The sequence below is a fragment of the Streptomyces shenzhenensis genome (genome assembly GCF_003688995.1).
GTDB classification, from domain to species: Bacteria; Actinomycetota; Actinomycetes; order Streptomycetales; family Streptomycetaceae; genus Streptomyces; species Streptomyces shenzhenensis_A.
In genome coordinates this window covers 1-114852 of record NZ_PENI01000031.1, presented here as the reverse complement: position 1 = coordinate 114852, position 114852 = coordinate 1, and the positions used below count along the sequence as shown (strand labels likewise).

Sequence of the window (114852 nt, the reverse complement as noted above, 5' to 3'; positions counted from 1 at the left end):
CGTCCACGGCTGGACGACCGTATGGTCCTGAACGGCATCGTGTGGAAGTTCCGCACCCGGGTTGCCTGGCGGAACGTACCCGAGCGGTACGGGTCCTGGGCCACCCTGCACACCCGCTTCCGCCGCTGGGCCAAGGACGGCACCTTCGAGCGGATGCTGCACGCCGCGCAGGCGAAGGCGGACTCAGCCGGCGACATCGACCGGGTTGCCTCGGTCGACTCCACCATTGACCGAGCCCACCAGCATGCCGCCGGAGCCCGAAAAAGGGGGCTCCGCGACCAGTCGCTCGGCCGCTCGCGCGGCGGGCTGACCAGCAAGCTCCACCTGGCGGTCGACGGACTCGGCCGCCCGCTCGGCCTGGTCCTTACCGGCGGCAACGTCAACGACTGCACGCAGTTCACCGCTCTGATGGACGCCATCCGGGTGCCCCGGTCGGGTCCGGGACGGCCCCGAACCCGACCTGCCCATGTCATCGGCGACAAGGGCTACAGCCCGAAGGCGATCCGCGCCTGGCTTCGGCAGCACAACATCGCCCACACCATCCCCAAACGAGTGGACCAGATCGCCAGCCGCCTCCGACGCAGCCGCTCCGGCCGGCGCCCGCCCGCCTTCGACAAGCAGATCTACAAACGCCGTAACGTCGTCGAACCCCGCTTCAACAGGCTGAAGCAATGGCGAGGCATCGCAACTCGCTACGACAAGACCGCCGAGTGCTACCAGGCAGCCGTCGCCCTCGTCTCACTTCTCATGTGGGCGTAGCCCTTTGAAGACACTCCCTAGCCGAACCTGCGCGGCAGCCGCAGGCTGAGGGCGATCGTCAGGGCTAGGCCCGCGAGTTGGGCCAGGAGTGCCCAGACCAGGGCATCGCGCATACCCATGTCCGTGATCAGGGACAGGATGCCCTGGGCGGCCAGGGAGGCTACGCCGCCCAGGGCGAGGGCCGACTGCCGGATGGTGATCACCACTCCGCTGCCCACGCCCGCCCGGGGCCCAGGGCCTCGGAGAGGATGATCCGGAAGACGATCGGGAGGCGCAGCGCCCGGCCCGCGCCGGCCATTGCGGCGCCGGACAGGAGGTGGCCGACCCCAGGCGTCGGCCACCTCCACCACTGCCTTGAGACCCGGCAGCACGTCGACGAACAACACGCCTTCGCCCCGCTCTCTCAAGCACCTGCATGAGCCGGCCATCGGTCACAGGCGCTGTCAGTGCACCCGCCTAGATTCACCGCGTGACTGAGCCTTCCTACCTTGCCGCGGTCCGGGAGTCATACGACACCGTGGCCGACGACTACGCTGCCCTCGTCAAGACCCCGTCTGAGCTGGACCCTCTGTCACGCTCGATGCTGACCGCCTTCGCCGAGCTGGTGCAGGCATCTGGCCGAGGACCGGTCGCGGACCTGGGCTGCGGACCCGGAAGAGTGACGGCGCACATGGCCGGACTCGGGGTTTCTGCGTTCGGCATCGATGTGTCCCCAAGAATGATCGAACTGGCCCGAAGCGCTTATCCGGACCTGCGCTTCTCCGTGGGCTCCATGACCGCACTGGAGATCGAGGACGACACGCTCGGCGGCATCCTGGCGTACTACTCCACTCACCACACACCCCCGGAGCTGCTGCCGGTCGTGTTCGCCGAGTTCCACCGCACCCTGGCACCCGGCGGACATCTCCTCCTCGCCGGCCACGTAGGCACCGGTGAGCACCGCCGTCCGACACACGGCTATGGCGGCCACCCCGTGTCCTACGCGTCGTATCGGCTGCCCGCACACCAGCTCGCTGAGCTGCTGAACCAGGCCGAATTCACCATCACCGCCCAGCTGGTGCAGGAGCCCGACGAGGAACTGAACTGGAAGTTCGCCAGTTTCCTGGCCTGCAAGCCGACTACCGAGGAGCCAGCTTGACTCCCTGGCCCCCTGAGATGTCTCAGCGGGGTCGGCCAGGTCAGCAGCGAGAAGGCGAGCAGCACCGTGCCGGGACCGCCGAGCGGCTCGGGGTGCCGCGCACCGGCCTCCGGGACCCACCCGCACGGCCAGCACCAGACCCGGCAGCACGACCGGAAGTTCACCAGAACGACCGTGCACGACCGTACGTTCGCCAGAACGACCGCGCGCCCGCCACTTCCGGCGATCTCCGCGGCGACCGAGACGCCACCGAGGATCTGCCCGGCGACCATGGCAGCCAGCCGCCCGTCCGCCAGGCCGGAGGGAGCATTGCCGTCGCGCAGCGCGCCCAGCGCCTGGGACAAGAGCCCGACGGTCGCCCCGCACAGGCTCATCGCCCGGTGCAGCCGGTTGCCGGCCGGCGCCGACTGGTTGGTGGCGAGCACCTGCGGCAGCATCGCCGCAGCGGCCGCACCCTGCGCCACCCGGGCTGCCGCCAGGGTCCATGCGTCGAGCGCCGGCCTCGCACTCCCGCGCTGCCGAGGCCCCATCGCCCCTACGCGCCCGCGACAACCAGCTCAGCCCCCTCACGGAGCTCCGCCTCGAACTTCCGCCTCAGGCCTGCCATGCCCCTCAACTCCCCCTGCAATCAGGGTCCCTGAGCGCCACGAACGAATCGTCATCTCCCCCAGTCAACGGCCATGAGATGTCGGCTGCTTCGGCACCGTCGGTCTGTCGCTGCCGCGGGTGTACATGCCGCGGTATGCCGATGGAGGCAGTCCGCAGTGTTGGGTGAAGTGCGTGCGGAAGTTGGCTGCCGTGCCGAGGCCGCTGAGGCGGGCGATCGTGTCGATGGTCGCGTCGCTGCGTTCGAGCAGTTGCTTGGCGTGGTCGATCCGTGCCAGTTGGAGCCATTTCATCGGGGGGAGTCCGGTCTCGGTGATGAAGCGGCGGATGAAGGTGCGCGGGGACAGGTGTGCGTGGGCGGCGAGGTCGCGGAGCAGGAGGGGGTCGGCCAGGTGCTTGAGTGCCCAGGTGCGGGTGTCGGCGAGGGAGGTGCCCGCGGCGGTGGGGAGATGCTGCTCGATGAACTGTGCCTGGCCGCCGTCTCGGTGGGGTGCGGCGACCGCGTTGCGGGCGGCCTGGTTGGCGGTGGCGGCTCCGAAGTCCTTGCAGACCAGGTGCAGGCAGAGGTCTATTCCGGCGGAGGTGCCGGCGGAGGTGAGGACGGTGCCCTCGTCGACGTAGAGCACGTCGCGGTCGACGGTGATGTCCGGGTGTTCCCGGGCGAGGCGCTCCGTCCGGCTCCAGTGGGTCGTCGCCCGTCGCCCCGCGAGGAGGCCGGACTGGGCGAGTGCAAAGGCGCCCACGCACAAGGAGACCACCCGCGTGGACCGCTCGTGGCAGGTGCGCAGCGTTTCGGCGACGTCCTCCGGGATGCCGCGTTCGAATGCGTAGGCGGGGACGATGACGGTGTCCGCCGTCGCCAGCTCGGTCAGCGAACCGGCAGAGGAGAGCCGTAGCCCGTTGTCCGTGGTGACACCTGCCTCGGTCGGTGTCACCACGGACACCGAGTAGAGGTCGCCCAGGGACTGAAGGACCGTGAGCGGCATACCGAGTTCGAAGGAGAGCACCCCGTCGAGAGCGAGGATCGAGACACGATGACCTGTCATGTCAAGAATCTATCGCCGACTGGCACTCTTGCCAGTAGTCGGCCCATGCCAGAGCAGGCCACTGTGGGTGCATGACCATCAGCAATGCATCGGGACTGTCCCTTCCGAACCTCGCCTCCTCGCCCGCCACGGGGTCCCGTCCGAGGTCAGGGACGTCGTCTGGGACGCGATGGCCCTCCACACCAGCCCTGGCATCACGCGCAGGACCTTGAAGGTGACCTTCAGCAGGGCGTTCGCACGCTCCGCAACGCCGTGCACGCCACGGATCACCGCGTTCAACGTCCCTTCCGACTCGGTGAGTTCGCCACCCTTGGGCTTCTTGAACGGGCGACGGAACCCGTCATCGATGTTCTCGTAGCCGAGGTCGGTCAGGGTGGGGACGCCCAGGGTGGCGGCGAACCGGTTGAGGGCATCGACCAGGCCGTGGGCGCGAACACGGGCGCGGGTGGTGTCGTGCTCGCGGCCCGAACGGACCAGGCAGACTCATCGCGACCAGCCATCCGGGACGACGATGACCTGTACGTTTCCGCCGTACTGCCGGTGTTTGCCGGACCACCACAAGTCCGTACCGTTGGGGCCAGCGGCGGCACTCGGTCGGTGCGGATCACAAAGCCTCTCGGCCGGAACTTGATCTTCGCAGGCCCGCTCCTACCTGGGGCTTCACGCATATCCGACGTCGGGTGGCCACCCCGACCACCCCGGCCACCCGCACGCGGCCTCACACCGCAACCATCGCATTACCGAGAAGACCTCTGCGGCCAGCACAGTCGAGAAGCGCTCGTAATCTGCAAATAGAGTACATGTGAACTTATCCACGGCGGAATCAATCGCGATTGTGGGAATGTCCTGCCGGTTCCCGGGAGGCGTCGAGTCTCCTGAGGACTACTGGGACCTCTTGACGGAGGGACGGCATTTCTCGTCCGGTTTGCCGACGGACCGGGGCTGGGACCTCAATCGGCTGTACAGCGCGGACTCCGCCGCAGAGGGAACGACATATGTACAACGAGGCGGTTTCCTCGACGATGTCGCCGGCTTCGACGGGGCCTTCTTCGGCATCGGGCCGCGGGAGGCCACCGCGATGGATCCGCAGCAGCGCCTGCTGCTCGAAGGAGCGTGGCGGGCCCTGGAGAACGCCAGGATCGCCCCGCGTTCGCTGCAGGGTTCACGGACCGGTGTCTACGTGGGGATTCTTGAGAGCCACTACGTGCGCAACAACGGGACGAGCGACACATCCGGGCTGGAGGGCCATCTGTCGACCGGTCTGGCGCCCAGTGTCGCGGCTGGACGGATCTCGTATCTGCTGGGGCTGAACGGGCCGGCGATGGCGGTGGACACCGCGTGTTCGTCGTCGCTGGTGGCGACCCACCTGGCGATCAAGGCGTTGCGGGCCGGTGAGTGCGACGTGGCAGTGGCCGCCGGTGTCTCGGTCATGGCCGGGCCCGAACTGCTCATCTACATGGCCAGGATCGGGGCGCTCGCCGACGACGGGCTGAGCCGGGCCTTCGCGGACGACCGACGCGGATTCGCCCCGTCCGAGGGTGTGGGAGCGCTGGTGCTCATGCCACTCGACAAGGCCGTCGGCGACGGACTTCCCGTGCTCGCCGTGCTGCGGGGAAGCGCGGTCAACGAGGACGGTGCGAGCCAGGCGTTGAGTGTGCCGCACGGCCCCGCCCAGCAGGAGCTGATCGCGGAAGCCCTGCGCGATGCCGGGCTGCGGCCGCAGGACGTCGATCTCGTCGAGGCACACGGCACGGGAACGCAGGTCGGTGACCCCATCGAGGCGGCCTCGCTGGCGGCGACCTACGGGGCCGGGCACAGCGCGCAGACTCCGGTGTGGATCGGCTCGGCCAAGTCGAACATCGGGCACACGCAGGCCGCGGCGGGGATGGCCGGGGTGATCAAGGCAGTGCTGGCGCTGCGCCATGAACGGATGCCCGCGACGCTGCACGCGGACAAGCCGCTGGCTTCGGTCGACTGGTCGCAGGGGATGCGTTTGCTGCGTCGGGCGCGCCCGTGGCCACGTGGCGAGCAGCCGCGCCGGGCGGGGGTGCTGGCCTAAGGCATCAGCGGGACCAAGGCCCACGTCCTGCTGGAGGAAGCGCCCGCCCGGTCCCAGCACGACGCGCCCCGCCTCCGTGGTGAGGCTCCGCAGCGGCTGTTGTGGCCGGTCTACGCAGCGTCGGCGGACGGCCTGCGTGACCTTTCCCTGGCGCTCGCCTCGGCGGTCCGCGAACAGCGGTGGGATCCGGCCTATGTGGGCTGGTCGCTGGCGACGACGCGCAGCCCGCTGGCCGAACGCGCCGTGGTCAGCGGCTCCGGCGTCGCGGAGCTGCTGGAGGGGCTCGACGCGCTGGCCGCCGCCGACGGCCCGGCGGCGCTTCCGGCCCATGTCGCCCGGGCCCGGGCCGCCGCGGCTGCGGATACCGCTGCGTCCGGGCCGGTGTTCGTGTTCCCCGGGCAGGGAGCACAGTGGGCGGGAATGGCGACCCAACTGCTGCAGGAGTCGCCCGTCTTCGCCGAGGCGTTCCGGCGGTGCGCCCGAGCGCTCGACCCGTGGGTGAGCTTCGACGTCGCCGACGTCGTGCGCCAGAGCCCCGGGGCGCCGTCGCTTGACCGGGCCGACGTGGTACAGCCCGTCCTGTTCGCGGTCTACGTCGCGCTGGCGCGGCTGTGGCAGGCCCATGGAGTACGTCCGGCGGCCGTGATCGGGCACAGCCAGGGCGAGATAGCGGCAGCACATGTCTGCGGGGCGCTGTCGCTGCAGGACGCGGCCCGGGTGGTGGCGCTGCGCAGCGCAGCGCTCCGCAAGATCTGCGGCCAGGGCGCCATGGCGTCGGTCGCGTTGCCGGCCGAGCGGGTCCGGGACCTCGTGGAAAGCTGGGGCCTGGAGGTCGAGGTCGCGGCGTGCAACGGGCCGGCCGCCAGCACGGTCGCGGGCGACCCGGGGGCGGTCCGGCAGCTGCTGGACCACTGCGAGCGCGAGCGTGTGTGGGCACGGCTGGTGCCGGTCGACTACGCCTCCCACAGCCGTCACGTCGACCTGGTGGAGAACGCCGTCCTGGCCGATCTGGGGGAGATCGTCTCGCAGGCCCCGGCGATACCGATGATCTCCACGACCACCGGGAAGCCGATCGGCGTGGGTGAGCTCGATGCCGCGTACTGGTTCCGCAATCTGCGCCGACCGGTGGTCTTCGACGCGGCCGTGCGGACTGCGCTGGACTGCGGACACCGGACGTTCGTCGAGATCTCGCCGCACCCGGTTCTGCTCCACCGGCCCATCGCTCGTCTTCGCCGTGGCGGTGGCCCGACCGGACCGTACGGCGTGGCCGACGGCTTCGGCACCGATGGCGTCATTCTTGCCCCGGCACCGTCAGGCGGCCTTGCCGGGCTGATCGACATCGGTCACCTCGATACGTTCGGCTGCAAGTGCCGTGCCGGGGCAGCTCCATAGGAACCGGTGCGATCCCGTCCGGATCACAGACATCGCCGCCACGAGCCTCGGGTCCTGGCCCAAGGCCGGGTAGTCAACTCCGCCGAGACGGGGACGTCGTATCCGCTCACGTGTGCCAGGCACGGTCCCATGCCAGAGGGCCGGGGCCGCCGTCACTCTCCGTCCGTCGGCGGTGCGAGGCGTCGGCTGAGTGTGCGGACCGCCTCGGCCAGGCGGGGGTCGGTCGCACGGCGCGGTGGCGAGAGCGGCCAGCCGTCAGGGCCGACGACAAGTCCCGGCCGGTCGGCGAGAGCGGGGTCTGTCGCAGCGACGACCGACGAGCGGGCCGCCTGCGCCGGTGTCCCGGACGTGGTGCGCTGGAAGGCCTTGTGGACCAGCGGCCAGAACGGCCGCAGCCAGGGAGCAACGACTCGGGACGAGGACATGGTCCCGGTCGTCATGGTGGTGACCGCGCCGCCGGGATCGGCGGCGAACACGGAGATGCCGTCGCCCTTCAGGCGCTCCGCCAGATCCAGGGTGTAGGCGAGGTTGGCGAGCTTTGCGCGGCCGTACGCGTGCAGGCCGTAGTACCCGCCTTTCTGCTCGGCGGTGTCGATGCGGCCAGTGGCAATGCGGACCGAGCCGGAGGTGACGTTCACGACGCGGCTGGGAGCACCGGCACGCAGGGCGGGGAGCAGCAACTCCGTCAGCAGGTAGGGGCTGAGATGGTTGAGAGCGAAGCTCGCCTCGATACCGTCGGGCGTCACACGCCGGTCGTCGAACATCGCTCCGACATTGTTGACCAGCACGCTCAGGGCACCGTCCGCCGCCACGCGGCCGGCAAGATCCCGTACCTCCGACAAGGATGCGAGATCGGCGGTGACGAACCGCGCCTCCGCGGCGGTGCCGACGGCGTTGATGCGCTCGACAGCGCTGCCGCCCCGCTCCGCATCACGGCCGACCACGGTCACCGCGTATCCGGCCGCGGCGAGGCCCACCGCGGTCTCCAGACCGATTCCGCCAGTTCCCGCTGTGACGAGCGCGCGCCGGTTCATTGTTCCTCTTTCTCCCTGTCGCTACGACGGGGCACACTCCGGGATGCAACAAGCTGCGCCCGGTGACCTTCTGCGGCACGTCGGCGCCCTCGCGCGATCAGCCCGCGGTAACCGCGACCGGCCACCCCCGAGCACTACGTCGCTCTACGGCCGGGAGCCTCGCCGGAAAACGACACAGTTGAGCGCCACCTGCTGCGCCGACGCCCCGAGGGCGTGATGCGGTGCAAGCAACATGGCCCCAGGCGTGTGGGCACTTGCCAACGTGGTGATCTCCTGACTAGTTACAGTCTGCATGAAACTCGATTGCAGTCAAGCTTCAACTTCGGAAGAGGGGTAAGCCAGTGCCGCTTGCGGTGCGCCGGTCGTCGACGACCCAGCGGAGCTGTCCCGCGCGCCGCTGGAGCGCAACGCGCCAACGCTGCATGCCGGAAGGCAGCCGACGCGGGCCGCAACGGCGTCCGACTTGGCCAAAGAGCGGACCGAACGCCCTGGAGGCAACCTCCTGTGCCCCGGTCCCCGCCTCGGGACATCGGGGGCGTTGATGTTCCTCCGCAGCGGAGACCGGGTGACAGGCAGCCGCACCGGATACGACCACGTGGGACGCTTTCTCGCCCGGCGCTAAGGTCACCGCGTGCTGTCGGTGGACCACCGGCTCGCCCCCGATGACGCGTTCCCTGCCGGGGCGGACGAGGCGCCGTCCGCGTTCGACGACGCTGTCACACGGACCGAGGAGTTCGACATCGATCCGCACAGGAACGCGGTCGGCGGCGACAGCGCGGGGAGCATGCTCGCCGCCGTGACCGCCTGCTCTGTCCGCGCGAACGACGCTCCCAGACGTCCCACGGAGCCTGAGACTCCTTCTTGCTCAGCCGGTGAGCTGTGCAACCCCCGCCAGGGTGCAGGCAGCGGCCATGGCGAACCGACGCCCGCCCCACATGTGGGCCGACGGACGGCGTACGGAACTCGTCATACGACGACTATCAGCACCCCGCGTTACGACGCCCGCGGCTACCTCGGCGCCGCCCCGGCGCAGCCCTGGCCATCTGGTTTTCTCGTTTCGCACGTGATCGCCCAGCATGCGGCCGCTCGAAGAAGTTCACGGAGGCGGATGCCTCTCACCGGTGATGAGGGGTCCGCCGGCGGTGCGCCAGTCGACGAGGCCGCGGCTCATGTTGACCGCGTCGAAGCCGTTCTCCACCAGCAGGTTCGCCGCACCGGCGGAGCGGATACCCCCGGTGCAGAACGTGATGAGCAGGCGGTCGTCGGGCAGCTCCAGGCAGCGTTCGGGCAGCACTTCGAGCGGCATGTGCACGGCACCCGGGATGTGCACACGGTTCCACTCGAACGCGCGACGGACGTCCACGACGAGCGCGCCGTCCGCGACAAGGCGGACCGCCTCGGCGGCGGTGACGGCCGGCGGCCGTCGGAAGTAGTGCCGGAGACTCATGCGCTCCACGCCCCCCGTCGTACGCGGTCACCGTGAGTGACCTCATCCATCAGAAGGACCCTGGCGCGGCGAGAAGGAAGGCAGCATCAGTGGGCTGGGGTGGGACGGTCACGGCACCTCACTCGGTCACGAATATTTCAGCCTGACTGTAACTTACGCGTGGGGTGCGCTTCGCTCCCGCCCACAGACTGCGACGCAATCATGCCTCCCGTTTTTCAGTCTGGCTCGAAACGGTGCGAGGAAGCGCCCCCTTGGGCACTGAAGATCCCGGCCGGCGTTCGCACCGTCAGCTGTGTCGGGAGCCGGCGAACGCAAAGGGTCGAGCCAGGCCACACATCCGTCCTACGGCAGCCGCAGGCATCGGCCCCAGCTTGTCCGCCCCGAACCGGCCCAAGCAGTAAGACAGCTGGGCATCGCAGCCGACAGGCGGGCCCCCGGCCTGTGCCCCGGCACTCGCCGAGCGGCGCCCAGGCTGGGCCGGTCGCAGGCGCTGAGAACGTATTTCATGTTCCTGGAGCTGCGGCACAAGGTCGAGATGCACCGGATGACCTCTGGTCCAGGTGCCCGACTTCCCCGCGGATGGTGCCGTCCGCCAGCCCCGCCGAAGCCCGCGCGAGAACGAACCCGGCAAGCGCGTCGGCCTCGAACCTCTCCAACTCCTCCGCCGACGCGGGCGCCCGGTGCTCACGCAGGTCCCGTGCGACTGTCGGCGCCGCCGGGGGAATCCCCTGGCCACGGGGTCAGCCACTCAGCAGGGCTCACAGGAACTCACGGGAGCCGCCGCCTTGGTTGCCACGATGCGCGCCTTCGCTCTACTACGCGGAAACGGCCTCCTGGCCGCCCCGTCACCGCTTGGGCGCTGGGCAAGCCGGTAGGGCAGCGGCTGGCCAACTGCCGCAAGGACGACCCTGCGGCGGGCGGAGCAGCTGGCCGCGATCGATCCGGACTGGCGGCCTGAGTGGCCCGTCGACCGGCAGCGCAGTTACGCCGGAGTGGCACGGCTGCCTGCACTCGGCGCCGAACCGGCCTGCACCGTGGCGGGCGTGACCTCACACGGAAACGACGCGGGGCGGTGGCTTCAGTGACAGCGTCAGCATGCGGTGTGGAAAAGACCGGCCGAAGGGCATCGCGAGCGTCTGACCGCCCTCGGCGTCACGCCCCTGCCCCGGAGCAGAAGACGCGTCGAGGTGCTGCCGACGGGACCGAGATCCGACTCAGAATGTTCCCGTCGAACGTCAAGAGCAGGCGGGACAAGCTCACCGCCGACAAACTCGCCGCGCTTGCCGACCTCGGACTCGTCTGGGCAGCGGCGGCCTGATCGGGCCACGCCGACGCCCGCCTGGGGATGCGGGGCGAGCACCGCAACCGTCGTTCTCCCGCAGGGCGGCGGCCCGGCGCCGGACGCCAGCGGCGACCGCGCAGGCCTGCCCGGTCAGCCGGAGGGCGATCTCCTCGTCGTCGCGGGGTGCGAGATGCGAGTCCTTCCACTCGGAGACGGCGGTGACGAGCTTCGTACGGGGCTCGGTCCAGCGGGAGTTCGGCTTCGGCCAGACCTTGGGGATCGTGGAGCACATGAGCGATTCGCGGCCGGCGCAGCTCTCACGTGGCGCCGATGGGAGCAGCCGTGACCGCCAGAGCCCGGATGCGGGAGGGTCGCCGCGCAACTGTGCGCAACCGACGGTCCCGTCACCAGGCGACTGCCGTGTGGCCTGAGCCCCGCTCTTCTTCAGGGCAGGAGAGGGGGGCCCAGGTCAGGTCAAGCGGCGTGCTCCTTCGGCGCGTGGTCGTCCGAAGTCAGCTCTGGTCCTCGGACGAGGGGTAGATGCGCCACAGCTGGGAGAGGTTGGGGCCGCCCCACATGCGGGTCAGGCCCACCAACCGGTCGTTGCCCTGGAGATGGTCGGCGATGGCCAGGGCGTAGCGCGGGTGCACGACCGAGACCATGTAGAAGTCATTGCCTCGCTCTGCGTGGGAGACCAGCCGCCAGTGCTGGTTGAGGCTGTCCGTACGTTCTCGAAGGGTCACGGTGTCCGGCGGGTTGGCCCCTGCGGTCAGACAGCGCTGGTTGGCGTACGACTCGATGCGTACGGTGCCCTCGGCGTTCTGCCGCAGGAACCACCGGTGCGAGTTGTTGTCCTTGGCGAACGGATCCTGCGCCCAGGTCTGGGTGTGATTGCCGACACCGTCGTGCCAGTCGTTGCACATGAAGTAGGTACCGGTGACGTGGTGGGTCATCGTCACCGAGCCGCCCGCGAGCAGTACGAGATCGGTCAAGACAGTTGCTCCTCAGCCTCGAGTGTTCTTCACCGGACAGGGACGCCCCTGGCAACTCAGCGTAGCCAATGGGCTGTTGCTCCACAGCGCGGCGAACTGGCCGTTTCGCGAGGCCAGGGCCTGTCCGGGAGATCTCGAACGGGTAGGCGGCGCTACCCCAACCACCTCACCGAACGTCACCCACATGCCCCGCACGCGGCACAACGGTGCCGCAGGGCATCGATGGATTCGAACGACCAGGACGAACGACCGGCGGCAGGCGAGATGGGCAAGAACGAGAAACTCACAGCCGTCCCAACCGGTCGGCTGTCTCATACCGTGTACGGCCACGACCAACAAGGTCCACCAGCCGGTGGCATACGGGAGCGAGGCCGACGATCCATGCGCCGCACGGACACGGGAACTACCCCACCGGCGACGTCATTCTCTGCACCCTCCGGGGGGACAACCATCGGGCCGGTCAGGCAGTCGTAGGGAGTGATACACATCCGACTGCCGTACTCACCGTCAACTCCCCTTGTTTGTGGACTGGTTGACGTATACGGCCTGCCATCCCTGGGAGGATTCATGAGCCGCTTCGCCCCACCACCCGGCGCCAGAGAAAGCGGTGGGCGCGACATCGCCCTGCCTATCGCCACCGCACCTGCCCTACGACGCAAGCCCGTCGGACGCGTGGCATCCCGCGGTGTCGTGGTGGGGGCCGTCGCCGTTCTGCTGACGGGGGTCGGAGCCTCGGCCGATGCCGCGTCCAACGCCCCTGTGGTCAGCGGTGCCACCGTCAACTCTGGGCATGACGTCATCGTGGGTATCACGCACAACGTGGTGTTCCCGGTCACGGTCACCGGATCGGACGACTCCGGCCTGTCCTTCGCCGATGTGGATCTGAAGGGTCCGCACGGCGGCTTCTACACCACCGACACATTCTGCGAGACCGCGACGGCATGCACGACGGTGTTCACCGCCAATGCACACCCGGCACCGGGCAGCGACGATCCGGTGGACCTGGCCAACGCCAACGCGGGAACATGGTCGGTCGACGCCTTGGTCGACGCCAACGATGGCGATTCGGTCTTTGCCCCCGGCGTGGGGTCATTCGGCCTCAAGCGTGCCGCGCGGCTCACGGTCAACGCCTCACCGGAACCGGTGGCCAAGGGCTCTCGTATCACCGTCACCGGCAAGCTCGCGCGGGCCAACTGGGACACCTACCGGTATGCGGGATACACGGGCCAAGCCGTCAAACTGCAGTTCCGCCCAAAGTGCAGCAGCACCTACACCACCGTGGCCACGGTGAAGACCAGCAACACCGGCACTCTGCGCACCACGGTCAAGGCCGTCAGGGACGGCTACTGGCGTTGGAACTTCGCCGGTACCACCACCACCGGCCCGGCCAAGGCCGCCGGCGACTACGTCGACGTACGCCCCTGATCCGGCGAGCACCGCCACGAGCACCCACCGCCACCACCGACAATCCCCTGTTCGGCACCGGCGACCAGGTGCAAGCTCATCGTCCGAGCTGGCTGCTCAACTGTGCCGCGACGGTGTGCCGTTGGGCATCGCTGCCGCCATCCACGCTGCCCGGCACCTGCCCAGGTGGGGTACGGACGCCCGCGTCGCCTCGGTGGATCCGAAGGCGTACGATGGGCGCGCCATGCCGGTCTTCGATCTCAATCGCTGAACGCGGCGAGAGGCCCGCCGACCGCTCTCCTGGTCCCAGGACCCTTTGAGGGGAACCGTGAGGCTGCGACTTCCACGGTTCCACGGGAACGACGCCACGCTGCCGTGCTGGTGGTTCTGGGGGACAGTTGCCTCAGCCGGGAGAGCTACCACCCGAACAAGACCGGCACCAGCGCCTACGCACACGCGTTCATGACGCTGGGCCCCGCCGCACTCAAGCAAGGGGACCAGTGAATCGGGCTCTCTCCTCTGCCGGTACCCCGCCGCAGTCCGACCGCGGCGGGGTACCGGCCCCCGGCTGCATGGTGGCACTCATGGTGCCCATCGTCCTCGTGCTGCTCGCCGCGGGGACACTCATGATCATGGCTCACCGTCAGAACAGCGCCAACGAACGCCGTGAGAAACAGGCACTGGAGCAGATAGCCAGGGAGGCGGAGTCGTACGAGGACGACGTGCGGAACGAGGGACGGAACAGCTACCCGAGCCAGGCGCGGACGCGAGCCATCGCCCAACGGTACTACGCCACCCTCGTCTCCTACGAGCCGTCGGACCGGTCGCTGACCACCCGCGTCAAGTTCTTCGGGACCTACGAGGACACCACCGTCTTCGGCATCTCGCTCTCACGCGTCTACCGCTGCTACTCCTTCCACTTTCTGGAGGGCGCCAAGGCCGAACCACGCAGGACGAGGCTTCCCCTTCAGCAGTGCAATCCCACCTGACCAGCCATACCGCAGCAACCTCATAGACGGCTGCCTCAGCGAGACCGGCCTGACCATCTCGGGCCGGCGGACTGCTCCCTGCGTCCGCGCTTCGGGCGGTGTCTGATCTACTGCCTGGACGAACCGGAGGCTGGGAGCAAGACGATGGGTGTTCTGACTGACTACTTCCGCGCGGCGGATGCCGCATCGGTTGTGCAGGCGCTGGAGCAGACTGATGGTGAGTCCCCAGTCGTCGGCCCGGAGCGTCCTGTTTTCGACGGAGTCGAAGCCAAGGGTGTGGACCCGGCCGTCGTCCTGGCGATGCTGATCGCCGCCATCCAGCAGATTCCCTGGCGCGTGGATCTGGTGAAGGAGACGACCGTGTGGCCGGCCTTCCCCGCCCCCGGCCCGGACAACCTTGAGGACGAGGACAACCCGTGGGTAACGGGACCTTGGGTATCAGAACTCCATCCTCTGACACGGGACACTCTGGCGGCAGTACGCGACTCCGAAGTACCGACCATCGTCGCTAGGTGGGTAGAAGCAGAGGAACTGCACGGAGCGCGCGTCGAAGACATGCAGCCGCTGGCCGAAGAGCTCATCCTGCTCGCCAGGCGGGCTCGCAAAGCGAGCGAACAGCTCTACTGCTGGATGTCTCTTTGAGGTTGCCCGAGTTGGATGTCCGCATCGCCCCCGCCCGAGCAGACCGTGTTCGCTGTCACGCACGACGAATCGACAGCTGTCATTGTCAAACGGGTCGCTTCGACGGTTGACGACACGACGATTCCCTCGCACAGACTCAGGCTAGGAAGAGGCGTTGATGGCCGCGGCCCGCGAGGCGCTGTCGAGCATCCAGTAGCCTCGCCCGGCGTGCGACGCTCGGTGAAGTTGGCTCTGTCCGCAGTTCCGTGAATCCCCAGGTGAGGGAAGGGAACGAGGGATCGCTTCGGCAGAGTTTTTCCACCGCTCGCCCGGGCCGGTGCCCGGACTGCCGGAAACTGGCGAGGCGCATACACAGCACGTACCGACGAGCCCTGGACGAACGACCGTTGGGCCCTCGCCGGGACAAGGTCTTACAGCGGCAGCGGCCCGCGGTCCATGCGTCTCACGTCCTCGACAAGCCGTCAGCGGGCGGCGCTTTGACAGACGAGATAGGGCCGCACCCGGCTCGACGGGTCCACTGAGGGTCGCTCAGGGGCGGGCTACGAGACACACGGGAGTTCTACCCGCGTTCACTCGCGGGACGTGAGCCCCGTCAACACTGCCATCGGCCGAGGCGACTCGTGCCCGTGCCGTTTAGGTACCGAAACCCAATGGAGGTCTTGGATGGACAGGCGTCGTGCTCTGATCGGGATAGTCGGGGCGGCCGCGGCAGCAGGATCGGCGGGTGCTGGTTCCGCGCAGGCCGCGGAGCGAAGGCATCGACGGCACCGCACCCTGAAGGTGCTGCAGTTCAACATCTGGATGGGCGGCAGCCAGGTCCCCGGCGGCCGTGCGGGGATCGCGGACACCATCGCCGCGACCCGGCCCGATGTGGTGATGCTCAGCGAATCGGATCCGAAGCGCGTCGCCAACCTTCTGTCCGATCTCGCCGAGCGCGGTCTGACCTACCACGACAACAAGAACCCGTCCGACCCGGGCGTGATCTCCCGCTACCCGATCATCGACCAGGCGTCCTTCCCCTACTGGTCCAAGGCGGTCATCTCGATCGACGGGACCGAAGTGGCAGCGTACTCCGGGCACTTGGAGTACCGCTACTACGTCAACTACCTGCCGCGCGGGTACGGCGGCGGTACCCCGGCGCCGCTGGAGACCTCTGAGTACGGCTGGGACGAGATCCCCGGCGGGCCGATCACCGACGTCGACCTGATCATGCGACTCAACGAGGCGTCCGGCCGTACGCAGGTGACCAGGACCATGCTCGCGGATGCGGCGCGGGAGCGCGCCAAGGGACGGCTCGTCTTCCTTGCCGGCGACCTCAACGAACCCTCGCACCGCGACTGGACCCGTCGGACACGGAACCTGTTCGACCACAACGGCACCACGGTCGAGTGGTCGACCACCAAGGCGATCGAGGACGCCGGGTTCCGCGACAGCTACCGCGTCGCCCACCCCGACCCGGTCCGCACCCCCGGCTTCACCTGGCCCAGCGACAACCCCGGGGCCAAGACGGAGTCGCTGACCTGGGCCCCGAAGGCGGATGAACGCGACCGCATCGACTTTGTCTTCTACCACCCCGACCGGCGCCTCAGGCTTCTCGACAGCGTGATCGTCGGCCCGTCGACCACGATCGTGCGCAACGAGCGGGTCGAAGAGTCAGGCAACGACCGGTTCTGGACGCCGACCTGGACCTGGCCGACCGACCATAAGGCAGTGCTCAGTACGTTCCGCGTGACAACAGGACGCTGACAGCCCCGAAGCGAGCGGCAGAGGCTTCCGGTCACCCCGATCCTGAGGCCCTGCCGCCCACTTGTCACCCAGGAACTGGCACGTCGTGGTGGTGTTCAATCGTGTCCATGGTCCGGCTCCGTGATCTGCCCGTCACTGTCGTCCACCCCGGACATGGCCCGTCCGGCGATGGCACGCGCCTTTGTAAAATCGCCGACGCTGGCATCGCCGCTGGCGGCTGGCCCATGGGGCCGCACTTGCGTGATGGCTACAGCCAACGCTTTGTCGGGTCGTACCGCGGCAAGTCGGTCCGTATCGCCGCTTCCAAGCCGATCCCGGCGAGCCCCGACCCGAATATGGCCCAGAGCACGCGAGACCGACTCGGCGTCGTCCGGCAAGGTGACCGAACTGCAGGTCCTGCGCTCGAAGGACGTCCAGGTTCTCGGGCCGGGGCAGCCAGGCTTTCGGATGCAGTCGTTACGCCGGGTCGATACGGGAGACGCTGCCACCCAGGTCGAGCATGTACAACTCGCCGTTGCCGCCCTGCGCGAACGAGACGACCTCGCCGCCGTTGACTCCGAGATCGCTCACCCCGGTCACCTTGCCGTTCTCGATCTGCAGAGAGCGGAGGGTGCCGTCGCAGTAGTCGCTGAACACGTACTGACCCTTGAGGTCCGGGATCGCCTCGCCTCGATAGACGTATCCGCCGGTCACCGAGCAGCCCAGCCCGTTGCGGTCGTACTCGTGGATCGGCGGCACATGGTTCGCGGGCTCGGTGCCGCCGCGGAAGGGATGGCTGCCCTCCATCTGGGACCAGCCGTAGTTCTCGCCGCCCTTGCTGTCTGCCGGGGCCCAGTCGATCTCCTCCCAGTCGCTCTGGCCGACATCACCGATCAGCAGGTCGCCGGTGCCCGCGTCGAAGGAGAACCGCCACGGGTTGCGCAGCCCGTACGCCCAGATCTCTTCCTTCGCGTTCGGGTCGCCCACGAACGGGTTGTCCGGCGGGATCGCGTACGGCTGGCCGCCACGCGGGTCGATCCGCAGGAGCTTGCCGAGCAGCGTGCCGAGGTTCTGCCCGTTGCCGTGCGGGTCGCCGCCTGAGCCTCCGTCGCCGAACGCGATGTAGAGGTAGCCGTCGGGGCCGAACTTGATGTCGCCGCCGTTGTGGTTCGAGTAGGGCTGCGTCTGGGTGAGGACGGTGCGCCGGGTGTCCGACTGGATCTCGCTGTCCCGCACGGCGAACTCGTCCACGGTGCTGGTGCCTTCCAGGTCCGTGTACGAGATGTAGAAGTGCGCGAACTCCTTGTCGAACGCGATGCCCAGCAGGCCGCGTTCGCCGTCGGTGGTGGTCTCGTCGGATATGTCGAGGACCGGCTCACCGAGACCATGGGCGTCCAATGCCCTTACTGTGCCTGCACGTTCGGCTAACCAGACTGTGCCACCGGGGCCGGCGGTGCCGGCGGATGGGTTCTGGGCCGTGGCCACTTCCGTGAGCACGACCTTCGCCGCCTGACGCGGGGTGGCGGGCTCGTCGGCGGACGCGGTGGTCAAGGTGAGGGAGGCGACGAGGCAGATGGTGCCGATGATCGCTGAGCTTCTGGTGCGAACTTTCACCGTGATCCTCCTGGAGGCGGCGAACGGGGAAGGTCACCCGGCTGCTTGGGCAGGTTCAGGGGGATCGCCCGTGCCAGCACGCAACCTGGGTGGGGGATGGTGTGCTACTGGCCATGGATGAGGATACGGGGGCAGAGGTGCTTGGTGTGGACTAGGAATCCAGCCGTCTCTCTCCGTTCTGCTTCCCGCCGCGCCCTCCGCTGCCGCGTAAACTGCACTCGGGCAGCTTCCTCCCCAGCCTGCTGAAGCGCCGTCGTCGCATCGACCAGGCCCTGTTCGCCAGCGACGTACTGCAAGGCCACGGTCGCGCACCAGATCGTCTCCTGGACTGTGGTGATCGCCGCCGGCATCACCGAGGACGGCGGACGAGATGCTGGGTGTGCTGATCGGCAACAGCGAGACCGAGCTGTAGCCCGAGGACATCCGCCCCAGCCCGAGTCCGTTGCGCTCCAGGTGGTGCCGTCTGGTGCCCGGGGTGACGTACTCCGGCCGCTTCTCCTCGGACCGGCTCACGGCGGAGATACCGAAAACGCACCGACAGGCAGGCGCCGCCGCCGGCTTCACACTCCTCAACGCGCACCGGGGTGTGGTCCACCGGGTGGTCGTACCCACGGTTCAGTTCCCTGTGTCAGGGTCGGCGCCGGGTGAGGGGTCGGCCATGGTCGGCTCGGGGCGGCTGCCGGGCTTTCTTCCGCCGTCGTTGGCCATGAGCCAGGTCGACAGTTCCCGCATGGCCGCGTCGATCTCGTCGTGTGCGTAATGGTCGGGGTCCCACCCGGCGTACAGGGAAATGCTGAGCGGAAGGCCCAGGCCGCACAGGGCGCGGGCGCGCAGGTCGAACTGCGGGTGGTCGACGACGACGCAGACGCCGTGGCCCGCGGCGGCCAGCGCCTGGGCCATGGCCTCGGACTGCGGTTCGAAGGCGGGCCGGAGCGGCGTGCCCTGTTCGTAGAGCGCGGTGTCCAGGGCACGCCGCACCGCGCTGGCGCGGCTGTTGACGATGACCGGGTGGTCGAGCAGGCTCGCCAGTTCCAGGGCGCCGTCGCCCTCCCGGGCCAGAGGGTGGGCGGAAGGCATCTGGACGCTGATCCGCCGGCCGCCGAGGCGGCGTGCCGCCATGCCGCCGGGAGGCGGGCTGGTGGAGATGCCGATGTCGACGTCTCCGGCACTCAGCCGCTCGTACACCTGGTCCGGCTCGCAGCCCCGGGCGTCGGAGAAGGGGCCGCCGCGTTCGGCGACGAACGGGGCCACGAGGTGCGCGATGGTGGAGACGGGGCAGGCCACACGGAACTGCAGCGGGCTCTGTCCCGAGACGGCCTGCAGCAGGTCCGTGCCACGGGCGGCACGCAGGGTGAGGTCCCTGGCGACGGGCACGAAGCGGCGTCCGGCCGCCGTGAGCTGGACCCCCGCGCTGGTGCGTCGCAGCAGCTCCGCACCCAGCTCGCGTTCGAGTGAGCGCAGCTGCCGGGAGATGGAGGGCTGCGCCACGTGCACGCGCGCGGCGGCCGCCGTCATCGAACCGGTGTCGACCACCGCGAGGAAATACCGCAGGACCCGCAGTTCCATCGTGCCTCCGTCGTACCACCACCGGGCTCTCGCCACCGCGGCGTCATGCCTTTGGGATATGGCTGTGCAGCTCAGAAGGTACTGGACCGTATGGCCGGTCGGCTACGAAACTGAGGCGGACCGGACAACGCCGTTCGAACGGGCACCCGCAGCGTCGCGGTCAGCACAGGGATCGCACCAGGCCCTGTCACCGCGCACAGGCCGAATCCGCCGGCACCGCCGCTCACCTCCGGAGTCAGTCATGCCCCCAGCCACATCCACCGCCGGCCGCAAGGCCAGACGTGCCACCACCGCGTCCTTCATCGGGACCGCCGTGGAGTGGTACGACTTCTACATCTACGGCACCGCCACCGCCCTCGTGTTCGGCAAGCTGTTCTTCCCCACCGCCAGCCCCGCCGCCGGCACTCTCGCGGCCTTCGCCACCTTCTGGGTCGGCTTCCTGGCCCGCCCCCTGGGCGGCCTGATCTTCGGTCACATCGGTGACCGAATGGGACGCAAGAACGTCCTCGTCACGACCCTGATCCTGATGGGTTCCGCCACCACCCTCATCGGTGTCCTGCCCACCCACGCCACCATCGGCGTCGCCGCACCGGTCCTGCTCGTCCTGCTCCGTGCCGTCCAGGGCATCGCCGTCGGCGGCGAATGGGGCGGCGCCGTACTCATGGCCACCGAGAACACCGACCCCAAGCGGCGCGGTCTCGCCGGCATGTGGGTCCAGCAGGGCTCGCCGGCCGGGTCCGTGCTGGCCTCCCTGGTCTTCATCGCCGTGGGTCACCTGCCCGACGACGCGTTCCTGTCGTGGGGCTGGCGCGTCCCGTTCCTGCTCTCCGCCGTGCTGGTGGTCATCGGTCTGGTCATCCGGCTGAAGGTCTCCGAGTCGACCGACTTCGAGGCGGCCAGGAAGCAGGAGGACGCCGTCCCGAAGATCCCCGTGGTCGAACTGTTCCGCACTTCCTGGCCCCTGGTCCTGCTCGGCGTGGGCGCCAGCGCGATGGGCATCTCGTCCGCCTACTTCACCAACACCTTCGTGCTGTCCTGGGCCACGAGCGACCTGGGTGTGCACCGGCAGACCATGCTCGACATCCTGCTGATCCTCGCCGTCATGCAGTTCCTGTGGCAGCCGCTCGCGGCGACGCTGGCCCAGCGCGTGGGAACCGTCCGTCTGATGGCAGGCGCCCTGATCGCCAACATCGTCGTCGCGGTGCCGATGTTTCTGCTGATCGCCACCCGCGACAGCACACTGATCGGCGTGGGACTGGCCCTGGGCGTGCTCACCGGGTGCAGCTACTACGCGCTGCTGGCCGGCTTCCTGTCCGGGGCCTTCCCCGTGCGGGTCCGCTACACCGGAGTCTCCCTGGCCTACCAGCTGTGCAGCACCGTCATCGGAGGTTCCACTCCCCTGGTCGCCCAGTGGCTGCTCACCCGGGGCGGCGGCCACTGGCCGGTCGTCAGCTACTACATCGCACTCCTGCTACTGACGACGGTCTGCGTGCTGGCCCTGGCCCGGCAGCGCTCCGGCATCCGCGACGACGCCCCGGGGACCGGCACCCGGGAGCCGGAGGGTCTGCCCACCGTCGCGTGACCCAGCCGTACCCGCCCCCTTTTCCCGAGGACCCAGTCATGCACCTGGACTCACTGTTCACCAACGGCCGCTTCACCACGCTCGACGTGGACCGCCCCACCGCCCACACCGTAGGGGTCTTCGGGGGCCGCATCGTCGGCTTCGACGACGAGGTCGCCGGATGTACCGCTGCTCGCGTCCACGACCTTCGGGGCGCCCCTGTGGTCCCCGGCTTCAACGACGCCCACCACCACCTGAGCATGCGTGGCCGCCGCCTCCTCCAGCTCGACCTGCGCGCCGGGACCGTCCCGACCCTCGACGCCCTCTACGCGGCAGTGCGGGAGCGGGCGACCCGTCTCGGCCCCGACGAGTGGCTCTTCGGCGCGGGCTACGACCAGAACAAGATCGGCGCCCATCCGACGGCCGAGGCCCTGGACGAGGCGGCCCAGGGGCGCCCCGTGTGGCTGGAGCACGTCTCCTGCCACATGGGCGTGGCCAACACCGCGGCCTTCGCCCGCGCCGGTTTCACCGACCGGCTCGGCGTCCTCGACCTCGACGGCGGCCACGTCGAACGCGATGCGGACGGCAGGGCGTCCGGCCTGCTCCAGGAGACCGCCCAGCACCTGGTGACCCGGGCCTTCCGCCCCTCCCCCGTGGACTCGGTCGTCGCCGCCATCGCGGCCGGCAACGACCAAGGGGTGACGGAGGGCATCACCAGCCTCACCGAGCCGGGGATCGCCGCCGCCGAACACGTCGGGCACGGCCCGGCCGACCTGCACGCCTTCCACCGTGCCGTGCAGCAGGGCGTATTGAACATCCGCACCACGGTCATGCCCTACATGACCGTCCTGCACGACATGGGCGCCGTCGGTGACGGCGCCTCCTGGTTCGGTCTCGATCTGGGGCTACGCAGCGGATTCGGCGACGACCGGCTGAAAATCGGCGCCACCAAGATCGCCACGGACGGCTCCCTCATCGGCCGCTCGGCACACATGTGCTGCGGCTACCACGACGAACCCGACAACGTCGGTTTCCTGCAGTTCGACGAGGACTGGCTGCACCGTACGATCGCCGAGGCGCACCGGTGCGGCTGGCAGGTCGCCGCCCACGCCATCGGGGACGCCGCAATCGATGTCGTCCTGGACGCCTTCGAAGCCGCGCAGGCCGCCCACCCGCGCCGGGACGCGCGCCACCGCATCGAGCATTTCGCCGTCGCCTCCGACAAGCAGGTCCGCCGCCTGGTGGACAACGGCATCATCCCCGTGCCTCAAGGACGCTTCGTCTCCGAGATCGGCGACGGCATGATCACCGCGCTGGGCCCGGAGCGCGCCGGCCTCTGCTATCGCATGCGCAGCCTGCTGGACGCGGGAGCCGTCCTCCCCGGCAGCAGCGACGCCCCGGTCGCGCACGGCAGCCCGCTGCTCGGCATCCACGACATGGTCAACCGCCGCACCGCCGGCGGAGCCCCCCTGGCCCCTGCCGAAGCGGTCACCCCCGCGCAGGCCCTGTACGCCTACACCGTGGGCTCCGCCTACGCCGAACACGCGGAAGACCGCAAGGGCCGCCTCGCCCGCCGCATGCTGGCAGACTTCGTCGTCCTCTCGGACGACCTGCTGGCCGTCGACCCGCAACGGATCGACACCCTGACCGTCGGGGCCACGGTGATCGGCGGCGACGTCGTCCACGATGCCGGCGCCCTTGGCTGACGCACCCTCGCCCGCGAGTGCCGGCCACGGCCGGGAAGTCCGCCCGCTCGCGAACGTCCTTCCCGGCCGCGCGGCCTCCCTCGCGCTCCCGGCAGCCTCACGGCATCCGGCGGGCGGGCGGCTGCGGGCCAGCGGGTGGCGGGGCCCCGGGCACCGTCGGAGGTGTCACCCGGTAGCCCATCCGGACCGCTCCGCGATCGCATCGACATCGACATCGACTGCACCCAACGCCGACTAGGAGCTGTCCGGGCGATCATGTGTGGAGCGAGATGACGAGGGCTGCTGCGGTGATGGTGCCGAGATAGACATAGCCGCGCTTGTCGTAGCGAGTCGCGACGGCTCGGGCGTTCTTCAGCTTATTGATGGCCCGTTCGACGGTGTTGCGTTTCTTGTACCGCTCCTCGTCGAAGCCCGGTGGCCGCCCACCTCGTGAGCCCTTGCGCAGGCGGGCGGCCTGGCTGTCGGTCTTCTCAGGGATCGTGTGCCGGATGCCCCGTTCGCGCGGGTAGGCGCGACAGGGCCCGTTGCTGTAGGCCTTATCGGCGGCCAGGCTGTCGGGCTTTTTGCGGGGCCTGCCCGGACCGATCCGGGGAACACGGATCTTCTCCAGCACGGGCTCGAACTGCGTGCAGTCCGCCCGCTGCCCCGGGGTGACGACCAGGGACAGCGGGCGGCAGCGACCGTCCGCGCTCAGGTGGACTTTGGTGGTGAACCCGCCCCGTGAGCGGCCCAGGCCCTCGCCTCCCGCACCACCTCCACCAGGCGGGCGACGAGGCTCTGCCACGGCGTCTCGTCCTGGTGTTTTCCTCGCCCAGCCCCCCTTTGAGGCCGACGGCGGGTCGGTGCGGGCGCCGGCCGCATGCTGGTGGGCACGCACGATCGTGGAGTCGACCGAGACGTCCCAGTCGATGTCGTCGGCCGCGTCCGCTTCGGCCTGGACCTGCTGGAGCAGACGCTCCCAGGTCCCGTCGGCCGACCACAGCCGGTGACGCTCGTAAGCGGTCTTCCATGGCCCGAACCGCTCGGGAAGATCACGCCACTGAACACCCGTCCGTACCCGGTGGAGAATCCCGTCGATCACCTGCCGATGGTCCCGCCACCTGCCACAACGCCTGTTGCTGACCGGCAGGAACGGCCTCAGCCGTTCCCACTCCACATCCGTGAGACCACCCCGCCCCATGCCCGGACTGACGAGCGAGACAGGCGATAGTCCTAGCCGTCTCCGTACCGGGCGGTGACCGGCCCGTCCGGAAAGGCCGACGGCCTGAACCGGATCTCGGCAGAGGGCGCCGCGGTCGCCCCTGGTGGGCGAGGCGTAACCGCCCCGCTTCGTCCGATGCCGCTTCACCACCCGCTAGTGACCGGCCGTTCGGCGCGGGACGCCGGGCGGGCCGCGGCTCAGACGACCAGGACCCGGCGCCCCCGGGTGTGGCCGGCGCGGCTGTCAGTGTGCGCCGCCGCTGCCTCGGTGAGCGAGTACGACTTCTCGACCGGGATGTGGAGCCTTCCCCGGGAGATGAGGTCGACGGCCTCGGCGAGCGCGTCCGGCACGCTCCCGGCCACGCCGGAGAACCGGACGTCCAGCTGCGGCGCACCGAGGTCGGCGATGGAGACGACCTTGCGCGGGTCCCCTGTCAGCTCGACGAGTTCGCGGATCACGCCCGAGCCGGCCAGGTCGAGGGCCGCGTCGACCCGGCCCAGGTGCCGCACCCGTTCGACCCAGCCCTCGTTGTAGGTCGTGGCGAGGGCGCCCAGGCCGCGCAGGTAGTCCTGGTTCGCAGCCCCGGCCGTGCCGATCACCGTGATGCCGCGTGCGCGGGCGATCTGCAGCACCGCCGACCCGACGCCACCGGACGCGCCGCTGACCAGCAGTGTCTGCCCGGGCCGCACGCCGACCTCGCGGATGATGCGCAGCGCGGTCTCCACCACCGACGGGTACCCGGCCGCCTCCTCGAAGGCCAGTCCCTCGGGCATCCGGGCCCAAGCTGACAGCACGGCGAATTCGGCGTAGGTGTCGGCGCCTTCGCCGAACACGCGGTCGCCGACCTCGACCCCCTCGACGCCCTCGCCGACTTCATCCACCACCCCGGCGGCGTCCAGTCCGACCCCGGCGGGCAGCTCGACCGGATGGGCTCCCAGGACCTGGCCCTCCCGGATCCTCCAGTCGACGGGGTTGACACCCGCCGCCCGTACGGCGATGCGTATCCGACCGGGGCTCGCGTGGGGCTCCTCGGCTTCCACCAGTTGCAGGACCTCGGGACCGCCGAACTCGGCGAAACTGATTTTCCTCATGCGACCGAAGATAGGCCTAACCGTTAGGATTTCGCAACGGTTACGGATTCGTACCTGATAGTGTCAGGGCATGACCGAGCCGTCCGGACGCCGCGAACGCAAGAAGGCCGCGACCCGTCAGAAGATCGCTGACACCGCGCTGCGCCTCTTCCTGAAGCGCGGGTACGACGCCGTGGGCATCCGTGACGTGGCGGCCGAGGCCGACGTGGCCGTCACCACCGTCTTCGCCCACTTCGCCTCAAAGGAGGCCCTGGTGTTCGAGCGCGACCAGGACTTCGAGCAGCGCCTCACGCGGGCGGTAACCGACCGGCCTCCGCTCGAGCCGCTCATCCCGGCGCTGCACCGCGAGGTCCAGGCCCTGGTGCGGCACTGCACGGCGGAGGGCAGTGCCCCCGTCCGGCGCATGATCGAGGGATCACCCGCCCTGCGGGAATACGAGGAGTCGATGAGCCTGCGTCACGCGCAGGCGCTGGCAGTGGCGCTGGCCGCCGATCCCCACCTGTCCCGGAGCGCGACGGCCTGCCGGGCGACCGCGCGGTTCGCCATCGACGCCTACGCGCTGGCCTGCCGGGCGGACGATCCCGAGGCCACGGTGGACGAGGTCTTCCGGATGATCAAGGCGGCCTGGGAAGCCACCGCGCCCTGAGCCGGGGACGCCGGCGTGCTGCGGCCGGCGCCACGACACATGCGGGTTGCCCTGGGCGGCCCGTACCGGACCTGTTCGCCCGATCATGTGACTGCCGCCGGCCTGGGTCGTCGGCTCGGGCATCGGGCGGGTGGACCGCAGCCAGTTCGAGCTCGTGCTGGAGAAGATCCGCGTCCCGCGTCCCGAGCCGACCGACCCCGAAAGAGGGCCGCCAGCCTGGCCGCCGACAAGGCCAGCAGCAGCGGACCGTGCCACGACCACCCGCGCAGGCATGGCATCCGGCACACGATCCCGGAGAAGACCGACAGTCAGGCCGCCCGCTTGCGGGAGGGCTCCCCCGCGGCGGGCGGCCCGCGGCAGCCCTCGTCATCTGGCTCCACACATGATCGGCCGGACAGCTCCTAGGCAGCACGGGCGGACGACTCGCCGGCTTCGAAACGACGATTTACAAACGCCGGAACGAGGCCGAGCGCACGATCAACCAGCTCAAGCACTCGCGTGCCGTGGCCACACGCTACGACAAGCGCGCCTACGTCTTCCACGACACCATCACCGTGGCCTCGATTGCTCTGGCTCGCCTTGGAGGCGGTCAAGCTGGGCACCAACGTCGTCGTGGACTACGGCTGCTGGTCCCGGGACGAACGGTCCGCGATCCGCTGGCTGGTGGAGGCCGAGGACGCGTGCTGCCGCATCGTCTACCTGCCGGTGAACGAGGAGACCCAACGCGCCCGGATCGCCCATCGGTGGGCCACCGCCCGCGAGGAGACGCTCCCGATGACCGAGGCCGACATCCTGTACGGGCGGGCGCACTTCGAGGAGCCCGATGCGGCGGAGCTGGGAGGCCGCGGGGCCGTCACCCCGCCCCCCGGCTGGGAGGGCTGGAGGGAGTGGGCCACCAACCGGTGGCCGTCTTTCGCGTGACCGTTTCGGCGCAACACGGTGCGGCTCGGCTCTCGAAACGGATCCTCAGTCAGCCATGGGCGCACCCTGGAAACTCGGCAACACAGCCGCGCAGGCGTACCCGCGCCAGCCGTGAAGATCCGCCGGACAGGACCCAGTTGGCTCGCGATACGCGTGCCGGACATACAGGTTGCCGATCGCCTCCCGTGGCGGCTGCCGGTGGTCTCGGCCGAAGTGTCAGAACGCCGGGCCGGCCGGGCCGTGCCCGCGCGGCGGCATCGGCGAACGGCCGCCCGGCGGGCCGGCCTTCCCGGCCGCAGGGCGGCGTGGTTGAAGGCGTGCGGGAGCGGGAAACAAGCGGTGCGGGACGCACTCCGGGCACCGCCCGGACCACCCCCCTCTCGTGCCCCTGCCTTCTCCTGTCGAGGAAAACGATGTCGAAGTCCCGTATTGTCAAGTTCCTGACACTCGGTACGGCACTGCTGCTCGGAACCGGCGCACCCGCGGCCTTGGCCGCCCCGCCTCCAACGGCGTCCGCGATCACGCTTCCAGCGTCCGCGGCGGCCGAACGGACCGCCGCCACCGCAACCACCGCCGCCAGGACCTGGCAGCCCCCGCTGTCCACCCGCGGACGCTACATCGTCGACGCGAACGGCGACAGGTTCCGGCTGAAGTCGGCCAACTGGGACGGCGCGCAGGGCTCCTGGACGGGCAGCGGCAGCGAGTCCGACGACGCGAACCACCACGCGGGTCAGAACTCGCACGGCATCCCGCTGGGCCTGGACCGGGCGCCGCTGTCCCAGCTGATGTCGGACTTCCGTGAACTCGGCATCAACAGCGTCCGGTTGCCGTTCTCCAACGCGATGATCCACGCGACGGCCACCGTCCCCGACTCGGCCGTGGCCGCCAATCCGCAACTGCGCGGCGACACCCCGCTCCAGGTCTTCGACGCGGTGGTCGCGGCGCTGTCCGACGCCGGTTTCGCCGTGATCCTCAACAACCACACGAACACCTCCCGCTGGTGCTGTGGCCTGGACGGCAACGAGCGCTGGAACAGCAGCCAGAGCACCCAACAGTGGGCGGACGACTGGGTGTTCATGGCCGGCCGGTACGCGAACGAACCGGGCGTGGTGGGCGCCGATCTCTACAACGAGGTACGCCGCGACGTCCTCGACGACCCCAACTGGGGCGCGGGCGACGCCCATGACTGGTTCACGGCCGCCCAACTCGCCGCCGACCGCATCCTCACCGAGGCGAACCCTAACCTGCTGATCGTGATCGAGGGCATCAACTGGACCGGGCTGCCAGTCGACGGGCTCCCGCACGGCCGCCCCCAGCTGACTCCCGCCGGCACCCTGTCGCACGCCCTGGTCGACAGCCGCAAGCTCGTCTACTCCGCCCACTTCTACGGCTACACAGGACCCAGCCACAGCGGCGCCACCGGTATCGGCGAGACCCATGACGCCCGCTATCAGGACCTCAGTCGCAGCGACCTCTACCAGGCCCTGTACGACGAGGCGTTCTTCGTCGAGGAGAACGGCAGGCACTACACCGCACCGGTGTGGATCAGCGAGTTCGGCATCGGCGCCGGTGAGACCGGTACCGCGGCCCGCGCCTGGTTCGGCAACATCACCGACTACTTCGCCGACCACGACACCGACTTCGCCTACTGGCCGTTGGTCGGCTGGGAGGGCCACGACGGCTGGGCCCTGCTGCGCTACGACGCGCAGGGCGGCCGGCACGGCTTGCTCGACGACTCCGACTGGCGCGCCACCGCCTGGGACCACCTGATGACCGCACCCACCCTCACCGGCGCGGTGCCCGCGACTCCCGTGTGGCGCATGCTGAACACCGACCACGGCGACTACGTCCAGTCGCTGCGGGTGCGCGCCCAGGGCGACTGGGACTCCGGCGCCTCCAAGGCCGTCTGCCCCGACGGACTGCGGCTCACCGGACTCGGCCATACCTCCGGCCGCGGTCTGTGCACCGATGCCACGGCGGGCGACCTGCGGGCGAGCGGCTCCGCCCAGGTCGTCGTCACCGACGAGCGCTACGTCCCCTCGGGCGGCGACTGGGCCTCCGGGTACACCAAGCTCCAGTGCCCGGCCGGTGACTTCCTCATCGGCTACAGCCACCGCGGAACACGTACGTCGGCGGCGCTGTGCGTGCCCGCCAGGACGGCGCTGGGCGGCGGCTCGCGCACGGTGTGGTTCGACCGCTCCGACAACCGGCCCTCCGGCGCCTCGGGCGGCGACTTCGCCCACCAGGACTACAAGGGCCAGTGCGCCGACGACGAGTACGCGGCCGGCATCGCCTTCACCACCCGTTTCGCCGCCTACCCCGGCCCCGACGCGCTCCTGTGCCGCACGCTGTCGTGACCGCCCGCCGTGGTCGGCACGGTGGTGGCCGGCCCGGCTGCGCCCACTCTGCTGGGAGCGCGCCGGCCCCTGAGGTGGCCGGGGGGCGGCGCTCACGCGGCCACCGTCCCGGTGCGTGTCGTGCGCCTCGACGACCACGTGGGGGCCGGCACGAGCCGTCGGGCGCCTGCGCCGCCGTCACGACCGCGTCCGTTCTCCCTTTGCTGCCCTCACAGTCGCGGGAGCGGAGGCACCAGCCGCCCTCGGTGGACGAGCGACGCGGCCTGTTTGACGGTACGCAGCCGGACGCTCGCCGTGTAGCCGGTTATGCCGGGCACCGTGGCGAGACTGCGGCTGAGGAAGTCGTAGAAGTCTGCGGCGTCCGTGCACATCACGATCACCATGAGGTTCTCGTCGCCGCTCGTGGCCGCGGCGAAGACGACGCGGGGAAGCGCGGCGACGGCCGTGCCCGTCTCGTGCAGCCGCTCGGGGGAGGTACGCATCCACAGCGCCGCGCCGAAGGGGTAACCCAGATGCTCCGGAACCAGGTCCACGTCGTAGAGGAGTGTGCCCGAGCGCTCCAGGATCTCCATGCGGCGCGCGATCCGGCCGGTGGTCCAGCCGGTGTGCTCGGCCAGCGTGGCCTGGCTCGCTCGGCCGTCCTCGGCGAGGACGGCGAGCAGCGCTCCGTCCTCCTCGCGCAACTCGGCCGGCGGGCCCTGCCGTTCCTGACGCGGGTGGCGCTCGATGAGCAGCGCCACCGCCTCCTCCGGCAGCGAAGGGCCAAGTCGCCCCCAGTAGGCGCCAGGTGGGGAATAGGCGTGCAGCACCATACGCGTGGTGAGCTCCGCCACCCCCGGGAAGCGGGCGAGTTGGCGCAGCACTTCCGGCATCCGGCCGTCGTGGGGCATTTGCATCGCGCAGACGATCTCCGAGCCGCCGAAGGAAATGTTCGCGAAGGAGATCTCGGGCAGCCGGGCCACGGCCTCGGCCAGCGCGTCGGTCCTGTCCGGGCTCAGCGTGATCCGCGCGATGCTCGCCACGAGCCCGTGCACCACCGGGTTGACGAGCCCCACGACCCGCACGGTGCCTGTGCGCTGCATCGCTCGGTAGCGTCGTGCCACGGTCTGTTCCGACGCCCCCACCGCCTCCCCGATCACACGGAAGGGAGCGCGCGGCACCACGTGAAGCGCGTGGAGGATAAGACTGTCCAGAGGGTCGAGCATGGCGGGATCATCGCATGAAACACCCGGGTACAGCGGTTTTCCCCATATGATCGGCAGGGATTTGGGGGAATCGTCGAGTGTGGCGGAGACTTCCGGAGGATGCACGGGCGGGTTCACACCGCACCCCGGCGGTCCGCAGCGAGAGCGCCGTCCGGTGTACCGGACAGGTGCTGCGTTCCGTACGCGGAGGGGCCCGGCGCGCGCTCCGTCGAGGCCGGTCGGCACTGTCGCCGCCCGTTCCGTTCGGCCATGGTGAGCGCGACACATCGCCCACCCCGGTCCGTACGGCCGGACCTGTCGCACGGCTCGTGTGTCCACACTCGTCCCTCGCGCCGGGGTTCCGGTGCCCAGAAGGAGTCCTCTTGTCCCAGCCACCGCCCGCCGCTGAGCCCCGTCGCCACGTGACGCTCCTCATGGCCTGCCTCGGGGTCTTCGTCGCCTACCTGCCGGTGACAAGCGTCTCGGTGAGCCTTACCGCCATCCAGTCGGCGCTCTCCACGAACACCTCCCAACTGTCGTGGGTCTCGGACGCCTTCGTGCTGCCGATGGCCGCCTTCATCCTCACCGCCGGGGTGTTCGGCGACGTCCACGGCCGCAAGAAGGTCTATCTCGCCGGGCTGCTGCTCTCCGCCGCCGGCGCCGCGACGTCGCTCACCGCACACTCGATCGGCCAACTCTGGGCCGGCCAGGCGCTCTCCGGGATCGGTGCGGCCGCACTGCTGCCGACGACGCTCGCACTCATCAGCCACGCCGTGCCCGACCACCGCGAGCGCGGGAAGTTCATCGGCTTCTGGGCGATGTGCCTGCTCGGCGCCCTTGCCGTCGGCGGCGTGATCGCCGGGGTGATCCTGGGCCACACGGGCTGGCGGTGGATCTTCCTCGTGCCGATTCCCGTCGCGCTGCTCGCTTTCGGCTTCTCCCTGAAACTGCTGCCCGAGTCCCGTGCCCCGCGCATCGGACAACTGGACTGGCCCGGACAGATCACCGCCGCGCTCGCCATCACCGCACTCGTCTACGGAGTCATCCAGGGCGGCGAGGGTTCCTTCGGTGACACGCAGGTCGTCCTCGCGCTCGCCGTCGCGGTCATCAGCGGGACCCTCTTCGTCGTGGCCGAGCGGCGCTCCGCGCATCCCATGCTCGACCTCGCGCTCTTCCGCAGCCCCGGCTTCACCGCCACCACCCTCGTGGCCATGGTCATGTTCCTCGGCATGATCGGTTTCTTTTTCGTGCTGAGCCTCTACTTCGGCATGGTCCAGCACCTCGACACCCTCGGCACCGCCTGGCGGATGCTCTTGATCACCGGGGCCGCGCTGCTCGTCAGCGGCGTCGCCGGACGCATCATGCACAAAGTCTCGCCGCGTCTCCTGATCACCGCAGGGCTGCTCATGGTGACCGCCGCGCTGCTCACACTGCTCGACGCCGATGCGAGCACGTCCTTCGGCTCGCTCTCCTGGCGGCTGGTCCTGCTGGGCCTCGGCATGGGCTTCGTGACGACACCGATGACGGCCGTCGCCGTTGCCTCCGTGCCGCACCCGCTCGCCGGGATGGCCGCCGCGGGGAACAACGCCTTCCGACAGGTCGGCGGCGCGCTCGGCCCCGCCGTGCTCGGCGCCCTCCTCACCAGTCGCGCCGCCTCCGCGCTGCCCGGCCGGCTCTCCGACGCCGGTGTCGACGGCCCCCTCGCCGACCGGCTCACCGAGGCGGTCCGCGACGACGGTCTCGGCGCGGCCGCCTCGGTACCGCTCGGCGCACGGACCGGCCAGGTCTGGGGTGCCGTAGGCGACGCCTTTCTCGACGGCATGCGCCTGTGTCTGACCGTCTCGGCCGCGCTGACGTTCCTGGCGGCCGTTCTCGCCTTCGTCCTCCTGCGCCCTCGCGCGAACCGTACGGGAACGGCGAAGGTCGTACGGGAATCGGCCGCGTCGACACCGAGCAGCCCCAAGCAGCCCGAGGCTGTGGTGAACGAGGGCGCCTGACACGCCCTGCGGGTGCGGGGCCGACGCGGCACAGGGCCGGTCGGTCTTGACCAGGTCCAGGCCCCCCGGGGGGGTGGTTCCTGGACCTGGGGGCCAGCGACGGCGAGGAAGGCGGTCACGGTGTCGGGGCCGTTGCCGGTGGCGGGTGGCGGGGTGTTCGGTCAGCAGTCGTGCGCTGTCTGTGGGGGTGTGCCGGGCGGCCCGGCCCGCAGAGGAACCCTTCGGGTTTGATCACCGACAGAACAACATGGGCCATCAGTTCGCGCGACGAGCAGTCCAACGGCACGGGCCTCGTCAACGGACTGCACCTGCGATGGGGTCCCGCTTCAGTGGATCAGCTCGGCCGGGGGCTGCGCGCCGAGGGCGCTGAGCAGGCCAGCCACCTTGCTGTCCAGCAGACGGCCGACCTCAGAGATGCGCGGGTCACCGAAACTGTCGAGCAGGGTGCTGGGCTGATCGATGACCAGGACGCCGTCCCCGTTCTCATCGGCCTGAATGAGCAGGCGCAGTGGGGCGTACATCATCACCGTCGGGTTGTACCGGTACATCTGCTCGGCGATCACGTGATTGCCCATCAAGTATTCCGTGCAGTCCCAAAGGGACGATCCCGAGCCGGCCATGAACGGCGGCACCTCGGCGCTCCAGAACCGCATGAACCCCAGCGGCGCAATCTCCTCCACCTTGGCCACCACCGCGTCCCAGTCCCGCAGGCCGGAGAACTGCGTCTGGTCCATCACCGGGACAGCCTCCTCGTACGAGCGGATCGCCTCCGAGTACGGCTGTCCGAGCGGTACGGCGAGCCGCTGCACCTCGTGCCGGCTCGTACTCACCGAAAGCCCCGTGCCCATGGGGTCTCTCCTTCAACTTGTTCTCGATTATCGGCCGATACGCGAGAGGCAGTGAAACCACGCCCTTGGTGCCATCCTGATCCGCTGTCGACGGACGACGTGCTTGACTCCCATCAGATCGGGCCGGCCCACCCCACCCGGTGCAACTGCGAAGTGCCGCACCGACGCGGCGACGGAACAGCACGTTACCGACACCGTGAGTGACTGCGGTGTGCGCACGCATTGCCAAGTGGGTGACAGGGGCGAGCGGGAGCGGACCGGCGGCCGCCGCGCGGCCTGCGCTCGATACCGTCCCGGCGTACGAACTCCCTTTCGAAGGCGTGTGAGAGTGCGTACGGGCTGCCGTAGCCGACTCGGCCGGCGACGGTGGCCAAGGTGTCCGACGTATCTCGGAGCAGGGTGGCGGCAAGGATCAGGCGCCACCACGTGAGGTACGTCATCGAAGGGCGGCCGACCAGGGTGGTGAACCGGCGCGCCAACGTGGGACGGGAGACACCCACCTCCGCGGCCAGCCGGTCGTTGCTCCACGGGGCGGCCGGGTTTGTATGCATCGCCCGCAGGGCGGCGGCCGTCACCGGGTCGCCCAGTACGCGAGGCCAGGCCCCGCTGGTGGCCTCGGTCATCCAGGAACGGATGATGTATACGAGGAGGAGGTCGAGCAGGCTCGGGAGCGCGATACAGGAGCCGGGCCGCCTCTCGTCCAGTTCACCGGCGAGCAGGTCGATCGCAGCGCGGAGTTCGAGGTGGCTGCCTACTCGGCTGGGAAGGTGGACGACTTCAGGTAGCTCGGTCAAGAGCGGGTGCAGGCGGCTGCAGTCGAGCCAGTACTTGCCACAGAGCATTTCCACCTCGTCGCGATCAATCCGGGCTCGCGGTCCTGTACCCGCAAGCCATCGCTCGAACGGGACCGCCTTCTCCTCGGCGACCGCCGCAACGACCGGGGAATCGGCGATCACATGGCCTGTGCCATGAGGCAGCAGCACCGCGTCGCCCACTCCGAGAGACACCGGTGCGCCGCCGTCGGACAGCAGCCAGCAGCTGCCCCTCAGGACTACGTAGAAGCCCGCACCGTCGTACGGGTCGAGCCGCACGCACCAACTCCCGCTCACCCGCACCCGGTGGGACGAGGGGTGCCCGAGGTGTACGGCAGAGATCGCGTCGCTCACCACGTGCAGCGCATGGTGCTGGGGGATGTCGAGGTCATCCGGGTTGTTGAGTGGCAGAGACCGTTCGCGCCTGCTTCCGGCATAGTTCCGGAGGCTGCCGCGGGCGTATGGAAGGACAACGAGGACTGGCTGGCGCCGGACCACTGGGAGCCGGACAGTGACTGGGCGGTGCTTGCGCTGCAGACGTGGGTGCTGCGCAGCAGTGGGCGGACCGTCTTGGTCGACACCGGAGCAGGCAACGGGCGGGAGCGACCGGGTATGCCGCCGTTCCACCGATGTCAGGGTGATTTCCTCAGCGTCCTGGCGAGGGCTGATGTTCGCCCGCAGGATGTCGATGTCGTCGTCAACACCCACCTCCAGGTCGATCACGTCGGCTGGAACACCGTCGACGCGGACGGGGAATGGGTACCGACGTTTCCCCATGCGCAATACCTCATTCCTGCCGCAGACGACTTCCACTACGGTCCGGACAACGCGTACGGGAACGGCGCCTGCATGCGGTCGACCGCCTGATCTACGAAGACAGCATCGCGCCCATCCACCACGCCGGGCAGGCCGTGCTGTGGGACGGCCTGCACCGCATCGACGAACACCTCACCCTGGAGTCCGCGCCCGGCCACACTCCCGGTTCCTCTGTGCTACGGCTCGTATCCGCGAGCGACCGGGCGGTCTTCGTCGGAGATCTGGTGCACAGTCCGGTGCAGATCCTTCAACCCTGCTGCAACAGCAACGCTTGCCTGGCCCCGGAACAAGCGGCGGCCAGTCGCCGTCGGGTTCTCCAGCGGGCAGCCGACGAACGGGAACTGCTCGTCCCTGCGCACTTCGGTGGTACGGGTGCTGTCGAAGTCCGGCAGGAGAGTGGTGGGTTCACCCTCGGCCCATGGGCAACAGCAAGTCCGAAGAGGAGAGCCTCAGTCACCGAGTGAGACTCTGGCCCGTCTCTCGCGTTTGGTCCCGGATCGCGGCCGGGGTCGCTGCGATGGGCGAGGAGGCGTCGTGTGGTCGGGTCGGCTCCGGTGAGCACGGGCATCGGCATCCAGCCGGCAGGTCGAGGGCGATCTGGACGACAGACGCCGGCGTCAGCAACGCCGTTTGGGCCGCGAGGACGGCCATGGGCGAACGGGCCTTCACCCGGAGCTTCCGCCCGGAGAGCGGTGGCAGCCAAGCCGTCCGGCGGACCCGCGCCGGCTGCCTGGCATGCCTCGACATACCTACAGGTCGATTATGGGACACCCTTTAGCGCCTTTTAGCGATCCACATCAGCACGACCACCAGCCGTAATATCAGCGGGATCACTCCCGGACTGTGACGGTTTTGCGTCGTTGCGTCGTTACGCCCCGACCCGACTACGATTTTGTGCGTCGTCCCCGTAACGGTCCGGTTCCCCGAATCCTTTCGTTCAGCGCCGTTTCGCCCGCCGTCGACCGCATGGCCGGCCGAAGCACCCGGTCCCTGTCGACGTGTCCGTACCCGCGTTGGGCGCGCTGCTCCATGTCGTCGTTGAAATCATCCCCCACCCCCTGGGCAGGTTGACTTGTTCACCGTGAGCGTCTTAGGCCCGCTTGCGTTGCATCATGCCGGGATCGAGACAAAAGTAACCAGTCCGAAACAGCGCGCCATCTTCGCCGCGCTGCTCCTCTCCAGCGGAAGGAAGCTCAGTACCGGGAAACTCGTCGAGGCTCTGTGGGGCGACGGCCCGCCGCGCACCGCCTCCGAAACGGTGCGCACGCACGTATACCTTCTCCGGAAGGCTTTGAAAACGACGGGAATCGGTCTACCCCGAACTCCCGACCGGGCTTACGCGCTCAGCGTCGACGACGATGTCGTCGACCTCGAAGAGTTCCGACGGTGCGTGGCGCGTGCCCAGGCCGAGCGGCTGTCAGGCCATCCGCGGAAGGCCGCTTCGCTCTACGAAGCGGGCCTGCGGCTGTGGCGGGGCGAACCGCTGGCCGGCATCCCGGGGCCGTTCGCCGACTCCAGACGACGGTGGCTCACCGAGTCGCGTCTGGCAGCGCAGAGTGCGCTGCTGCGGTGCAGGATGGCGCTCGGAGCGCACCATGAGGTCGCCGCTGACCTGTTCGAGCTGACGGCCGAGAACCCTCTGGACGAGGGGCTTCGCGACTTGTTGATGACGTGTCTGTACCGTGCGAACCGGCAGGCCGACGCCTTGGCCGTCTTCCGGGAGACCAGGGAGCTGCTCAGAGAGCAGCTGGGCGTCGAGCCCTCGCCGAGTCTGTGCCTGACGCAGCGACGCATCCTCGACCGTGACGAGACCCTCCTGTGGCCCGAGGAGAACGAGGCCGCACCCAGCGCCGAAGGGCCGGCGACCCGTCCCACGCGCACCGGTTTCAGCCCGCCGCAGCCGGCTCAGTTACCGAAGGCCCCAGTCGTCACGGGACGGGTGGGCACGATCTCCCGCCTGGTCGACGCCGTGAGGGAGGGCGTCGCGGTGCTGGTCGTCGAGGGCATGCCCGGGGTGGGAAAGACGACGCTCGCCCTGCACTGTGCTCACCGTCTCGCTCCCGGCTTCCCGGACGGACAGCTCTTTCTGGATCTGGGCGGACCGGGTTCTTCGGGTCCTCCCATGACCGTGATGGAGGCGCTGAAACGGCTCTTGGCCGGCGTCGGCGTTCCGGCCGCGGCCCTTCCCGCGGAGGCGGATGAACGCGCGTCGCTCTTCCGCTCGCTTCTGGCCGGCAGGAGGTACCTCGTTCTCCTGGAGAACGCCCGGGACACGGAGCAGATCCGCATGCTGCTGCCCGGCGCGGCCAGCAGTGTCGTGCTCGTCACCAGCCGGGTGCAGGCGACAGGGCTCGTGGTGACGCACAACGTGCGGCGCGTCGTACTCGCGGAGTTCACGCCGACCGAGGCCAGGGCCTTCCTCGCCGAGCGCTTGGCAGGACGCGGTCGGCCTGCGGTGCGTCCTGTCCTGGACGCGATCGCCGACCGCTGCGGACGTCTGCCTCTGGCCCTGGCCGTGGTGGCGGCCCAGGCGGGGGACGGGACGGACAGGCCGCTGGGCGCCGTCGCGCGGGGCCTCGACGACACGCACGGCTCGCTGGACGCCTTCCGGATCGGCAGGGACGCCGCCACTGATCTGCGTGGGGCCTTCGCGGGTTCGTACGAGGCGCTGTCCGGCAGAGCCGCGCAGCTCTTCCGCCTGTTTGCGGGATTTCGAGGCATCGAGGTCACGCTCGCCGATGTCGCCGGCCGGCTCGGGATGTCCGCCCTCCATACGGACGCCGTCGTGCAGGAGCTCAAGGAGGCGTCGCTGCTGGCCGAGGCGACGCCGGGCCGCTACCGCATGCATCCTCTGCTGTGCGATTACGCGGCCGAGTTGACGGGGGCGAACAATGTTCGGTCCGGGACCGGGGTCGGAGCACTGGACGGGCGGAGCGCTGCCGATAGCACTCGTTGACCACGGCAGAGGCAAGCGGCAGCGGGTCCAACGGACCGGACGCAGAGGAGATTTGAGATGGGCCGTCTGTTCACAGCGCTCGCCACGGCCGTACTTGTGCTCCTGGTACGGGAGTGGCCGCACCCAGGTACTCGGGCACGGAGTGCTGCTGCCGCACCCGCCGTGCAGGGTCGGTGGCGCGAGCCTGTTCGTGGCCGCCGGTGGCAACGTCCCCGGTGCCCACACGGCGGTGAGCCTCCGCTCGATCAGGTCCGTGACCTCGGCCATGAACTGCCGGGTGGTCCCGGTGCCGCCCAGGTCGGGTGTCGCCGCCTTGCCGCAGGCGTCGGGGGCGCTGCCGTGGACCGGTTCGCACAGTGCGAAGCCGGTCTCCGGGCAGATGCTGACGCTCGACGCCAGGCCGAGTCCGCCCATCAGGGCGGCGCCGATGTCGCTGATGATGTCGCCGAACAGGTTGGGGGCGAGGACGCCCTCGTAGGGCTTCGGGTCCCTGACCAGCGGGAGGGCCGCGGTGCCCGGCGCGGTGGACGTGCCGGGCTCTGGTGTCCGTCAGACGGGCAGCCGGCCGGCCTTCTCGGCCGCGAGCAGTGCGGCGATGGCGCGCAGGTGCGGCTGGCGCATCACCTGGGAGGCGCGCAGGCGCACGCCGCAGTCGTGTTCGAGCTGGGTGAGCAGTCGGGCCACGTCGATGGACGCGCCGCCCGCGCGGGCGAAGTTGTCGTCGAGGCCGAGGGTGGGGTTGTCGAGGATGCTGCGGCAGTGCTCCAGCACGCGACGTTCGTCCGCTGTGGCGCTGCCGTCGTGCAGGCCGGCGCCGGTGCGCTGCTCCTCCTCGGCGAGCAGCGCCTTGCGGTCGACCTTGCCGTTGGCGTCGTACGGGAACGCGTCGACGATCCGGACGCGCGCGGGGACGACCTGTTCGGGCAGTCTGCGGGCGGCGTGGGCGAGGAGGTCGGCGGCGTCGGGTTTCTCGCCCGGCACGGCGAGGACGAAGGCGAGGACCTTGTCGCCGCCGCGGGAGGCGACGACGGCCCGGCTCACTCGTGCGTCGCTCTCGAGTGCGGCCTCGATCTCGCCGGGTTCGACGCGCACGCCGCTGATCTTCAGCTGGTCGTCCATGCGGCCGAGGAAGTCGAGGACCCCGTCGGGGCCCATCACGACGCGGTCGCCGGTGCGGTACACGCGTCCGCTGTCGCCGCTTCCCGCGGGGGCTACCGGGAAGCGCTGGGCCGTGAGCTCCTCGTCGAGGTAGCCGAGCGCGAGGACCGGCCCGCCGATGCGCAGTTCGCCCGGTGTGCCGCGGGGCACGAGGGCGCCGTCGGCGTCGGTGACGTAGGCGATGGCGCCGCCCAGGGGCCGCCCGATGGGGGGTGCCCCGGTGGCGCCGGCCTCGGCCGGGTCGAGGGGGTGGAAGGTCGTGGCGATGGTCGCCTCCGTGGGCCCGTACACGTTGTCCACCTGTGCGGTGACATCGGTGCCGGGCCTGCGCCGCAGCCGGTCGCCGCCGATGCACAGGTATTTCAGGGGAACCTCTGCCGGCCAGGCGCGGTCCAGGACGGTCTCGGCGAGCGGCGTGGGCAGCACCGCGGAGGTGACGCGGGACCGGGTCCACCAGTCGGTGACCGCCGCCGCGTCGCCGCGCGCCTCCTGCGGCGCGACGACGAGGGTGGCGCCGGACGACAGACCGGACCACAGTTCCAGGAAGTGCGGGTCGAAGGCGGTGTGCATGAAGAGGCTCTGCCGGGCGCCGGTGCCGAGGCCGGCCCGGTCGCGGTACCAGGCGACGACGCGGGCGAGGGAGTCCGCGCCGACGAGGACGACCTTCGGGATTCCGGTGGATCCGGAGGTGAGCACGGCGTACCGGGCGCCGGGCGGCAGGCGTGTCGCGGAGGTGTCGTGCGGGGGTGTGTTCACCCGCAGCCGTTGCACGGTCCCCGCGGGTCCCGGCACGTCGACGGTGGTGGTGTCGAGTGGCAGGGCCTGGCCGGGATCACCGAGGACGCAGGTGAGCCGGACCGCTTCGGCGAGGGCGAGCAGCCGGCTCTCGGGGGGCCGCGCCGCGAGCAGTACGTGTACGGCGCCGAGGCGGGCGAGGGCGACAGTGGCCGCGGTGAGCAGCGCTGAGTGCTCAAGGCACATGGCCACGACGTCCCCGGGACGGACTCCGGGACGCAGCGCGTCGGCAACGGTGTCGGCGGCCGTGCTCAATTCGCTGTAGGTCCAGTCGCGTCCTCGGTCGTCGACCGCCATCGCCCCAGGGGTGTGCCGCACCCGGTCCTCGAAGTCGGCGAGCACCGGGTCGGCGCCGCGGCCCCCGGTGTGCCGGACCGCGGGATCGCTGTGGGCGATGCTGAGGTCCGCCGGGCGCGGCGGAGTCGTCACGTGCGGGGTGTCGTTCACGGTTCCTCCGGTCCGGGAAGCTCAGCCGAGTCCCATGGCGCGGGCGACGATCACCTTCTGCACCTCGGAGGTGCCTTCGATGATCGTCATCATGCGGATGTGGCGGTACAGGTACTCCAGGGGATGACCGCGCACGTATCCCGTGGCGCCGTGCACCTGGAGCGAGCGGTCGACGACGTCGGTCGCGGTCTGGGAGGCCACGAGTTTGGCCAGCGCGGCGTTCTCGCCGCTCTCCTCTCCCCTGTCGACGAGTTCGGCGCAGGCCAGGGTGAGGAGCTTGGCGGTCTCGACGCCGGCGTGGCTGGTGACGAGGTGTTCCTGGACGTGCTGATAGGAGCCGATGACCTGGCCGAACGCCTGCCGCTGGCGGGCGAATTCGACGCCGGCCTTCAGGGCGTACTCGGCGATGCCGTTGCACTGGGCCGCGACCATCAGGCGCCCGTAGGCGAGGCTGTCCATGGCGAACTCCACGGAGGCGCCGATGCCGTCCTCCTCGCCGATCAGCGCACTCATCGGCACCCGCACCTGTTCCAGGACGAGTTCGAACAGCGGTTCGCCCGTCATGCCGAAGTACCGCTGTCCCCTGCGGAGTCCGGGGTGGTCGAGTGCCATGATGAACGCGGTGGCGCCACCCGCCCGGGAACCGCTGTCCGCCACGTCGGCGATGACGATGGCGTAGTCGGCGTGGCCCGCGTTGCTGACGAACGTCTTGCGTCCGGTCAACACCCAGTCGTCGCCGTCGCGTTCGGCCTTGGTCGTGATGGTGAACGCGTCGGAGCCGGAGCCCGGTTCGGTCATCGCCAGGCACCGCAGCTTCTCGCCGCGCACCATCGGCACGAGGTAGTCCTGTATCTGCCGGGGTGTGCCATGGGTCAGCAGCCAGCTGGGGCCGTCCGGGCCGGCGAGGGCGTACGGGGCCAGGGAGCAGCCGCTCGCGCCCGCCGCGTGGTGGAGTTGCACCAGAGCCGTGACCGGCATGCCGGAGCCGCCCATGTGCTCCGGGTACTCCGCGCCGTAGAAGCCGAGGGCGGCGGACCGCTTGCGCACATAGTCGCGCAGGTCCCTGGGGGGTCCGTCGACGGGCTCGGGCACCTCGGCGGCGAGCGGTACGAGTTCCCTGCGGATGAAGGACTCGAAGCCGGCGACGAGGTCGCGGTGCTCCCGTTCCAGCACCGAGGAGGGCAGTGCCGTCATGCCGGTCCCTCCGTCAGGACGCGCGCCTGGTCGGCGAGGACCGGGTGCTGGAACAGCTTGCGCAGGGGCGGCCGGAAGCCGATCCGGGGTTCGAGCCAGGCCGCGAGCTGGGCCGCGACGAGCGAGTGGCCGCCGACCTGGAAGAAGTGCGAGGCGGGGGTGAACCGGTCGTGTCCCAGTACCTCCTGCCAGCCCTCGGCGAGCAGTGCCTGGCCGGGGTCGGTGAAGACCTGTTCGGTCCCGGTGGCCCGCGGGCTCTCCTCCCGCGGCGTGTCGGCGGCGAGCCGGGTCAGGGCGGCGCGATCGGGTTTGCCGCCCACCAGTGACGGCAGTGTGTCAAGGGCGATCCACCGGGCGGGCAGGAACACCGCGGGAAGCCGCCGGGCCAGCGCGTCGTGCAGGGCGTTCGTGTCAAGGGGATCGCCACCTCCGACGAAGCCCGTGAGGGCGGGGCCGGTGTCGGGGTCGTCGTACAGGACGACGGCGCACGAGCGGCCGCCGAGCTCGGCCGAGGCGGCGACCTCGATCTCCTCCAGTTCGATGCGGTGGCCGCGGAGTTTGATCTGGTTGTCCTGCCGGCCCAGGAAGTGGAGCAGCCCGCGCAGGTCTCGGTAGCCCCGGTCGCCGGTGCGGTAGACCCGCGCCCCGCCGAGGGTGGGCAGGGTCACGAAGCGTTCCTTGGTCGCCTGTTCGTTGTCCAGGTAGCCGAGGGCCAACGTGCCCCCGCCGATGGCGATTTCACCGATCGCACCGTCGGGCAGGGGATACATGCCCTCGTCGAGGACGTGCACGTCCACGCCGCTGATCGCGGTGCCCAACGGGGCCTCGCCGCCCCGGGTGATGTCGTCCGCGGTGATGGTGTGCGTGATCGAGGTGACGGTCGTCTCGGTGACCCCGTAGGCGTTCAGCAGGGTGGTGTCGGGATGCACCCACTCGCTGAGCGCGTCGACGGGGAGGCGTTCACCGCCCAGCACCACGGTCCTGGGCGACCACCGGGCCTCCCGCCACGCCTCCGCCAGCCGGTCCCGCACGCTGAGGAAGTAGCTCGTCGGCAGGTTGACGACACTCACCTGCCGCCCCGCGAGCACGGCGACGAGTTCGTCCGCAGTGGGTACCTCGCGCTGCGGCAGGACAAGGGCGGCCCCTGCGGCGAGCGTGCCGAGCACGTCCTCCAGGTTCTGGTCGAAGGAGGGCTTGGCGAACACCAGCACCCGGTCGCGGGGGGTGAGGGCGAGCCGTTCGCCGATCCCGGCCAGGTAGGTGTCCAACTCCTTTCGGGCGACCATCACCGGCTTGGGCAGCCCGGTCGAACCGGAGGTGTGCACGATGTACGCGGTGTCCTCGAGCTGCCGGCCGGGTACGGCCTTCGGGAACTCTCCGCCGTCCAGGATGCCGACGGGAGGGCCCTCGATGGGCAGGGCGAGGGCGCTCTCCCGCGTCGCGAGCACGAGCGCGGGGCGGAGGCGGTCCAGCAGTTGCGCGAGCCGGGGCCGGGGGTCGTCAGGCGACAGCGGCGCGTACACCCCGCCTGTGCGCAGGCAGGCGAGGAGGGCAGTGACACTGTCCGCGCCGCGCGGCAGTACGACGGCCACCGGGCGGCCCGGGGTCACTCCGGCGCGGTCCAGGCGGTCGGCCAGCGTGGTCACCTCGCGGTCGAGGTCCGCGTACGTCCACGTCCGAGGCCCGCTGACGAGGGCGGTGGCCGCCGCGTCCTTCGCGCAGGGGTCGACCACGACGGGGCTCCGGTTCGGCGCCGCGGTGTCCGCCGCGTCCGGCAGCGCCTCGGGGGGCGCTGCGCGACGGGGTGTCGTGGTGAGGGAGGCGAGTACGGTGTCCGGCCGGTCGAGATAGCTCTCCAGCAGGCCCGCGAACCGCTGCGACAGCTGCTCGATGGCCCCGTCCGCGAAAACGTCGGCGTCGTAGTCCCACACCAGCGTCATGCCCGTTCCCGGCCGGCCGTTGCTCCCCGTGATGGCGCGTTCGTGGGGAATGGCCACCACGTCGAGGTCGAAATCCCGGGTGGTCCCGGCGTTGAATGCCTCGGCCATCGACATCTCCAGGCCCGGCAGCTCGATCTGGGGCAGGGGCGTGTCGTGGGCGCTGAACATGACGTTGAACATCGGGTTGCGCGTACCGTCCGTGTGGAGACCGAGTGCCCGCGTCAACTCCTGGACGGGCACTCCCGAGTGGGGCAGCCCGCGCATCAGCACGTCGGTGACCTCGTCGACCGTGTCCTCCGCCGACGCGTCCGGATCGGGCCGCAGACGCACGGGGATCGTGTTCACGAACATGCCGACGCTCTCCTCCCAGCCCGGCAGGCGGTTGCCTGTGGCGGTGCCGACGAGGAAGTCCCTGCGACCGGTGTGCCGGCGCATCAGTTCCCCGAAGAGGGCGAGCATCGTCGAGTACGGGGTGTGTCCGGCGCGGGCGCAGTGCGCGGTGAGACGCTCCACGAGTCGGGGGTCCAGACTCTGCCGCAGCTGCGCGCCGTTGTGCCGCCGCTCGGCGTCGGGCCGGCCGAGGCCGGGGAAGGTGATCTCGTGCGGGACGTCCCTCAGTTCCTCCTTCCAGTAGCGCAGGCTCGCCTCCGCGACCTCGGCCCGGGCCTGCTCCTGCAAGTGCTCCTCGTAGCTGCGGGGGGTGGGCAGCACGGGTGTCTCGCCGAGCAGCCGGGCCCGGTACAACGTGAACAGGTCCCGTAACGCGATGATGAACGACCGCCCGTCGTGCACCAGATGGTGCTCCACGTGGATGAGTCGGTGGTAGCAGGGTGCCATCCGCGCCAGGCACCACCGCACCAGGGGTGCCTCGTAGGTGTCCATCGGGATCCCCGCCTCTTCCCGTACCAGCGCGGCGAACGCGGACTCCGGGTCCTGCTCCGCCGAGAGGTCCATCTCGCGGACCCGGGGGACGGCGTTCTCGCTGAACCGCTGGGCGGGCAGGCCGTGTTTCCGGGCGACGAGTTCGAGACGCAGCCCGGGATGGCGGCGCAGCACCTCGGCCCAGCCGGCCACCAGGGCGTCCCTGTCGAGGTCTCCGTGGAGGTCCAGGACGGCGGTGGAGTTGTAGGCGCGACTGTCCGGGAGCAGCTGCTCGTGCAGCCATACGATCTCCTGCGAGGAGGAGAGGGGGTAGATGGTGCCTTCTCGGGACATGGTGCTTCCTCGGGGTCGGGCCTGCAGGGGGGTGCGGCGCAGTGCTGAGGGCGTGGGGGGGGTGACGAGCTGGAGGGGACGGCGAGGCCGGGGGGCGTGGCGGGACGTGGCGGCGCGTCAGCGCAGGAACGCGGTGGGATCGGTGCGGTCAGGGGCGGGACCGAGGTGACCGTCGAGGGTGGTGCACAGCGTGTCGAAGGCCGACCGCGCCTCCTGGTCGTCGAGTTGGTGCCGATTCCATCCCATGCGGACGAGCAGGTCGCGGCGGCTCTGCGAGACGGACACCGCCACCGGGGACTGGAGCGCCGGACCGCGCAGGTGTGTCTCTACGCCCTCGACACCGCCCAGCTCCAGGGGCGGGCGGCGGGTGGTGTCCTCCAGGGTCAGCAGCGCGTCGACCGTGCCGGACCACCCGCTGCCGCCCCTGCGCGCCGCCCGGACCACCTCGTCGACCGGTGTGTCGGCGTGGTCGATGTCGTCCCACCACCGGTCGCAGGCCTCGTCGAGGTCACCGGGCGCGACGGTGGTGAAGAGCACTGTGTTGAGGAAGCACCCCAGTACGGGGGCGGCTCCGAGCGGTCGTCCGCCCCAGGGGTAGCCGATCAGCGGAGTCCTCCCTTGCCGCTTCGCGACGGAGGACGGCAGGGGCGCGACCGCGGCCGCGACAGCGCTCAGCAGGGCCGGGAACAACCCGGTGCGTGCACCGTCGGCAGGGAGGGGGCGCCGGTGCTTCACCATGCCGGTGGGGTCGATGATCTCGGCCGGAACGGGCGCCGCCGGACGGGACGCCCCGGTGGGCCGGGCACCTTCCGGGGGCCCGGCCGGTCCGATCGGTCCGGGACCTGCGAACCGGCCGGCCCAGTAGTCGAGATCGCGCGGTACCGATGCCGCACGCTCGACGGCGAGTTGGCGTTCGACCGCGTCACGGTACTCGTCCACGGCCCGCCGGCCGGCGTCGGCCCGGGCCTCCCGGGCACTGGTACGGTCCCGGTACGCCCGGGTGAGGCCGTCCGTGATCAGGCCGAGCGACTGCTCGTCGCAGGCGGCGTGGTCGACGACCACGGCCAGCGTCTCGTGGTCCGGTCGGTCGTCCGAGGTCGCCAGCAGGAGTCTCAGGACGGGACCTTCGGTGACCCAGGCGAGCAGGGCACGGCGCAGGGCGTCCGCGGTGCTCTCCCCCGCCCGGGCGGCCAGGCGCCGCACATGGCCCTCGGGTTCGGCGAGCCGCTGCACGGGGACCGGGGCGTCGGTGTCGAACCGCATGCGCAGCGCTGGGTGCCGGGCGGCCAGGCAGGCAGCGGCCTCCTCCAGGCGCGCCGGGTCGACCGTGCCGCGGGGAAACTCGAAGTACAGGGGCACCACGATCGGTGCTGTGCCGACGGCGAGGCGGCGCATGGTGAGGAAGCGCCGCTGCGCACCGGTCACCGGGTGGAGGTCGGGTCGGCCGGCCGCCACGCCGCCGTACTGGGCCAGATAGCTCTCGGTGATGTTGACGTGCAAGGAGGACTCCTTCCGCTGGATGGGCCGGGGAACCCGCCGATCCCTCAACTGCCTGTGTTCGCACGGGCGTTGTCGGAATGCCGGGCGAGGAGAGCCGGCCTGTCGACCTTCCCGTTGCGCGTCACGGGCAGGGAGTCGGCGACGTGCCATCTCCTCGGCACCATGTATCCCGGCAGGGTGTCCGCCAGGGCCCGGGACAGGAGGCGGGGCAGCACATCCGCTCTTGTGTCCGTGGCGCTTTTCGGCACGACGAAGCCGACCAGGGCGGCGGCCATGCCCTCGCCCGTCTTCTCGACCACGGCCGCCGTGACGAGCCCCGTGGCCACGACCGCGCGTTCGACTTCTTCCAACTCGATCCGGAACCCCCGGAGTTTCACCTGGCGGTCCTTGCGACCGAGGAACTCCAGGGCCCCGTCGCCGCGCCGTCTGACGAGATCACCGCTCCGGTAGACCCTCTCTCCGTCCGGCATGACGACGAATCGCTCAGCGGTAAGACCTGGTTGCCCCAGATAAGCGGTGGCGATCCGGGGTCCGCCGATGCACAGCTCACCGCTCTCGCCGTCCGGCACCGCATCGAGATCCGGGCCGACGACGCGCAACGTGGTGTCCTGGAGGGGGAATCCGATCGGGATCCGGTCGAGTCCGGCGAGATTCTCGGCGGTGCACGGGAAGAAGCTGGCGAACGTGGTCGCCTCCGTCGGCCCGTACACGTGCAGCACCCGCTCGGGCGGGCGTACCGTGCACAGCCCGCGCACCATCTCCGGGTCCGCAGTCTCTCCGCCGAAGAGGAGGACGCGCAGCGTGGCGAACGCGCCCGGTGCGGCGCGGTGCACCATGTCGACGAGCGCGGTGGTCAGGAAGACGACGGTGATCCGGTGCGCGGCCAGGCTAGCGATCCACTGATCCAGGGGTGTTTCGGCGACGGCGGGCATCATCACCACCGTGGCTCCGGCCGCCAGGGTGTTCCACACCTCGAAGGTGACCGGGTCGAAGGAGGGGTTGGCGACCTGGGCCACCCGGTCGCCCGGTCCGACCTCGCAGTAGGCGGCGCCCGTGACGAACCGTTCGATGGCCAGGTGGCTGAGCATGACGCCCTTGGGCCGGCCGGTGGAACCCGACGTGTAGCCGATGAACGCGATGTCCTCGGGCGCGACGGCACGCGCCGGCGCGGTCGTCGCGCCCGGCGCCGGATCCGCGTCCGGTCCGGGCATGGCCAGGACCGGCGGCCCGTCCCCGGCCCGTCCGGGGTCGGTGACCAGCAGGGCCTCGGCCCGGCAGTCCCGTACGACCGAGTCCTGTCGTTCGCGGGGCGCGTACGGGTCGAGGGGCACATAGGCCGCCCCCGCGCGCAGGACACCGAGCAGTGCCACCACCAGCTCGGGGGTGCGCTCCATGCGGACCGCCACCCGTGCTCCCCGTCCGATGCCGCTGCTCTCCAGGCGGGCCGCGACGGCGCCGGACCGCTCCCACAGCTGCGCGTAGGTCAGTTCGCGCCCCACGGTGTCCCGCACGGCGCAGGCGGCGGGTGTCGCGGAGACATGGCGTGCCACAAGTCCGTGCACACCGGGACCCGTTCGCGCGGCCCTGGACTGGACGTGCCACGGTTCGCTCATGACGCCGTCCCCCGTATTCCCGTGCAGCGGTGACCGTGACCGCCGGCGACGGTGCCCCGGTCGTGATCGGTGGCGTTCAGTGTCGACGCCAGCAGGGCACGCCAGTCCTCGTGGAGGCCGGGGCCCGGCCGGGTGTCCAGCACGTCGGTGCGGTACCGCCACGGGCGGCGCAGGGCCGGCGCGGCAGCCAGGTCGGCGCGGACCGGGCTGGTGCTTCCGAGCAGGCGCACGAGTTCCGTGGCGTACTCACGCCAGGAGACGTGTCCGCCGACCGCGTTGAGCACGCCGCCGGCCGGCCGGCCGACCAGGGACACCAGGACACGTGCCAGGGCCGCGGCACCCACCCAGGGCAGGCCGAACCACGGCTCCGCCACGGTGTCCTGCACGGGGAGCAGGATCGGCTCCCCTCGCACGGCGCTCTGGTAGAAGGGGCCGAGGGTCCCGCGGCGCAGTTGGTCGCGCAGCCGCCGGTGCGGTCCCCAGACGAGCGGCACCCGGACGAGGCTGATGGAGTCCGGCGCTCCCCGGCGGTCCGCCGCGGTCCGCAGGACGCTCTCGCAGCTGGCCTTGCCCCGACCGTAGTCGCTGGTCGTACCCTCCGTTTCCTGCCCCTCGGGGACGCCGGGGCGCACGGGCCTCCCGTAGGCGTCGACGCTGCTGACGAAGACGAACGGACCGCCCTGCCAGTCGTTCGTCAGTGCGTGCAGGGCCGCGACGTCCACGGCGGGCTCGGTGAATGTGCACGCGGCATGGATCACCGCGTCCGCGCCGCGCACGGCTTCGCGCAGAGTGCCCGGCCGGGTCAGGTCGCCGTGCACGACCTCGGCTCCTGAGCCGCGCATCACGTCGGCCGACTCGGGCCGGACGAGGGCCCGGACGCGATACTGCCGGGAGACCAGCTCCTGGACGACGAAGCTCCCCACAGCGCCGCTGGCACCGGTCACGAGGACAGTGTCGCGGACCGCGCCGGTGGAACCGGCCGTGTCGGCAGCCGGGTCCGCCGCGGCCGCACGTTCACTCAGGGCGGCGATGAGGGCCCGCGGTGTGGCGTGGTCCAGCACCTCCAGCCCGGTGACCGGCACACCGAGCTGCTGCCGGAGACGGTGGGCGAGCGCGACCGCCATGAGGGAATGACCGCCGGACATGAAGAAGTCACTGTCCAGGGACATGTCGGTGGACAGCACGTCGGAGTAGCTGGCGAGGATCCGCGCTGTGTCCCAGGAGGACGGCTCGGCAGGGGTGAAGTCGTTCATCGATTGCTCCGGAGGGCTGGAGGTGTCCCGGTGCGGGAGCCGGGGAACGGCGCCAGGGTGCGCGTGGACCGGCCCGGTCGCGGTCGCGGTGGCGAGGGCTGCGGCTGCGTACTCAAGTCCCGTCGCAGTACGGATCGATGACCGGCTGGCCGTAGCCATGCTCCGCGCGTTCCGACTCCGGCCTGCCGCGTCGGTGCGGCACATGCACGAGAGCCCGCTTCAGCCAGCGGTCCGTGCCGTCGTACCGCGACCGGAAGGGCACCCTGCCATGGACGACGACATCGTTGTCCACGACCAGTACGTCCCCCTGCTCCAGTGCGACGGCTCGGACGACGCGGGAGAGTTCCGCCTCCAGGCGGGCGTAGGCCGCGCGATACGCGGCGTCGGTGCCGTCGAAGCGCGTGTACGCCGGGTCGAACCGGATGGTGAGTCCGTCGGGCGTCGGCCACAGCGTGCGCACGGGTTGGGGCGACACGGTGCCGGCGCAGGCATGTACCTCGTCGGGCAGGGCGGAACTGGTGTAGGCGTCGTCGGGAAGGATGGGGGCCATCGGGCGGGACAGCGCGTCGACGTCTTCGGGTGCGAGGTCCGTCAGCCGCACGCTCGAAGCGGTCGTCGCCACTCCTTCGTGGTTGCGCATGCAGCACAGCAGCAGGAGGTCGGCCCTGCGGGGGTGGAACGCGTCCTCGGTGTGCGGGGCGAGCAACACCGTGCTGCTGGCACCGGTCTGCTCGTTCTCGTGGCCCGGGGCGGGCACGATGTTGTTGACCATACGGCCGTTCTGCTGACCCCGCCATCCCATGGGGTGTCCCATCGCGGCCGCCAGCAGGAGCAGGACGACGTCCCACAGCGCACCGGCGTCACCGGCGACGGACCACCCGGTGGGCGTCGGGCCGAGGGAGGCGTCCTCGACGGGGAGCCCCCGCAGGACGTACATCCCCGCGTCGGAGAACTCGGGACGCAGGGCCTCCCTGAACAAGCCGGGGAATTCGTCCGCTTCGTGCCGGAGTGACTTGAGCAGCCCCGGAGCGTCGGGAGTACCGAACCGCTCCAGCAGTCCTTCCGCGGCGGTGACCAGTTGAGCGGCGAAGCGTCGATCGAGTATGCGGGTCGGGGGGCCTGGCACTGCTCCACGAGCCAGGGCACCTGGCGCTGCCATGGACATCTCCTTCGTTGATCGTCTCCGCATATGACGAGGCGTCAGAGTTCCCTCGGAGTGCGGCCGCGGTGGTGCGGTTCCCGGGTGGCCCGTGATGGTTCCGGTGTCACCCGTTCCGCCAGTGAACCAGCGGAAAGTCATGGCGCCGTCGACACCGCGTAGAGGGGGCATGAAGTCTGTCGAGAGGACGGATGCACATGTGTCTGGCCGTGCCTCGCGCTTCAGGGCACGTCTTCACACAGCTTCGACGGCATTTTGACGCGGCCGCGACGCGTCCCTGGTTGACTGGCGTGGCAGGAGACATCGGCGGCCGATGCCGTATCGCGGGCAGCGGGTGACCGCGCCCCGCGAGAAGGCGAAGTGATCGCCGTCGGCGGGGTCGCGTACCGGGCACGGCGTTCACGCCGGGACACCACGATCGTGCCAAGAGCACGGTGCCCTGCGTGCAGCCCGAAGACGTTGTCGATGCGCCGGCCCCTCGGCGCCGGGCGCCCGCGGCTCCCACCCCCGACGACCATCTGCCGGCCCCTGACGATCCACGCCCCGGTGACATCCAGGCGGAGGACCACAATGAGCCGGCCGAGCCCGAGGCTGCGTCGCGTGTTGGCGGACATCCCCAGCTACCGGGCCGCCGACGGGCCCGGCGGCCCGGTGCACCACAAGCTGGCGCAACACCCGTGACGGTGCCGACCACTGGCGAGGCGCACGACCTGGAGGCGATGGCGTGCGCTGTCAGCAGCCGTACCCGGCTGATCTTCGTCTGCAACCCCAACAACCCCACCGGCCCCACTGTGCACCGGACCGAGCTGGAGGTCTTCCTGGACCGGGTCCCGGGCGATGTACTGCGCGGACTGCCACGAGGCGGGCCTCGCCGGCCAGACCATCCCGGGTGAGGGAGTACGGGTGACGATCGGCGCGTACGAGGCGGACGACACCTTCGTCAAAGTCGCCGACGGCTTCCTCCGGCGTACGGGTGTGGAGCCGGTCCATGGATGACGCCATGAGCGCCACGGCCGGCGGATTCGGCTGAGTGAGCCGGGGATCGGGCCGACCGGCGACACCGTCCCTCAGCAGCAGCCGCGCAGAGCAAGGCGGCGTCGGCGTCCTTCCGGCGTGATCGGCGTCCGGTTCATGACGGTCTGCCAGTCGGACTGTCGGAGCGCCTCACCCAGGTGCCCGATCCGCGTGGCCCCGCGGAGTGCGCCGCGCTCGGACGCCGTCCTCGCCTCGGCTGCTTGCACCGGGCCGCTCGATCGACGGCCCGGATGCTGCCGTCTGCCCTCCCGAAGATCGATTTTCCGATCGGCTTCAGAGCCGAGCCGAGGGCCCACCTGCATGACCGGAAGAAGACTGCTTCTGAAGGTCTCGGTCGGAGTACAGTCATTAAGACAACACCGCTGTCCTGAAACGGACTTGCAGCTGGCGAGGGCGCACAACTTCGGCACTCGGCTGGCGGCCGGTGGTGCGGTCCTGGGAGGGGGGAAGAGTATGTCCCGTGTACCCAACACCCGCCTGGAGACACTGGTGCAGGCCGCGGGGTTGAGCGTGGCCCAGCTGGCCCGCGCCATGCGCGCACTGGCCGCGGAGCAGGGTCTGTCCCTGTCCTACGCCCCCACCACCGTGCGGCGCTGGCTGGCGGGCAGCCAGCCCAGACCACCCGCCCCCGCCCTGCTCCTGGAATGCCTGTCGCGCCACCTCCGCCGCCCGGTCTCTGCGGAGGAGGCCGGGCTCACGCATACCCCGGCCGTGGCCGTGGATCCGGCGTGGGAGGCTGACCCGTTGCGCAAACTGAGCCGGCTCACAGGCGCTGAGCTTGATCCCGCCCGCCAGTCGCTGCTGGGCACGGACGTCTTCAGCCTGGCCGCCCTGGTGATGCCTCAGCGGATCACGTCCCCCTCCGCAGCGGGCCAACCTGCTTCGGCCGGGCCTAGTTCAGCTCGCCCCGGGCCGGCCGAAGCCGAGCGGAGCCGATCGACGCCGACCGAAGCCGACTGTATGCACGGCATGGCGACTCTGTTCCACATGGCGGCCGACAGGTATGGCGGAGAGCCGGTGAGGGCCGCTCTGGCCGCGTTTCTGGCGCAGCACGTCGTGCCCGCCATCGCCGCTCCCGGGCGCGAGCAGATCCCCCGTGATGTGCTGTCCGCAGCCGCTCAGCTGACCCTGTTGCTGGGCAACATGAGCGCGGACAGCGGCCATGACCGAACCGCGCAGCACTACCATCACATAGCCGCCCGGTTCGCCGCCGACGCCGATGACTCCGCCACCCTCGCCATCACTCTGCGCGCCATGGCCGCGCATGCTCACGAGCTGGGCCATCACACGCCAGCCGTACTCCGCCTCAGCGAACAGGCCGTCTCCCTCGCCGACGCCGCTCCACCCGCGGTCCAGGCCTATACGCAGGCCCTCCATGCAGTGCTGCTGGCCTACCACGACCGCCGCGCCGCGCTGGACGCCCTCGCACGCGCCGAGCGTCTTCACGCCCGCACCGACGGCCCTCCCGGCCCGTTCACGGCGTACCCGGTCGGTGCCCTGTGCTACCAACGCGCTCAGACGCTCAGCGTCCTGGGCGACCACTCCGGCGCCGTCAAGGCACTGAACACCTCTCTTCGCTTGCGCACCGCCAACGAAGACCGGTCCATCGCCCTCACCCGTGCCCGCCTGGCCGAAACACACTTGCGCATCGGCCACCTCGAACAAGCCCTGACACACTGGCAGGCCTTCCTCACCGCCTACGCCGCCCTCCGTTCCGCCCGCGCCACGCGCCACCTGCGTACCATGCGTGAGCTGCTGCAACCGCACCAGCGCCATCGCGCCGCCCATCAACTCCTGATCCAGGCACGCCTGTTCCGCTGAATCCGCGTGGTGCGACCACATGGACGAGACCGAGCTCACAACCGGTTCCTGACAGTCTGTGGGAGCTGATCGCCCCGTCGCTGCCGCCGTTCGGCTCCCGCCAGCAGGGCTATGGGACCGCTCCGCGGCGTCGGTGGACGAACTCGGCGCCAGGCAGGCCGAATCCGGTCGATCGCGGCGAGCGAAACGGCGATGCCAAGGGCTCTCCGTACACCATCCGGCTCGGGGAAGCCGAGCCCGCAAGCGCGTACTCGCACAAGCGCACAAGGTTGCACGCAGTGCACCGATTGCCCGCCCGTGAAGGTAGCCGAAGCCCGGGGTCGAGATGCTGTACTGCTTCATGTGTCCCGTTCGCCCTCCCGAGTTCGGCAAGGCGAGCGGGCTGCGCTCCTGCTTCGACCATGCCGAGACCAATTTTTCCAGCGTGCCTTCATATGGGGTGAAGCATGTGTTGCTCGCGGTGCGGTAGCGAAGTGAGGAAAGGGCAGACTTTCCCGGCACCGGAGTCGGCAGCGGCCACACTTCAGGAAAACGGAGAACACAGTGCTGGAACAGCTGGATGAAACGTATGACACTTTACGGAATCACGATACCCAGGCTGGGATGCGGAGCCTGCGTGACCGGCTTCGGGAGTCCCGGGCCGAATTGAGTCCGGGCGAGTGGCGCAGGGTGTGCGAGCAACTGCGAGAGCACCCGGTGTGGAGGCTGCTTCAGGAGTGCCCCCTGACCGGCAGGGCCTTTCGCAAGCCTCGGGGATATCCGGGGGACGCCGTGATCATGGATCTGATCTACGGCACGTACGAGGGACCGGTCCCTCAGGAGCAGGATCCGAGCGTGCAGGCCCTCTACCGGGCGTCGTACGAGATCGATGTGTTCAGCGCGGCGAGGTACCGGCTGGAGCAGGTCAGACGACTCATGCAGGAGGTGTCCGAGGATTTCGACGGCGCCATCGGCGCGGCGGTAGGAGCAGGGCACACACGGGAGACGGTAGGTCACCCGGCCCTGGCCTCGGGGCGTATGCGGCGCTATTACGCGATCGACCAGGACACCGAGTCCTTGGCAGTCGCGGGTGCGCAACCCGGGGTGGTGGCCGTGCAGGCATCCGTACGGGATCTCCTGACGGCCGGGTGCCTTCCGCACCGGGTGCACTTCGTTTCCGGAGCCGGGCTCTTCGACTATCTCGCGGAGCGGACGGCGAAGGACCTGATCCGGGCGATCAAGGCGTCACTGGAGCCCGGTGGCCGGATTCTCATCCCGAATGTCACACGGACATTCCCCGATACCGCTTACCTGGAAGCGGTCATGGAATGGCCCCTCGTGAAGCGGGACGAGAACGACATGGAGCGCCTCTTCGAGGGGATCGAGGGGATGCAAAGACTGGTTCAGCACCGAGATCCGACCGGCTCCATCGTCTTCGCCGAAGCCGTCTTCTGAGGTGCTTGCACGGTGAGGGGAACCACCATGAAACGCGCGTCCACTGACCCGCCTGTGCCGGTCGCGGTGATCGGGATGGCCTGCCGGACCGCCGGTGCGGATGATCTCACCGAGCTGTGGGGGCTCTTCGCCGGCGGTGCCCGAGCGATCGGGACGGTTCCTGAGGGGCGATGGGACGGACTCGACCCGGGCCGGGTGACCGTGGCGGAAGCCCGCGCGGGGTTACTCGAAGACCTCGCCGGTTTCGACGCGTCGTTCTTCAAGATCTCCCGGCGGGCGGCCGCCTGGGCGGATCCGCAGCAGCGCATCCTGCTCGAACTCGCCTGGCATGCTCTCGAAGACGCCGGGGTGAATCCCCGGCAGCTCGAGGGAGCGCCGGTCGCCGTGTTCACCGGCTCGTTCGCTTCGGAATACCGGGACCGCATGATCCGGTCGGGACGGGTGGACGGCGCCGCACTCACAGGGACCCTGGTGACCTATCTCGCCAACCGCGTCTCCTACCACTTCGACTGGAAGGGGCCGAGTCTCACTCTTGACACCGGATGCTCTGCGGGAATGTCGGCGCTGGCGCTGGCCGTCAGCGGACTGCGGGCCGGGGAGTTCCCGCTTGCCATGGTCAGCGCCGCGAGCACGCTCTGCGACGGCTTCTACCCGAGCGCCGCTTTCCGAGGAGGGGCACTTTCTCCCACGGGGCGCTCCACGCCGTTCAGTTCTCGCCACGACGGCTATGTACGAGGGGAAGGCGGGGTTTGCCTTCTGCTGAAACCGCTGCCCGAGGCACTGCGCGACGGCGATCCGGTGCGAGCGCTCATCCTGGCCTCCGCAACGGCTCACGACGGCCGTGCGGGCGGTCTCACCGGCACGGACGCGGACTCACAGGCACGACTCATATGTCGTGCCGCCCGGACCGCCGGCATCCCCGTGGCGGCGCTGGGACATCTGGAGGCACACGGCACGGGCACCGCCGGGGACGCCGTTGAGGTCGCCGGTCTGCGCCGTGCGCTGGCCGAGGACCGGGAGAGTGCGTCTGTGCGGGCGGGCGGCCCCGGAGGAAAGATCTGGGTCGGCACCGCCAAGGCCAACGTCGGCCACCTGGAGGCCGCTGCCGGACTCCTGGGTGTGGTGAAAGCTGTGCTCTCGCTGGAGCACGGCCTCATTCCGGCGATCCCGGGGCTGGACGAAATCCAGCCTGGGCTCGTCGACGACGGGCCAGTCGCACTGGCAGACCATCCGGTGCCCTGGCCTGCCACCGCCACGGGGGCGGCGCGCCGTGTCGGCGTGAACTCCTTCGGACTGGGCGGCAGCAACGCACACGTGATCCTGGAGGAGGCACCGCAAAGCCGTTCCTTGGAATGGGAAGTCCCCGCCGGTCCACTCGTCTTCCCTCTGTCCGGGCGGACGGAGCAAGCCCTCCGCCTGATCGCGGGCCGGCTGGAACGAAGACTCGGCACGCCCGCCCCGCCCGCGCTGGTGTCCGTGTCCTGGACGTTGCAACACGGGCGCACCGCCCATCCGGTCCGTGCGCTCATCGTCGCCGATGCCCTGCCCGAGCTCCGCGCGGCGCTGACGGCCCTGGCGGAGAACCGGCCTCACCCTCTCCTGGCCCTCCCCGGCTCTCCCGTGGCACCAGCGGTGCTGAACGACCTGCGGGCCGGCGACGGTGGCGCGCGCCACGACGCCGCGGTCCGCTGGCTCGAAGGCGGCACGCCCTACTGGGAGAAGGCATGGCCCGGCACCGTCCGGCCACCCCGTGTCGCGCTCGATACGCCCTACCCGTTCGACCACGCACCGCACTGGTTCGACACAGACGTCCCCCCACACCCCCGTGAAACAGGGAAGAACCGAGTAGGAGCAGTACACACATGACCACCGATGTGACGCCGAGCGACACCTCCGAGCTGCGCGAGAATCTGCGGACACGGATCGCCGAGCTGCTCTACTGCCGCTCCGAGGAAGTCGGTGACGACCATGCGTTCACCGACCTCGGCCTCGACTCCGTGCTCGCTGTCGAGCTGATCGCGGCGATCAACGAGGAGTACGGACTCGACGAGGAAGCCGGAGTGGTGCACACCCACCCGTACATCAGTGTCCTCGCCGCATACCTCCGGGGCCGGATCGACGCCGCCACCGACCGGACAGCCTGACCCCGCAAGCTGCACCAGGAGGAATCCCCGATGACACGTGATGACGTTCTCGCCGCGCTCCACCGGAACATCCTTGAGACCCTTCCTGATCTGGAGGCGGACGAGCTTCTCCCCGAACGAAACCTGGAGGAACTCGGCGCCACGTCACTCGACAGGCTCGACATTCTCTTCGGGCTCCAGGAAGAACTCGGGGTCCGCTTTCCGGTGGAAAGCCTGAGCCCAAACCGAGGTCTCGCCTCTCTTGCCGATCTGCTGAGCGACTCGTCCGAGCCCCGATGAACAGCATCGACACACGGGCACGCGCGGTGGTCGTCTCGGCTGCGGTGCTGCACTCGGCGGCCGAGACCCTGAAGGAGTACGACGAGTTCCTGCGCGCAGGACGCTCCGCCTTGGTGGCCGGGTGCCCCGACCCACGGAGCGCTGAAGAGATCCCGTCCAGCAACCTCAACGGGTTCGACGTGAGGCAATGGGCGGAGCGGCACCTGGCGGACGCCGAGGACGCCCGTCGACGACTGCGCCGGGCAGCCGCCCGTGCCACTCTCCCGGTGCGCACCGCCGCCTGCGTCGCGATGGCGGCGGTGAGAGCGGCGAGACTTACTCCGAGAGAGCGGGCAAACCTGATACTGCTCGTCGCCGGCAACAACCTGTCCCTGGCACACCATGCGGCAGCCGTGCTCGAGTACAACCGGGACGTCCGTACAGTGCGTGCCCGTCACCTCCTCGACTGCTTGGACACCGACACGGTGGGAGCGGTGAGCGAGGCGGTCGGGGCGCACGCGGAGGGCTGGACCGTAGGAAGCGCCTCCGCCTCGGGCACAACGGCACTGATCCAAGGGGTCCGGCTGATCGAGGCTGGCTTCACCGAGCATTGTCTGGTGGTCGCTCCGGCGACGGATCTCTCACCGGTCGAAATCGCGGCCCTGCGGCTCAGCGGCGCGCTGGCCGCGGTCGGGGACGCGACACCGGAGGCGGCCTGCCGTCCCTTCGACGCCGATCGGAGCGGCTTCGCGTACGGCTGCGGCGCGGCAGCCGTCGTGCTGGAAGCTCCGAGAGAACACAGCCGGGCCCACGCCCCTGCCCCGTTGGGATACGTCCTCGGCCACGGGCAGTACTTGGACGGCCGTAGGGGCACCGCACCGGACGTGGAGGGGCAGTGCACCGCGATGCGTCTCGCTCTCGCCTCCGCGCGCCTCGCTCCGGAGAACATCGACTACGTCAACGCACACGGCACCGGATCGGTTCTCGGCGACGAGGTCGAAAGCCGCGCGCTGCACACCGTCTTCGGAGACTCCGAATCGCCCTGGACCAACTCCACCAAGGGCTTGATCGGCCACTGCCTCTCGGCCGCCGGGCTGCTGGAAGCCGTGGCGACCTTGCTACAGCTCAACGGAGGATACTGCCATGCCAGCCCCTGGCTGCGGCGCCCCGTGCGGCCCGGGCCACGGTTCACGGGCCGGGAGCCGGCACTGCTTCCCCTCCGTACGGCGATGAGCAACAGCTTCGCCTTCAGCGGCATCAACTCCTCTGTGGTGCTCGGCAGGGCGACCGGGAAGAAGCACTCATGAAGTCGCGGACAGCACATCGATGGGGTATCGACGATCTCCATGCCTACTGCGGCATCGCCTGTGTGGACGTACAGGAGACCGCCGCGGCCAGGCAGTTCGATGCGGTGCGCGCCGCGCGGCTGGAAGTGCTGCGCAAGACTGTCGCGCTGCCCTGTGAAGACGCCGTGAGCTACGCCGTGAACGCCGCCCGTCCGCTGCTGGACCGGCTGGGCCCCGACGGGACACAGGACATCGAACTTCTCATCGTGGGCACCGAGTCGGGCGTGGACTATTCAAAATCCCTGGCCAGTTGGGTACACGCGCTGCTCGGGCTCTCCCGCCGCTGCCGCTTCATCGAGGTGAAGCAAGCGTGCTACGCGGGCTTCGCCGGGATCCAGTTCGCCACGTCCCAACTGCCGCGCTCCCGCAGGCCGGGGGCCAGAGCGCTGGTCATCGGGGTCGACGTGCCACCACCGATCCGGCACACGTTCGAGGAACTCTCTACCGGAGCAGGAGCTGTTGCCGCCCTGGTGGGGCCCGAGCCGCGGCTGCTCGCTCTGGAGCCCGGAACCTCCGGATACCACTGCTTCGATGTCTCCGACCTCCGTGTGCCGAGCCCCGCGGAACACCTTCTGGACCCGGACGCCTCGCTGCTCTCCTATGTCGAGTGCCTCAAGGGCGCCTTCCGGGACTATGCCGAGCGGTGCGGCGGCGCCGACTTCATGACCGCTGTCGACCATCTGGTGTTCCACACTCCTTTCCCGGGGGCGGTCAGGGGAGCGCACCGCGCACTGCTCCGCTCCTTCGGGCACCGCTCCCCCCAGGTGGTGGCGCAGGACTTCGACGCCCGGATCGAACCCTCCGTCCGCTATCCCGCGCTGAGCGCGAACCTCTACGCCGGTACCACCCTGCTGGCGCTCATGAGTCTCCTGGAAAGCGGCAGGGCATTTCCGGGACAGCGAGTGGGGATCTTCTCCTACGGCTCGGGATGCGCCGCTGAATTCTGTGACGCGGTACTCGGCCCCGGTACGGGGGAACCCGCGCCGGAAGGCGGAGCCCATGCTGTGCTGGAAGCACGCACCCTCCTCGACCAGGCCCGGTACGACAAGGTCGCTGACGCGGCGCAGACGCCCCGTTCCGGAGTGCGGGACTACACCCCCGACCTCACCGCGCTGCGCGAGCTGGCCCTGGCGGGGACGCGCCGCGGGGAACTGCTGATGCTCTCCGGAATCCACGCGCACCGACGCGACTACGCGATGGTCAAGGAGCTCGTATGACCGCGACGCACCGCACTGACCCACCGGTGGTGTTGGAGCAGCCGGCGTCCGGCTGGGTGCGCATCCTCCTCAACAGCCCTGACAACGGCAACGCGCTCACGACCGAACTGATGACAGCGCTGTTGGAAGCACTGGACCAGGCGGAGTCGACAGCCGGCTGCCGCACGGTCGTGATCGCCTCCGCCGCCGACGGCTTTTGCTCCGGCCTCGCCCTGAGCCAAGCGGCGACACCGGAATGGCTGGAGCACGGCGAGCCGCTCCCCCGTGTCCTGTTCGCGAGGCTGGCACGTTCGCCGCTGGTCACCGTGGCGCTGGTGGAGGGCGCGGCGTACGGCGGCGGCGTCGGTCTCGCCGCCGCCTGCGACCAAGTGCTCGTCGGCCCTGGCGGTACATTCACGCTCACCGAGACACTTCTGGGACTGATCCCGGCGATCGTCATGCCGGTGATCGCCCACCGAACCGGCCCACACCGTGCCCTTGCCATGGCGCTCACCGCCGTCGAACTGGACGCCGAGGAGGCCGTGACGGCCGGCCTGGCCGACGCACACTGCGAGGACGTACCAGCCGCCCTGCGGCTTCTGCTGAGAACGATCGGCCGTACCGACCCGGCCGCCGTCCAAGCACTCAAGCGCTACCACTCCACGCTCTACCCGCCGGAGGCACAGCCCGCCGGGGCGGACACAGTAGCCTTGCGGGAGCGGTTCGCCGACCCCGCGACGCAGCACCGCCTGGCGCTTTTCCGCAGGCTGAAGGTGCTCCGTTGACCTCCCCATCCGCCCGCGTGTTCGCCGAGGCCGGCGTCGAACTGTGGCTGACTCCTCCCTTGGCGGAGATTCGGCTCCTCGACCATGACAACCACAACCGCATGGTCCCGCCCTTCCAAGCAGCCGCCGAGCACGCCTTCTACGAGGCCACGCGCTTCCCGCGAACACGCGTGGTCCTGGTGACGGGCCTACCGACGGCCTTCTGCGCGGGAGCAGCCCCCGAAGAACTGCTTGCCGAGAACGGGGCCGCCATCAGTGACGCATTCTCCTTCATCCGCTGCCCTCTGATGTGCCCCCTGCCGGTGGTCAGTGCGGTCAGCGGGCCTGCGGTCGGCGGGGGATTCCTCTTCGCCCTCTATACCGACCTGCCCGTCCTGAACCAACACGCCAGCTACGCGGCCAACTTCATGTCCTACGGCTTCGTACCGGCCATGGGAGCCGCACAGCTCCTCACCACAAAGCTGGGGTATCTCCTTGGCACCGAGATGCTGTTCACCGGACGCCCCTACCGCGGCGCGGAACTTCACGCACGAGTTCCGGGGCTCAGCGTGGTCCCAGCTGCACAGGTCGAGGAAACCGCCCGGCGCACCGCCCTCCGCATAGCACGCGCACCACGTCGTTCGCTCGAACTGCTCAAATCCCGCATGGCGAAGCCACTCCGACAAGCGTCGGACAACACGAAAGAAGAAGAACTGGCCGGACTTCAGGAGACTCTCCGCAACCCCGAAGTTCGTGCGCGCATCACCCGCCTCTACGCACAACAGTGGAGAGGCATGCATCCACGGTGACGGGCCGCCGCGAGCGAGGCCGCCGACGGGCAGCGCCGGCTCCATCGTCGGCGCCGGAACCGTCCCCGTACACATGACTGACAAGAAGCTGTCACACACGGACCGGAATGCGGGTTCGGCCGCCGACCGTCCTGACTGGCATGACTGTAGGAGTAGCGCTCAACGCATCCGACACGCTCAACCAGGTCGACGCCACCGTGGAACTGGCCCGCGAGGCCGCGGCGGCCGGGCTGCGGTCGGCCTGGTTCGGCCAGACCTTCGACGCCGACTCACCCCAGCTCGCGGCGATCGTCGGCCGCGAGGTACCCGGACTGCACGTCGGCACCTCCGCGATCCCCGTCTTCGGCCGGCACCCACTGCTCGTCTCCAGCCAGGCCCAGACCGCGCAGGCCGCCACCCACGGCCGCTACCATCTCGGCCTGGCTCTGGGCACCAAGCTGCTGACGGAAACCGGCTTCGGCCTGCCCTTCGCACGGCCCATCGCCCTGCTGCGTGAATTCCTCACCGCCCTGCGGCAGTTGACGCAGACCGGTACGGCCGACTTCCACGGAGAGCTGCTCACCGCCGCCACGCCGTTTCCCGCGCGCGTACCGGGTGCCGAGAACGGTGTTCCCCTGCTGGTCGCCGCGATGGGGCCGCAGTCGCTGCGCGTCAGCGGTGAGCTGGCGGACGGGATCCTCCCCTATCTGGCCGGACCGCGCGCTCTGGCGGAACACATCGTTCCGGCCCTGACCGCCGCGGCCGAGGCCGCCGGCCGCCCCGCACCCCGGATCGTGGCCCTGGTGTCCGGCGTGGTCACGGACGACGTGGAGACGGTGCGGACGAAGGTCGCTGAGCAGCTGGCGTTCTACGAACAGATCCCGTCCTACGCACGGGTCATCGAACTCTCCGGCGGCCGACGGGCCGCCGACGTGGCCGTGATCGGCGACGAGAGGACGGTCGCCGCCGAGACACGGCGCTACCGGGACGCCGGGGCCAGCGAGGTCGTCTTCTCGGGCACCGAGATCGCTGGAGAAGCAGACCGGCGGCGCACCTGGGCACTCCTCGGCGAACTGGCCGGCTGAGTGCGCTACGGCAGGCCGCCGATCGGATACATGCCCGTACACCATGGCGAGGCCGAGCCTCGCGGGACGAAGGAGCACCCATGACCACCGAGGTCACCCCGACGGAACTGCAAGCCTTCACCGAGGAATGGCTGGACTGGCACCGCGCCCAGGAGGCCCGGCTCGCCGACCCGCACGGATTCTTGGCGATCACCGGCCTGCACTGGCTAGACGACCGCCCGCAGCGCTTCCCCGACGCCCCCGGCGCCTGGCGTACCGGCCGCGACGGGGTCGTCGTCACCCTCGACGACGGCGAGGAACTGGTCGTCCAGGGCACGCCGGTGCGGGGCGAGCACCGCTTCGGCGTGCTTCCCGAGCGCGGCGGTGTCGACGCGGTCTGGGGAGACGCCGTGATCGAGGTCGCCAAGCGCGGTGGACACGACATCGTGCGTCCCCGGCACCCGGACGCGCCGTTGCGTGCCGCCTTCACCGGGACGCCCGCCTACGCGCCCCATCCGCGCTGGGCCGTGCCGGGCCGTTACCTCCCCTTCGACGAGCCGCGGCCGACCACCGTGGGCGCCGCGGTCGAGGGCCTTGAGCATGTCTACGACGCCCCGGGCAGGATCGAGTTCGAGCTGGAGGGGCGCAGGTTGTCCCTGACCGCCTTCCCGGGGCGCGGTCCGGGCCGGCTGATGGTGCTGTTCACCGACGCGACCTCCGGGGTCACCACCTACGCCGCCAACCGGGCCCTGGCTGTGGACGCGCCCGCCGCCGACGGCACGGTCGTACTGGACTTCAACCGCGCGGCGAATCTGCCGTGCGCCTACACGGACCTGGCCACCTGCCCGCTGCCGCCGACGGAGAACCGGCTGCCGGTGGCGATCGAGACCGGCCAGAAGATCCCCCGCGAGCGCGGCGGCTCCTGATCCCCCGCAGGCAAGGAGGGTCCGGAGCACGGCCGCCGGCCGATCGAGTGACGGCGCCGGCCGGCGGCCTTCCCTCCGCTCAGTCGTCCTGCGCGGCGGCAGTTCCAGGTGGTCGCGCGCAGGGTGTTGCCCGAGTACTCGGTGCGGTGCACACCGCGGCTCTGGAGATCCGGGACCCGCTTGTCCACGATGTCGGTGACCGACGACGGGAGCAGGTGCGGCACGATGGTGAAGCCGACGACGGCGCGGCGGTGACATCGCGGGTCCATTCGTCGGCGACGGCCGTCGGTGTGCCGACGAACGACGGATGCCCCGGAGCCACGTCGAGCACCAACTGGCGTATCGACAGGCCGTGTTCGGCCGGCAGCTCACGTCACTTACGAATGAGGGCCGAGGTGCAGGCCCGGCAGCCCGGTGTGGCGGTCAGTCATGGGGAGTTCCTTCTGTGGACGTCGGATGCCGGTGTGCGGTCGGTGAGGTGGGGCGGCGGGCCGCTGCGGACCGGGAGATCGGTGACGCGGCCGGGGCGAGCGCCGAGGGTGAGGCGCGTGTCAGCCACAGCGCCACGGTGACTGCGGCCACCACGGCGATCACGGCGCCCGTGGCCAGCCCCCAGCGCACCCCCGCGTGCTGGGAGATCCAGCCGATCACGGGGCCGCCGACCGGGCTGCCGCCCATGGAGACCACCGTGTAGACCGCCATCACCCGGCCGCGCATGGCGTCACTGACCTCCGACTGGACGAAGGCGCTGACGGCCGTGTTGAGCGTCATCAGCGTGAAACCGGCGGGCAGCAGCAGTGCGAGGAACGCGGGGTACGAGGGCATGAGCGCGGCCAGCGCCTCGAAACCGCCGAACAGCACCGCGCCGATGACGACCGTACGCACCCGTGGCGAGACACCACGGGTGGCGGCGATCGTGCCGACGACCGTGCCGACGGCCAACGCGGTGTTCATGAAACCGAGTCCGCGCGATCCGACGTCGAAGACACGCCCGGCGAACAGCGTCAGGGTGGTGGGGAAGTTCACCGCGAAGGTCGCGACCAGGCCGAAGATCGTGAACACGCCGACGAGTTCGGGCCGGGCGGCCACATAGCGCAGCCCCTCCGCTCCGGCTCCCGTCCACGGGGGCCGTGCCGCGGCCGGTGTCTCCTTCGGCCTCGGCCGGACGAACGCCAGGCCCGCGAGGACGGCGCCGAAGGACACGGCGTTGATGGCGAAGACCCAACCGGTGCCGATCGCCCCGATCAGCACGCCCGCGACCGCCGGTCCGATCAGGCGGGCGGCGTTCAGGGACAGGATGTTCAGGCCCGCCGCCTTCGGGATGAGCGCCTTGCCGACCAGCTCCGTGACAAAGGAAAGCCGCGCCGGATTCTCCACCGTGAACACGCAGCCCAATGCGAACGACAGCACGTACAGCAGCCACAGCGGGGCATGCCCCAAGACCACCATGACCGTCAGGAGAAGGGCCTGCGCCGCGTAGAGCGCCTGAGTCCACAGCAGCAGCGTCCGCCGGTCGTAGCGATCGGCGACGACCCCGCCCCACAGGCCGAACAGCAGCACCGGGGCGAACTGGAGGCCGACGACCCAGCCGAGCGCGGTACCGCTGTGCGTGCGGGTCAGCACGAACCAGTCCAGCGCGACGCCCTGCATGGCGCTGCCGATGTTGGACACCAGGCCTGTGCTCCAGTAGATCCGGTAGTCCCGGTCCCGCAGCGCGGCGAACACCCCATTGGGTGCGGTGCTGTTGACGACCATGCGGCTCTTTCCGGTGATCTGTCATATGGCTACGTCGTGACGTACGCGGCGCACCGTGAGCGCATGCTCGGCCGGGGCGGGCGCGAGGAGGGCCGCACGGTGTGTTGGCCACTGGGGCGGCCGGCGATGCCGGTCCTGATCCGCGTGAGGGCATGCCGGTGCGCGGGCGCAGAGGGGGACGAGTGTTCAGCGACAGGTCTGGTCGAACTGATCGGCGCGGCGGCCCACCCAGAACGGGTCGAGCAGCACGGTGCATGCCTGACCTGCGGTCTCCATGGCCGGATCAAAGCACACGGCCGGGTGGGCGTCCACCGGGCGTCCCGGCACCTGAGACGGCCCTGCCTCGCGAACGGGGCTGCTGGTTCAGGCATTGACGTACGACAGGACCGCTCCGTAGCATCGCGACCGGCATCGAGTGTCAGCGTCAAGCCCTGGCTCGTTGACCGGCAACCCTCCCGCGCGGTGGGTGCTCCAGGTAAAGGCCCGGCGGGATCACCGACGAATCCCGCAAGCGCGTGGCTCCATGACCGGGGCCGGAGACGGGGAGGACAGGCATGCGGCACAACGGTGACCCGACCGCCTCCTTCGCCGGCACCACGGTGTTCTCCCGGCTCTCACGCCGGCGCCACATCGACCTGAAGCGCTCGACCAGCTGCCTCTGTCAGGCCTGACGAGCCTGCCTCTTGCCGGCTGACGTCCGTCACCGGCCACGGCTCCCCCGTGCCCTTCCCTCGCCACCGCTCTCGGTGTCGTCCCCCTGACCCACGTCAGTACAGCGCTCCCCCGCCGCCGGTGTCACGCCGGCCGGGGTCGCATGTCCATGCGCGGCCGTGCCCGGCACGGCACCCGTGCCTGGTGACACGACTAGGAGAAGCCCCTCCGTGACAGCACTTCCGGATTTCAGACGTTCCCGATGGGCGTCCCTGACCGCCCTTGTGACCACCAGTGTTCTGCTGACCGCCTGCGGGTCGAGCGGCGACGGCCCCGACACCGGCAGCGGCAGCGGCAGCGGCAGCGGCCAGGCGAAGTCCGGCGGCACCTTGACCTTCACGGTGGGCTCGGACGTCGGATGCGTGGATCCGCAGCAGGTCGGCAGCAACGACACCATCTACTCGGTGCGCCAGATCGTGGACTCCCTGACCGACCAGGACCCCGAGACCGGCAAGATCGTGCCGTGGCTGGCGAAGAGCTGGGACATCAACGCCGCCGCGACATCGTTCACGTTCCGTCTGCGGTCGGGTGTGACCTTCAGCGACGGCTCCGAACTGACCGCGCAGGTGGTCAAGGACAACTTCGACGCGGTGCCGAAGCTCGGCGCCCTGGGGACACTCGCCCAGGGCTACCTGAGCGGCGTCGAGAACACCACCGTGGTCGACCCGCTCACGGTCAAGGTGACGTTCAAGGAGCCCAACGCCCAGTTCCTCCAGGCGACATCGACGCACACGCTGGGCATCGAGTCATCGGCCAGCGTGCACAGGACCCCGCAGCAGAAGTGCAGCGACGGCGTGACCGGGTCCGGGCCGTTCGTGCTGGATCAGTACGTGCAGAACCAGTCGATCACCCTGGCCAAGCGCACCGGGTACGACTGGGGTTCCTCGCTGTGGTCCAAGAAGGGCGACGCCTACCTGGACAAGCTGGTGTTCAAGGTCGTGCCCGAGGCGGGTGTCCGGGCCGGCGGTCTCCAGTCCGGCCAGGTGGACGCGATCAGCAGCGTCGGCAAGGCCAACGAGGCGGCGCTCAAGGGCGGCCAGGTCACCCTCCAGCACCGGGCCAACCCCGGCGTGGTGTTCGGCCTCGGGTTCAACCACGCGCGTCCCGTCCTGAAGGACACGAAGGTGCGTCAGGCGATCCTGTCCGCGATCGACCGGCGGCAGATCGCCGACACGGTGTTCCCGACCGGCACCCAGCCGGCGACCAGCGTCCTGGCGCACACCACACCCGACTACACGAACCTCGCCGCGGACCTCGCCTTCGACGCGGCCAGGGCGAAGTCACTGCTGGACTCGGCCGGTTGGAGGACGGGCGGCGACGGCATCCGCGCCAAGGACGGCAAGAGGCTGAGCCTGACCATCACCTGGTTCCCCAACGCGGCCACCAACCAGCCCGCCCTGGAACTGGTTCAGCAACAGCTCAAGGCCGTGGGGTTCGACGTGGCGCTCAAGCAGAGTCAGGTCAGCCAGTTCTCCACGACGCTCCAGGCGGGTGACTTCGACGTGGTGTGGGGGAACGTGACCCGCTCCGACCCGGACATCCTGCGCAACTCCTTCTCCACCCGGCTGGCCAACTTCTACCGCCTGCCGAGCAGTTCCCTGGACACGGCACTGTCCGCGCAGGCCGCGACCACGGATCCCGCGAAACGCGGGCAACTGGTGAGCGAGGCGCAGAAGTTGCTCGTACGCAACGCGTACTACGCACCGGTGGTGGAGCTCCAGACCCAGCTGGGCCTGTCGAAGAAGGTGCACAACCTCGACTTCGACTCGGGCAGCCGGATCCGGCTCCACGACACCTGGATCGGCTAGCGCATGCGCCGCTATGTGGTCAAACGCGTGGCACAGGCCGTCGGAGTGCTGTGGGCGGCCTACACGGTGTCGTTCCTGGTGCTGGACTACCTGCCCGGTGACCCGGTCACCGCGATGGCCGGTGCCGGAATGGACTCGGGGCAGGTCGACCCGGCCCAACTCGCCGCGCTGCGGCACGAGTACGGCTTCGATAAGCCCGTGCTGGTGCAGTACACCGAGTACCTCGGCCGGGCGGTACGCGGGGACTTCGGCGACACGGTCTCCACGGGCCGCCCGGTGACCTCCGTCCTGATCGACGCGCTGCCGCAGACACTCCTGCTGACCGGTGCCGCGCTGCTGCTCGCGGTCCTGCTCGGCGGCGGCCTCGCGGTGGTGGCCACCTACACCTCCCAGCGGTGGCTGCGGCAGCTGTTGCTGTCGCAGCCACCGCTGGGGGTGTCGGTTCCGACGTTCTGGGTGGGGCTGCTGCTCGTGGAGGCGTTCTCCTTCCGGCTGCACTGGTTCCCGGCGTTCGGCAACGACGGGCTGCGCGGCCTGGTTCTGCCGGCGCTGACGCTGGCGGTCCCGACCGGCGCGCAGATCGCCCAGGTGCTGGCCAAGAGCCTGCTCACCGCGCTGGACCAGGCCTATACGGAGACCGCGAGAGCCAAGGGCGCCGGCCGGTGGCGGGTGCATCTGCGGCACGCGCTGCGCAACGCGTCGCTGCCCGCGCTGACGGTCGTCGGCCTGCTGGTCGGGCAGCTGATCGCCGGTTCGGTGGTCGTCGAGACGGTGTTCTCCCGCGACGGCCTCGGCCGGGTGACCGCGGCGGCGGTCACCGCCCAGGACATCCCGCTGGTCCAAGGAGTGGTGGTGTTCGGGGCGCTGATCTTCGTGGCGACGAACCTGGTCGTCGATCTCCTCTATCCGCTGCTGGACCCGCGGATCGTGGTGGCCTCGGACAGAAGGGCGAGCTTCGCATGAGTCAGAGCCTTGTCGACGACCCGGGCAAGGCCGCCCTCGGCCTCGCCCGGCCGGTCGAGGCGGGATCCGCCCCGGAGCCGGGCCGCCGTGCCGACGCACGGCGGGTGCTGCGCTTCCTGCTGCGCCGCCCCGGTCTGCTGCTGTCGGCCGGCGTCCTCGTGCTGGTGGTGCTGGCCTCGTTCTGGCCGGGCCTGTTCACCTCGCAGGACCCGCTGAAGGGGGTGCCGTCGCAGAACTTCCGCGGCCCGAGCGGCAGTCACTGGTTCGGCACCGACGAACTGGGACGCGATGTGTTCTCCCGTGTGGTGCACGGCGCCCACCTGTCCCTCCAGGCCACGCTGATCGCGGTCCTGGTCGCGTTCGTGCTCGGCGGACTGCTCGGTGTGGTCGCCGGGTTCGTGGGGCGCTGGGTGGACGACGTGCTGATGCGCTTCGTCGACGTCCTCCTCTCCATCCCCGCGCTGTTCCTGTCGCTGGCCCTCGTCACCGCGCTCGGGTACGGGACGGTGAAGGTGGCCGTCGCGGTCGGCATCGCCAGCGTCGCCGGGTTCGCCCGGGTGGCCCGCGCCGAGGTGCTCCGGGTGCGGCTGGCGGTGTTCGTGGAGGCGTCACGCTCCTGCGGGGCCCGCTGGTACTCGGTGCTGGGCCGGCACGTCCTGCCCAACGCCGCCGGCCCGGTGATCGTCCTGGCCACCCTGGACTTCGGCTCCTCGATCCTGGCCGTGTCGGCGCTGAGCTTCCTCGGCTACGGCGCGCCACCGCCGGCCCCCGAGTGGGGGACGTTGATCTCCGACGGCCGCAACTACCTCGCCAACGCCTGGTGGTTGACCGCACTGCCCGGCCTGGCGATCGCCGCGACCGTGCTGGCCACCAACCGCATCGCAAGGGCGCTGGACGGCGAATGGTCCCGGCAGCGATGACCGACGAACGTGAGAACGGTGATGACGTGACCACACCGCTGCTGGAGATTCGCGGGCTGTCCGTGTCGTACCGCACCCGGCGCGGCACCGTGCCGGCCCTGCGGGGCGTGGACCTCGACGTATGGCCCGGGCAGGTGACCGCGGTGGTCGGCGAGTCCGGCTCCGGCAAGAGCACCACCGCGCACGCCGTCACCCGTCTCCTGGCGGCGAACGGCGCCATCGACGCGGGCACGGTCCGCTTCGGCCGCCACGACCTCGTCACACTGTCGGAGGCAGAGCTGCGCACGGTGCGCGGCGCGCAGATCGGGCTGGTCCCGCAGGATCCGACGGTCTCGCTCAACCCGGTCAAGCGGATCGGCGACCAGGTCGCCGAGGTACTGCGCATCCACGGGCTGGCGACCCGCCGTTCGGCGGCCACCGAGGCGGCCGCCGTGCTGGACCGGGCCGGGCTGCCCGACGCGGCCGTCCGGGCCCGGCAGTACCCGCACGAACTGTCCGGCGGCATGCGGCAACGGGCCCTGATCGCCATCGCCATCGCCGCGCAGCCCCAGCTGATCATCGCCGACGAGCCGACCAGCGCGCTCGACGTCACCGTGCAACGCGTCATCCTCGACCATCTCCAGCACCTCACCGAGGAGTCGGGCACGGCGATCCTGCTCGTGACCCATGACCTCGGGGTGGCCGCCGACCGGGCCCAGCGTCTGGTGGTCATGTCGCAGGGCAAGGTCGTCGAGGCGGGTGAGACACGTGCCATCCTGGACGACCCCCGGCACGAGTACACCCGACGGCTGCTGGCCGGCGCCCCCAGCCTGACAGCGGCCCGCCCCCGCGCCTCGGTCTCCGCGGCGCAGGCCGATGCGCCACCGCTGATCGAAGCACGCAACCTGGTCAAGGAGTTCAGACTGCCCCGCGCCGGGGGCGAGACCCGGACCCTGCGCGCGGTCGACGACGTCAGCCTCACTCTTCGCCGCGGGCAGACCCTCGCCCTGGTCGGTGAATCGGGCTCGGGCAAGTCCACCACCGCCCGCCTGGTGCTCCGCCTCGCCGACACGACCTCCGGACGGGTCCTGTTCGACGGCACCGACGTCACCACCGCCAAGGGCGCCCAGGCAAGGCAGCTGCGCCGCCGCGCCCAACTCGTCTACCAGAACCCGTACGCCTCGCTCGATCCGCGCTTCTCCATCGGCGAGGTGATCACCGAGCCGCTGCGCGCCTTCAAGGTCGGCGACCGCGCCTCCCGGCTCGCCCGCGCCCGTGACCTCCTCGACCGGGTCGCCCTTCCCGCCTCGACGCTGGAGCGCCGCCCGGCGGAGCTGTCGGGCGGCCAGCGCCAGCGTGTGGCCATCGCCCGCGCCCTCGCCCTCTCCCCTGACGTGGTGGTGTGCGACGAACCCGTCTCCGCGCTCGACGTGTCCGTCCAGGCCCAAGTCATCGATCTGCTGGCCGAGTTGCAGGCGGACACCGGGGTGGCTTACCTGTTCATCTCCCACGACCTGGCCGTCGTACGCCGGCTCGCGCACCAGGTTGCCGTCATGCGAGCCGGACGCATCGTCGAGATGGGCCCGCCCGAGGATCTGTTCACCGAGGCCCGCCACGCGTACACCCGCGAACTGATCGCGGCGATCCCCGGCGGCCGTCACCCCTCCCCCGCCGCTGCGGATCGCCCCCCGGCTCAGCGGGCGTAGAAGTACCGGGGAGTTGGAACATGCCGTTCATCATTGACAAGCCCGGGCCACCCTCGGCCATGCACCCGCGGCCCCACCCGACCTGTCCGACGAAGGGCCTTCGGCTACCGAGCCGATGGCGATCGAGCGGCCGCCGACCACGGTAACGCCCGCCCACCAGGCCACCGAACACGCCACCTGGGCCGAGCGGCCCGGGGAGGAAGGGGTGGCGGTCGCCGGAACTCGCTCGTGTCCGCGACGGTTGCGGCCTTCTGCTCGGCCAGGAGGTCTGCCTGCGCTCGGCCGGCACGGCGACCGTCCAGGGCGCCGCCGGCTCGGCGTGCAGCAGCCGCAGCGCGTCGCCGACCACCGGGTCCCGCTGGACGACCCACCGGGCCGAGGCCTCGCCGCCGGGCCGGTCGGACCACTCGCGCGGCGTGCAGACCGGCAGTCGGCTGCTGATCTCGCCGCGCAGTGGACAGGCGCCGACGATCAAGGTCGTCGCGCCACGGCCGTCATCGGCGTCCCCACCCGCGGTCGTGCCAGGCACGCCGGTGTCGGGTCGGGCGTCGTCGGCGGTTCAGCGCGGCGGGGTCCCCCGTCGCACCCGCTGCTGAATGCGGGTGTCACGGTCGCGGGCGTGGTGGGCCAGCATGCGCAGCCGGGAGGCCTCCGCGTCCTGGTCGCGGATCGCCTCGGTGACAGCGCGGTGTTCCGCGAGGGTGGCCTCGAAGGTGTCGTCGACCGTGGGGGTCGCCCAGGGTGCGCTCGTCTTCACCTGGGCGTCGATGGTGTGCAGCAGGGCGATGACGGTGCCGTTGTGCGCGGCGTGGCGCACGGTGTCGTGCCACTCGTTGAGACTGCGGCGGATCTCCGCCGGGTCGTCCAGCGTGCCGGCCTGCTCCAGCAGGACGTCCATCCGGGCCAGATCGACCGGGCTGCGCCTCAAGGCTGCCGAGGAGGCGGCCGTCGCGTCCAGCACGGCCCGTACCTCGAAGAGTTCGAGCATCTCCTCGTCCGACCGCCGGCGCAGCGCGAAGCCCCGCCTCGTGGCCACCAGGAGCCCGTCGCGTTCCAGCAGGGCCAGCGCCTCGCGGATCGGGGTGCGCGACACCGTGAACTCCATGCTCAGCGCGAGAGGTACGAGGGAGGCGTCGGGCGGGTAGTGGCCGGAGGTCAGCCGGTGCCTCAGCTCGTCGTAGATCGTGTCCCGTGTGTTCTTCATCCGCTTCCTCGTCCTGGGCCGTTCCGCGCGGCGGTTCGCGGGCCGGTCTGGATCATCCCCCATGGACGAGGCCGGTCGCCGGTCGGTTCAGCCCGCGCTGCCGTCCCCCTCGTCCTCGGGGCCGGTGACCAGGGGCAGATCGGGGTCGGCCCGCCACTCGGCGAGTGAGCCGTCGTAGAGGACGACGTCCTCGATGCCGATCTCGTGCACCGCCAGGGCGAGACCCGCCGCGTTGATCGCCCCGCCGCAGTACAGGACGGTGCAGGCGCCGGCGCGCAGCCCGTGGGCGGCGGCGAGGCGTGCGGTCCGTTCCGGCGACAGGGTGTTGTCGGGTCCGAGGAAGTCGGCGTAGGGGAGGCTCGTCGTCCGCGGTATGTGCCCGGATCGCGGGCGGGCGGGGTCGCCGAGGTACTCGGTGCGACGCAGGGCGCACACGGCCGGGGTGGGGTCGTCGCCGTCGGCGATCCGCTTCATGCGCTCGATGCCGACGAAGCCCGCGCGGGCCGGGCGGGCGACGACGTCTCCCCGGGCCGGTGCCGCGGCGCGGCCGTCGGTGACGGGCAGCCCGGCCGCCTGCCATGCGGTCAGACCGCCGTTGAGGACCCGGACGTTCGTGATGCCGGCGCTGCGCAGCACCCACCACACGCGTGCGGCCCAGGCTCCGGTCAGCCGGTCGTAAACGACGACGGTGGAGTTCTCGCCGATGCCGAGGTCCCGGGCGTACTCCTGGATCCGGGCGGTGGAGGGGCGGGTGAAGGGGAAGGGCGCCGAGGGGTCGGAGAACCCGGTGATCAGATCGGCGAAGTGAGCGCCGGGGATGCGGCGTTCGGTGTGCAGGGCGAGCCCGCTCACGAAGACGGTGGCGCCGTCGGGCCCGGTGCGCCGGTCCACGGTGGCGTCGAGGACGATGACATCGCCGCCGAGACGACGGTGCAGCCAGTCGGCGTCGACGAGGGTGCCGTCGGTCATGAGCGCTCCTTCGCGGCCGGCGCGGCGCGGTTGCGCCACTCGCCGCGTTCCGGCCGGGCGAGGCCCAGGTTCTCCCGCAGGGTGCCGCCGGTGTAGGCGGTGCGGACGAGGCCGCGGCGGCGCAGTTCGGGGACGACATGGTCAGCGAACTCCTCGAAAGCGGCGGGCACATGGGTCGCCTGGATCATGAAACCGTCGGCCGCGCCGCGGTCCAGCCACAGTTCCATGGTGTCGGCGATGTCGGCGGCCGAACCGATCATGTTGCCCTCGGTGCGGGCCCCGTACCAGCGGCCGATCTCGCGCACGCTGAGCTTCTCCCGCTCTGCGAACTCGACGACCTCCCGGTAGTGGCCCTCCACTCCGACCTCCTCCAGGGAGGGCAGCGGGCCGTCGAGGTCGTACCGGGTGAGGTCGACATTGACGTGGTAGGCGAGCCGGGACAGTCCCGCCTCGGGGTGCACCAGCTCGGTGAACGCCTCGTGCTTGGCAAGCGCGTCGCGCACGTCGGTCCCCACGACGGTCGTCGCGGCCGGCAGCACCTTCAACTGGTCCGGGTCGCGGCCGTGGGCGGCGGCCCGGGCCTTGACGTCGGCGTAGAAGGCGACGGCTGACTCCAGCGACTCGTGGCTGCAGAAGATCACGTCGGCCCAGCGGGCCGCGAAGTCCCGGCCGGCCGGGGAGGCGCCCGCCTGGATGATCACCGGGTAGCCCTGGGGCGGGCGCGGCACGCTCAACGGGCCGCGCACGGCGAAGCGTCGGCCGCGGTGGTCCACGGCGTCCACCCGGTCGGGCCGACCGTAGACCCCGCTCTCCTTGTCGGTGACGATCGCGTCGTCGGCCCAGCTGTCCCAGAGCCGGGTGGTGACTTCGAGGAACTCCTCGGCCCGGGCGTAGCGTTCCTGGCGTTCCGGCAGTTTCTCCTGCCCGAAGTTCTGGGCCTCGGCGTCCTGGAAGCTGGTGACGACGTTCCATCCGGCGCGCCCGCCGACGAGATGGTCGAGGGTGGCCATGCCCCGGGCGAGGTGGTAGGGCTCCTGGTAGCCGGTGGAGACGGTGGCCGCGACGCCGAGGTGTTCGGTGGCGGCCGCCATGAGGGTGATGACGGGCACCGGGTCGAGGCGTGGGGTGCCGGTCCCCCAGGTCACGGCGGGCGCGTACGAGCCGCCGAGGCTTCTGGGCACGGCGAGCGCGTCGGGCACGAACGCCATGTCGAAGCCGGCTCGCTCCAGGACCCGGGCGATGTGCGTGTAGTGGGCCGCGGTGAGGAAGCCGTCGCCGGCCTCGGCGTGGCGCCAGCCGACGGTGCCCTGCGGGCCGGCGTTGAGAAAGGCGGCCAGGTGCATGCGCGGGGTGGTCGGTTCGTCGGTGCTCACAGGGGTGCTCCCGGGGGTCGTACGGTCGTGCGGTGCCGCGGTGCGGTGGGGTCCGGTCACCTGCCGAGGAGGGACAGCTCGTCCAGCAGCGCCACCGCGAAGGAACCGGTGCCGACGGTGCGGGCGCCGGCGCGTTCGGCCGCGGTGGCGAAGGCGGCATGGGCGACGGCGGTGGCGGTGAGGGCGTCGGGAACGACGGCGAGGGCGCCCGCGATCAGCGCGCCGAGGCTGCATCCGGCACCGGTGACCTGAGTCAATCGGACGTCTCCGCCCGGGACGGCGACGGTGCGGGTGCCATCGGTCAGATAGTCGGTGGGTCCGCTCACCGCGACGACGGCGCCGGTCCGCCGGGCGAGTTCCTCGACAGCGCCGATCGCGTCCTCGGCGGAGGCGGTCGTCTCGACGCCCTTGCCGGTGGCGGCACCGCCGGACAGCGCGATGAGTTCACTGGCGTTGCCCCGGATCACGGTGGGCCTGTGGTCGAGCAGGGACTTCACGAACGCGTCGTACTCGGTGGCGCCCGCGCCGACGGCGACCGGGTCCAGGACCCAGGGGCTCCCGGCCTCGTGGGCGGTGCGGGCGGCGTCGGCCAGCGGTTCGGCCGGATTGCTGATCAGGGCCGCCGTGTTGATCCACACGGCACCGGCGCCGGCGGGGAAGACGGTCGGGAAGTCGGCCGCGGCGCCGATGGCGGGACCCGCGCCGACCGCCAGCAGCACGTTCGCGCTCAGATTGGCGGCGACGTAGTTGGTCAGCCCGTAGACGAACGGGGAGCCGGTCCGGATGGCCGCTATGCCGTCGGCGATCGCGGGGTTGTTCCAGGTGAGTTCTTCCATGGTGCGGTGTCTCCAGGCACGGATGCGGGCGGACGTGGGCGGGATCCCGTACTGCATGCAACTGTATGCAGCGGTTGGACGGGATCCGGTGCCTCGGGCGACCCATTTCACGAACCTGCAACACCCACCAGCCGCGGTCAGCGGCGGCCCGGGGCGGTCGCCGGGATCCTGCCGGCGCTCGGCCACGCTGACCCGGCGGCCGGGCTGATCTCCGGGACGACCACAACCCGTTGGGGCGACACTTCCATGACATCCGGTCGGTGGGCGTCCACGTACCGGGCGAGGGCGCTCTCCTGCCCGTCGTCGGTGCGACGGCCCTGCCGGCGGAGGCACCCGATGCCTGAGCGACCGCCCCCGCCCACCGCCGGTGTACCGTCCCCGACGTGACTGTTTCTCCCGCCGGCGCCCCGAGTCCCGCCCCACGTACCTCTGCCGTCCAGTCGGTCGCGCGGGCCGCGGCGCTGCTGGGAGCCGTCGTGGACAGCCCCTCTGGCGGAGCGACTCTCACGGAGTTGTCGAAGATCACCGGATTGAACGTGAGCACGGTGCATCGGCTGCTCGGGACGCTCTGCGCGGAGGGCCTGCTGTGCCGCTCTCGGGAGGGCGACCGGTTTCAGCCCGGACCAGTACTGCTGCGGCTCGGCCGCCGGTCGTTGGCGGCCAGCGGGCTGCCGGAGGTGACGGCGGTGCTGAAGGAGCTGGCGGACGGGACCGGAGAGACCGCGAGCATCGGTATGCGTCGCGGAGATCGGGTGCTGGTACTGGTCTCCGTCCAGTCCGAGCAGCCGCTGCGATATCTGGGCGAACCCGGAGTGTCCATGCCGCTGACGGAGACGGCCCTGGGCATCGCCCTGCTGGCGTTCGACACCACGCGATTGCCGGGGAGAGTGTCGCCGCAGGAGCAGCCGGGCGGGGGCTCGCGCGACAGCGGCGACGGTGGAGACGGTTCCGGCAGGACCGAGAGTCCGGCGGAGTGGGCCCGTCGTGTGCTGTTGCTGGCCGCGCAGTTCCGGGGCTATGCCGTACTCGACGGTCCTGAGGGCAGTGGCCTACGGGGGTTGGCCGCGCCGGTGGACAGCGGATCGCCGTACATCCAGCTGGCCGTGGATGTCCAGGGCCCGGTGGGACGCATGACCGACGACCGCTTGGACGCCCTGGGGGCCCGGGTGATCGCTGCTGCGGACAGTCTGCGAGGTCTGCCGGTCGCCTTGACCCTCGGCCAGCTCTGACGCCTCTCCTCTCCTGCCTCTTGCCCAGCCCCCTTACTCGGCCGTCACATGTCAATCATGTTGCGTGACTCGCCACCGCGCCCGGGCACGCAGCGGCTCAACACGTCCTGCATCCAGGCACAATGCCCTTTCCCGCAGAGTGAAAGCTGTTCGCGCATCATGACAAGAGCGCATTGACGGTCCCGGGTGGCTGGCCTACAGTCATCGGCAGTTGACGGACGAGAAGAGATGAGCAGAGGGGGGCAGGCGGGCATGACGGCGGAAGCACGCGAAGGCCAGATCGTCATCTCCCGCAATCACCCGGTCTTCGACCTCCCCGAGATCGTTGCCATAGAGCACGGCCTCTTCGCCGGAGCCGGCCTCGACGTACGCCTCGCGCAGACCGCCCCGGCACAGGAACGTGAGTCCCGCGATCCGATCGCGCGCCGCAAGGAAGCCCTCTTCGAGTCCGAGCGCGCCGACCTGTTCAACCTCTGCGAATGGGGCGGTATCGACCGCCTGGAACGCAACCAGCGTGGCGGCTACATCGGTTACCTGCGCCCGGCAGTCGTCGCCCAGGGCCTGGTCAGCTTCGATCCGACACTCAATGAACCGCATGACGTGAGCGGTGTACCCGTCGGCGTCAACGAGTTCACCGGCTCGCACTACACCGCTCTCCATCTCCTGGAAGGCACCGTCCCCCGTGACCGGATCGTCCTGGAGCATGTGGGACCGCCGTTCGCACGCCTGGACGCGGTGGCCGCCGGAAGCATCCGAGCCGTCATGCTCATGGAGCCCTACCTCAGCCTCGCGCTGGAGCGCGGAGCCCACCTGTTGGGGTGCTACTTCTACCGCGGCGCACAAGTAGTCGCGCCGCATCTGCCGGCCGAGCGACTCGATGTCTACGTATCCGTGGTCAACGACGCCGTCGACATCATCAACGCCGACCGGACCGCCTGGGCCGCCCATATCGTGAGCGAGGTCGAAGGCAGTCTCGCTCCGGAACGGCTCCGCTCCGAATACCACCGTTTTACGCACGCCACACCCTTCACGCGCGAGCGCTTCACCGAGAGCTACGCGTGGATGAACTCCTGGCAACTGACCGACGGGCGCAGCGGCTACGACACGCTGCTCGCCCTGCGGTAGGCGAGGAGACACCACCATGAGCGAAGAGCAGCGGCACCGAGTGTGCCTCACCCGCCGCTACCACCTCGACCTGTGTCTCCTCGCCGGCTTCCTCTGTCCCGGCGCACTGTGTGACGGCCCCACTTCGCGCTGAGGCCGACCCGGCTTCGTCCCGCCAGACGGGCTGACCGCTCCTCGCGTGCCTTGCACCTGTCGGCGTTCACCGACCCGTTGCCGCCGACACGGCTCACCCATGCCCGTACCGGCCCGGGTCGCCGCGACAACCTCACGGCCCTCCGCGCCACTTGCCCCTGCTTGGCCTGTCGTGCTCCCCGCTGCTCCTAGGAGCTTGTCGTGCCCACCCCACCCCTTGTTTTCCGCTGTCAGGCAACTCATGAGCCCCACGATCCAGCCAACCCGAACCACTACAAAAGCACCACCGCCCGGGAGAACGCGTCATGACCAACCAACCCTTCTTCCGCTCCTCTCTCCGGCCCACAGCACCCGCCTCCGGTGCCCTCGGGCGCCGGGCGTTGCTGCGGTCCGGCAGCGGACTGCTGGCCGCGGCTGGACTCGCGCCACTGCTCGCGGCCTGCGGGGACTCCGGCAGCAGCGGCAACGGCGACGGACACTCGGCCCGGGTGGAGGACACCCAGGCGGGTACCGCGGGCGCGGTGATCAGGCCGATCAGTGAGCAGCGTCATCTGGCGGGCGATCTGAGTCTCACCTACATTGCGGGGACCGGGCCGGGCGACGTGCAGAACAAGCTCCTCTCCGGAGCCCTCGACGTGGCCAGCATGGGGCCCATCGGAGCCGCGGTCTCCCTGGCCGCCGGAGCCGACGTCCTGATCTTCTCCGCCAGTCTCGTCAACCACGTACGCTGGTTGGTGCCGGAGAACAGCCCCTACCGCAGCGTCAAGGACCTGAGGGGCAAGAAGGTGGCTACGCCGCCGAAGAACAGCGACGCCTACCGCTCAGCCCAACTCGCCTCGGCAGTCAACGACGTTGACTTCGAGAAGGACTACCAGGTCCATCCCGGTGCCGTACTGGCCGGGCTCTCCCTCTTCGAGCGCGGTGACGTGGACGCCATCCTCACCATCGAGCCCAACGCCACCCGGCTGGTCGCCAAGGGCGCGCGGCAGCTCGCCACAGTCACCGAACTGTGGCAACAGGGCACCGGCAGCAACACGGAACTCATCCTCAACGGGCAGGGAGCCAAGCGCAGTTGGGTCGACAAGAACCGGCGTACGGCGGCGGCCCTCGCCGAGCTGCGGCTCAAGGCCCACGCATACATCCACGACCGCCCCAAGATCCTCGCCGACCTGCACGAGTCCTACGGCATCCCCGCGTCGGAGAAGAGAGCCATCGCCTTGCTGCCTGAACGCCTGGCCGGGATCTATCCCCTGGAATGGGGCCGTGCGTCTTTCACCAGCATGAGCGACCAGCTCAAGGTCGCCGCCAGGACGGGACTGATCAAAGGCGTGCCCGACAAGACCGTCTACCGGGATCTGGGGTAGGAAGCCATGGCCCGACCCACCACGGCGACCGCCGGCATCCAACCGGCCGCCCACTCCTCGTCCAGCACCGGCTCCGCACCGACCGCACCGGCCGTCTCCGGTCGCGTCCCGGCCTCCCGCAAGCAGCCGTCCCACCGCGGCAGGTTCCTCGGCCGCACGGTGCTGCCGGTCGCGGCGTTCTTCGCCGTCCTCGTCGGCGGCTGGCAGCTCGTCGCCGTCCGCAGTGACAGCGTGCTGATACCGGATGTGCCGACCATCTGGTCGTCCCTGGCTGACACCGTTACCCAGCCCCTGTTCTACAGCTCCCTCGGCGCCACCCTGTTGCGCGTCGGCCTCGGCTTCGCTCTGGCCTTCGTCACCGCGGTCGTCATCGGCATCGTGATGGGACGCGTGGAGTTCGTACGCCGTTTCTTCGAACCAGCGGTGCTCATCGGCCTGACCGTGCCCGGTCTGGTGTGGGCACTCCTGTGCGTCATCTGGTTCGGTGTCTCCCTCACCAACCCGGTGGTGGCTGTCGCCCTGTCCGCGGCGCCCGCCCTGACCCTCAGCATCTACCAGGGCACCCGCGCCATGGACTCCGAACTGCGCGAGATGGCCTACGTCTACCGATTCTCGCTCGCCACCCAACTGCGCTATCTGTGGCTGCCGTCGCTGCTGCCCGCGCTGCTCTCCGGGGCCCGCCTCGGCCTCTCGCTGTCCTGGAAGGTGATCGTTCTGGTCGAGATGTTCGGCATGTCCAGCGGAGTCGGCTACGAACTCAACAACCAGTTCGCCGCGCAGAACGTCGCCGGTGTCCTCAGCTGGACCCTGCTTTTCGCGGTCGTCATGGCCGTCTTGGAGTACGGCGTCCTCCAGGGATTGGAACGACGTCTCGGACGATGGCGAAAGGTGGCCACCGTATGAGCGGCACGGACACCGCCACGTCATCGTCGGCTGGGCGCATCCAGCGACGGCCGTACGTCGTGCTCGACGGTGTGAGCAAAGAGTTCACGAGCGCCCGCACCGGCGTGCGCGAGACCGTGTTCGACGACTTCTCCCTCACCGTGCACCACGGGGAACTCGTCGCCGTCGTCGGCGCCTCCGGCACCGGCAAGACCACCCTGCTGCACCTCGTGGCGGGGCTCGAACGCCCCGACTCCGGCCGGATCACGCTCAACGACGACACACTCGCCGCCGGATCCCCGACGCCCGGAGCCGGCAACAGCACGGACATGGCACGCCACCGGCTCGGCGTGGTCTTCCAGCAGCCGCGGCTGCTGGACTGGGTTTCGGTGCGCCGTAACCTCGAACTGGCACTGACCAGTTCGGGACTCGACCCGGCTGGTGCCGATCGGGCGCTCGCCGATGTGGGCCTCGCCGAATATGCCCACCACTATCCCTCAGTGCTCTCCGGCGGACAGCGCCAGCGCGCCGCCGTGGCCCGTGCCTTCGCGGTACAGCCCGAACTGGTCCTGCTGGACGAACCGTTCAGCGCCCTGGACCAGTTGACGGCACGCCGGCTGCGCCTGCTGCTCCAGGAACTGTGGACAGCACGACCCCGCACGGGGCTGCTCGTCACCCACAACCCCCTGGAAGCGGCCTTCCTCGCCGACCGAGTGATCGTCCTCGATGGCCGCCCCGCGCGGGTGAGTGCCGAGTTCACGCTCGACCTGTCACGGCCTCGCACGCCGGAAGATCCGCGGCTCTTCACCTATCAGAACGAGATCCTCGCCGCTCTGGGCTGACCCCTGCTCAGAGCGCCCGACGAAACAGCACCACAACCGAAAGGAACCCGCCTCCGATGGCACCCCAGAAGAAAGTCACCATGGAGACCCTCTCGCTGGTCTTCTCCCTGCCCCAGCTTGTCGCCAAGGACGAGGGCTATTACGAGGAAGAGGGCCTGGAGGTCGACTTCGTGCCCAAGGGCTATGACGCCAACGTCTCCTACCTCGACGACCACGAACTGGTCAGCTCGTTCGGCACCGTACGCTCCAACTTCGAGAGCGGCGACGCCTCCCTGTACCGGGCGTGCGAATGGGGACAGATCCGCCGCTCCCACGACACCGAGGTCGGCGGCCGGGTCGTCGGCAAGCGGGCCGCAGTCGGCAGCCAGGCGATCCTGGTGCCGCCCGGCTCCTCGGCCGTCCACCCGCAGGACCTGGCCGGCCAACCGGTCGCCGTGAACTTCCACCACGGCTCGCACTACCTCGCGCTCCAGGCCCTGGAGGGCTTCCTGCCCCGCGAGGAGATCAAGGTCGTGCACATCGGCGGGCCGCAGCAGCGCTTCGAAGCGCTGCGTGACGGCGTCGTCCCGGCCGCCGCACTGATGGAGCCGTGGATCACCGTAGCTCAGAAGCAGGGCTACCAGATCCTCACCGAGGCGTTCTACGTCGGCTCGGAGATCGCTTCGCCGGAGATCGACGCGGACACCTACGAGGCGCTCAACCGTGCGGTCGTCAAGGCTGTCCGCAAGCTTCAGGAGGACCCCTACCCCTACCTGCACCACCTCATCGGAGAGGTGCCCGCGGAGATCGACGCCGACGTCAAGCCGGCGGACTTCCCGCGCTGGCGGCTGCGGTTCGTCGACCCGGCTCCGTACCCGTTGGGCCAGTTCCAGCGCACCTTCGACTGGATGCGCAGCTGGAACCTGATCAGCGAGGACGGCTCTACGTACAACTCCCTGGTCGACAACCTGCTGCCGGCCTGACCCGGGGCGGACCGGCGCCGGCCGAGGCACCTGCCCGCGGTTGTCGGCCTCCCTCACCCGGAACACCGTGGGGTGTACGGCGCCGTTACCGCCGTACACCCCACGGGCACCGGCATCTTCTCACCGCTGCGACGTTCCTCGACCTGGGAGACCTGCTGTGCGCGACCCGCGCCGCGACCGCACGCCCGGCCACCGAGTGTGGCCCCTGTACGTCGGGGGGTTCCTGGGTCCGTACGGCAGCACGATGGTGACGCCCATCGTGCACGAGGTGGCCGCCGGTCTGCACAGCACCCCGCAGACCGCGGCTGCCGCCGTCACCGCCTACATGCTGCCCTTCGCCGCCCTGATGCTCGTCAGCGGCACCCTGGCGGAACGCTGGGGACGCCGGCGGGTGTTGCGGGTGGCGGTGGCGGCGTTCGTGGTGGCGACAGCCTTGTGCGCCCTGGCGCCGACCATGGAGTTTTTTCTTACGGCGCGCGCTTTCCAGGGAGCCACCAACGCCTTCACCACGCCGCTGCTGGTGGCGGCGATCTCCGATCTGGTCGACGGCGTACGCCTGGCGAAGGCCCTGAGCTGGTTCGCCGCCGCACAGGCCGCGGGGCAGGGAATGAGCCCGCTGTTCAGCGGTGCCGGCGCGGCCCTTGACTGGCGGCTGGCCTTCCTCGTGCCGGGCCTGTGCGGTCTGCTACTGGTGTGCTTCCCACCGTCCCGCTCGGCCACCCGCCGTACCACGACCGACCGCGCTTCCTGGCATTCGCTCGCCAACAGACAGCTCGCGCTGGCCTGTTCCATCTCCTTCCTCGCCTACCTCGCAGCCGTCGGCCTTACCGTCCTGGCCGTACTACGCCTCCACGACCGATTTGGTCTCGGACCGGTCGGGATCGGCCTGGCCAGCTCGGCTTTCGGGATCGCCGGAGTGGCCGCGGCGCCGTTGGTCGGCCGGTTCCTCTCCACACGGGGACCGCAGCGCACCGGCATCCTCTCCGACACGGCCATGGCCCTGGGGCTGCTGTGCGCCGCGCTCGGCACGGCCCTGCCCCTCGTCATCGCGGGCATCGTCCTTGTCGGTGCCGCCGTCACCGGTCTGCGTTCCACGATCAACGCGCTGGCCGTCACCAGCACGTCCGGCAACCGGGGCGGTGCGGCCTCCCTGGCCATGTCCGCCCAGTTCTTCGGTGGCGCGGCAGCGGCCACCGTTTGGCTCCCCGCCTACCACGCCTTCGGCGATCGCGGCTTCGCTCTCATCGCCGTCGTCCCATTGCTGTCAGCCGCGGCCCTGAAGATGACCGGCACAAGGCCCGACCGGCCGACACCAACACCCGCCCACACCGAGGCCACCCGCCCCTGACGGGGCGTACCCGCTGCCGTGCGGGCGCCGTTGCGCGGCCAGAGCACACGGCACACTCACCTGCCTCACCCCCGTCCGTACGCATCGAAGCTGCGCCATATGGACCCCGAGATACAGGAACGGATTGCCGCGCGTCCTGCGGAGTTGGACGGACTCGAAGAACAGCTGGTCAAGCAGCTGGCGGAGGTGCGGGCCGAGCGAGTGTGGCAGCGGATGAGTGACCAGCTCGCCAACGAGAGGGCCCAGGCCGGATCGCCGGTGGTCAGGTGGCGGGTCGGTCAGTGAGGGTGTTCCCAGAGCGTGGGCCGGGATTTTTGGAGTCCGCGTTGCCGGCGGAGTGTCAGCGCATCCTGGCTGCCGTGCGGGCGGCCGGCAGTCCGGCCGCTACCCGGCAGATCGGCGAGGCGCTGGGCGTGGACACCAGGGTGCGGGGCAAGCTGGAGCCGCTGCGCGGGAAGCTGGCCGACCACGGCCGGCTGCACAAACGGCCCGACGGGAAGTTCACCGTCCGCCCGTGACCGGCCCGCACGGACGGCAGGGCGTAACCAAGGTGCCCCGGCGACTTTCGCGACCATCGTGCTGGCCGTGCTGGCCGTGCTGCGGCACGATCAGCGCCTGGCCGACATGGCTGGCGGCAACCACGTCTCCGCCACCCCCATCCGGCGCTGGCGCGACGAGCTCAACACCTTGCTGGCCGCCAAGGCCCCACGGCTGGACCGCGCCCTGAAGAAGATCGCCCGGCGGGGCGGCGAGGTCGTCCTGATCGACGGCACCCTCATCCCCACCCAGCGCCGCACCAAAACGGCGAACCGGCCGAACTGCTCCGGCAAACACCACCGCCACGGCCTGCACGTCCTCGCCCTGACCGACGAACGGGGCCGGATGATCTGGATCTCCGCGGCCCGGCCGGTCGCGCTCACGACATCACCGCCGCCCGCCGTGACCGCGTCCTGTCCCACCTACGCACCGCCGGCCTCGGCGCCCTGGCCGATCTCGGCTTCCTCGGCCTGGACCACGACCCGGATGACCCCATGGTCGTCACCGGCTTCAAGGCCACCCGCGCCCCGGTCGAGCACGGCTTCGCCCGTCTCAAGAACTGACGGATCCTCACCAAGATCCGCACCGCTCCCGCCCTACACCCGAGACATCCGCCCAACACCAGCATGACCACCCCGAACGATCCTCACGCCACCACCCTGACCAGCTACTTCAAGTGGGCGCAGCTTCACTGAAGCTCGCAGCCACGGAGCGTCACGGAGTACACGTAGGTTTCCGAAGCTCGATCGCCGGTTACCGGAAGGTCATAGTCGGCGCGGTACGGCTCCGTCCTGCCAGCGGTAGAGGTCGCGCAGCAGCGAAATCTCGGCGCCGTGATGGATCAGCTCCCTGTTGACGTGCAGGACCCTGTTCTCCATGGGAAACCGCTCGGGACCCACTGTGGGCGGATTGTCCAGGTCAGCGTCCGAGAGCTCGCGGACCCCCGCGTTCCATCTCCCATACATCTCATCGAGCTGTTTCAGCGCCTCGTCAGCGGTCCCCGCGTAGGCGAATGTCTGGGAGTCGACGCCCTGGCCGCCGAAGTACCATCCGACCCGATAGCCCAGGCACGAGACGATGATGTGCGCCAGCCGCCAGGCAATCGTGGTCACCGGCGCCGGCACCGGGGCAGGGGACGCGGAGTCCATCGTCCACTCCCCCGAGCCTGCCGACATCGGTGCGGCCGACGTGCCACGTGGGCGGATGCTCCAGCAGCCCCGCACCGGCTCCCAGAAGTACTCCTCGTCGGTAAGACCGTCCAACCGTGGCCGCAGGTTCTTGCGCCAGTACCAGTCCAACTGCTCCGCGAGCCGCTCGCTTCTTGTCATTGCCGCACACTACATACAACGGAGACCTGGCTACGGCCCTCGCGGACGCCGTCGCCGGCCGTGGGCCGTCAGATTCAGTCAATGGCCTGGGGCGCATGACCAACGCCCGGACGATCGCGACCCGTTGCTGCTGGCCGCCGGACAACTGCCGTGGGCAGGCGTCCTCGTAGTCAGCCGGCCCCACCTCGTCGAACGGACCGTGGGCCTGCATGGCAGCCTCCACAACCCGGCGTACCCCACGCCCCGTGACCGGGGCCTCGCCGATGTTCTGCGACACGGCCAGGTGCGGGAAGGGGTGAAGTGCGGGAACACCACCCCGATCTCGACCCGCTGCGCGCGGATCCGCCGGGCGGGCAGCTCCTTCAGCCGCACGCGTCCGTACCGTCCGCCTCGCGGGCCACGCGGTCGTAGCCGACGAGGACGCCGTCGACTTCGACCGTGCCCGCATCCCATGCCTCCAGAAGGCTGATGCGGCGCAGCAGGGTGCTCTTGCCCGAGCCGGAGGGCCCGCTGACGCAGCGCATCTGGCCGGCCGGTAACTCCAGGCGGACGCCTTTCACTGCGGGCGTGCCGTGGTAGGTGATGCGCACCATGGGCCACGGCGGCGGGCAGCCGCCAGATCCGACAAGGCCGGCGGGGTTGACCCGCAGCACCCTGAACCAACCGGCACGACACACCGGCAACTCGGCACTCTGATCGACGCCTTGCCCCCCGGGCCGCAAGCGCACCGCGAGCGAGCCCGCCACGCGGACCGCGGCGGACCGCGCCGCGTTGCCCGCGGCACAGGACGAAAACCCGAACCAGCCTCCACCGACCACATCCTGGACAGCATCCTCGACCCGCGAAAACACACGCCGCCTCCATCCCCACCGCGACGCGGACATCCCGCCACCTGCCAGACATCGCACGGCCGGCCGCGGCACGGACCAGTAGGCCGCGCAGCAGATCGATGCGCAGGTGTGCCGATGAAGGCGGCAACGAAGACGCTCCAGGCCCGGATGGAAACCGGTGGTTGCAGGGATATTGACGTGTGTCCTGGGACACACCTACGCTCCCCGGGACGTCCAGGATTGAATCGTTTCAATACGCAAGGGAGCAAGCAGTGGCAATACCTTGGAGACCGCGCGCACCCCGACATCGCACCGGTACATCCGTCAGGCAACGCGTCTCCGTCAGCCTCTGTCTGACCATGGTGGCGGCCGTCACCACGGTCTCGGCGGGGGTGGCGGCGCCCGGAGCAGAAGCGTCCGCCACCGCCAAGAGCCCGGATCCCTTCGTGCGGGACTTCACCGGTGCACGGCAGGCGTCGGGAGCGATGTTCCGCTGGTGGTGGCCGTCATCGGTCGACGCCGCCACCGCCGTCGGACAGCTGCGCCAGGTCGCCGCCGCCGGCTACAAGGGTGTCGAGATCGCCATGGTGATGGACGGCGCCGACTACGTCGTGGACCCGGACGCGCACAGTTACGGTGACGCCGGCTGGCGGCGCGCGGTCAAGGCCGTCCTCGCCGAGGGCCGGCGGTTGAACGTACAGGTGGACCTGACGCTGGGCAGCCGATGGCCGACCGCGATTCCCGGGCTTGACGTCACCAGCGACGCCGCGAGCCAGGAACTCGTCACCGGCAGCGCCACCGTGGCGGCCGGCGCGTCCTACCGCGCGGCCGTGCCGCAGCCGCCCGCCAGGACCTACCCCGACCGGACGTCGAAGAACGGCGTCGTCACCTCCACGACCACGACGTCCCCGCCCACCTACGTCACCGCCACGGCGACCCGGTGTGTCGAGGCCTGCGCCGAGGCCACGCCGCAACTCGACCTGACCACCGTCACCGACATCAGCCGCCAGGTGAAGGACGGCACGGTGTCCTGGAAGGCACCGGCATCGGGCACCTGGATGGTGACCGGGTACTGGCACCGTGGCACCGCGCAGCGCAACGACGCACCGTACGGCAACACGACGTCGCCGTTGTCCGACCCGGAGTCCCGCGTCGTCAACCACTTCTCGAAAGCCGGCGCCGACCGGTTCACCAGCTGGTTCGGCGGCCTGCTCGACACAGAAACCCGGCGCCTCCTCAAGGCGAACGGCGGCTCGCTCTTCGAGGACTCGCTGGAGCTGAAGGGCGCCCACATGTGGTCCGCCGACTTCCTCGACGCATTCGAGCGGACGAACGGGTACTCCGTCGTCCCGTACCTGCCGGTCCTGGCGCAGGTCGAGTCCACCGAGATGTTCGGCGAGCCCGCCGCGGTCTACGCCTTCGCCGACGGCCAGTCGCAGATCGCCGAACGGGTGCGCTGGGACGTCGAGCAGACCCTCAACGACCTGTACCTGGAAAACCACGTCCGGCCCATCCGCGCGTGGGCGCACAAGCTGGGTCTCACGTTCCGCGCGCAGCCCTACGGCGAGCCGATCGACCTCGGCGGCGCGGCTGACGAGATCGACATCACCGAATGCGAGTCCCTGGGCTGCACCGAACCCCAGTTCCGCACCGTGGCCACCGGCGTGGCACTGGCCGGCAAGCGGATCGTCAGCAGCGAGATGCTGCCCGGCGGCTTCGGCAATCTCTACGGCCTGACCCAAGCCCAGATCGTGGCGCAGGCCAACAAGGAATACGCCATGGGTGCCAACCAGATGGTGTTCCACGGCCTGCCCTACCCGGTGATGCCGCCGAGCGCCGACGGCACCGTGCGGGACTCTTCGGCGTACTGGCCCGGCTTCCACGCCTTCGGGGCCAGGATCGGCGAGGCGTTCGGGCCCCGTCAGCCCTCCTGGACGATGGAGACAGACGTCGCGGACTACTACGCGCGGATGCAGCAGACGCTGCAGACCGGGCGGGCCGGATACGACGTCGCCGTGCTCAACCAGGTCATCAGCGGTGGAAAGGCCACACACGACGGCTCGTTCCTCGCCGACGCCGGCTACACCTATGGGTATGTGACACCCGGCTCCCTGGCCGGACAGCCGGTCGCCGACGGTGTCCTGGCGCCCGGAGGCGGGGATTTCAAAGCCCTGGTCGTCGACAGCTCACCCACCGACGTGGAGACCGCCCGGGAAGTCGCCCGGGTCGCCGAGGCCGGCCTGCCGGTGATCATCGTGGGCGACGGTCCGCGGCGGGCGCTCGGCTACGCACGCGATGCCGCGGAGGCGGCCGGTCAGGACCGGGCCGTCCGTACGGCGTTCGCGCGGATCGCCGGCCGTTCCAACGTGACGATGGTGGCCGATGACGCCGGTGCGGTGGCCGAGCTCGCCCGGTGGGACCTGCATCCGGACGCCGACATCGCCGACCGAGGGGTGAAGGCGATCGTCCGCAAGGACGCCGACACCCGCTACTACGTGCTCGTGAACCGGACCGACAAGGCCGTCACCACCAGCGTCGCCCTCAGCGGTGCGGAGGGTACGGTGCCGTACGCGCTGGACCCGTGGACCGGGAAGATCGTCACCGTCGGTTCCTACGACACCTCCGGCTCCCGCACGTCCCTGGCGGTGTCGCTGCCGGCGGGCGCCGCGAAGATCATCGCGTTGGCCGGCCGCACCTTCACGGGCACCGAGGCGCCGGCCGTGCACGTGGTGAGCACCACGGCCACCGACGCCCGCCGGACCAAGAACGGTGTGACGGTCACCGCCGCGGCCAACGGCCGGTACACGACCGAGCTGAGCGACGGTCGAACCGTCACGACCGACATCACGGGCGTTCCGGCCGGGCAGCCCCTCGGAGACTGGACACTGACACTCGACGAGTGGCTGCCGGGCCGCGAGGGCGACGCGTCGTCGCAGACCCGCCATCGCACGCACACCTTCCCTGATGTCGCGCTGAAGTCCTGGACCGAGATCCCCGGCATCCGTGACGCCGTCGGCGTGGGCACCTACACCACGGTGTTCCAGGTGCCTGCGGGCCTGCGGGACGGCGGCGCCCTGCTGGATCTCGGCGCCGTGTCGGGCGCCTACCGCGTGTGGGTCAACGGCCGACGGGTCCCGGCGGCCGAACAGCTCGGCACCGTCCTCGACCTGGGCGAACTGGTCAGGCCAGGCCGGAACACGCTGCGTGTCGAGGTCGCCAGCACCTTGCTCAACCGCTTGCGCGTACACCGCCCCGCCGAGTTCGGATCCCGCAAGCCCACCGTGAACGGCCTCCTCGGCCCCGTCACCCTGACCCCGTACCGAGTACAGACCACCAGGTAGCCGCGAACCCCGAGCGGAACCGCCCCGAGCCCGTCGGAGACCCCGATCAGCGCCCGCCGGCGGAAGACCCCTGTTGCCCGGCAGCGGTCGCTCACACGCGAAGCACCGGGGCGGCCCCCTCCATGGGCGGTCGCCTCGGTGCTTCGTACCGCTGATACACAACCAGCGGAACCTCCCGCGCTCGGCCCACCGCGGTCGGTGACAACGTGCACGACGGCGTACTCAGGGCCGGCAGGCCGCCTCCACCGGCATCACCTTCAAAGCCCGGACGGTGCGGGGGCATATCAGCCCAGTCACCACAAGAAAGCGCCGATGCGCCGCCCGGCCTGCCCTTCCCCAGCCGGGCGCCTCACTCCCATCGTCGGCGACACCGTCGCAAGCGAGTGGATCCCGCAGCGTAACGTTCACGACGGCCGGTAGCCGCGGCACCGATCCGGCGCCGGTCCGTTGCCGGGGTGACGTTGGTGAATTCACACGCAGAAGGACCGGTCGTCGGCGGAAGTGCACAAGCGGCAAATCTTGCCGCGCTTCAGATGAGGTTTGGGTGAGTGTAGTGGGCTGCTTGCCGGCCCGCGTTCTCTTTCCCGAACCGCCCCTCGATCGTGCACAGCCGCCGCAGCGGTGACGCAATCACCCGCAGCATCATGGCCTTGGCCAGGTCAGGCTTAATGACGAAGGCCCACTCGTCAGGGATGTGGGCGGGGCGGTAGCGATCGCGGTCCTGAAAGCCCACCAGATGACCTCACTCTGGCTGCTCTTTACCTCATCTGAGCGCATGTCAGGACAACAGCAAGGCCGTCACCGGAAACGGCGACGGCCCCCTGGTGGGCAGGGAGCCGTCTGCGGATGACCGAACATCCCCATCGAAGGAGGATCGGGTCTTCGCATCACTCTCTATGCGGGCGTCGGTACGCTCCGGCAGGTCCTCCAACTAGCTTGACGTGATGCGGAAGTCTGCTGTGGAGCCGGTGCCGACGATGTGGAGTTTACCGGTACGGCTCTTTCGGCCGCTACCGGTCAGGTAGTGCCAGGTCGCCCACGGCTGCCCGTTGTGGGCGAAGTAGACACTCATGGCGCCGGGGCCGCGCTTGTTGCCTGGCAGGGCGCGCATGCGCATGTCGGATGGAAGGTGCGGTCCGGGGCCGGAGTAGGAGAACCAGGCTCGCCTCGGCCCCGGCATGGGTCCGCACGTGGCGGTGTCGATCTTCTTGCCGCAGAAGGCGATCCCGGTCGCATAGTTGTTGGTCTGCCAGCGGTTGCCAGAGTAGAACAGATACCAGTTACCGCGGAGAAAAACCGCGCTCGGGTTCTCGATGACGCTTTTGTTTCTGCCGACCTGGTAGCGCGGCCAGGCGAGGTTGTCGCTGCGCAGCATGACGTGAGGTGTGGAGTTGCGCTGGACGGTGCCGTCGTTGCGGAATCTCAGCATCATGACGGACAGCGCCGACTCTCCTGGGTGGGCGCGTTGTCCGTCCCGCCACGTCATCCAGACGGCACCATTCGGGCCCCTGGTCACGTCCGGGTCGATCGCCCAGTCGTTGTTCGTGGGACACGCCAGCGGCGTCGGCTGCGCCCGGAACCCCGCGAACGGGCTGGTCGATGACGCCACCCCGATGCAGCGCTGCGAAGTGCCCTTGCGTAGCCCGGCATAGAACAGGTAATACCTCCCGACACCGTTCTTTACATGGTGAAAGGCTCCCGGAGCCCAGATTCCCTTGCTGTTGTCGACCCAGGCTCCACCGCCACCCCGCAACGCATCGCCGGCGATGACCGGCGATGTTCCCACTGAACCGCCCGATCCGTGAACGGCATACGGTATGTACTTGCCGCCCGAACTGGTGCCGTAAGTGATGTACCGGCCGGATCCGTTCTGCAAAGCGATGGTGTCCGGGTCCGGGAAAGGGAAGTCCTTCGACTCATCCGCGGGATCAACAGCAGAAGCTGCCGATGGCAAGAAGGAAGGAGGCTGCGCCGCTGCGGTTCCGATACCCGCGATTGCGGCCAGACCGAGCGCCAGCGCCGTGACCTTGACGAGACGACACTTCACGCGCCCGCCACTATCCGGTAAGTCTGACATTAAGTCTCCTTTTGCTGATAACACGCCTGATGGAACCCGTGGGGTGTGCTATGACTGCACCAGAGACAGAGCCTGCCATAACGGCATTAAAGCCGCATGCCGCGTATCCATCTGGCATATCCCGCTGACGGGCCCGCCATCGGATTGCCGCCGCGGGCTGGGACGTGAGTTCGCCCGCAGATTCGCGGTAGTGGTCCCGCATTCCTCGGAAGAGTGGGTACCGGGGACGTCGCACGATTCAATACCCCATATCTGAGCTGCTCCGCCGGTGCGCCCAGCGGCAGGGAGTCCCCCAGCTGACACCGCGAGGTCGGCGCTGAAGCTGCCTCCGAGACTTGTCACGGCTTCAGGCTGCTCAGGGTCAGCGATATCCCAGACGCGCACGGTACGTCCGGCCCAAGAAGAACGTTCAGGAGGCAGACGGCGTTGGCTGCCCTCCCTCACACCTCACACCCGCCGTCGGCGACATCGTGCGAGAGGCGGCGGAAGGACCGGGCACACGGTCATCACTGCGGTGCGGCGGCGCTGACCGACGTCAGGTCTTCGGCCAGCGCGGCCGGGTGCCGTGGTCGTCACCCGTGGCTACTGCTGGCGCAGGGGGATCGTCTCCAGCAGCTCTCAGGTAATGGCCTGGGCCTTCCCCCCATCCGTACCCCTGGCCACCGCTCTGGTCCTCGGCACGGCCCACGACCTTCTGCACGGAGGCACCCTCACTGCGGCCAACGCCTCTGAGGGCGGCGCGGTGTTCGTCCTCCGCCTGCCCTTGTGTCGGCCTGTGGGACGCCGGTCCCCGTACACGCGGACGGGATGGCAGTGGCTGCCAGGGGGCGGTTCCCGCGCATCGGTCAGGTGCGCGGGGTGGTTGAGGCGCTGATCTCGTATGCCTTGCGGTAGAGAGTGGTGAAGCGGGCGCGGCTGCCGAATCCCCAGCGCATCGCGATCCAGGTGACAGTTGTGTCCCCGGGGCGCGCGGCTTTGAGGTCGTGGTGGGCGTGGGACAGAAGGACACGCCGCAGATGGGTCATGGGGGTGGTATCGAGGTGACGGCGGAAGGCGTACTGGAGACTGAGCGGCGTCAGGCCAGCGAGGGAGACGATGTTGGCCAGGGTGATGTCCCGGGGGGCGTTGTCCTCGATGTGGGCGACAGCCCGGCGCACGGTGTCCGGTGCGGTGGCGGTCCGAACGCCGCTCCCTCGGACGGCGGGAACGAGACGGGTGTCAGGGAACGTTCGACGAAATCGACCGTCGGGGCGTGCGCTGTCACCGGCATCAAGGGCACGCGGCCCAGCGACCACAGAGGCTGCTACTCTAGGCGGCGTAGCGACGACTGGGTCTGCTGCGGAGATCGAAGGAGGTGAGTTGATGACTGTCGTGGAGACCACTGCTGTGTGCAGTGCCCGGATCATCCTCACTTCCCGGGCCTCATCCTGACCCGCGTCTGCCTTTCTCTCCCCTAGCGGGAGTTCCTGGTCGCACGTGCCGTCCGGAGAGGCCCCTTCCCAAGGGTCTCCGCGTTGTCTCATCAACCTGCTTCTCAACAAACTCCCTTCTTCTCTTCTGCGCGCGTCCTGACTCCGGCCGACTACGGCTGGGACGAGGAACGCGACCACTCCTTCACCCGCTTCCGCGCCGACGGGCTGGTTCCCGGCCGGGTCGTGCGGGCCGAGCGCGGTCTGTGTGAAGTCGTCGCCGAGGCCGGACCGGTCCGGGCGGCGGTTCTTCCCCCGCCGGACGCCGAGGAACGGCTGACCCCGTGCACCGGTGACTGGGTGGCGCTGCGGCCGGCCACCACGGCCGCCTCCGCCACCGTCGTGGAGGTCCTGGAGCGACGGACCGCCGTGGTCCGCTCCACCGCCTCGCGCACCTCCCACGGCCAGGTCCTGGCCGCGAACGTCGACACCGTGGCGGTGGCCGTCTCCCTCGCCGATCCGGTCAGCCACGGGCGGATCGAGCGGATGCTCGCCCTGGCCTGGGAGAGCGGCGCCACCCCGGTGGTGGTGCTCACCAAGGCCGACCGGTGCGCGGACACCCAGCGGGCGGCGGCCGAGGTGTCCGAGGTGGCGCCGGGTGTGGAGGTGCTGGTCACCAGCGCCGCCACCGGCGAGGGTATGGACGCCCTGGTCGCCGTACTGTCGGGCACGGTCGTCCTGCTCGGCCCCTCGGGCGCGGGCAAATCCACCCTCGGCAACCGCCTGCTGGGCGAGAACCGCCTGGCCACCGGCGCTGTACGCGAGAGCGACGGCAAGGGCCGCCACACCACCGCCTGGCGGGAGCTGCTGCCGCTGCCCCACGGCGGGGTCCTGCTGGACACGCCCGGCCTGCGCGGCGTGGGCCTGCACGAGGCCGACGAGGGCCTGGACCAGACCTTCGCCGAGATCACCGAGCTGGCCGGGGACTGCCGTTTCGCCGACTGCGCCCACACCACCGAGCCGGGCTGTGCCGTCCTGGCAGCCGTCGAGTCCGGTCACCTCACCCAGCGGCGCCTCGACAGCTACCGCCGGCTGCTGCGCGAGAACGCCTATGCCGCCTCCCGCACCGACGCGCGGCTGCGCGCCGAGCAGGAACGGCCCAAGAAGGACATCGCGCGCCTGCGACGCGCCATCAACCGCTCCCCCCACCGCAAGGCATGACGGAAAGGAATGTGGTCATGGACCTTCCCCGCATCTTCACCATCCGCGAGAGCAGCCACCGCATCCACAACCCGCTGACTCCCGACAAGCTCGCCGCCCTGGGCCAGGCACTCCACCTGGCCCCCGGAACACGGGTGCTCGACCTGGCCAGCGGCTCGGGCGAGATGCTGTGCACCTGGGCACGTGACCTGGGTTTCACGGGCACGGGCGTGGACATCAGCACGGTCTTCACCGCGCAGGCCCGGGCCCGCGCCATCGAGCTCGGCGTCGCCGACCGGGTGGAGTTCGTCCACGGCGATGCCTCCGGTCATGTCGCGGACGAGCCGGTCGATCTCGCCGCCTGCGTCGGCGCCACCTGGATCGGGAACGGCGTCGCCGGAACGGCCGAGCTGCTCAGTCGCAGCCTCCGCCCCGGAGGTCTGATGCTGATCGGCGAGCCCTACTGGCGTCGGACTCCGCCGGATCAGGAGGCCGCGGAGGCCTGTCACGCCACCAGCCTGGCCGACTTCCTGCCGCTGCCCGAGCTGATCGAGCAGTTCGGCGACCTCGGGTACGACGTGGTGGAAATGATGCTGGCCGACCAGGACAGCTGGGACCGGTACTGCGCGGCACAGTGGCTCAACCTCCGCCGCTGGCTCGACCGAAACCCGGACGACGAACTGGCGCCCGAGGTACGGGCCGAGCTCACCACCGAGCCCACACGCTACACGCGCTACATGCGTGAGTATCTCGGCTGGGGAGTCTTCGCCCTGATGAAGCGCTGATCGTCAGATCCGCGCGGGGCCGGGCGGCACGCCGTCCGTCCCCGCGCGGGGACACCCCCTACGGGGTCTCAGCTCCCACACGGTCCGGCTTCTCGGGGTTGCGCCGGAAATAGAGCCAGTGATGCATCCTCCGCCCAGGTGACTCGTCGGTGTTGGGTTCATGTCTGCTGGACGGCGAACCGCTCTGCAGGGTTCGAGATCCACCTCTCCCGCAGGCGTTGTGTCGAGGCGGCCGCTTCCCCAGCCGAAGGCCACCGTTGCGGTGCGACCGTCTCGCCGCGGCGGGCATCGTGACCGCCTGGTCGCCGGATTCGCCCCAAGCTCTCCGTATCGGCGTCTCGATGGCCGCGGGCGCCCCGCGAACGGGCGCCGGACAACGGCTCGTTCCTAAGCGACCGTGAGTACGATCTTGCCCTGGATGTGCCCTCGGGCGGCGCGTTCGTGCGCTGCTCGGGCCTCCGCGAGCGCGAACGTGCTGTCGATCGCGACGCGTACCGTGCCCGCGTCGAGCAGGCGTCCCAGTTCAGCAAGCTGCGCGCCGTTCGAGCGGACCTGGGCGGTCGAGACCGTGACGCCCAGTTTCGCGGTCTCCTCTTCGTCGAAGTCCCCGGGAAACACGGGGAACTGGGAGCCGCCGCGCTTGAGCGTACGCAGGAAGCGACTGCTGTCAGGACCACCGACGGTGTCAAGAACGAGGTCGACGTCGTGCACGAGGTCCTCGGGACGGCTCTTGGTGTAGTCGATGAACTGGTCGGCGCCGAGCTCACGCAAGAACGATTCATGCGCTCCCGATGCCACCGCGATGACATGTGCGCCCTTCCACTTCGCCAGCTGCAGTGCGAAGTGCCCCACGCCGCCCGCGGCGCCGTTGATGAGAACCGTCGCGTCGGCGTCGAGTGCCGTCGGGCGATGTGGTGCCTTCTGGAAGGGCGAGGGGTGGTCGTGTCCGAGCTCGATGAGGAACTGCCACGCGGTGAGCCCGGCCATGGGCGCCCCGGCGGCGTGCACGTGATCGATGCCGGCCGGCTTGCATGCGAGGTCCGACGCGGGCGCGGCCACGTACTCGGCGTACGCGCTGCCGTCGAAGCTGGGGAAACGCAGAAGACCGAAGACTTCATCACCTACGGCGAGACCGTCCACGTCCACGGCGACGCCCTCGACGACGCCCGACACGTCCGTCCCCGGAATCACCGGCAGGCTGACCGTCGATTCCGACCCGGGCACATCGGTCAGCCCGTCGCGTAGATACCAGTCCGGAGGATTGACGCCGACCGCCTGCACGCGAACGAGCACCTCGCCCGGCCCCGGCTCGGGAACCGGCACCTCGTCGTAACGCAGCACCTCAGGGCCGCCGTGCTCATGCAACCGGACCGCCCTCATCGTATGAGTTGGCATCCTTCTCCCCTGCCCGCGTCGCGGGATACGCTTATCCGGATCAGCGGTCCAGATAAATGGACCACTGATCCGAATATATGGATCACTGATCCGGATAGTCAAGAGGGACAGATGCGAGCCGACGCCAGGAAGAACCGCGACCACCTGCTCGCAGTAGCGGGCACCGCCATCACCGAGCAAGGCGTCGATGTGTCGCTGCGCGACATCGCACGCAGGGCCGATGTCGGGCTCGCGACGCTCCTGCGGCACTTCCCGACGCGCGAGGCGCTGCTCGAAGCCCTGCTCCGTACGAGCTTCGACGAACTGACGGCAAAGGCAGGCGAGCTCGAGACATCGAGCTCACCCGACGAGGCTCTCGTTTCATGGCTGCGTGACTGCACGGCATGGACAACCGAGTACCGGGGTGTGACCGTGCTGATGGCAGCCGCCATCGAGGACACCGAGTCCGCACTCCACGCTTCGTGTGTCACCCTGCGCGCGACCGGTGCGCGGCTCCTCACCCGTGCCCAGACCGCGGGCAAGGCGCGGACCGACATTGATGGCGCTGATTTGTTCGCACTGGTGGCGGCGCTCGCCTGGCTCGGCGATCAACCCTCGCTCGCGCCACGCGCCGATCACCTCTTCGACGTTGTCGCAAGCGCGATCCTGACCAGTGCGGCGAGCAACGAGGCCGAGGGAAAACACCGTCCTCGCGCCCGTGACTGAGCTCGTCGCACAACCGGACCGACGCTCGACCTCGGCGGCTGCATCGCCTCGCGCATCGGCCTGCTCGCCACAACTGGCATCACCAGCCACAACGACACGCTCGACGGGCACTTCAACAACTCGCCGAATGTCCCTCGTCCTTCCCCGACCGGCCCGGACCGGCGCTTCCGCCCAGGCCCAGGCTTCACATCGCCATCCCCAACAGCGCGCCCGTCTGCTGGGGATGGCGAATCAGTCGGCGACACACACGGTCACGTACAGGTCGCCGTGCGCACCACCGTGCTTGCCGGGGCCGCCGAGTTCGTGGATCCGGGCATCCTGCCCGTCCCTGATGCCCGCGGGGATGCGGACCTTGTAGATGTGATGCTCGCAGACAATCCGGCCGTCCCTCTAGCATGTGATGCGCAATGTCCCAGGCCGCGGCTGGGCGGTGTGGCACCGAAGTGACGGGGTGATCTCTCTGAGCACGTTCCAGACCTTTCCAGTGGAAGCCGGCCGCTGAGCCGGGTCCTGGGCCAGGAGCCGTCGGCATAGTTCCGCTTCTCGTAGACGCGGGCGGTGCGGTCGGAGTTGTTGCGGATCGAGCCGCCGCGGTCGCGGATCGCGGACGGCAGGTTCTTCACGCCGCCGTCCACGACCCACCGCACCCACCGCTGCCCGCCGAAGTTGATCTCCGGATAGACGCACAAGTAGCCGGACGGGCAGTCAATACCGGCCCACCCGGACGTGGTAGCTGCCGGAAGCAGAGGCGGGAACGGTCGCCAGCGGGGAGGTTGGAGCGTAGCGGGGTGTGCGCCCGGCGTGAGCCCCGACATCGGCGGCAGGTTCTCACCGCAACCTGTCACGTGGGATCAGCCTCAGCCAGACAGCCTCGGGAGGCTACCGCGTATGCGATTGCCCGCTTCTGTAAACGATGTAGTAGTCGGAGGATCCTAGGTCAAGTTTGAACACCATGCCGTACCTTCTGCGGATTTGGGCAACGGTTCCCGCTTCTGGTTCCGTTGAGCACCGGACGACGGGCGGGTCGTTATATGGGCACTCTTCCGGCTCTTCAATCAACAGACGGGTGTTGTGATCGTGTACTGGATCCCAGGACAGGATCTGCGATGGATCGGACATCTGCGTGGGCTCCGGTGCCCCCGGCCCAGAAGGGTTCGGCCCATTCTCCCGGTAGTACTCAACGAGGTTGCTGCGGTAGCCGCCGTGATCGAAAGGGATTTGGGAAGCAGGGCGGTCACCCGCGTCCATAACGCCGTCGAGAACGTCCCCCATGCGGCGGGGGTCGGCACCGTAGTAAGCAGTGACGTACAGCGAGCATTTAATCTTGTACTGGTCGTCGCCCGCTGAGTCGAACCACTGCTTGTTTGTTCCCCCTCGGCATACATCTCGTACGACGACCAGGCCGAGGGCCAGTGGAGTGTGGTCTGAGTAAGCCTGCACCACGGCCCGGAGAATCTTCTCCGTCTTGTCCCGGGCAGCAACTGCTTCGGCGGAGCCGGCCAGCTTGCGTACGGTCTTCGGACTCGGCGCACGGTTCCCGGCCGAGCAAGCGGACACCGCTAACAGCGCGACGGTGAAGAGCGAGCCCAACACAGTCTTGGCCCGTCGATGGTGCCTTCCCATGGTGCTCCCTCCCTGACACCCATTCCAGTGTCCACCAGGCCGGCTGGGGGTGCTTGAGTACGCGTACTTATTTGTTTCTGGGGCAGCCATCCGGGGCTGCCCCAGAAACGTTCCCGTCAGAGGCCCATGTTTGCCATGGTGTGCTCAAGGGAGTCGGCGTACAGATACGCTCCACCAATCTTGGGGTGGAATAACTGGGCGGACAGACCAGAGTTCTTGAGGATTGGGAAGTCGGTCATCGGGTTGCCCGAATCGACGAGCGTCTCCACGATGCCATGGACCTGTTCTGGGTCGCCGCACACACCCTTGCCTGTGAAGTCGTTCGTCGGGTTCGAGAACCATGCCTGGGTACCTTGCCTGTTGGGGTCGTCAACAGCGTCCTGCATCGCCACGGCGGGCGTTCCGGCAGCGTCGTTGAGCCAGTCCGCGGATTCCGCACACAGGCCTATTTGAGCGACTCCGATGCCGACTCGCGGAGCGGATCCGCTGTTGGAGAGCAAGGGCGGGTAGACCATGAGGACGATCTTGGCGTGCGGCGCGCCTCAGCATGGATCGCCATGAGGGTCTAGCGAAGAGATCACGATTGACGGCGGAGCGGGGCCGGTGATCGTCAAGCTGGTCGTGCGCCCGGGCAGTTACGCATTCGGTGAGTGGTACGACCGAGGCGTGGCAAGCCGGCCCGAAGGCTCGGGACGCCCCGTCGCCGGCACGCCGCTGAACCTCTCGTAGCTGACGTCGGCCGGTGCCATCCCGAAGACGCTGGAACTGACAGGCAGGAACGAGCGACGTGGGAAAACCGAGGGCTACGGGCCGCTGGCCCTGTTGGCTGGCCGCCTGGAAAGGATGTGGGGCAGACCAAGCAGGGCCGGAGCGCGCATTACGCACCTGGCCCATTCCCTTGAGTACCGAGGCACGCCTACGTTTCTACTGGCAACGCATCGACATCCCCTCCGGCGGGTGGCCGCAGCGCTGGGGGTATCACAGCGCACTATGCAGTGAGGATGACAAAGAAACCGCGCCGACTCCAGCCGGCGCCACACCGTCCGCACACTCACCCCACCGACCTGGGCGCCGGCACGCACGTGCACCGTCGTCAACACCCCGGCCGAATCGAGCTCAAGCAGCCACGCCACCAGCACCGGCCTGAACACCCTCAACCCCGCCGTGACCTCACCCCACCCGCCCGGCTCCCCCACCGAATAGCCTTCCGCCCGGACGCCAACACCCGCCACGGTGCAGCCGCGCAGCCACCGAATGACTCAGAAGTGCTGTTCCCGAGACATAGGCACGGAACCGCCCCACGACAGTGAACCTGCCCATCCTCAGGTCCCCACCAGCAAGAACATGCCGATCCGACACCCTGTCACTGGCATACGGCCACTGACACCAAACCGGCATGTCGCAGCGGGGAAGGGGCGGCCTTCCCGAACACCACGGCTGCGGACGAACTGGGCGAGAAACTACCCGGCTGTTCACCTGGTGCCCGCGACACCGCGTGCGGCGCCGGCTGGGACGACGGCGTGGGACCGACCGCTTGGCCCCGCGCCCGGCGTAGATCAGGCGGCGGCTTCAGAGCGTCGGCTGGCAGTGACGCGCAGGGGTTCCCTCCGTCACCGGAAGTTTCTGCGGGTTGTCCAGTCTTCATGGAATGTGGTCGAACTCTCCTGCCTGGTCGCGTTGCCCCGCGCTGACTGGTGCTGTGCAGCGCGCCCGGGGTTGCGGTATCGACGACAGCCTGATTGGAAAGGGACACCATGGCCCGACGTAAAGCGCTCCTCCTTGGCCCGTTGGCCGCCCTGTTCACGCTGGTACTCACTGTGGTGTTGCCACAGTCGGCGCAGGCATGGAGTTTCACCGGCATCGTGAAGGTCAAACAGGCCGCCACCTACTGTGTCGGGGACCAGGCGGGCATCGACCACCTCACCCCGGGCCTGTTCTCGGGGAACCTGGCCTACGGAGATGCCTACGCCTTCGAGGCGGACTGCGTCACGCCCAAGGTGATGCAGGCCAGGTCCCGGCTGGACGTACGGTTCTGGAGCGAAGCGCAGAACGCCTGGATCACCTGCCGGAGCACCGGCTGGACGTACGGCACGACAGGCCACGACATGTGGGGCCCCACCGGGCCCGCATCCCTCCTGAGCTACGGCGGCCCGGTCTGCGGGGTCGGCTGGTATGCAACGCGGGCGTACGCCGAAGTATGGGTCCCCAACATCCTCATCGTCGGCGGCGGCTTCTGGTCCGGCGGCAGCACCACCTCCGCCTACGAATGGGTGGAAACGAGCGGCTGACCCAACGGGTACTACCCCGACCAAGCAGAAGCCCGTCCCGGGTGACGACGCCACAGCGCATCAACGCGTGGGTGCAGGAAGTCCGGGGCGACCCACACTGTGCCCTCATGTACTACCGGCGCGGCCCCGTCGACGGCGACAGGGGGTCGATGCTGCGGGCGTTCGTGGAAGTCGACCGGGCCGCCATGGGCCCCGAACGCCTCGCCGCCAAGCTGCCCGCGTACGGGCGCCTTCGCCGCTACGTACCCGGGCGGCCAGCCGGCCCTCCAGGAGTGGGGCCGGGACGAGTGGCGGCAGCGCTACCCTCTCCTCCCCCGCGTCCTGTTCGTCCTGGACGGAACCGTACCTGCCGGTGTCGAGAACCGGATCAGCGCCCTGCGCGCGACTGCCGCAGACGACGGCACGGGGCTGTACCCGGATCGCCACGCAGCAAAGTAGCCAGCCACCGGACCAGCACGTATCCGTCCCGCGGTCGACCTGGTCAGCCACATGTCCGAACGCCAGCGGCCAGCCGGTCGAAGCAACACTAGGCGCACCACGAGAGGCAACCCGGGGCGCAGCCGATGCGGGCGTCGGCCGTACGCTGACCAGCCGTGGTGGGGGCTGCTGAAAACCCTTGAAAACGGCCAGGGCCGCCTTCGCCGACGCGATGCACCAGGCGTGGGACCTGGACGGCCTGTACACCGCTGAGGCGGAGCCGCACGGGTGACGTATCCTCACGTCACCTGCCAGGTCTGCGGCCGGGGGGACTCACACGGCCGGGGCCGGCTCGACACATTGGGGGTTCATTGCGCGCAATACCCACAGGCGCCGTACTCACCGGCGTCCTGGTCCTTTCCGTCTCCGCTGTCGCCGCTCCGGCCGCGTACGCCGTGGAGACCGGTGTGGTGGTCCAGAAGGTGTCCGTGAACGGGGGCAAGCCCATCGTCCTCGGCACCTCCCAGACCGAGTCGTTCACCATCTCCGTGACGGCTTCGGACGACTCGGGGATCAGCAGCAAGCTTGCGTTCTTCGGGATCGAGCGCGAGGTGGGGGAAGACTACTGGTCGTACCACGGCACCCCGACGTGCACCGCGAGCAGCGCCACCACCTCCACCTGCAAACTCACCTTCAAGCTCGACCCGGGCTGGGGCGTGCCTCGCAACACCCTCGCGGGTCCGTGGAAGGTGATCATCCAGCTCCAGTCCAAGGACGGCGATCTCTACAACAACGGCGGCACCCTCACCCACCCGGTCCTGCGCCGCGGCAAGCTCAGCGTCGACGCCGGGCCCGAGCCGGTGGCCAAGGGCAAGTCGCTCAAGGTCACGGGCAAGCTGACCCGCGCCAACTGGGACAGACGCACCTACGCGGGCTACACCAACCAGCCCGTGAAGCTGCAGTTCCGCAAGGCGGGCACCAGCACCTACAGGACCGTCAAGACGGTCAGGACCAACTCGACGGGCAACTTGTCGACGACGGTCACGGCCTCGGCCGACGGCTACTGGCGCTGGTCCTTCGCAAGCACCTCCACCACATCGTCGGTCAACGCCACGGGCGACTACGTCGACGTGCGCTGACAAGCGCCGCACGGGAAACCGGCGCCCACGCCGGTGGCCCGGCCCGAGGACGGGCTGGGCCTCGCCCCCGCGGCCGTCCACGCCACCCGCCCCGGTACGACGATCCGCCGTCTCCATCTCGACGACCTCGACACCGGCAACCGCCGACTGGTCGTCGACAGCCGCGTCTGGCCTCTGGACGAGTAGACAGCCCATCAGCGGTGTGTCCGTCCCGGCGGCCGCCATGCGGGAACGGCTCCCTACGGACTGCGCATCTGGCTGCGTTCGGGCGCCGACGGAGGGGTCGCGTCCGTCGTGGACCACGTGCCGAGTAGCGGCCGAGAGGATGCTCAGTGCCCCAGCGGGGGCTCAGTCGCCATGGGTGACCGGCTGGGGATCGGCCTCCAGCGCGTCGAGCACTGCGTCGCCGTTCGCCCTCGCCCACTCGGTCAGCATGTGGATCGGATCGATCAGCGTCGCCCCGAGCGGGGTGAGCTCGTACTCGACGCGGGGCGGTACCTCGGCGTAGGCGTGGCGGGTGATGAGTCCGTGCGTCTCAAGCCGTCGGAGCGTCTGGGTGAGCATCTTGCGGGAGATGCCACCGATCAGCTCGATCAGCTCGCCATGGCGCACCGGACCCTTGCTGAGGCCGTAGAGCACCACCACCGTCCACTTGTCGGCGATCAGCTCGACCGTCAGACGCCCCGGGCAGTCGGCGAGAAAGGAATCACCGGGAACGAAACCGCTCATGGCGCCAAAGGTACCTGCTGGTTCCTATCAGAAACATAGCCTGGGTTCTCTCCCACCCTCCAAAGCCAGGAGAGTCATGCGAGTCATCACCCAGCAGACGCTCGGCGGTCCCGAGGTGCTCACCATCGTGGACGCGCCCGAGCCACAGCCCCTCCCGACCGAAGTTCTCGTCCGCGTCAAGGCGATCGGGTTGAACCCGCTGGAGGCGCGCCTGCGCGCCGGCGAGTTCCCGCTGATCGGCCCGCTGCCGTTCGTCCTCGGCTGGGACATCAGCGGCGTGGTCGAGGAGTCGCCGCAGACATGGCGGTTCAGGCCCGGCGACGAGGTGTTCGGGATGCCGCTGTTCCCGCGGGCGGCGAGCGCGTACGCCGAGGTCGTGTCGGCGCCGGCGTTGCACCTGGCACGCAAGCCGGCGTCGCTCTCACACATCGAGGCGTCGGCGCTGCCGGTCGTCGGGCTGACGGCGTGGCAGGGCCTCGTCGACCTCGGCGGCGTGACCGAGGGCGACCGCGTCCTGGTCCACGGCGGTGGTGGCGGGGTCGGTCACGTCGCGATCCAGATCGCGAAGGCGCGCGGCGCGCACGTGATCGCGACCGCCAGCGGGAGCAAGCGGAAGTTCGTCGAGGGGTTCGGCGCCGACGAGGTGATCGACTACACGGCGGTCGACTTCACTGAGGCGGTCCGCGACATCGACGTCGTGCTCGACACGATCGGCGGCGACACCGTCGAGCGGTCGCTCGAAGTGCTTCGCCCGGGCGGTCACCTCGTGACGGCGGTCGCCGAGGAGGCTTCGGAGCTCGCCGCCACGTACGAGGCGGCCGGCATGCGCTTCAGCGGCATCGCGGTCGACCCCGATCCGGTCGCCCTGCGAGGTCTCGTCGAACTCGTCGAACAGGGCAGGCTCCGGGTCCACGTGCAGGAGACGTTCCCGTTCGAGCGCGTCGCCGACGCGCACCGGCTGCTCGACGGCGGTCACCTCCAGGGCAAGCTCATCCTCACCGTGTGATCCCGTCCTGGGGCCTCGACCGCGTACTGGTACCAGACCCTGCCCTCCCCCAGGGCCGCCGTCCTGCCGCTGGAACGGCACCTGCCCGTGGGCCCGGGATCGACATACGACCCGCACTGCACGGCCCGGGCAGGCCGACCCGGTCGGCCAAGGACACCCCGCGGCTCATGCGCCGGCCTCGTCGGTGACGATGGCGACCTTGCCGCCCCGGCCGCTGTCGGCGGTCTTGTACGCGGTGTCGACCTCGGTGAGCGGGAACCGGTCGGTGACCACGCACTCGGGATGCAGGCCCCATCGGTCCAGATTCTGCAGGAGTTCACGCATGAGGTGCACCGAGGTGACCCAGGAGCCGATGAGGGTGACCTGACGGTGAATCAGGTCGGGCGAGACATCCAGGGTGAGCGTGCCGCCCTCGCCGACCATCACCGCCCGGCCCCAGCGGCGGGTGTGCCGCACGGCTGTGAGTTGGCCGGCCCCGTTGCCCGAGCAGTCGACGGACACGCACGCGCCGTCACCGAGCAGCACCGCCAACTCCCCCGCCTCGACGGCATGGTGGACGGCACCCAGTGCTCGGGCCTGGGCGCGGCGCTCCGCGCTCACGTCCGTGCCGACCACCAGCGGCACCCCCAGTGCGCGGGCGAGGAGTCCGGCGGCGAGCCCGACCGGCCCCAGGCCCGTGATCAGCACGGTGTCCCCGCCGGAGACATCGGCGCGCCGCAGCGCCTCGTACGCCGTGCCGAAGCCACAGGCCACGCACGCGCCGTCGAGGTAGGTGAGCGAGTCGGGCAGCGGCAGCAGGTCCTTCTCCTCGGCCAACAGGTACTCGGCGTGGCCGCCATCGCGCTGCCAGCCGTAGGCAGCACGCCGCGGGGACAGACAGCCGACCGGATAGCCTCGGCAGCATTCGTCGCACAGCCCGCAGCCGCTGATGTGGTAGACGACCCGCCGGTCACCGACCACGGTCGCGGTGCAGCCGGGGCCGACCGCGACGACCTCACCGCACGGCTCGTGCCCGCCGACCACACCCTGGTACGCCTCCGGGCCGGAGCCGAGATGCTCGCGGTAGATGGCCCGCAGATCGCTGCCGCAGATCGTGGACGCGCGGACCTTCAACAGGACCTGACCATGCCCGGGAGCGGGGACCGGCACGGTCCTCGACTCGGTACGGCTGCCGCCGGGCAGGTACGCGGCGAGCATGGTGTCGGGCAGGGCGGACATAGCGATCACCTCGGGGAGAGCTGGGGGCACGGCATTGCGTTTCCGCAAGGATTCGCCGGAAGAAACAGCACTTCAATAGGTGTTTCGCAGCGCGCCCCTCGCCCTGCTCGCGCGAGCACACCTGCCGTGATCTGCACCACCCGGCCCCAGTGGAGCCCTCCGCTGGAGCATCCCGACAGGGGAGGCCGGTCGTACGCTGCGATCCGGACCGGCACTGGTGGACCCTTTACCGGCCAGCGGAGAAACCGAAGACACGTCCCGTCCGCGACCGGGACAGCGAGGAGAACGACCATGGCCGCAAGCGCGTGGGAGTCACTGCGCGCGGCCCGGGCCGCGCACCTTCACTACGTCGAGGGCCTGCGCGTGACCCAGGTCGCCGAGCACCTGGGCGTCAGCCGCTTCAAGGCCGGACGACTGATCCAGACCGCCCGGGAACAGGGCCTGGTCCACATCGAGATCACCCCGCCGCCGCTCGCCGATCCTACGCGCTCGGCCGCCCTCCTCGAGCGGTACGCACCTCACGGCCTCACCCGCGCACTCGTCGTCCCCGCGCAGGCCGGACGCGCGGCGCTGAACCGAGCCGCCGCCGAAGCCGTCGAAGAGGCCACCCGCCCCGGGGACGTGCTGGGCCTGGCTTGCGGCCGCACCGTCAACCAGGTCGTCGCGGCCCTGCGGCGGCTGCCGGACTGCGACGTCGTCCAGCTCACCGGCCTGACCACGCCCGGCGACGTCAACGACAGTTCCGTGGAGACGATCCGCCGGGCGTCCCGGCTCACCCGGTCGACCGCGGTACCTGTCTACGTCCCCATGGTCCTGCCCAGCCTCGCCGAGGCCGCAGCCCTGCGCGTCCGCCCCGCTCTGGCCAAGGCGTTCGCCCGTCTCGACCGCCTGACCGTCGCGCTCATCACCGTCGGCGCCTGGCAGCCCGGCGACTCCAACCTCCACGACTCCACCGGTCTGGCCGACAGCGAACGAGAAGCCGCCACCCGCCGCGGCGTCGTCGCGGAGTTCGCCGGCCACCTCGTCGACGCCGACGGCCGCACCGTCGCCACCGACCTGACCGACCGCTGCCTGGTCGTCCCGCTCGAACGACTGCGCCACGCCCGTGACGTTGTCGCCATCGCCGCAGCTGTCCGCCGCGCATCCGCCGTCGACGCCGCGCTGCGCAGCGGCCTCATCCACACACTTGTCACCGACACCGAGGTCGCCGACGCATTCCTCGCCCATCGCGACACGGCACCGACCGAACCCCCTGACTGACGAACTCGTGCATGGTTGGGGGTCGATCCCTTGGCGGTTGTTCATGGTCGGGTGGTGGGGAACGCGACTCGTGCGGTGATCTTCAGCAACCGGCGTTCAGCAACCGGCGGGTGACGGGCCTGACGGTCGTACAGGCGGCGTCTCAGCGGGTCTCCGTGTGCCTCACGGCGTGAGCCCGGCTGACGGAAACGCTGGTCGCCGAGCGCCGCCCCGACCGGCCGGTACCGCCGATGGCCGGTACCGCCGCGATCGGGGCGGTTGTGCATCTGCTGGGCCACCGCCATCGAGGAGGGCCGGGACCCGTCCTCGATGAGCGGCATCCTGACCGACAGCGCCTACCGTCTGCTGCCGGCCTGACGGCCCGGCCTCACTTCAGGTGCCGGGCGAAGAACCGGTCCCCGTCGTCCACCTCGAACCACGGGGTGCCGGCGTGCCCGCCCATATCGGCGTGCAGCGTCTTCTCCTTGGTGCCGAAGGCGTCGAACAGGTCCAGGGCCAGCTGCCGGTCGTTCCCTTCGTCGTCCCACTGCAGCAAGAACTGCAGGGGAATGGTGACCTGCCGGGCCTCCTCGCGCTGGGCGCGGGGCACGAAACCCCCGGCGAAGAAACCAGCGGCCGCGATGCGCGGCTCGACCACCGCCAGTCGAATGCCGATGGCGGTCATCCCCGAGTACCCGACCGGGCCGCCGATCTCGGGCAGCGAAAGGAGGGCGTCCAGGGTGGTCCGCCATTCCGGGACCGCCTTTTCGACCAGCGGGGCGACGAAGGACTCGAAGATCTCGTCGACCGGCTCGCCGGCCGCCATCGCCCGGCGGAGGTCGGCGCGAGCCTGCTCATCGACGGCGGAACGGGGTCGGTCACCGTGCCCGGGGGCGTCGACGGCCGCGACCGCGTAGCCGTACTCCGCCGCGGAGTGCCGGGCCCTGGCCACCAGCCGCGATTCCCGCTTGTGCAAGCCGCCGTTGTGGCCGATCAGGATCAGCGGGGCCGGTGCGGAGCCAGACGTCCACAGGATGCCGGGGATCTCGCCGAGGGTGAATTCGCGCTCGAGGACGCCGTCGTCGAGGCGCTGTTCAGAAGTGAATTGCATGGTCGTGCCCTTCGGGAGTGCGCTTGTACGGCGCTCCCGGACGACCTACCGCCCGACCGTGACCCCGGAGGGGAGCACCCATGTCGATACTGCGTTCACGGGTACCACCTCCTCATTCGCTCGCACGGCCTCCGGAAAAGTAACAGTGGTCGCCGTGGTCCGCCAACAGGTTTTTACGGAGGCTCCGTGGCCGCATGCCACGAAGCCACTCGCCTGAGGACCAAGGAGTCCGACCGGCGGTCGACGTGCCGATGTTCACCACGGCGTCGGTCGACGCGTCGAAGGAACCGCCCTGATCAGCTCAGGTGATCCCACGAGCGGCGATGAGTCCTGTGGCGTCCGGCAGTCGTACTGTCGAACCCGTTACCGAGGAGGGCTTCTGATGCGCAGCGTGACCTATTCGATGAACGTCTCGCTCGACGGCTACATCGTCGGGCCGGACGGCGGCTTGAACTGGACGCCGCCCGACGAGGAGATCTTTCGCTCCTGGATCGACGAGATCCGAGAGGTCGGCGTCCACCTGTTGGGACGACGGCTGTACGAGACGATGCTGTACTGGGAGACCGCCGAGCAGGATCTCTCGCTCGACGACTCACAGCTCGAGTGGATCGCGATCTGGAATCCGCTCCCAAAGGTGGTGTTCTCCAACACGCTGCCGGCGGTGCAGGGCAATGCCCGCCTGGCCTCCGGCGGCCTGGCGGAGGAGATCGAGCAGTTGCGAGCCGAGCCAGGAGAAGGCAACATCGCGATCGGGGGCGCGACTCTCGCCGCCGAGGCGGCCGCGCTGGGTCTGATCGACGAGTATCGGGCCAGGGTCTATCCGGTGCTGCTCGGCGGTGGCATTCCGTTCTTTCCCCGGCGCGAGCGCCGAGTTGATCTCGAACTCGTCGAGACCCGCACCTTCAGCTCAAAAGTCGTCTACCTCCGCTACCGCGTGACGCGCTAAGACAATCGTTCGCTCGCCGACATACGGCAAGATGCCCAGGCCGGAGCCGTGTGGCTCGCCTCGCTTCGTGCACGGGGCGGATGCCGCGCTGCCACACCAGGCGCCGGTACGTGTCGGGGCCGTAGCCGCGGTCGGCGAGCAGTGCGTCGGGCCGGCGCCGGGGCCGGGTCGAGCGGGTACGGTCAGTCCTGATCGGCCAGACGCAGCAGAGTGGTGGCCAGAACGCTGACGCCACGGGCGCACGCCTCGGGTGTGGAGTACTCGCGGGGGTTGTGGCTGATGCCGTCGTACTCACCGCGTACGAAGATCATGGCCGTGGGGCAGAGCGCGGCGATCTCCTGGGCGTCGTGACCGGCGCCGGAGAGCAGCGAGATGTGTTCCAGGCCGTGGTCGTCGGCGGCCTGCGCGATGGTCTTCTGCACGCCCTCGTCGAAGGGGACGTACGGAGTCTTGGCCATCCGCCGGGTGGTCAGCGTCAGTCCCGGCCGGCTGTTCTCCAGGTCACGCAGGAAGGCGGCCAGCGCCTCCTCTGCCCGCGTCATCTGCGCATCATCGGGATTGCGCAGATCGACGGTCAGCTCGGCGCGGGCCGGGACGATGTTGGTCAGGTCCGGGTAGACGATCAGATGGCCGACGGTGGCGCGCAGGTCACCGTACTCACCGGAATCGACCAGCTCCCGCAGGTGGACGATGATCTGCGCGGCGGCGAGGCCGGCATCGGCGCGCAGGTGGGTGGGCGTGGTGCCGGCGTGGGCGGCGCGACCGTGAATGGTGATCTCCTGCCAGGAGATGCCCTGTACGCCGGTGACGACACCAACAGGGACGTCGCTCTCGGCGAGGACGGGGCCCTGTTCGATGTGGCACTCGACGTAGGCGTGTGGCGGGTCGAGGCGGACGTCGGTGGGGCCGTCGAAGCCGGTGCGGGTGAGTTCGCCGCCGAGGGTGAGTCCCTTGCGGTCGGTCAGCGCGTGGGCGTAGTCCAGGGGCAGGCGGCCTGCCGCGACGGCGCTGCCGAGCATGTCGGTGCCGAAGCGGACGCCTTCCTCCTCCGCGAAGATGCCCACCTCGATCGGCCGGCGGGTGCGGATGCCGCGCTCGTTCAGGGTACGTACGACCTCGATGCCGCCGAGTACGCCGAGGCAGCCGTCGAACGCGCCGGCGGTGGCGACGCTGTCGATGTGCGAGCCGGTCAGGACCGGTGCGGCAGTGGGGTCGGTGCCTTCGCGGCGACCGTAGATGTTGCCCATCCGGTCGATGCGGACCGCCAGTCCGGCGTCCTCCATCCAGGCGATGACCTGGCGGCGTCCGGCCGCGTCGGCATCGGTCAGAGCGAGACGGTCGACGCCGCGCAGACCGGTGCGCTCGTCGTCGTACGCGCCGATCTCTGCGAGGCCCATCAGGGACTGCCACAGGCGGTCGCCGTTGACCTCGACGGGGTCGGGGGCGGAGCTCGTCATGATCTGTCTCCCGGAAGTGTCGGAAACGGTGGGGTGGGTGGCGGTGGTGAAGGCGATGCGGCCAGCACGGCCGAGAGTCCGGCCATTCTCGACTCAGGGGGTGTTGTGCGTTCAATGGGCGGTGGTGGAGTACGGGTTGGCAGCCGTGCCTTCGGTGCTCAGCAGGACGACCACCGAGTCCGGGCCGAGTCCCAGTGCCGTCCTGCGCTCCTCGGCACCCACGCCGGTGAGCGCGGCCCGGATTCCGGCGAGCGGCGCGGCCCCGCAGGGGCCCGAGGCGAGACCGAGGCCGGCGAGGTCGGCGGCCGCGCGGGCGCTGTCGTTGTCCGCAATGGCGACCGCGGCATCCAGCCCGCCGTACAGGTAGGGCCAGGCAATACTCGACGGGGTGCCGCAGTTCAGTCCGGCCATGGTGGTGGCGCCGGTGGTGACGCTGACGGGCCCACCGCGGGTGAGACTTTCCAGCACGCAGGCCGCGGCGTCCGGCTCCACGGACAGCAGCGCCGGGGCTTGCCCGGCCGGGCGGCTGCGGTAGTGGGTGACCACGGCCTGAGCCAGTGATCCCACGCCGACGGGCACGGCGACCAGGTCGGGGCCCCCGACGGCTCCTGCCGCCGTCAACTGCTCGTCGATCTCGGCACAGAGAGTGGAATACCCCTCGACTATCCAGCCCGGGATCCGTTCGTAACCCAACCATGCGGTGTCCTGGACCAGGACCGCGTCCGGCCCTTCGGCCGCCTCGGCCGCCAGCCGGACGGCCTCGTCGTAGTCCCCCGCGACCTCGGTCACCTTCGCCTCTTCGGCGACGATCGCGGCCGCGGCCCCGGGATGCACGCCCTGCGGGACGAAGACGTGGGCGTACTGCCCGAGCCGGCGTGCCGTACGGGCCACCGCACGGCCGTGGTTGCCGTCGGTGGCGGTCACCAAGGTCACCGGGCCGAGCCCTTCACCGTTCGCGGCCCGCTCGGCAAGGGTGCGATGGACGGCCCAGGACGCGCCCAGCGCCTTGAACGCCGGCAGTCCCAGACGGTTCGACTCGTCCTTGACGAAGACCCGGCCGACCCCGAGCTCTTTTGCGAGTGAGGGGAGATCGGACAGCGGGGTGGGCGCGTAGTCGGGCAGCGTGCGGTGAAAGGCACGTGTCTCGTCGGGTGCGGGTGCACACCGCCAGGCGCGGGCGCCGGACCGGGCAAGCCACTGCAGGGCGCGGGGAGAGGAAGCGTTGTCAGACACACCCCTAGGGTCCGCTGCACTGCCACAATCGGTCCAGCGAATGTTTTCGAATCATACTCATCGAAAACTCCAACCATTGAGGTCCACGGTCACGAGGAGACGTGTTGGCGATGTTCGACCTGCACCGGCTGCGCCTGCTGCGCGAGCTCAAGCACCGCGGCACGCTCGCGGCCGTCGCCGCCGCCCTGTCGTACGCCCCCTCCTCTGTCTCCCAACAGCTGTCCCAGCTGGAAGCAGAGGTAGGTGTGCCGCTACTGGAGCCGGTCGGGCGGCGGGTCCGGCTGACCGAACAGGCCGAAATCCTCGTCGCCCACACCGAAGCGGTCCTGGAACGCCTGGAGCGCGCCGAGGCCGACATCGCCACGTCCCTCACCGAACTGACCGGCACCCTGCGCATCGCCTCGTTCCAGACCGCCGCCCTGGCCCTGATTCCCACCGCACTCGGTCTGCTCCGCGACCGGCACCCTCTCCTGCGCGTCCACGTCACGCAGCTGGAACCGGAGAAATCCCTGCCCGCCCTGCTGGCCCGCGACTTCGACCTGGTCCTCGCCGAGGAGTATCCCGGCAACCCCAATCCACGTTCCGCCGAACTCGAACAGGAGGACCTGCTGAACGACCCTCTCCGCCTCGCCCTGCCCGAGCCCACCAGCAGCACGGACGGCAGCGGCCCGATGACGGTGCTGCGCTCCCTCGCCCATCACCCCTGGGTGATGGAACCCGACGGCACGGCCGCCCGATGCTGGGCCATGACGATGTGCCGCAACGCCGGCTTCGAACCGGACGTACGGTTCGAGACCACCGACCTCGTGCTGCACCTCCGGCTCGTCGAGCAGGGTCACGCCGCCGCGTTCCTGCCCGACCTGGTCCGGAGCGGACAGCCGCCGACCGTCCCCCTTCGGCAACTGCCCCGTGGCCAGCGCAAACGCCGGGTCTTCACGGTCGTACGCCGCGGGGCCAGCCGGCATCCCGCCGTTCTGGCCTGCCGCGACGCACTCCACCGAGCGGTCAGCAGCTCTGCGACCAACTGCTTGCCCGCCCACCCGGAAACCAGCGCTTGACCTCCACCCTCGTCATGAAGAACGTCTCGCCTACCGGCCTTTGCCCGAGTGACAGGGGCGCTTTGAGGATCATTTCCGCCTGGGCGGCCCGGACAGGACCGGCGGGGCGCAGCGGGACGTCGTGCTTCAGCAGAGCCGGTACGGCCCGGGACGCGCCGGCGGCAGGGGCGGTTTCCCATGTGCGGCCTCAGGCATCGTCTTCACAAGGGCACAATCGATCAACGCGTTCACGCATCCTCGCTGGTAGATCCTTGTTCCGGGCCCCTGAGCGATGGCGTCATGGTTACTGCACGAGTCAAGACGTCGGCAGACGAGGAAACCCGGACCATGGCGATTCTTCCCAATCGGGGAATCAAGCAGGCTGACGACCTCTGGGACGCAGGTGAGCCCAGTCTCTCCATACCTCCGCACTCCGTCCCTCTCGATGTTTCCGGGCGTGTGTGTGTCACCCCGCCTTACTTCGCACTCCGCAACGTGCGGCAGATCCTCCCCGGCATTGCTACGGCGAGCGTCTACCGTGAGTCCGACGTCGGGCGTCAAGCCTCGAACATCAGCTTCGCCGAGGCCGGCCGCCATATGGCCATTCTCGGCCTCTGCGCAGCATCCAGCCTCAATCCCAACCCCGGACGGCACTACTACCTGGCACGCACCGTGCACGGCGAATGGCTGGCTCCCGCGCGCCGGGAACCGACTCCAGCCGCACTGGAATGCCGGGCGAAAGCAGCGTTCGACGACCGCCGCCATCGCCACGCGACGGCTCGTGCCGTCATCCTCGGGCCCGACGGCACCCCTGAGATCCGAATGACCGTCAGGTACGAGGTGATCCCGGAACGGATCTTCGCCCGTCTGTTCAGCACGCACGCAGCCGCTACCGGGCAGACCTCGGACAACCCGTACAGGCGCCGTCTGCCGTTCGACCGCATCACCGTCGATGACGAGTCGGTCTCTGCCAGCCTGACCGTCACCCCCGATCTGTGCCCCGGCCACTTCGACGGCTATCCGGCGCTGCCCGCCTCCATCATCGGCACCGCCATGACCAGCGTGTTCGACGAGTTTCTCGCCAAGAACAATCCTTCGGCCCGCTGGACTCCGACCACGTATCAGTTCGGGGCCAGGGAACTGGCCTGGGTCGGAAAGACCATGGACGTTTCAGTGGAACTCGTCCCTGCCCCTATCCACCAGAACCACATCTTGCAGGCCACAGTGCGCATCGGAGCCGACGTCATCTCCACGTTGGACATGCGCATCCAGCTCATCAGCGGGGATGAGTAGCGCTCACGATCAGGACGCGGAAAAGCGTCCCCTCGTGCACTTCGGCGCCAGGTGATCGTGTGGCTCTCACCGACCTTCAGCGGGCCGCCGCTACAGGACAAGTTGCCGGCGGCGATCCCGCAGTCGGTCTTGCAGCCACCCTTGCCACCCAGGACTGCGCCTCCCTGGCATGGCCGATCGCGGAGGCGCAGGCGGTGGCAGTGGCGAGGACCGGTCCGCGTGCCTGCACTTGCAGGGCGACCCCGCCCACAGCGATATCGGGGGGAGCCGTCACAGCACATCTTCCGCTGTGCTCACGTCTCGGCCGGCCCTCCACGCCCTGGCAACGGCCGCTGCCTGCTGGACCGTTGTCTTGTCGGTGATCTCACCCTTGAGGTCGTTGGCACTCCACTCCTCCTGGAGGGTGAGCTGCAGCTCCGCTGCGTCAAGCGAGTCAAGCCCGAGCTCGGCCAGCGTGGCATCGGGCCTGATGTCCGGGCGGGAGACCTCGAACTTGTCGGTAAGCAGGGTCACGAGAAACTCGTGGGAAGCCGCCATGACTGCACACCCCTTCGATCAGGTACTGTCTCGTCGATCGGCGTCAGGACGCCGCGGATGTATGCACGTGCCCCACGTCGTGTTGAACGGGCAGCACATCGGGCCAGTTCAGAGCCACCGCCCCCCAGCGATGGCGATCAGGTCACTGCCCCAGCCGTCACTGCCCAGGTCAGTCGCACACATCACGCCCGGCTCGCTGACCAGCTCCTCACGCAGCAGGACAGCGCCGCCGCCATCACCTCAAAGGAACCTCGTACACGACGGCAGCGGAAGACGATAGCGGCCCGAGAAACGTGAACGTGTTGAACGCTTGCACCCTTGCGACAGGGGACCAGGGTCAGGGACCCGATGTGCGGATTTGACACGTCTGCCAGCGGGCTGACGATGAGCATCTGCTCTGCCTCGACCGATTCGAGGGTGAGCTGGGGCGGTGTCACGTTCAGCGGCAGGAGGATTGGCAGGAGATCGGCGATCAGCCCGAGACGGATCGGGCGACGGGACCGGTCAGCTTCCCGACAGCCACGACACGCTCAGCTCCGCCGGGACCTGCGGTGGCCACCTCCTCGTGCAGCACATCGGCGATGACCAAGGCGCGGGCGGTGGTCAGGACGCTGCGGATCCGCAGGCCGACGAGGGTGAGACCGTTGCAGTCGGCGGGGCCGCCAGCCCGTGGCCGCTCCCAGGGCGAGGGCGACTTCCAGACGGAACGTCAGGGCCGCTTCCGCAGGGACACTGCAAAGTCGTACGTTCCGGAGCAGTTACGTCGCCGGTGTGGGTGGTTCGGTCAGTGAGGCGATGCACGTGGTGAGCAGGCGCCGCATCTGGTTTTGTTCGCTGGCATCCAGGTTGGCCAGCATGTTCTGCTCGACGCGGCGGACTGCGGCGCTGGCCGTCTTGAGTTGGCGGCGTCCGAGGTCGGTCAGTTCGGTGGGCAGGGCCCTGCCCACGGGTGCCCGTGCCGGGCGGATGACGAGTCCCTGGCGTTCGAGGGCCTGCAGGAGCACATTCATCGACTGCCGGGTG

At 69.8% G+C, this 114852-nt stretch carries 94 protein-coding genes, 10 pseudogenes and 1 riboswitch (1 of these 105 only partly in view); of the genes and pseudogenes, 59 read left to right on the top strand and 45 right to left on the bottom strand.

Annotated features, from left to right (window positions below; all coding sequences use genetic code 11):
- On the top strand, positions 1-759 hold the 3' portion of the coding sequence (locus CTZ28_RS35355; RefSeq protein ID WP_121893835.1) for an IS5 family transposase. The gene continues 72 nt to the left of window position 1, outside the view; the window shows 759 of its 831 coding nt (coding positions 73-831); its start codon lies off the left edge, out of view; it ends in the stop codon at positions 757-759.
- A 17-nt stretch (positions 760-776) separates the two neighbouring features.
- On the opposite strand, the gene CTZ28_RS49765 is transcribed toward CTZ28_RS35355, so the two are convergent.
- A complete protein-coding gene (locus tag CTZ28_RS49765; RefSeq protein WP_183154747.1) occupies positions 777-962 on the bottom strand; it encodes a hypothetical protein in 186 nt (61 codons plus the stop codon).
- 266 nt (positions 963-1228) lie between these two features.
- Between CTZ28_RS49765 and CTZ28_RS35345 the strand changes: the two genes are divergently transcribed.
- Positions 1229-1897 carry a class I SAM-dependent methyltransferase gene (locus CTZ28_RS35345; protein ID WP_121893822.1) on the top strand — a complete coding sequence of 223 codons (669 nt, stop codon included), beginning with the start codon at positions 1229-1231 and terminating at the stop codon, positions 1895-1897.
- A 185-nt stretch (positions 1898-2082) separates the two neighbouring features.
- Here the strand turns inward: CTZ28_RS35345 and CTZ28_RS50035 are convergent.
- The 3 genes and pseudogenes from CTZ28_RS50035 to CTZ28_RS35335 form a co-directional block, all read right to left on the bottom strand.
- Positions 2083-2394 (bottom strand): annotated as a pseudogene (locus CTZ28_RS50035) (hypothetical protein); the annotation flags it as partial.
- Between the two features lie 174 nt (positions 2395-2568).
- A complete protein-coding gene (locus CTZ28_RS35340; RefSeq protein WP_121893821.1) occupies positions 2569-3549 on the bottom strand; it encodes a GlxA family transcriptional regulator in 981 nt (326 codons plus the stop codon).
- Between the two features lie 198 nt (positions 3550-3747).
- A pseudogene (locus CTZ28_RS35335) lies at positions 3748-4163 on the bottom strand (transposase family protein); the annotation flags it as partial.
- Between the two features lie 188 nt (positions 4164-4351).
- On the opposite strand from CTZ28_RS35335, the gene CTZ28_RS35330 reads away from it, so the two are divergent.
- Together CTZ28_RS35330 and CTZ28_RS35325 are read left to right on the top strand one after the other, a co-directional pair.
- A complete protein-coding gene (locus CTZ28_RS35330; protein WP_310887642.1) occupies positions 4352-5608 on the top strand; it encodes a beta-ketoacyl synthase N-terminal-like domain-containing protein in 1257 nt (418 codons plus the stop codon).
- 99 nt (positions 5609-5707) lie between these two features.
- Positions 5708-7000 carry an acyltransferase domain-containing protein gene (locus tag CTZ28_RS35325; RefSeq protein ID WP_121893819.1) on the top strand — a complete coding sequence of 431 codons (1293 nt, stop codon included), beginning with the start codon at positions 5708-5710 and terminating at the stop codon, positions 6998-7000.
- 152 nt (positions 7001-7152) lie between these two features.
- Here the strand turns inward: CTZ28_RS35325 and CTZ28_RS35320 are convergent, their stop codons facing one another.
- Positions 7153-8034 carry an SDR family NAD(P)-dependent oxidoreductase gene (locus CTZ28_RS35320; protein WP_121893818.1) on the bottom strand — a complete coding sequence of 294 codons (882 nt, stop codon included), beginning with the start codon at positions 8032-8034 and terminating at the stop codon, positions 7153-7155.
- A gap of 631 nt (positions 8035-8665) precedes the next feature.
- On the opposite strand from CTZ28_RS35320, the pseudogene CTZ28_RS49760 reads away from it, so the two are divergent.
- Positions 8666-8857 (top strand): annotated as a pseudogene (locus CTZ28_RS49760) (alpha/beta hydrolase fold domain-containing protein); the annotation flags it as partial.
- A 273-nt stretch (positions 8858-9130) separates the two neighbouring features.
- Here the strand turns inward: CTZ28_RS49760 and CTZ28_RS35310 are convergent.
- Positions 9131-9481 carry a rhodanese-like domain-containing protein gene (locus CTZ28_RS35310; protein ID WP_121893817.1) on the bottom strand — a complete coding sequence of 117 codons (351 nt, stop codon included), beginning with the start codon at positions 9479-9481 and terminating at the stop codon, positions 9131-9133.
- Positions 9482-10700: 1219 nt separating this feature from the next.
- Here CTZ28_RS35310 and CTZ28_RS35300 point away from each other — a divergent pair.
- Positions 10701-10799 (top strand): helicase, encoded by a 99-nt coding sequence (locus CTZ28_RS35300; protein ID WP_121893816.1) that lies wholly within the window; start codon positions 10701-10703, stop codon positions 10797-10799.
- Positions 10800-11275: 476 nt separating this feature from the next.
- On the opposite strand, the gene CTZ28_RS35290 is transcribed toward CTZ28_RS35300, so the two are convergent.
- Entirely contained in the window at positions 11276-11755 is a 480-nt protein-coding gene (locus tag CTZ28_RS35290) for an RICIN domain-containing protein (RefSeq protein ID WP_121893815.1), read from the bottom strand.
- Positions 11756-12427: 672 nt separating this feature from the next.
- Between CTZ28_RS35290 and CTZ28_RS35285 the strand changes: the two genes are divergently transcribed.
- The 5 genes from CTZ28_RS35285 to CTZ28_RS35270 all read left to right on the top strand — a co-directional run bounded on the left by CTZ28_RS35285 (position 12428) and on the right by CTZ28_RS35270 (position 16536).
- Positions 12428-13180, top strand: a complete 753-nt coding sequence (locus CTZ28_RS35285; RefSeq protein WP_147481244.1) for a calcium-binding protein — start codon at positions 12428-12430, stop codon at positions 13178-13180.
- Between the two features lie 354 nt (positions 13181-13534).
- A complete protein-coding gene (locus tag CTZ28_RS48905; protein WP_259471954.1) occupies positions 13535-13663 on the top strand; it encodes a hypothetical protein in 129 nt (42 codons plus the stop codon).
- Between the two features lie 80 nt (positions 13664-13743).
- Positions 13744-14148 (top strand): hypothetical protein, encoded by a 405-nt coding sequence (locus CTZ28_RS35280; RefSeq protein WP_121893813.1) that lies wholly within the window; start codon positions 13744-13746, stop codon positions 14146-14148.
- A 144-nt stretch (positions 14149-14292) separates the two neighbouring features.
- Positions 14293-14790, top strand: coding sequence for a hypothetical protein (locus CTZ28_RS35275; protein WP_121893812.1), 498 nt, complete (start codon positions 14293-14295; stop codon positions 14788-14790).
- 663 nt (positions 14791-15453) lie between these two features.
- Complete coding sequence (locus CTZ28_RS35270) at positions 15454-16536, top strand: endonuclease/exonuclease/phosphatase family protein (RefSeq protein ID WP_121893811.1); 1083 nt, start codon at positions 15454-15456, stop codon at positions 16534-16536.
- A gap of 456 nt (positions 16537-16992) precedes the next feature.
- Here the strand turns inward: CTZ28_RS35270 and CTZ28_RS35265 are convergent, their stop codons facing one another.
- Positions 16993-18129 (bottom strand): PQQ-dependent sugar dehydrogenase, encoded by a 1137-nt coding sequence (locus CTZ28_RS35265; RefSeq protein ID WP_121893810.1) that lies wholly within the window; start codon positions 18127-18129, stop codon positions 16993-16995.
- A 209-nt stretch (positions 18130-18338) separates the two neighbouring features.
- Here CTZ28_RS35265 and CTZ28_RS50030 point away from each other — a divergent pair.
- Positions 18339-18535 (top strand): annotated as a pseudogene (locus tag CTZ28_RS50030) (transposase); the annotation flags it as partial.
- A 209-nt stretch (positions 18536-18744) separates the two neighbouring features.
- On the opposite strand, the gene CTZ28_RS35255 reads toward CTZ28_RS50030, so the two are convergent.
- Entirely contained in the window at positions 18745-19695 is a 951-nt protein-coding gene (locus tag CTZ28_RS35255) for a LysR family transcriptional regulator (protein WP_121893808.1), read from the bottom strand.
- A 241-nt stretch (positions 19696-19936) separates the two neighbouring features.
- Between CTZ28_RS35255 and CTZ28_RS35250 the strand changes: the two genes are divergently transcribed.
- Both CTZ28_RS35250 and CTZ28_RS35245 read left to right on the top strand, forming a co-directional pair.
- Complete coding sequence (locus tag CTZ28_RS35250) at positions 19937-21277, top strand: MFS transporter (protein ID WP_121893807.1); 1341 nt, start codon at positions 19937-19939, stop codon at positions 21275-21277.
- 38 nt (positions 21278-21315) lie between these two features.
- The gene (locus CTZ28_RS35245; protein WP_121893806.1) at positions 21316-22962 is read left to right on the top strand and encodes an amidohydrolase; all 1647 of its coding nucleotides are present in this window, start codon (positions 21316-21318) and stop codon (positions 22960-22962) included.
- Positions 22963-23215: 253 nt separating this feature from the next.
- On the opposite strand, the gene CTZ28_RS35240 is transcribed toward CTZ28_RS35245, so the two are convergent.
- Both CTZ28_RS35240 and CTZ28_RS35235 read right to left on the bottom strand, forming a co-directional pair.
- A complete protein-coding gene (locus CTZ28_RS35240; protein WP_121893805.1) occupies positions 23216-24142 on the bottom strand; it encodes an IS5 family transposase in 927 nt (308 codons plus the stop codon).
- Positions 24143-24360: 218 nt separating this feature from the next.
- Positions 24361-25254, bottom strand: coding sequence for an NADP-dependent oxidoreductase (locus tag CTZ28_RS35235; RefSeq protein ID WP_121893804.1), 894 nt, complete (start codon positions 25252-25254; stop codon positions 24361-24363).
- Positions 25255-25324: 70 nt separating this feature from the next.
- On the opposite strand from CTZ28_RS35235, the gene CTZ28_RS35230 reads away from it, so the two are divergent.
- The 3 genes from CTZ28_RS35230 (at position 25325) to CTZ28_RS35220 (ending at position 29178) form a co-directional block, all read left to right on the top strand.
- On the top strand, positions 25325-25900 hold the full coding sequence (locus CTZ28_RS35230; RefSeq protein WP_121893803.1) for a TetR/AcrR family transcriptional regulator: 576 nt from the start codon (positions 25325-25327) through the stop codon (positions 25898-25900).
- A 564-nt stretch (positions 25901-26464) separates the two neighbouring features.
- The gene (locus CTZ28_RS35225; RefSeq protein ID WP_259471960.1) at positions 26465-26821 is read left to right on the top strand and encodes an ATP-binding protein; all 357 of its coding nucleotides are present in this window, start codon (positions 26465-26467) and stop codon (positions 26819-26821) included.
- Between the two features lie 413 nt (positions 26822-27234).
- On the top strand, positions 27235-29178 hold the full coding sequence (locus tag CTZ28_RS35220; RefSeq protein WP_121893801.1) for a glycoside hydrolase family 5 protein: 1944 nt from the start codon (positions 27235-27237) through the stop codon (positions 29176-29178).
- A 209-nt stretch (positions 29179-29387) separates the two neighbouring features.
- Here CTZ28_RS35220 and CTZ28_RS35215 read toward each other — a convergent pair whose 3' ends face one another.
- Entirely contained in the window at positions 29388-30383 is a 996-nt protein-coding gene (locus CTZ28_RS35215; RefSeq protein WP_121893800.1) for an Lrp/AsnC family transcriptional regulator, read from the bottom strand.
- A gap of 401 nt (positions 30384-30784) precedes the next feature.
- Here CTZ28_RS35215 and CTZ28_RS35210 point away from each other — a divergent pair, with 401 nt between their 5' ends.
- Positions 30785-32359 carry an MFS transporter gene (locus tag CTZ28_RS35210; protein ID WP_121893799.1) on the top strand — a complete coding sequence of 525 codons (1575 nt, stop codon included), beginning with the start codon at positions 30785-30787 and terminating at the stop codon, positions 32357-32359.
- A gap of 326 nt (positions 32360-32685) precedes the next feature.
- On the opposite strand, the gene CTZ28_RS35205 is transcribed toward CTZ28_RS35210, so the two are convergent.
- Both CTZ28_RS35205 and CTZ28_RS35200 read right to left on the bottom strand, forming a co-directional pair.
- The gene (locus CTZ28_RS35205; RefSeq protein WP_259471953.1) at positions 32686-33207 is read right to left on the bottom strand and encodes a DUF302 domain-containing protein; all 522 of its coding nucleotides are present in this window, start codon (positions 33205-33207) and stop codon (positions 32686-32688) included.
- A gap of 185 nt (positions 33208-33392) precedes the next feature.
- Positions 33393-34382: a cupin domain-containing protein gene (locus tag CTZ28_RS35200; protein ID WP_472926676.1), complete on the bottom strand. Its 990-nt coding sequence runs from the start codon at positions 34380-34382 to the stop codon at positions 33393-33395.
- Between the two features lie 3 nt (positions 34383-34385).
- On the opposite strand from CTZ28_RS35200, the pseudogene CTZ28_RS35195 reads away from it, so the two are divergent.
- Positions 34386-35299: pseudogene (locus tag CTZ28_RS35195) on the top strand (MBL fold metallo-hydrolase).
- Between the two features lie 617 nt (positions 35300-35916).
- The gene (locus tag CTZ28_RS35190; protein WP_259471959.1) at positions 35917-37791 is read left to right on the top strand and encodes an AfsR/SARP family transcriptional regulator; all 1875 of its coding nucleotides are present in this window, start codon (positions 35917-35919) and stop codon (positions 37789-37791) included.
- Positions 37792-38112: 321 nt separating this feature from the next.
- Here CTZ28_RS35190 and CTZ28_RS49755 read toward each other — a convergent pair.
- From CTZ28_RS49755 to CTZ28_RS35150, 8 genes and pseudogenes are all read right to left on the bottom strand, one after another.
- Positions 38113-38289: pseudogene (locus tag CTZ28_RS49755) on the bottom strand (isocitrate/isopropylmalate family dehydrogenase); the annotation flags it as partial.
- 51 nt (positions 38290-38340) lie between these two features.
- Entirely contained in the window at positions 38341-40191 is a 1851-nt protein-coding gene (locus CTZ28_RS35180; RefSeq protein WP_121893797.1) for a non-ribosomal peptide synthetase, read from the bottom strand.
- Positions 40192-40212: 21 nt separating this feature from the next.
- Positions 40213-41385 carry an acyl-CoA dehydrogenase family protein gene (locus tag CTZ28_RS35175; protein ID WP_121893796.1) on the bottom strand — a complete coding sequence of 391 codons (1173 nt, stop codon included), beginning with the start codon at positions 41383-41385 and terminating at the stop codon, positions 40213-40215.
- A complete protein-coding gene (locus tag CTZ28_RS35170; protein WP_259471952.1) occupies positions 41382-44540 on the bottom strand; it encodes a non-ribosomal peptide synthetase in 3159 nt (1052 codons plus the stop codon). Before CTZ28_RS35170 ends, CTZ28_RS35175 begins: the two co-directional genes overlap by 4 nt.
- Before the next feature lie 117 nt (positions 44541-44657).
- Positions 44658-46040, bottom strand: a complete 1383-nt coding sequence (locus tag CTZ28_RS35165; RefSeq protein ID WP_183154746.1) for a condensation domain-containing protein — start codon at positions 46038-46040, stop codon at positions 44658-44660.
- 44 nt (positions 46041-46084) lie between these two features.
- Positions 46085-47653, bottom strand: a complete 1569-nt coding sequence (locus tag CTZ28_RS35160) for an amino acid adenylation domain-containing protein (protein WP_121893795.1) — start codon at positions 47651-47653, stop codon at positions 46085-46087.
- Positions 47650-48906 carry an NAD-dependent epimerase/dehydratase family protein gene (locus CTZ28_RS35155; protein ID WP_183154745.1) on the bottom strand — a complete coding sequence of 419 codons (1257 nt, stop codon included), beginning with the start codon at positions 48904-48906 and terminating at the stop codon, positions 47650-47652. Before CTZ28_RS35155 ends, CTZ28_RS35160 begins: the two co-directional genes overlap by 4 nt.
- 112 nt (positions 48907-49018) lie before the next feature.
- Positions 49019-50065, bottom strand: a complete 1047-nt coding sequence (locus CTZ28_RS35150) for a TauD/TfdA family dioxygenase (RefSeq protein ID WP_121893793.1) — start codon at positions 50063-50065, stop codon at positions 49019-49021.
- Between the two features lie 662 nt (positions 50066-50727).
- Here CTZ28_RS35150 and CTZ28_RS48895 point away from each other — a divergent pair.
- The 12 genes and pseudogenes from CTZ28_RS48895 to CTZ28_RS35090 all read left to right on the top strand — a co-directional run.
- A pseudogene (locus CTZ28_RS48895) lies at positions 50728-50910 on the top strand (aminotransferase class I/II-fold pyridoxal phosphate-dependent enzyme); the annotation flags it as partial.
- 700 nt (positions 50911-51610) lie between these two features.
- Positions 51611-52921: an NsdA family TPR-like regulatory protein gene (locus CTZ28_RS35140; RefSeq protein ID WP_259471951.1), complete on the top strand. Its 1311-nt coding sequence runs from the start codon at positions 51611-51613 to the stop codon at positions 52919-52921.
- Positions 52922-53464: 543 nt separating this feature from the next.
- Positions 53465-54355 (top strand): hypothetical protein, encoded by an 891-nt coding sequence (locus tag CTZ28_RS35135; RefSeq protein ID WP_121893790.1) that lies wholly within the window; start codon positions 53465-53467, stop codon positions 54353-54355.
- A gap of 27 nt (positions 54356-54382) precedes the next feature.
- Positions 54383-56221, top strand: coding sequence for a polyketide synthase (locus CTZ28_RS35130; protein WP_121893789.1), 1839 nt, complete (start codon positions 54383-54385; stop codon positions 56219-56221).
- Positions 56218-56499: an acyl carrier protein gene (locus tag CTZ28_RS35125; RefSeq protein WP_121893788.1), complete on the top strand. Its 282-nt coding sequence runs from the start codon at positions 56218-56220 to the stop codon at positions 56497-56499. Before CTZ28_RS35130 ends, CTZ28_RS35125 begins: the two co-directional genes overlap by 4 nt.
- Positions 56500-56529: 30 nt before the next feature.
- A complete protein-coding gene (locus CTZ28_RS35120; RefSeq protein WP_121893787.1) occupies positions 56530-56778 on the top strand; it encodes a phosphopantetheine-binding protein in 249 nt (82 codons plus the stop codon).
- Entirely contained in the window at positions 56775-58064 is a 1290-nt protein-coding gene (locus CTZ28_RS35115) for a beta-ketoacyl synthase N-terminal-like domain-containing protein (protein ID WP_121893786.1), read from the top strand. The genes CTZ28_RS35120 and CTZ28_RS35115 overlap by 4 nt, the downstream gene beginning before the upstream one ends.
- Positions 58061-59320 (top strand): hydroxymethylglutaryl-CoA synthase family protein, encoded by a 1260-nt coding sequence (locus CTZ28_RS35110; protein ID WP_121893785.1) that lies wholly within the window; start codon positions 58061-58063, stop codon positions 59318-59320. Before CTZ28_RS35115 ends, CTZ28_RS35110 begins: the two co-directional genes overlap by 4 nt.
- On the top strand, positions 59317-60084 hold the full coding sequence (locus tag CTZ28_RS35105) for an enoyl-CoA hydratase-related protein (RefSeq protein ID WP_121893784.1): 768 nt from the start codon (positions 59317-59319) through the stop codon (positions 60082-60084). Before CTZ28_RS35110 ends, CTZ28_RS35105 begins: the two co-directional genes overlap by 4 nt.
- Entirely contained in the window at positions 60081-60872 is a 792-nt protein-coding gene (locus CTZ28_RS35100; protein WP_147481243.1) for an enoyl-CoA hydratase-related protein, read from the top strand. The genes CTZ28_RS35105 and CTZ28_RS35100 overlap by 4 nt, the downstream gene beginning before the upstream one ends.
- 140 nt (positions 60873-61012) lie before the next feature.
- Entirely contained in the window at positions 61013-61936 is a 924-nt protein-coding gene (locus CTZ28_RS35095) for an LLM class F420-dependent oxidoreductase (RefSeq protein WP_121893782.1), read from the top strand.
- A gap of 80 nt (positions 61937-62016) precedes the next feature.
- Positions 62017-62841, top strand: a complete 825-nt coding sequence (locus CTZ28_RS35090) for a DUF1684 domain-containing protein (RefSeq protein WP_121893781.1) — start codon at positions 62017-62019, stop codon at positions 62839-62841.
- Positions 62842-63264: 423 nt separating this feature from the next.
- Here CTZ28_RS35090 and CTZ28_RS35080 read toward each other — a convergent pair whose 3' ends face one another.
- Positions 63265-64596 (bottom strand): MFS transporter, encoded by a 1332-nt coding sequence (locus tag CTZ28_RS35080; RefSeq protein ID WP_121893779.1) that lies wholly within the window; start codon positions 64594-64596, stop codon positions 63265-63267.
- Positions 64597-65003: 407 nt separating this feature from the next.
- Positions 65004-65116: riboswitch (SAM riboswitch) on the top strand.
- 34 nt (positions 65117-65150) lie between these two features.
- On the opposite strand from CTZ28_RS35080, the gene CTZ28_RS49380 reads away from it, so the two are divergent.
- The 5 genes from CTZ28_RS49380 (at position 65151) to CTZ28_RS35060 (ending at position 70683) form a co-directional block, all read left to right on the top strand.
- Positions 65151-65267, top strand: coding sequence for a putative leader peptide (locus CTZ28_RS49380; protein WP_310887641.1), 117 nt, complete (start codon positions 65151-65153; stop codon positions 65265-65267).
- A 210-nt stretch (positions 65268-65477) separates the two neighbouring features.
- Positions 65478-67115, top strand: coding sequence for an ABC transporter substrate-binding protein (locus CTZ28_RS35075; protein WP_121893778.1), 1638 nt, complete (start codon positions 65478-65480; stop codon positions 67113-67115).
- Positions 67116-67118: 3 nt separating this feature from the next.
- Positions 67119-68078: an ABC transporter permease gene (locus CTZ28_RS35070; protein WP_121893777.1), complete on the top strand. Its 960-nt coding sequence runs from the start codon at positions 67119-67121 to the stop codon at positions 68076-68078.
- Positions 68075-68998, top strand: coding sequence for an ABC transporter permease (locus tag CTZ28_RS35065; protein WP_121893776.1), 924 nt, complete (start codon positions 68075-68077; stop codon positions 68996-68998). The genes CTZ28_RS35070 and CTZ28_RS35065 overlap by 4 nt, the downstream gene beginning before the upstream one ends.
- Positions 68980-70683 (top strand): dipeptide ABC transporter ATP-binding protein, encoded by a 1704-nt coding sequence (locus tag CTZ28_RS35060; RefSeq protein ID WP_472926675.1) that lies wholly within the window; start codon positions 68980-68982, stop codon positions 70681-70683. The genes CTZ28_RS35065 and CTZ28_RS35060 overlap by 19 nt, the downstream gene beginning before the upstream one ends.
- Before the next feature lie 559 nt (positions 70684-71242).
- Here CTZ28_RS35060 and CTZ28_RS35050 read toward each other — a convergent pair.
- The 4 genes from CTZ28_RS35050 to thiM all read right to left on the bottom strand — a co-directional run bounded on the left by CTZ28_RS35050 (position 71243) and on the right by thiM (position 75122).
- Positions 71243-71887 (bottom strand): GntR family transcriptional regulator, encoded by a 645-nt coding sequence (locus CTZ28_RS35050; RefSeq protein WP_121893775.1) that lies wholly within the window; start codon positions 71885-71887, stop codon positions 71243-71245.
- A gap of 87 nt (positions 71888-71974) precedes the next feature.
- Entirely contained in the window at positions 71975-72856 is an 882-nt protein-coding gene (locus CTZ28_RS35045; protein ID WP_121893830.1) for a sulfurtransferase, read from the bottom strand.
- Positions 72853-74229: an LLM class flavin-dependent oxidoreductase gene (locus tag CTZ28_RS35040; RefSeq protein WP_220795494.1), complete on the bottom strand. Its 1377-nt coding sequence runs from the start codon at positions 74227-74229 to the stop codon at positions 72853-72855. Before CTZ28_RS35040 ends, CTZ28_RS35045 begins: the two co-directional genes overlap by 4 nt.
- Before the next feature lie 56 nt (positions 74230-74285).
- Positions 74286-75122 (bottom strand): hydroxyethylthiazole kinase, encoded by an 837-nt coding sequence (thiM, locus tag CTZ28_RS35035; RefSeq protein ID WP_259471950.1) that lies wholly within the window; start codon positions 75120-75122, stop codon positions 74286-74288.
- Positions 75123-75448: 326 nt separating this feature from the next.
- On the opposite strand from thiM, the gene CTZ28_RS35025 reads away from it, so the two are divergent.
- From CTZ28_RS35025 to CTZ28_RS47375, 10 genes are all read left to right on the top strand, one after another.
- A complete protein-coding gene (locus CTZ28_RS35025) occupies positions 75449-76294 on the top strand; it encodes an IclR family transcriptional regulator (RefSeq protein ID WP_121893772.1) in 846 nt (281 codons plus the stop codon).
- Positions 76295-76546: 252 nt separating this feature from the next.
- Positions 76547-77419 (top strand): substrate-binding domain-containing protein, encoded by an 873-nt coding sequence (locus tag CTZ28_RS35020; RefSeq protein WP_121893771.1) that lies wholly within the window; start codon positions 76547-76549, stop codon positions 77417-77419.
- Between the two features lie 437 nt (positions 77420-77856).
- A complete protein-coding gene (locus tag CTZ28_RS35015) occupies positions 77857-78915 on the top strand; it encodes an ABC transporter substrate-binding protein (RefSeq protein ID WP_121893770.1) in 1059 nt (352 codons plus the stop codon).
- A gap of 6 nt (positions 78916-78921) precedes the next feature.
- Positions 78922-79818: an ABC transporter permease gene (locus CTZ28_RS35010; protein WP_259471949.1), complete on the top strand. Its 897-nt coding sequence runs from the start codon at positions 78922-78924 to the stop codon at positions 79816-79818.
- Complete coding sequence (locus tag CTZ28_RS35005; RefSeq protein WP_121893769.1) at positions 79815-80639, top strand: ABC transporter ATP-binding protein; 825 nt, start codon at positions 79815-79817, stop codon at positions 80637-80639. The genes CTZ28_RS35010 and CTZ28_RS35005 overlap by 4 nt, the downstream gene beginning before the upstream one ends.
- 56 nt (positions 80640-80695) lie before the next feature.
- Complete coding sequence (locus CTZ28_RS35000) at positions 80696-81601, top strand: ABC transporter substrate-binding protein (protein ID WP_121893768.1); 906 nt, start codon at positions 80696-80698, stop codon at positions 81599-81601.
- 157 nt (positions 81602-81758) lie between these two features.
- Positions 81759-82949, top strand: coding sequence for an MFS transporter (locus CTZ28_RS34995; RefSeq protein WP_259471948.1), 1191 nt, complete (start codon positions 81759-81761; stop codon positions 82947-82949).
- A gap of 99 nt (positions 82950-83048) precedes the next feature.
- Positions 83049-83234, top strand: coding sequence for a hypothetical protein (locus CTZ28_RS47380; RefSeq protein ID WP_183154752.1), 186 nt, complete (start codon positions 83049-83051; stop codon positions 83232-83234).
- 41 nt (positions 83235-83275) lie between these two features.
- Positions 83276-83467, top strand: coding sequence for a hypothetical protein (locus tag CTZ28_RS34990; RefSeq protein ID WP_183154744.1), 192 nt, complete (start codon positions 83276-83278; stop codon positions 83465-83467).
- A gap of 67 nt (positions 83468-83534) precedes the next feature.
- Positions 83535-84116 carry a hypothetical protein gene (locus CTZ28_RS47375; protein WP_183154743.1) on the top strand — a complete coding sequence of 194 codons (582 nt, stop codon included), beginning with the start codon at positions 83535-83537 and terminating at the stop codon, positions 84114-84116.
- Between the two features lie 134 nt (positions 84117-84250).
- Here the strand turns inward: CTZ28_RS47375 and CTZ28_RS34980 are convergent, their stop codons facing one another.
- The 3 genes and pseudogenes from CTZ28_RS34980 to CTZ28_RS48885 form a co-directional block, all read right to left on the bottom strand.
- Positions 84251-84814 (bottom strand): DinB family protein, encoded by a 564-nt coding sequence (locus CTZ28_RS34980; RefSeq protein ID WP_121893767.1) that lies wholly within the window; start codon positions 84812-84814, stop codon positions 84251-84253.
- A 97-nt stretch (positions 84815-84911) separates the two neighbouring features.
- A pseudogene (locus CTZ28_RS49750) lies at positions 84912-85262 on the bottom strand (ATP-binding cassette domain-containing protein); the annotation flags it as partial.
- Complete coding sequence (locus tag CTZ28_RS48885; protein WP_259471947.1) at positions 85177-85665, bottom strand: ATP-binding cassette domain-containing protein; 489 nt, start codon at positions 85663-85665, stop codon at positions 85177-85179. The gene CTZ28_RS48885 and the pseudogene CTZ28_RS49750, both read right to left, overlap by 86 nt.
- A 338-nt stretch (positions 85666-86003) precedes the next feature.
- Here CTZ28_RS48885 and CTZ28_RS34970 point away from each other — a divergent pair, with 338 nt between their 5' ends.
- Positions 86004-88985, top strand: coding sequence for a glycosyl hydrolase (locus CTZ28_RS34970; RefSeq protein WP_121893765.1), 2982 nt, complete (start codon positions 86004-86006; stop codon positions 88983-88985).
- 529 nt (positions 88986-89514) lie between these two features.
- Here CTZ28_RS34970 and CTZ28_RS34965 read toward each other — a convergent pair.
- From CTZ28_RS34965 to CTZ28_RS47830, 3 genes are all read right to left on the bottom strand, one after another.
- Positions 89515-89718 carry a hypothetical protein gene (locus CTZ28_RS34965; protein ID WP_121893764.1) on the bottom strand — a complete coding sequence of 68 codons (204 nt, stop codon included), beginning with the start codon at positions 89716-89718 and terminating at the stop codon, positions 89515-89517.
- A gap of 198 nt (positions 89719-89916) precedes the next feature.
- A complete protein-coding gene (locus tag CTZ28_RS34960; RefSeq protein WP_121893763.1) occupies positions 89917-91062 on the bottom strand; it encodes a family 43 glycosylhydrolase in 1146 nt (381 codons plus the stop codon).
- Positions 91063-91907: 845 nt separating this feature from the next.
- Complete coding sequence (locus CTZ28_RS47830) at positions 91908-92219, bottom strand: helix-turn-helix transcriptional regulator (protein ID WP_220795492.1); 312 nt, start codon at positions 92217-92219, stop codon at positions 91908-91910.
- A 357-nt stretch (positions 92220-92576) separates the two neighbouring features.
- On the opposite strand from CTZ28_RS47830, the gene rsgA reads away from it, so the two are divergent.
- Both rsgA and CTZ28_RS34945 read left to right on the top strand, forming a co-directional pair.
- Entirely contained in the window at positions 92577-93692 is a 1116-nt protein-coding gene (gene rsgA, locus CTZ28_RS34950; RefSeq protein ID WP_259471946.1) for a ribosome small subunit-dependent GTPase A, read from the top strand.
- 17 nt (positions 93693-93709) lie between these two features.
- A complete protein-coding gene (locus CTZ28_RS34945; RefSeq protein WP_121893761.1) occupies positions 93710-94456 on the top strand; it encodes a class I SAM-dependent methyltransferase in 747 nt (248 codons plus the stop codon).
- Positions 94457-94843: 387 nt separating this feature from the next.
- Here the strand turns inward: CTZ28_RS34945 and CTZ28_RS34940 are convergent, their stop codons facing one another.
- The gene (locus tag CTZ28_RS34940; RefSeq protein ID WP_183154750.1) at positions 94844-95851 is read right to left on the bottom strand and encodes an NADP-dependent oxidoreductase; all 1008 of its coding nucleotides are present in this window, start codon (positions 95849-95851) and stop codon (positions 94844-94846) included.
- A gap of 111 nt (positions 95852-95962) precedes the next feature.
- On the opposite strand from CTZ28_RS34940, the gene CTZ28_RS34935 reads away from it, so the two are divergent.
- A complete protein-coding gene (locus CTZ28_RS34935; RefSeq protein ID WP_121893759.1) occupies positions 95963-96556 on the top strand; it encodes a TetR/AcrR family transcriptional regulator in 594 nt (197 codons plus the stop codon).
- Between the two features lie 231 nt (positions 96557-96787).
- Here CTZ28_RS34935 and CTZ28_RS47370 read toward each other — a convergent pair whose 3' ends face one another.
- The 4 genes and pseudogenes from CTZ28_RS47370 to CTZ28_RS34925 form a co-directional block, all read right to left on the bottom strand.
- Positions 96788-96916 carry a DnaJ C-terminal domain-containing protein gene (locus tag CTZ28_RS47370; protein WP_259471958.1) on the bottom strand — a complete coding sequence of 43 codons (129 nt, stop codon included), beginning with the start codon at positions 96914-96916 and terminating at the stop codon, positions 96788-96790.
- Positions 96917-97131: 215 nt separating this feature from the next.
- Positions 97132-97371 (bottom strand): annotated as a pseudogene (locus tag CTZ28_RS48880) (peptidase inhibitor family I36 protein); the annotation flags it as partial.
- 64 nt (positions 97372-97435) lie between these two features.
- On the bottom strand, positions 97436-98179 hold the full coding sequence (locus CTZ28_RS46685; RefSeq protein WP_147481242.1) for a hypothetical protein: 744 nt from the start codon (positions 98177-98179) through the stop codon (positions 97436-97438).
- A gap of 116 nt (positions 98180-98295) precedes the next feature.
- Complete coding sequence (locus CTZ28_RS34925) at positions 98296-98694, bottom strand: SGNH/GDSL hydrolase family protein (protein ID WP_147481241.1); 399 nt, start codon at positions 98692-98694, stop codon at positions 98296-98298.
- Between the two features lie 1239 nt (positions 98695-99933).
- Between CTZ28_RS34925 and CTZ28_RS34915 the strand changes: the two genes are divergently transcribed.
- From CTZ28_RS34915 to CTZ28_RS47365, 3 genes are all read left to right on the top strand, one after another.
- A complete protein-coding gene (locus CTZ28_RS34915) occupies positions 99934-100467 on the top strand; it encodes a hypothetical protein (RefSeq protein ID WP_147481240.1) in 534 nt (177 codons plus the stop codon).
- Positions 100468-101255: 788 nt separating this feature from the next.
- Entirely contained in the window at positions 101256-102023 is a 768-nt protein-coding gene (locus CTZ28_RS34905; RefSeq protein ID WP_183154742.1) for a hypothetical protein, read from the top strand.
- Between the two features lie 33 nt (positions 102024-102056).
- Positions 102057-102209 carry a hypothetical protein gene (locus CTZ28_RS47365; RefSeq protein WP_183154741.1) on the top strand — a complete coding sequence of 51 codons (153 nt, stop codon included), beginning with the start codon at positions 102057-102059 and terminating at the stop codon, positions 102207-102209.
- Positions 102210-102371: 162 nt separating this feature from the next.
- Here the strand turns inward: CTZ28_RS47365 and CTZ28_RS34900 are convergent, their stop codons facing one another.
- A complete protein-coding gene (locus tag CTZ28_RS34900) occupies positions 102372-102752 on the bottom strand; it encodes a winged helix-turn-helix transcriptional regulator (protein WP_121893755.1) in 381 nt (126 codons plus the stop codon).
- Between the two features lie 76 nt (positions 102753-102828).
- Between CTZ28_RS34900 and CTZ28_RS34895 the strand changes: the two genes are divergently transcribed.
- Entirely contained in the window at positions 102829-103758 is a 930-nt protein-coding gene (locus CTZ28_RS34895) for an NADP-dependent oxidoreductase (protein ID WP_121893754.1), read from the top strand.
- 165 nt (positions 103759-103923) lie between these two features.
- Here the strand turns inward: CTZ28_RS34895 and CTZ28_RS34890 are convergent, their stop codons facing one another.
- Positions 103924-104976, bottom strand: coding sequence for a zinc-dependent alcohol dehydrogenase family protein (locus tag CTZ28_RS34890; protein WP_121893753.1), 1053 nt, complete (start codon positions 104974-104976; stop codon positions 103924-103926).
- Positions 104977-105267: 291 nt separating this feature from the next.
- Here CTZ28_RS34890 and CTZ28_RS34885 point away from each other — a divergent pair, with 291 nt between their 5' ends.
- On the top strand, positions 105268-106236 hold the full coding sequence (locus CTZ28_RS34885; RefSeq protein WP_183154740.1) for a sugar-binding transcriptional regulator: 969 nt from the start codon (positions 105268-105270) through the stop codon (positions 106234-106236).
- A 367-nt stretch (positions 106237-106603) separates the two neighbouring features.
- Here the strand turns inward: CTZ28_RS34885 and CTZ28_RS34880 are convergent, their stop codons facing one another.
- Complete coding sequence (locus CTZ28_RS34880; protein WP_121893752.1) at positions 106604-107326, bottom strand: alpha/beta hydrolase; 723 nt, start codon at positions 107324-107326, stop codon at positions 106604-106606.
- A 382-nt stretch (positions 107327-107708) separates the two neighbouring features.
- On the opposite strand from CTZ28_RS34880, the gene CTZ28_RS34875 reads away from it, so the two are divergent.
- Positions 107709-108272 carry a dihydrofolate reductase family protein gene (locus tag CTZ28_RS34875; RefSeq protein ID WP_121893751.1) on the top strand — a complete coding sequence of 188 codons (564 nt, stop codon included), beginning with the start codon at positions 107709-107711 and terminating at the stop codon, positions 108270-108272.
- A 182-nt stretch (positions 108273-108454) separates the two neighbouring features.
- Here the strand turns inward: CTZ28_RS34875 and CTZ28_RS34870 are convergent, their stop codons facing one another.
- Both CTZ28_RS34870 and CTZ28_RS34865 read right to left on the bottom strand, forming a co-directional pair.
- On the bottom strand, positions 108455-109729 hold the full coding sequence (locus CTZ28_RS34870; RefSeq protein WP_121893750.1) for a M20 family metallo-hydrolase: 1275 nt from the start codon (positions 109727-109729) through the stop codon (positions 108455-108457).
- 111 nt (positions 109730-109840) lie between these two features.
- Positions 109841-110962: a diaminopropionate ammonia-lyase gene (locus CTZ28_RS34865; protein ID WP_121893749.1), complete on the bottom strand. Its 1122-nt coding sequence runs from the start codon at positions 110960-110962 to the stop codon at positions 109841-109843.
- Positions 110963-111072: 110 nt separating this feature from the next.
- On the opposite strand from CTZ28_RS34865, the gene CTZ28_RS34860 reads away from it, so the two are divergent.
- Positions 111073-112020, top strand: a complete 948-nt coding sequence (locus CTZ28_RS34860; protein WP_121893748.1) for a LysR family transcriptional regulator — start codon at positions 111073-111075, stop codon at positions 112018-112020.
- A gap of 474 nt (positions 112021-112494) precedes the next feature.
- Entirely contained in the window at positions 112495-113292 is a 798-nt protein-coding gene (locus CTZ28_RS46680; RefSeq protein WP_147481239.1) for a hypothetical protein, read from the top strand.
- 270 nt (positions 113293-113562) lie between these two features.
- Here CTZ28_RS46680 and CTZ28_RS34850 read toward each other — a convergent pair whose 3' ends face one another.
- Positions 113563-113829 (bottom strand): acyl carrier protein, encoded by a 267-nt coding sequence (locus CTZ28_RS34850; RefSeq protein WP_121893746.1) that lies wholly within the window; start codon positions 113827-113829, stop codon positions 113563-113565.
- Between the two features lie 758 nt (positions 113830-114587).
- Positions 114588-114852 (bottom strand): annotated as a pseudogene (locus CTZ28_RS34845) (MarR family transcriptional regulator); the annotation flags it as partial.

What these genes read in the sequence shown, in the direction of transcription:
- CTZ28_RS34925 (WP_147481241.1), bottom strand. Translation starts at nt 98,694, where the DNA reads ATGGTCTACCCGCCCTTGCTCTCCAACAGCGGATCCGCTCCGCGAGTC.
- CTZ28_RS35095 (WP_121893782.1), top strand. Translation starts at nt 61,013, where the DNA reads ATGACTGTAGGAGTAGCGCTCAACGCATCCGACACGCTCAACCAGGTC.
- CTZ28_RS34935 (WP_121893759.1), top strand. Translation starts at nt 95,963, where the DNA reads ATGCGAGCCGACGCCAGGAAGAACCGCGACCACCTGCTCGCAGTAGCG.
- CTZ28_RS35280 (WP_121893813.1), top strand. Translation starts at nt 13,744, where the DNA reads ATGGTGCCCATCGTCCTCGTGCTGCTCGCCGCGGGGACACTCATGATC.
- CTZ28_RS35130 (WP_121893789.1), top strand. Translation starts at nt 54,383, where the DNA reads ATGAAACGCGCGTCCACTGACCCGCCTGTGCCGGTCGCGGTGATCGGG.
- CTZ28_RS34960 (WP_121893763.1), bottom strand. Translation starts at nt 91,062, where the DNA reads ATGTCAGACTTACCGGATAGTGGCGGGCGCGTGAAGTGTCGTCTCGTC.
- CTZ28_RS34885 (WP_183154740.1), top strand. Translation starts at nt 105,268, where the DNA reads ATGGCCGCAAGCGCGTGGGAGTCACTGCGCGCGGCCCGGGCCGCGCAC.
- CTZ28_RS35090 (WP_121893781.1), top strand. Translation starts at nt 62,017, where the DNA reads ATGACCACCGAGGTCACCCCGACGGAACTGCAAGCCTTCACCGAGGAA.
- CTZ28_RS35160 (WP_121893795.1), bottom strand. Translation starts at nt 47,653, where the DNA reads ATGAGCGAACCGTGGCACGTCCAGTCCAGGGCCGCGCGAACGGGTCCC.
- CTZ28_RS34860 (WP_121893748.1), top strand. Translation starts at nt 111,073, where the DNA reads ATGTTCGACCTGCACCGGCTGCGCCTGCTGCGCGAGCTCAAGCACCGC.
- CTZ28_RS34980 (WP_121893767.1), bottom strand. Translation starts at nt 84,814, where the DNA reads ATGACAAGAAGCGAGCGGCTCGCGGAGCAGTTGGACTGGTACTGGCGC.
- CTZ28_RS35320 (WP_121893818.1), bottom strand. Translation starts at nt 8,034, where the DNA reads ATGAACCGGCGCGCGCTCGTCACAGCGGGAACTGGCGGAATCGGTCTG.
- CTZ28_RS34900 (WP_121893755.1), bottom strand. Translation starts at nt 102,752, where the DNA reads ATGAGCGGTTTCGTTCCCGGTGATTCCTTTCTCGCCGACTGCCCGGGG.
- CTZ28_RS35050 (WP_121893775.1), bottom strand. Translation starts at nt 71,887, where the DNA reads ATGAAGAACACACGGGACACGATCTACGACGAGCTGAGGCACCGGCTG.
- CTZ28_RS34850 (WP_121893746.1), bottom strand. Translation starts at nt 113,829, where the DNA reads ATGGCGGCTTCCCACGAGTTTCTCGTGACCCTGCTTACCGACAAGTTC.
- CTZ28_RS35340 (WP_121893821.1), bottom strand. Translation starts at nt 3,549, where the DNA reads ATGACAGGTCATCGTGTCTCGATCCTCGCTCTCGACGGGGTGCTCTCC.
- CTZ28_RS35120 (WP_121893787.1), top strand. Translation starts at nt 56,530, where the DNA reads ATGACACGTGATGACGTTCTCGCCGCGCTCCACCGGAACATCCTTGAG.
- CTZ28_RS35060 (WP_472926675.1), top strand. Translation starts at nt 68,980, where the DNA reads ATGGTCCCGGCAGCGATGACCGACGAACGTGAGAACGGTGATGACGTG.
- CTZ28_RS35270 (WP_121893811.1), top strand. Translation starts at nt 15,454, where the DNA reads ATGGACAGGCGTCGTGCTCTGATCGGGATAGTCGGGGCGGCCGCGGCA.
- CTZ28_RS35005 (WP_121893769.1), top strand. Translation starts at nt 79,815, where the DNA reads ATGAGCGGCACGGACACCGCCACGTCATCGTCGGCTGGGCGCATCCAG.
- CTZ28_RS35080 (WP_121893779.1), bottom strand. Translation starts at nt 64,596, where the DNA reads ATGGTCGTCAACAGCACCGCACCCAATGGGGTGTTCGCCGCGCTGCGG.
- CTZ28_RS35065 (WP_121893776.1), top strand. Translation starts at nt 68,075, where the DNA reads ATGAGTCAGAGCCTTGTCGACGACCCGGGCAAGGCCGCCCTCGGCCTC.
- CTZ28_RS34940 (WP_183154750.1), bottom strand. Translation starts at nt 95,851, where the DNA reads ATGCCAACTCATACGATGAGGGCGGTCCGGTTGCATGAGCACGGCGGC.
- CTZ28_RS35155 (WP_183154745.1), bottom strand. Translation starts at nt 48,906, where the DNA reads ATGAACGACTTCACCCCTGCCGAGCCGTCCTCCTGGGACACAGCGCGG.
- CTZ28_RS34970 (WP_121893765.1), top strand. Translation starts at nt 86,004, where the DNA reads ATGGTGGCGGCCGTCACCACGGTCTCGGCGGGGGTGGCGGCGCCCGGA.
- CTZ28_RS35220 (WP_121893801.1), top strand. Translation starts at nt 27,235, where the DNA reads ATGTCGAAGTCCCGTATTGTCAAGTTCCTGACACTCGGTACGGCACTG.
- CTZ28_RS49380 (WP_310887641.1), top strand. Translation starts at nt 65,151, where the DNA reads ATGCGGCACAACGGTGACCCGACCGCCTCCTTCGCCGGCACCACGGTG.
- thiM (WP_259471950.1), bottom strand. Translation starts at nt 75,122, where the DNA reads ATGCAGTACGGGATCCCGCCCACGTCCGCCCGCATCCGTGCCTGGAGA.
- CTZ28_RS34875 (WP_121893751.1), top strand. Translation starts at nt 107,709, where the DNA reads ATGCGCAGCGTGACCTATTCGATGAACGTCTCGCTCGACGGCTACATC.
- CTZ28_RS35125 (WP_121893788.1), top strand. Translation starts at nt 56,218, where the DNA reads ATGACCACCGATGTGACGCCGAGCGACACCTCCGAGCTGCGCGAGAAT.
- CTZ28_RS35150 (WP_121893793.1), bottom strand. Translation starts at nt 50,065, where the DNA reads ATGGCAGCGCCAGGTGCCCTGGCTCGTGGAGCAGTGCCAGGCCCCCCG.
- CTZ28_RS35010 (WP_259471949.1), top strand. Translation starts at nt 78,922, where the DNA reads ATGGCCCGACCCACCACGGCGACCGCCGGCATCCAACCGGCCGCCCAC.
- CTZ28_RS46685 (WP_147481242.1), bottom strand. Translation starts at nt 98,179, where the DNA reads ATGGGAAGGCACCATCGACGGGCCAAGACTGTGTTGGGCTCGCTCTTC.
- CTZ28_RS35045 (WP_121893830.1), bottom strand. Translation starts at nt 72,856, where the DNA reads ATGACCGACGGCACCCTCGTCGACGCCGACTGGCTGCACCGTCGTCTC.
- CTZ28_RS35230 (WP_121893803.1), top strand. Translation starts at nt 25,325, where the DNA reads ATGACCGAGCCGTCCGGACGCCGCGAACGCAAGAAGGCCGCGACCCGT.
- CTZ28_RS34895 (WP_121893754.1), top strand. Translation starts at nt 102,829, where the DNA reads ATGCGAGTCATCACCCAGCAGACGCTCGGCGGTCCCGAGGTGCTCACC.
- CTZ28_RS35235 (WP_121893804.1), bottom strand. Translation starts at nt 25,254, where the DNA reads ATGAGGAAAATCAGTTTCGCCGAGTTCGGCGGTCCCGAGGTCCTGCAA.
- CTZ28_RS35300 (WP_121893816.1), top strand. Translation starts at nt 10,701, where the DNA reads ATGTTCCCGTCGAACGTCAAGAGCAGGCGGGACAAGCTCACCGCCGAC.
- CTZ28_RS35020 (WP_121893771.1), top strand. Translation starts at nt 76,547, where the DNA reads ATGACGGCGGAAGCACGCGAAGGCCAGATCGTCATCTCCCGCAATCAC.
- CTZ28_RS35255 (WP_121893808.1), bottom strand. Translation starts at nt 19,695, where the DNA reads ATGGAACTGCGGGTCCTGCGGTATTTCCTCGCGGTGGTCGACACCGGT.
- CTZ28_RS35000 (WP_121893768.1), top strand. Translation starts at nt 80,696, where the DNA reads ATGGCACCCCAGAAGAAAGTCACCATGGAGACCCTCTCGCTGGTCTTC.
- CTZ28_RS35170 (WP_259471952.1), bottom strand. Translation starts at nt 44,540, where the DNA reads ATGTCCCGAGAAGGCACCATCTACCCCCTCTCCTCCTCGCAGGAGATC.
- CTZ28_RS35070 (WP_121893777.1), top strand. Translation starts at nt 67,119, where the DNA reads ATGCGCCGCTATGTGGTCAAACGCGTGGCACAGGCCGTCGGAGTGCTG.
- CTZ28_RS35215 (WP_121893800.1), bottom strand. Translation starts at nt 30,383, where the DNA reads ATGCTCGACCCTCTGGACAGTCTTATCCTCCACGCGCTTCACGTGGTG.
- CTZ28_RS35205 (WP_259471953.1), bottom strand. Translation starts at nt 33,207, where the DNA reads ATGGGCACGGGGCTTTCGGTGAGTACGAGCCGGCACGAGGTGCAGCGG.
- CTZ28_RS35240 (WP_121893805.1), bottom strand. Translation starts at nt 24,142, where the DNA reads ATGGGGCGGGGTGGTCTCACGGATGTGGAGTGGGAACGGCTGAGGCCG.
- CTZ28_RS35250 (WP_121893807.1), top strand. Translation starts at nt 19,937, where the DNA reads ATGCCCCCAGCCACATCCACCGCCGGCCGCAAGGCCAGACGTGCCACC.
- CTZ28_RS35105 (WP_121893784.1), top strand. Translation starts at nt 59,317, where the DNA reads ATGACCGCGACGCACCGCACTGACCCACCGGTGGTGTTGGAGCAGCCG.
- CTZ28_RS34945 (WP_121893761.1), top strand. Translation starts at nt 93,710, where the DNA reads ATGGACCTTCCCCGCATCTTCACCATCCGCGAGAGCAGCCACCGCATC.
- CTZ28_RS35310 (WP_121893817.1), bottom strand. Translation starts at nt 9,481, where the DNA reads ATGAGTCTCCGGCACTACTTCCGACGGCCGCCGGCCGTCACCGCCGCC.
- CTZ28_RS34870 (WP_121893750.1), bottom strand. Translation starts at nt 109,729, where the DNA reads ATGACGAGCTCCGCCCCCGACCCCGTCGAGGTCAACGGCGACCGCCTG.
- CTZ28_RS34880 (WP_121893752.1), bottom strand. Translation starts at nt 107,326, where the DNA reads ATGCAATTCACTTCTGAACAGCGCCTCGACGACGGCGTCCTCGAGCGC.
- CTZ28_RS47380 (WP_183154752.1), top strand. Translation starts at nt 83,049, where the DNA reads ATGGACCCCGAGATACAGGAACGGATTGCCGCGCGTCCTGCGGAGTTG.
- CTZ28_RS35110 (WP_121893785.1), top strand. Translation starts at nt 58,061, where the DNA reads ATGAAGTCGCGGACAGCACATCGATGGGGTATCGACGATCTCCATGCC.
- CTZ28_RS35115 (WP_121893786.1), top strand. Translation starts at nt 56,775, where the DNA reads ATGAACAGCATCGACACACGGGCACGCGCGGTGGTCGTCTCGGCTGCG.
- CTZ28_RS34890 (WP_121893753.1), bottom strand. Translation starts at nt 104,976, where the DNA reads ATGTCCGCCCTGCCCGACACCATGCTCGCCGCGTACCTGCCCGGCGGC.
- CTZ28_RS35275 (WP_121893812.1), top strand. Translation starts at nt 14,293, where the DNA reads ATGGGTGTTCTGACTGACTACTTCCGCGCGGCGGATGCCGCATCGGTT.
- CTZ28_RS34915 (WP_147481240.1), top strand. Translation starts at nt 99,934, where the DNA reads ATGGCCCGACGTAAAGCGCTCCTCCTTGGCCCGTTGGCCGCCCTGTTC.
- CTZ28_RS35015 (WP_121893770.1), top strand. Translation starts at nt 77,857, where the DNA reads ATGACCAACCAACCCTTCTTCCGCTCCTCTCTCCGGCCCACAGCACCC.
- CTZ28_RS35175 (WP_121893796.1), bottom strand. Translation starts at nt 41,385, where the DNA reads ATGACGGCACTGCCCTCCTCGGTGCTGGAACGGGAGCACCGCGACCTC.
- CTZ28_RS35245 (WP_121893806.1), top strand. Translation starts at nt 21,316, where the DNA reads ATGCACCTGGACTCACTGTTCACCAACGGCCGCTTCACCACGCTCGAC.